The sequence below is a fragment of the Pseudomonas sp. FeS53a genome, from assembly GCF_000931385.1.
Classification (GTDB): Bacteria; Pseudomonadota; Gammaproteobacteria; order Pseudomonadales; family Pseudomonadaceae; genus Metapseudomonas; species Metapseudomonas otitidis.
In genome coordinates, this window is the sequence record NZ_JYFT01000056.1 from 1 (window position 1) to 114,180 (window position 114,180).

Consider the following 114,180-nt stretch of genomic DNA (forward strand, 5'->3'; position numbering starts at 1 on the left):
GTTGGCGCGGGGGCCGGGGTGACGCGCGGCGGTGTTGCCGCGGGCCCCTGGGCAGGCCGCTGGCCTGCCGGGGCGGGAGGCCGGAGGGTACAGCCGGCCAGGGTGACGAGCAGGCAGGCCAGGGACAGTCGAAGGGTCGCGTGCATGGCCGCCGGCTCCGATGGGGTTGTCAGGGCTGATCCGGGCTGTCGATGGTCAACTGCTGCGGATCCTCGGTAGCACTAGACAACGCCGGGCCGCGTCCGATCCATTCACCGCTCTTGGCATTGCCTTCGCGGGATATACGGGCGACCAGCTGCACCTGCGGGAAGTTGGAGATCTTCAGCTGCGGCATCATCGCGTCGGCGTCGCTGAGCACCACCTCGGCCGGCAGGTCCTTCACCGTCAGGCGCTTGACGGCCAGCGGCATGGGCGGACCTTCAGCGGCGCGGGCGAAGATGAACACCGTGTCGCCCGGCTGCACCTTGTCCTTCAGTGCGGCGGCCAGGTCGACGCGGACCTTCAGCTGCGGCATGGACTTGGTGAGCGTCTCGCGCTCGGGCAGGGTTTCGCCGTTCTCGGCCAGCCGCTCGCGGGCCCGGTCGATCCCGCCTTGCAGGGCAGCGCGGGACGGGTCGTCCTGGGGCAGCACGGCGATCAGGCGTTCCCAGTAGCCGATGGCGTCCTTGAAGCGGCCTTCCTCGAAACCGGCGATGCCCAGAAGGCCCAGGCTGGTGACCTCGTTGGGGTCCGCCTTGAGGGCGTCCTCGGTCAGCGCCTGGACTTCAGGGGTGAAACGCTTCTGGCTGGCGAAGTACAGCGCCTGGGCCCACTGGCCGAGCAGCTCGGGCTGACGGCCGGCGATCTGCACCGCGCGCTCGTAGGCCTTGGCGGCATCGACCGGGCGCTCCTGGGCCATGTAGGTACGGCCGAGGAAGTACCAGCCTTCGGCGGAATCCGGCTGGGCCTGCACGGCCTTTTCCAGGCGCGCGGTCATTTCCTCGATGGTGCGCGGCTGTTCGCGCATTTCGCGGGCCAGCTGGACCTTGTCGCTGGAACCCCAGTGGGCATACAGGCCAAGGCCCAGTGCCGGCACCAGCAGTGCGGCGAGCAGCGGCAGCGCACGCCCCAGGCGGGCGCTGCGGTCAGCGGCGGCGCCCTCGGTATCGGCCAGCAGTTCGCGGGCCGCTTCGGCGCGACCGGCCTCCAGCTGGGCCTCGGTGAGGGTGCCGGCCTCGTGCTGGGTCTGCAGTTCGGCCAGGCGCTCCTGGTACAGGGCGACGTTGAGGGCGGTTCGGTCTTCCTCGGCCTGGGCCTTGCGGCCGCGCAGCACGGGAATCAGCAGGAATGCCAGGGCGACCAGCAGCAGCAGGCCGGCGGCGAGCCAGAAATCGATCATCAGCGGTTCTTGTCCTGAGTCTCTTGATTGAGCAGCGCATCCAGACGGGCGCGCTCATCGCTGGAAAGCAGTGCATCACCCGGCGCGTTCTCGACGCGGCGACGGCGCAGCACGATCACCCCGAGCACCAGCAGGCCGCCGGCCAGCAGGCCCGCTGGGCCGTACCAGAGCAGCAGCGTGCGGCCGTTCACCGGGGGCTTGTAGCGCACGAAGTCGCCGTAGCGGGCAACTAGGAAGTCGACGATCTCGTCATTGCTCTTGCCCGCTTCGAGCATGCGGTAGATCTCGCGGCGCAGGTCGGTGGCGATGGGGGCGTTGGAGTCGGCGATGTTCTGGTTCTGGCACTTGGGGCAGCGCAGTTCTTCGGTGAGCACGCGGAAGCGCTCGCGCTCGGCTTCGTCACGGAACTCGTAGGTGTCGATGGCCGCGCGGGCGACGCCGGTGAGGGCAAGGCCGAGGGCCAGGGTGGCGAGCAGGCGCTTCATTGGCCGGCCTCGTCGACCAGGGACTGGTACAGCGGCGCCAGTTGCTCACGCCAGACGACCTCGTCGATCACACCGACGAACTTGTGGCGGATGACGCCGTCCTTGTCGATCAGGAAGGTCTCGGGGGCGCCGTAGACGCCCAGGTCCAGGCCGAGGCTGCCCTGCTCGTCGCGGATGTCCAGCTGATAGGGGTTGTGGAACTCCTTCAGCCACTTGAGGGCGGCGGCGTTGTCGTCCTTGTAGTTGACGCCGTAGATGGTCACGCCCATCTGCGACAGCTTGTTCAGCACCGGGTGCTCGACCCGGCAGGAGATGCACCAGGTGCCCCAGACGTTGACCAGCGCGGGCTTGCCCTTGAGGTCGGCCTCGGTCAGCGTGCGCGCGCCGTCCACGGCCGGCAGGCTGAACGCGGGGAAGGGCTTGCCGATCAGCGCCGAGGGCAGCTCGGCGGGGTCGAGGAACAACCCGCGGTAGAGGAACACCGCCACGCCGAGGAAGATCGCCAGCGGCAGCAACAGGATCAGGCGCTTCATGCTTGAGCTCCAGCCAGGCCCAGGGCGTCACGCACCCGGGTCTTCACCTTGACCCGGTAGCGCGGGTCGAATGCCGCCAGGACACCGCCCAGGCCCATCAGCAGGCCGCCGAGCCAGATCCAGCGGACGAACGGTTTGACGTGCACGCGCACGGCCCAGGCGCCGTCACCCAGGGGCTCGCCGAGGGCGACGTAGAGGTCGCGGGTGAAGCCGGCGTCGATGCCGGCCTCGGTCATCATCGACTGCTGCACGGTGTACAGGCGCTTCTCCGGGTGCAGCACGGCGATCTGCCGATCACCGTCGAGGACACGGACGGTGCCCTTGTCGGAGGTGAAGTTGGGGCCTTCGTGGTGGGCTGCGCCCTCGAACACGAAGCGGTAGCCGCCCAGCTCCACCGACTCGCCGGGGGACAGGCGCAGGTCACGCTCGGCGCTGTACTGGCTGGAGAGCACGACGCCGAGGGCACACACGGCAATGCCGGCGTGGGCCAGCTGCATGCCCCAGTAGCTGCGGGTCAGGCTGCGGGCGCCCTTGAGCAGGCCCTTGTGGCGGGTCTTGTCGAGCAGGTCGCGGACGCCGGCCAGCAGCACCCAGGCGGACAGGCAGCCAACCGCCAGCACCGCCCAGTGGAAATCCCCCAGGACGAACGCTGCGAGCACGCCCAGCACCAGGCTGCCCACCAGCACCGGGCCGAGCATGCCCACCAGCCACTTCACCGGGGTGTCCTTCCAGCGCACCAGCACGCCCACGGCGATCACCACCATCAGCAGGGCCATCAGCGGCAGGAACAGGGCGTTGAAGTACGGCGGGCCGACGGAGAGCTTGGCGCCGGACAGCGCGTCCAGCACCAGCGGGTAGAGGGTGCCGAGCAGGATCATGGCGGCGGTCACCACCAGCACCAGGTTGTTGACCAGCAGCAGCGTCTCGCGGGACCAGAGGGCGAAGCCCACCTGGCTCTTGACCACCGGCGCGCGGATGGCGAACAGGGTCAGCGAGCTGCCCACCACGGCCAGCAGGAAGCCGAGGATGAACACGCCCCGCTCCGGGTCGGCGGCAAAGGCGTGCACCGAAGTCAGCACGCCGGAACGGACCAGGAAGGTACCCAGCAGGCTGAGGGAGAATGCGGCGATGGCCAGCAGCACGGTCCAGCTCTTGAACACGCCGCGCTTCTCGGTGACGGCCAGGGAGTGGATCAGCGCGGTGCCCACCAGCCAGGGCATGAAGGAAGCGTTCTCCACCGGGTCCCAGAACCACCAGCCACCCCAGCCGAGTTCGTAGTAGGCCCACCAGGAGCCGAGCACGATGCCGACGCTGAGGAAGGCCCAGGCGATGATGGTCCACGGACGCGACCAGCGCGCCCAGGCGGCGTCCAGGCGACCGCCGAGCAGCGCGGCGATGGCGAAGGCGAAGGCCACTGAGAAGCCGACGTAGCCCATGTAGAGCATCGGTGGATGGACGATCAGGCCGAAGTCCTGCAGCAGCGGGTTCAGGTCGTTGCCGTCGGCCGGCATGTTCGGCAGCAGGCGCTTGAAGGGGTTGGAGGTGATGATCAGGAACGACAGGAAGCCGATGCTGATCATGCCCATCACGCCCAGGACGCGGGCCAGCATCACCTCGGGCAGTTGCCGGGAGAACACCGAGACGGCGAAGGTCCAGCCACCGAGGATCAGCGCCCAGAGCAGCAGCGAGCCCTCGTGGGCGCCCCATACGGCACTGAACTTGTAGTACCAGGGCAGCGCGCTGTTGGAGTTGCTGGCGACGTAGGCGACCGAGAAATCGTCGCTCATGAAGGCCCAGGTGAGGCAGCCGAAGGAGAACGCCAGGAAGGCGAACTGCCCCCAGGCGGCCGGTTGCGCCAGGCTCATCCACTGCCGGTCGCCGCGCCAGGCGCCGATCATCGGCAGGGTGGCCTGCACGGCAGCCATGCACAGGGCGAGGATCAGGGCCAGGTGGCCGAGTTCGGGAATCATCGATCAGCCCTCTTTCTTCTCAGGCAGGTTGCCGCTTTCCTTGAGGGCCTTGGTGACCTCCGGCGGCATGTATTTCTCGTCGTGCTTGGCCAGCACCTCGTCAGCCACCAGCACGCCCTGCCCGTCCAGCTTGCCCAGGGCAACGATGCCCTGCCCTTCGCGGAACAGGTCGGGGAGGATGCCGTGGTAGCGGATGGTGACGCTCTTGGCGAAGTCAGTGACCACGAACTCCACGTCGAGGGAGTCGCCGGTGCGCTTGACCGAGCCTTCGGCCACCATGCCGCCGGCGCGGATGCGCGTGTCCTGGGGGGCTTCGCCGTTGGCGATCTGGGTGGGGGTGTAGAACAGGTTGATGTTCTGCTGCAGCGCCGACAACGCCAGCGCCACGGCGATCCCCACCCCGGCGAGGATGGCCAGGATGATGAACAGGCGCTTCTTGCGGATCGGATTCACTTGCCTTCCTCCCGGCGCAGACGGCGCGCCTCTTCTTTCAGGTAGCGACGCCGGGCTGCGACCGGCAGCGCGACGTTGAGCGCCAGGACCAGTAGGCTGATGCCGTAGGCGCTCCAGACGTACAGGCCGTGGTGGCCCATGGCGAGGAACTCGCCGAACGATGCAAAACTCACGATGCCTTCTCCACCAGGGCCTTCACCTCGTTGCGCACCCAGGCGGCGCGGGCCTCGCGACGCAGGACTTCGAGGCGCATGCGCATCAGCACCACGGCGCCGAAGAAGCAGTAGAAGCCCAGCACCATCAGCAGCAGCGGCACCCACATCTCGGCGGGCATGGCCGGCTTCTCGGTGACGGTGAAGGTGGCCGGCTGGTGCAGGGTGTTCCACCACTCCACCGAGTACTTGATGATCGGGATGTTGATGACCCCGACGATGGCCAGCACCGCGCAGGCCTTGGCGGCGCTGTCACGATTGCTGATGGCCTGGCCCAGTGCAATCACACCGAAGTACAGGAACAGGAGGATGAGCATCGACGTCAGTCGGGCATCCCACACCCACCAGGCACCCCAGGTGGGCTTGCCCCAGATGGCACCGGTTACCAGGGCGATGAAGGTCATCCAGGCGCCTACCGGCGCGGCGGCCTGCAGGGCGACGTCGGCCAGCTTCATCTTCCAGACCAGCCCGACCACACCGCAGACGGCGAGCATGACGTAGCAGGACTGGGCCAGGAAGGCGGCCGGGACGTGGATGTAGATGATCCGGAAGCTGTTGCCCTGCTGGTAGTCCGGCGGCGCGAAAGCCAGGCCCCAGACGGTACCGACGGTGATCAGCAGGGCGGCGCCGACGGCGAACCAGGGGAGCCAGCGGCCACTGATCTCGTAGAACCATTTCGGCGAACCCAGCTTGTGGAACCAGGTCCAGTTCATCGGGCCCACCTGCTGGGCACGGAGGCCTGTGCGGACATCGGCAGTTCTCTCATCAAGGCAACTCTTGTTCGTTATTCGCCGACGCTGATGGTCAGGCCAGCGGCTATGGCAAAGGGAGTCAGGGTCACCGCCAGGGCGGTGAGGCAGCCCAGCCACAACAGGTGGCCGACAGCCGGCAATCCTTGCAGGGCCGCTTGCAGGGCCCCGCTGCCGAGAATCAGCACGGGGATGTACAGCGGCAGTATCAGCAGCGCGAGAAGCAGGCCACCGCGCTTGAGACCAACGGTCAGCGCGGCGCCCACCGCACCCAGCAGGCTCAACACCGGCGTGCCCAGCAGCAGGGAGCCGAGCAGCACCGGCAGGCAGCGGGCGGGCAGGCCCAGCATCAGCGCCAGCAGCGGCGCCAGCAGGACCAGCGCCAGTCCGGAGAAGAGCCAGTGTGCCAGCACCTTGGCCAGGACCAGAAGCGGCAGGGGGTGCGGCGAAACGACCCACTGTTCCAGCGAGCCGTCCTCGAAATCACTGCGGAAAAGCCCGTCCAGCGAGAGCAGGACGGCCAACAGGGCCGCTACCCAGACCAGCCCCGGTGAAAGGGTTTGCAACAATTGGCTCTCGGGACCGACCGCCAGGGGGAACAGGGCGATGACGATGGCGAAGAACACCAGGGGGTTGGCCAGCTCGGCAGGGCGACGGAACAGCAGGCGCGCTTCGCGGGCCATGACCAGGGTGAAGACCGATCTCATGCCGCACGTCGTCCCAGGTCCAGTTCACGGTAGCCCGCCGGCAGGTGGGCGGGGCTGTGGTGGGTGGTGAACACCACCAGGCCGCCACGCTCGCAGTGCCCGGCCAGGTGCGCCTCGAGCTGGGCGACGCCCTGCTTGTCGAGTGCGGTGTAGGGTTCGTCGAGGATCCACAGCGGCGGCGGATCGAGGTAGAGCCGCGCCAGGGCGACGCGGCGCTGCTGGCCGGCGGAGAGGGTGTGGCTGGGAACGTCCTCGAACCCACGCAGCCCGACGGCGGCCAGTGCCTCCCAGATCGCCTCGCGCTCGACGCTCTGGTGCAGGGCGCAGAGCCAGGTCAGGTTCTCTTCCGGGGTGAGCAGGCCCTTGATGCCGGCGGCATGGCCGATCCACAGCAGCTCGCGGGCCAGTTCGGCACGCTGCCGACCGAGGGCGACGCCTTTCAGCAGGATCTCGCCGGAAGTGGGTTGCATCAGACCGCAGAGCAGGCGCAGCAGGCTGGTCTTGCCACTGCCGTTGGGTCCGCTGATCTGCAACATTTCCCCGGGTTCGAGCGCCAGGTCCAGCCCTTCGAAGAGCATCCGCCAATCACGCTCGCAGGCGAGGTCGAGGGTCTGGAGGTAGGGACTGGTCACGTCAGCGGATACCCTGCGGGGAACTCAAGTGATGGGGTCGCCGGCCGCTATACTGGAATCGCGCTCCACCGCCAGCCCGGACGGGGCGGCATTATACATGTCATCCCCAGCCCCGAAGGGGGCTTTTTCAACAGGTTGTAACCCTTTGATGACCGAGATCAGCACTTCGCGCCCCATCGCTTCCGTGCCCACCGCCAACCGGGCGGCGCAGGCTGTAGCAGATGCCGCGCTGAAGCTGCTGCAACCATCCAGTGGCTTGCTGGCGGCCGGCGACAGCGCCGAAGCCGAGGTGGTCAGCGTCAAGGAAACCGCACAGAACAGCTTCCAGGTGATGCTGCGCCTGAGCCTGGGCAGCGGCCAGCAGGCAACGCTGGAAGCCACCAGCACGCGCCCCCTGAGCCAGGGCTCGCTGGTGAACGTCACGGCCCTTTCGGACAGCCGCCTGATGGTGGCCCTGCAGTCGGCCGGTGCCCTGCCGCTGGACAGCCTGGACCTGGAGCAGGTGCCGGTCGGCACGCTGATCCAGGGCAAGGTGGTCGCCAGCGAACAGCTCGCCGAAGCGAAGGCGACCGTCTACCGCACCCTGATCAACCTGATCAACACGCCGCTGGCGGGTCGCCAACTGGCTGTCGACAGCCCTCAACCGCTGCCGGTCGGCAGCCTGCTCAGCGCCCAGGTCCAGGGCGACCAGTCCCTGCGCTTCATCCCGCTGAGCAATCGCCTGGACCAGTTGGCCCTCAGCCAGCAGTTGAACAGCCAGGTGTCGCGCCAGGGTTCCCTGGAGGGCCTGTTCGGCGCCCTTGCCGAACTCGACCCGGACCTGCCACCGAACCTGCGCAACGCCGTGGAGCGCCTGCTGGGCTCACTGCCCGGCCCCGGCCAGCTGAGCGACGCCAAGCAACTGGCCAAGGCCATGGAGAACAGCGGTGCGCTGCTGGAGGCGCGCCTGCTGGCCGGTCACGGCGCCGCCACCGGGCAGGACCTGAAGGGCAACCTGCTGCGCCTGATCGCCCAGTTGCTGCCCGAACTGCCCAACGCACCGGCGGCGCTGCCCACCGCTGGCGCCAGCAACGCCATGGCCCAGGCCCTGCCGGCCTTCATCCGCAACGCACTCGGCTCCCTCGGCCAGGCCAGCTCGCGCCAGCAGGCACTGAGCTTCCCCCTCCCCTCCCGCCTGGCCCAGGCCGCACAGGAGGAAGGCGACCTGGAAACCCTGCTGAAGCTGGCGGCGGCAGCCGTCTCGCGCCTGCAGACCCACCAGCTCTCCAGCCTGGCGCAGTCGCAGATGACCCCGGAGGGCAACCTGGTCACCACCTGGCAGCTGGAGCTGCCGATGCGCAACCAGCAGGAAATCGTCCCGCTGCAGATCAAGATCCAGCAGGAAGAACGCCAGGCCCAGCAGCAGCGGCGCAAGGACGAACAGAAGGAAAACCTCTGGCGTATCGAACTGGCGTTCGACATCGCCCCCTTGGGCCCATTGCAGGTCCAGGCGCAACTGCTGCGCGGTTCGATCTCCAGCCAGCTGTGGGCGGAGCGAGCCGCCACGGCGCGCTTCATCGACAGCGAACTGGGCAATCTGCGTGAGCGGCTGGTGGCCGCCGGGCTGGAAGTGGGTGAACTCGCCTGCCAGCAAGGCACGCCGCCCCAAGGCCCACGCACGACCCTGCAGCAACGCTGGGTGGATGAGACGGCATGAAACAGACCGAGCGCCGCCAGGCGATTGCCCTGTCCTATGACGGGGTCAGTGCACCGAACCTGACCGCAAAGGGTGACGACGAGCTGGCCGAGGCGATCCTCGCCATCGCCCGCGAGTACGAGGTGCCGATCTACGAGAACGCTGAGCTGGTCCGTCTGCTGGCAAGAATGGAGCTGGGCGAGGCCATCCCCGAGGCGCTGTATCGCACGCTGGCCGAGATCATCGCCTTTGCCTGGTACCTGAAGGGCAAATGCCCGGCGGGCTTCGACCCCGACGCCACCCGGGACGTGACGCCCGGCCTGCCGCTGCTGGAGGGCCCTAAGGGCTGAGCGCCAGCACCTCACCCTCCATGCCCTTTCCTTGAGGGAAATCCAGCAGTTGCCAGGCGAAGTAGCCGTCACGGAAATAGAAGACCTGGCGATACCCCCACCCCACTGCCAGTTGCGCCGCCAGCGCCCCGCGCGGGCAGACGTTGCTGTCGCAGTAGATCACCAGCGGCACATGCCGCGGCCACTGGGGCATGGCCAGGCCGGCGAAGCGGTCGGTCAGGTCCAGGTGCACGGCACCGTGAACGTGGCCCCAGCTCCACTCCCGGTCCGGCCGGACGTCGATGAACAGGGCGCCGTAGTCGAACAGCCGCTTGGCCTGCAGCACGTTGACAGTCGTCGCTCCCGCAACATGCAAGGGTGCCTCTTCCGCCTGGGCCAGGGGCAAGAGGAGCAAGAGCAACAGGGGAGCCAGGCGCATGGGCAACTCCGCTCGGTGGGCCTGGTTAGAGCCTAGTCCGGGCAGAAGTGCCGACTTGGAGTGATTGGTTAGATGGCAGGCGGGGCTTAGAACCGGGCGCGCATCAGCTCTGGGCCTGCTTGCGCGCAAGCTGGAGCTTGCTGACCAGTTCCGCCTCGGCCTTGCTGAGCCCACAGGAATGAGTGAGGTCGTCGACGCTCGCTCCCATGCCCGCAAGACGTGCGGCTTGGGTGAAGGAGATGCTGCTGGGGTCGCGCTGCTCGATCTGACTAACCTTGTCGGGCAGCGGCGCCACCACCCGGCGCAGCTCGTGCAACTCCTCCCCCATGCGGATGCTGCCGCTGAGGTAGGCATCGAGACGGCGGGCCAGTTCCTTCAGCCGCTGGTCTCGAGCCGCTTCGCGCTTGGCCTGTTCCTGGGCGAGCTCCAGCTGCTGCCGGCGCAATCGCACGCAGGCGAAGGCGAGCGCCGCACAGGCGACCGCCAGGACCAGCAGCGCGATCTCGATCAGCACGTCAGATGCTCTCCAGCTCCGACCACTCTTCTTCGCTCATCATCTTGTCCAGCTCGACCAGGATCAGCAGCTCGCCGTTCTTGTTGCAGACGCCCTGGATGAACTTGGCCGACTCCTCGTTGCCCACGTTGGGCGCGGTCTCGACCTCGGACTGACGCAGGTAGACCACTTCGGCGACGCTGTCGACGAGGATGCCCACCACCTGCTTGTCCGCCTCGATGATGACGATGCGGGTGTTGTCGGTGACCGGCGCGGAATCCAGGCCAAAGCGCTGGCGGGTATCGATCACCGTCACCACGTTGCCACGCAGGTTGATGATGCCCAGGACGTAGCTGGGAGCCCCCGGCACCGGCGCGATCTCGGTGTAGCGCAGGACTTCCTGCACCTGCATCACGTTGATGCCGTAGGTTTCATTGTCCAGGCGGAAAGTCACCCACTGCAGGATGGGATCTTCGGAACCTTGCCCTGACGATTTCTTCATGTTCCCTAGCCTCTTCTTGTACCGCGCGGGGCGGCGAATGCGGGTTGACCGCCTTGTTGCGAATCCGGCGCCCCGGCGTGCGGAGCCTGCCTCTTCATTGTTCAGTTAAGCGACATGTTCTTGACGGCGCCACTGGCAATCAATTCGGCCAGCGCGGCGACGTCCAGCAGCGCGCACATGTGCTCGATCACCGTACCGGCGAGCCAGGGTCGCTGGCTGCGCTGGCTGCGCCATTTGATCTCGTTCGGGTCCAGGCGGATGGAGCGGCTCACCTGGTGCACGGCGAGACCCCATTCGTAACCCTGGACGGAAATAACGTACTGCAGCCCCTCACGGAAATCATCGCGGTAACGGTCCGGCATCACCCAGCGAGCCGTGTCCAGCACCTTCAGGTTGCCTGCCTGGCACGGCAGGATACCGAGGAACCAATCCGGCTGGCCGAACAATGGCGTGAGTTCCTGGCCGGCGAGTGGGTAGATGGAGCCCAGGCAGACCAGAGGCACGGCCAGGGTCAGCCCGGCGACGTCGAACAGCAGGCATTCGAATGGCTCTTCCGCCCATTGAGGGCGACCCTCGAAGCTGGGTGGCAAAGGCTCGCGGGGCTCGACGCTGGCAACCTGCAGTTCGGCAACCGGTTCCACCAGCGCAGGCTCCGGCTCTGGCTCCGGGATTGCCGGCACCAGCACGGGCTCGGCGATGACCGGCGCAAGCTGACGCACCGGGCGATCCTCCAGCTGGACCGCTACGGGAGCAGCACGTACCACGCGGGGAGCCACCTCCGGCGCGGCGGCCAGTACTGGGCGCGCCTGGTTCAGCCGGGCATCGCGCACCTGCTCCTCAAGCACGGCAGCCTCGAATTCCTCCAGGCTTACGCTGTCGGCGAGTTCGATGGCTGCTTCCTGCAGCAGGGAGTCCAGGTAGGACTGCAACGCCAGTTGCGGTCGGGTGGTGGTGGCGAGGATACGGCTCATGGGTGGGACCTGCGACGTTGGGCTCGACAGGCTATCGGCACAGGGCATGCCGGACTTGAGAGCACCTGTAGCTCAGCATAGACGCTCATCTCAGGCGACCTGCGCGGCGAGCTGCTGGCTCAGCAGGTGCTTGAGCAGCGCGCGATAGGCGATCACGCCACGGCTGTTGCCGTCGTACTGCGACGGGGTCACGCCGGCACGGCTGGCATCCCGCAGGCGGGTGTCCACCGGGATGTAGGCCGGCCAGAGGTGCTCGGGATAGGTGTTGCGCAGCACACGCAGGGTATTCAGGGACGCCTGGGTCCGACGGTCGAAAAGAGTCGGCACGATGGTGTAAGGCAGCGCCTGCTTGCGCGAGCGATTGACCATGTTAAGGGTGCTGACCATGCGCTCCAGGCCCTTCACTGCGAGGAATTCGGTCTGCACGGGGATCACCAGTTGCTGGCTGGCGGCCAGCGCATTGACCATCAGAACACCGAGCAACGGCGGGCTGTCGATGATGGCATGGTCGAATTCCTGCCACAGCTGCGCCAGGCTCTTGGCGATCACCAGGCCCAGCCCGTTCTGCCCGGGCGACTGGCGCTCAAGGGTGGCCAGGGCGGTGCTGGAAGGCAGCAGCGACATGCGCTCGTGGCTGGTCTGCAGCAGCAGTTGCCGGGGCAGCCCTTCCGGTACGCCGCCCTGGTGGAGGAACAGGTCGAAGCAGCTGTGCTCCAGGGTATCGGGGTCATGGCCGAAATAGCTGGTCATGGAACCGTGGGGATCGAGATCCACGACCACGACGCGCTTGCCGGCGTCGGCCAGCAAGCCTGCCAGTGCGATGGAGGTGGTGGTCTTGCCGACACCACCCTTCTGATTGGCTACCGCCCAAACTCTCATGCTCTTCGTCCTCCCGGCGAAACCACAGCCTTGCCGAGGATCATTGTCCACCCGCTGGCGCGGGCGACGGGGAATTGACGGCCCCCGCTGCGGAGGGCCCCGGTGCAGGCGCTGGTGCAGTTTGCGTGCCAGCACGCCGCAACGCGTCATCCGGCTTGGCTTTGCCCGCCCCTACCCCACTCACCGCTCGCCGCACGTCGAGGTTTCGCGAAACCACCAATACCACACGGCGGTTGCGTGCGCGCCCTTCCGCCGTCGAGTTGTCCGCCACCGGCTGGAATTCGCCGTACCCGACCGCCGCGAGGCGCGCCGGATTGACCCCGTCCATGGAAAGCATCCTCACGATACTGGATGCACGGGAGGCGGAAAGCTCCCAGTTGGAAGGATAGGCGGCGGTACTGATGGGCAGGTTATCGGTGAAGCCTTCGACGTGCACGGGGTTTTCGTAGGGGGCGAGGATCTTCGCCACCTTCTCGATGATGGTGAACGCCTCATTGGTGGGGATGGCATCGCCACTGGGGAACAGCAGGCTGGAGTTCAGCTCGATCTCCACCCAGAGCTCGTTGCCGCGAACCGTCATCTGCTCGTTGGAGATCAGGTCGCCGAAGGCTGCCTGCATGCTCTCGGTGATGCTCTGCAAGGGATCGGCCTGGGCATCACCAGGCCCGCCCTGCTCTGCAGACGTCTGCTCTGCCTCGGTGGTACGAGGCCGCTCTTCACCGATCGGGATCGGCTTGATCGAGCGATCCGGCTGGTTGAAGACGCCGGTCAGGGTGTCCGAGAGGATCTTGTACTTGCCCTCGTTGATCGAGGAGATGGAGTACATGACCACGAAGAACGCGAACAGCAGCGTAATGAAATCGGCGTATGAAACGAGCCAGCGCTCGTGATTCTCATGCTCTTCGTGCTGACGCCTGCGAGCCATGCCATGCCTCCATCAATCCACGAAGCCTTGCAGCTTCAGTTCGATGGAGCGGGGGTTTTCACCCTCGCCGATGGAGAGGATGCCCTCCAGCAGCATTTCCCGGTAGCGCGACTGGCGCATGGCGATAGCCTTCAGCTTGCTGCTCACCGGCAACAGGAGCAGGTTGGCGAAACTCACGCCGTAGATGGTGGCAACGAACGCTACCGCAATGCCACCTCCCAGCTGACTCGGGTCGGCCAGGTTGCCCATGACGTGGATCAGCCCCATCACCGCACCAATGATGCCGATGGTAGGGGCGTAGCCGCCCATGCTCTCGAACACCTTGGCGGCCTGCAGATCGCGGGCCTCCTGGGTATAGAGGTCCACTTCGAGAATGCTGCGGATGGACTCGGGTTCAGCACCGTCGACCAGGAGCTGCAAACCCTTGCGGGCATAGGGGTCTGGCTCGGCGTCGGCGATGGGCTCCAGGCCCAGGAGCCCTTCCTTGCGCGCCGCCATGCTCCAGCCCACCACGCTGTTGATGCCGCCGGTGAGGTCGATCCTGGGCGGGAAGATGATCCAGCGAAGGATCGCCAGAGCCCGCTTGAGCACGCTCATGGGTGTCTGGAGCAAAGCGGCACCCACGGTACCGCCAATCACGATCAGCGCAGCCGGGCCGTTCAGAAGGGCACCGGCGTGCCCTCCTTCGAGGTAGTTGCCCCCGACGATGGCGACCAGTGCAAGGATGATCCCTACGATGCTCAACGCATCCATTTACCGCACTACTCCCATCACAGGCATGCTTCGGCGATGTGCCTGCCAATGTCGTCGAGACCGTAGACCGCGTCTGCCAGGTTGGCCTTCACGATTGCCATCGGCATGCCATAGATCACGCAACTGGCTTCATCCTGCGCCCACACCTGGCTGCCACTCTGTTTGAGCAGGCGTGCGCCCTCGCGGCCGTCCGCGCCCATGCCGGTCAGCACCACGGCCAGGACCTTGTCATTGAAGGCCTTGGCAGCGGAGCCGAAGGTGATGTCGACACAGGGCTTGTAGTTGAGGCGCTCATCGCCGGGGAGGATGCGCACGGTCCCGCGCGGATCCACCATCATCTGCTTGCCGCCCGGTGCCAGCAGGGCGAGGCCAGGCCTGAGCTGGTCGCCATCCTCGGCCTCCTTGACGGAAATACGGCAGAGCTTGTCCAGGCGCTCGGCGAATGCCTTGGTGAACGCCGCCGGCATGTGCTGGATCAGCACCAGCGGCGCCGGGAAATTGGCGGGCAACTGGGTCAGCACACGCTGAAGCGCAACGGGGCCGCCCGTCGAGGTGCCGATGGCCACCAGCCGGTAGGACTTGCGCTTGGGCGCAGGCCCGCTGCTGGAACTACCACTGGATGAGGAAGCCGGTGCTGGGGCAGGTGCAGCCGCAGGGCGAGACAGGCTCGACGGGCCGGAACTGCTGGGCGTCGGCGCGGCAGGCGGCGGGGTGTAGCTGCTGTAGCGACGGTTGCTCCGCGCGATGCTGTGCACCTTCTCGCAGAGCAGTTGCTTGACCTTCTCCGGATTACGGGAGATGTCCTCGAAGTTCTTCGGCAGGAAGTCGACCGCACCGGCATCCAGCGCATCGAGGGTTACCCGGGCGCCTTCGTGAGTCAGGGAGGAGAACATCAGGACCGGAGTCGGGCAGCGCTGCATGATGTGCCGGACGGCGGTGATGCCGTCCATCATGGGCATTTCGTAATCCATGGTGATGACGTCAGGCTTGAGCGCCAGCGCCTGGTCGATGGCCTCCCGGCCATTCGTGGCGGTCCCTACCACCTGGATATTGGTGTCGGCGGACAGAATCTCCGAAACGCGACGACGGAAGAAGCCGGAGTCATCAACCACCAGAACCTTGACTGCCATAAACACTCCTAACAGGCGGCCCCCAACGGGCCGCCTAAACGATCAACCGCGGCGCGCGTAGCGCTTGAGCATGCTCGGCACGTCGAGGATGAGGGCGATTCGTCCATCGCCGGTAATGGTGGCACCGGACATGCCGGGCGTCCCCTGCAGCATCTTGCCAAGCGGCTTGATCACCACTTCTTCCTGGCCGACCAGTTGATCCACCACGAAGCCGATGCGCTGGGTACCCACGGAGAGGATCACCACGTGCCCTTCACCCTGCTCCTCGTATGAGGCGTCACGAACCAGCCAGCGCTTGAGGTAGAACAGCGGCAGGGCCTTGTCGCGGACGATCACCACTTCCTGGCCATCCACGACGTTGGTGCGGGACAGGTCGAGGTGGAAGATCTCGTTGACGTTGACCAGCGGGAAGGCGAAGGCCTGGTTGCCCAGCATCACCATCAGCGTCGGCATGATCGCCAGGGTCAGCGGCACCTTGATGACGATCTTGGAACCCTGCCCTTTCTGCGAGAACACGTTCACCGTGCCGTTGAGCTGGGAGATCTTGGTTTTCACCACGTCCATCCCGACGCCACGACCGGATACGTCCGAGATCTCGGTCTTGGTCGAGAAGCCCGGGGCGAAAATCAGGTTGTAGCACTCCAGCTCGGTAAGGCGGTCGGCGGCATCCTTGTCCAGCAGTCCTTTCTCGACAGCCTTGGCACGAAGGATGTTCGCGTCCATGCCCTTGCCGTCGTCGGTGATCATCAGAAGGATGTGGTCACCCTCCTGCTCGGCGGACAGCACGACGCGACCGGTACGTGCCTTGCCGGCGGCCTCGCGCTCCTCGGGCGTCTCGATGCCGTGGTCCACGGCGTTGCGCACCAGGTGGACCAGCGGGTCGGCAAGGGCCTCGACGAGGTTCTTGTCGAGGTCGGTCTCCTCCCCCACCAGCTCGAGGTTGATCTCTTTCTTCAGGTTGCGGGCCAGGTCGCGCACGAGGCGCGGGAAGCGGCCGAAGACCTTCTTGATGGGCTGCATGCGGGTCTTCATCACCGCGGTCTGCAGGTCGGCGGTCACCACATCGAGGTTCGACACGGCCTTGGCCATGGCCTCGTCACCGCTGTTGGCACCGAGACGCACCAGACGGTTACGCACCAGTACCAGCTCGCCCACCATGTTCATGATCTCGTCCAGGCGAGCGGTGTCCACCCGTACGGTGGTTTCCGTTTCGCTGGCTGCCGCAGGAGCAGCCTTGTCTCCGTTAGCCGTCGGCGCAGCCGGACGGGCAGCTGCCGGCGCAGGCTTGGCAGGTTCGGGCTTGGCGGCAGCAGGCTTCGCCGGCTCGGTCGCTTTCGCGGCGGGTGTGGCCGCAGGCTTGGCGGGTGCCGCAGCGGGCTTGGCAGGTGCCGCCGGCTTGGCCGGGGCTGACGAGGCAGGAGCCTCCGCGACGAACTTGCCCTTGCCGTGGAGCTGGTCCAGCAGGGCTTCGAACTCGTCATCGGTGATGTTGTCGCCACCCGGCGCAGCCGGTGCTGCGGTATCGGGCGCGGACGCTACAGCAGCCGGTGCGGTGTCATCCACAGCAGGGGCGACAAACTTGCCCTTGCCGTGAAGCTGGTCCAGCAGCGCTTCGAACTCATCATCGGTGATGTCATCGCCGCCCGGCGAGGCAGAAGGGGCAGCAACCGGCTCGGGCGCCTTGGGCGCACTGGCCGCTGGCGCTGCATCGCCGACGAACTTGCCCTTGCCATGGAGCTGGTCCAGCAGCGCTTCGAACTCGTCATCGGTAATTTCATCCGACGCGGCCGCTTCGTTGCCGGCTGCGGGTTCGGCATTGGAACCAGAGGGCTCGTCCAGGGCCGTCAGCAGTTGCTCGAACTCGCTGTCGGTGATGTCGCCCGATGCCGGCGCGGCAGGCTCTTCGGCCTCGGGCTCGGGCTCAGGTTCAAAAGCCTCAGCAACAGGCTCAGGCTCGGACGCACCCGCAGGCTCTGCCAGGCGCGACAATGCGGCCAGCAGCTCGGGCGTGGCGGGCGTCGGCTCGGAGCGCTCGCGTACCTGGCTGAACATCTCGTTGACGGTATCCAGTGCCTGGAGCACCACGTCCATCAGCTCGGCATCGACTCGACGCGCACCCTTGCGGAGGATGTCGAACACGTTTTCGGCGATGTGGCAGCATTCCACAAGGGCGTTTAGCTGGAGGAAACCAGCTCCGCCCTTGACCGTGTGGAAACCCCGGAAAATGGCATTGAGCAGATCCATATCGTCCGGACGGCTCTCCAGCTCAACGAGCTGCTCGGACAATTGCTCCAGTATTTCGCCGGCCTCTACCAGGAAGTCCTGGAGGATTTCTTCATCGGCGTCGAAGCTCATTAGGCGGCTCCCCTAGAAACCAAGGCTGGATAACAGATCATCGACGTCGACCTGATCGGCCACGACGTCATCACGCTTATCGGCATTGATCTGCGGACCTTCACCCCTAGATGGATCTTTTAGTTTTTCTTTCTCGACAACCATCGCTTCGCGGTCATGTTGAATGCCTGCGAAACGGTCTACATCACTGGCCATCAGCACCAGTTTCACCAAGTTGTGCTCAACTTCGGTCACCAACTGGGTGACGCGTTTGATCACTTGCCCGGTCAGGTCCTGATAGTCCTGTGCCAGCAGGATGTCGTTCATATGGGAGGATAGCTGCTCGGTGTCGCGCTGGCTGCGCGCCAGGAACGATTCGATGCGCTTGGCCAGCTCCCGGAACGCATCCGCGCCGATCTCGCGCCGCATGAAGCGCCCCCACTCCTCGGAAAGGCTCTGGGCTTCATCGCCCAGGCCATTGAGCAGCGGTGCGCTCTCCTCCACCAGATCCATGGTGCGGTTGGCTGCCTTCTCCGTCATGTGCACGACGTAGGAGAGACGATCCGTCGCATCGGCGATCTGGGACATTTCCTTGGCGTGCGGCAGATGCGGATCGATCTGGAAGTTGACGATCGCATTGTGCAACTCGCGGGTGAGCTTGCCGACTTCCTGATAGAGGCCGCGGTCGCGAACCTTGTTCAGTTCGTGGATCAGTTGCACCGCATCGCCGAAGTTGCCCTTTTCAAGGGTTTCCACCAGCTCGCGTGCATGATTTTTCAGGGTCGACTCGAGGTCTCCCGACTGGGAATCTTTATCCATGGCGTCCTCGCGACTGGCATCAGCCGTTGACCCGCTCGAAGATCTTTTCAATCTTCTCTTTGAGAACCTGGGCCGTGAACGGCTTGACCACGTACCCGTTCACGCCGGCCTGGGCGGCTTCGATGATCTGATCGCGCTTGGCTTCAGCAGTCACCATCAGCACCGGCAGGTGCTTCAGGCGCTCGTCGGCGCGCACGGCACGCAGCAGGTCGATACCGGTCATGCCGGGCATGTTCCAGTCGGTGACCAGGAAATCGAAATTGCCGCTGTGCAGCATCGGCAAGGCGGTCGTGCCGTCGTCGGCCTCTGCGGTGTTGGTGAAGCCCAAATCACGCAGGAGGTTCTTGATGATGCGTCTCATCGTAGAGAAATCGTCCACGATGAGGATTTTCATGTTCTTGTCCAAATCGACCTCCGTACAGTCCTGAACGCCCCCGGGTCATGGGGGCGTCGTTCAATCGAAAAACCGGTGTGCTTCAGGCACGCCACTCACCCAGCCGGGCCCGCAAACGCGCGGCGCACTGGCTGTGCAACTGGCTGACTCGGGATTCACTGACTCCCAGCACTTCACCGATTTCCTTCAAATTCAGCTCTTCGTCGTAATACAGCGCCAGCACCAGGCGCTCTCGTTCCGGCAGATTGGCGATGGCATCGGCCAGCGCCGCCTGGAAGCGCTCGTCTTCCAGGTCATTCGAAGGTTCGAGATGGGTGACTCCGGTGTCTTCGTGCGCCGTGCCATGCTCCCCGCCTTCCAGAAGGTCGTCGAAGCTGAACAGCCGGCTGCCCAAAGTGTCGCTCAGGATGCCGTAGTAATCTTCGAGACTCAATCCAAGTTCGGCCGCAACCTCCTGATCTTTAGCGTCACGTCCGGTTCTTGCCTCGACTTTGCGGATGGCGTCGCTGACCATCCGGGTATTGCGGTGGACCGAGCGCGGTGCCCAGTCGCCCTTGCGGACCTCGTCGAGCATCGCCCCGCGGATGCGGATGCCGGCGTAGGTCTCGAAACTCGCGCCCTTGCTGGAGTCGTACTTCTTCGATGCTTCCAGCAGGCCGATCATCCCCGCCTGCATGAGGTCTTCAACCTGCACGTTCGCCGGCAAGCGAGCCAGCAGGTGGTAGGCGATCCGCTTGACCAGGGGCGCGTAGCGCTCGATCAGCTGGTGCTGGGAATCCCCGGCCTGAGCCTTGTTGTACATGCGAAGTCCACTTGCGGGTGGTGTCATACGGTCGAATCCGCGATGGGTTGCTGCACCAGTCGCTCGACGAAGAACTCAAGGTGGCCACGGGGGTTGGCCGGCAACGGCCAGCTGTCCACCTTCTGAGCAATCGCCTTGAACGCCAGGGCACATTTCGAACGCGGGAACGCTTCGTAGACCGCTCGCTGCTTCTGCACCGCCTTGCGCACGGACTCGTCGTAGGGGACGGCGCCGACGTACTGCAAGGCCACATCGAGGAAGCGATCGGTCACCTTGGTCAGCTTAGCAAAGAGGTTGCGACCTTCCTGCGGGCTGTGGGCCATATTGGCCAGGACCCGGAAACGACTCATGCCGAAATCGCGGTTGAGCAGCTTGATCAGCGCATAGGCGTCGGTGATGGACGTGGGCTCGTCGCAGACGACCACGATCACTTCCTGCGCAGCACGGACGAAGCTGACCACCGCATCGCCGATGCCGGCGGCGGTGTCGATCACCAGCACGTCCAGGTTGTCGCTGATCTCGCTGAACGCCTGGATCAGGCCGGCATGCTGCATCGGCGAGAGCTGGACCATGCTCTGCGTGCCGGAAGCGGCCGGCACGATGCGGACGCCGCCCGGCCCTTGCAGCAGCACGTCACGCAGGTCGCACTCGCCTGCGATCACGTCCGCCAGGGTCCGCTTGGGCGTCAGCCCGAGCAGCACGTCGACGTTGGCCAGGCCGAGGTCGGCGTCCAGCAGCATCACGCGGCGCCCCAGGTCGGCCAGCGCCAGCGAGAGGTTCACGGATACGTTGGTCTTGCCGACACCGCCCTTGCCACCGGTTACAGCAATCACCTGTACGGGATGCAAACTACCCATTTATCACACACCTTGTTCACGTCGACTGGGCCACTTGGCGCATTCACGCCACCCATCCCGGGCGGCTCTGGGTTTCTATCCAACCTGGCGAGTGGGCGCCTGGTACAGACCTGCGAACAGGTCGGCCATGGCTTCCTCGCTGGGGTCCTCCGGCGCCTGAAGGCTCACCGCACGACTCACCAGTTGGTGACTGCGCGGAACCTGGAGATCATCCGGAATCCGAGGCCCATCAGCGAGATAGGCTACCGGCAGATGCTGGCCGATAGCCAGTCCCAACACTTCGCCCAGGCTCGCGGCTTCATCGAGCTTGGTCAGGATGCAGCCCGAAAGGCCACACCGCTTGTAACTATGGTAGGCCGCTTTCAGCACCTGGCTTTGACTGGTTGCAGCCAAAACGAGGAAATTGCGCGCTTTCACGCTGCGGCTGGCCAGTGTCTCGAGCTGCATTTTAAGCGCCGGATCGTTCGCCGGCAGCCCCGCCGTATCAATCAGCACCACACGCTTGCGTGCGAGGGGGGCGAGAGCCTGGGTCAGCGACTGGCCCGGATCGACGTGAGTGACGGACACACCGAGGATGCGGCCCAGGGTCTTCAGCTGTTCCTGGGCACCGATCCGGTAGCTGTCCATGCTCACCAGGGCGATCTGCTGGGCGCCGTACTTAAGCACATAGCGGGCGGCCAGCTTGGCCAGGGTGGTGGTCTTGCCCATGCCGGCGGGACCGACCAGGGCGATCACGCCACCCTCTTCCAGAGGCTCCTCGGCAGGGGTACGGATGGCGTGGGCCAGGTGGGCCAGCACCATGCGCCAGGCCTGGCGCGGATCCTTGACGCTGCTGACACGCTCCAGCAACACACGGGACAGCTCCACCGGCAGCCCCATCCGCTGCAGGCGACGCCACAAATTGGCCTGCTGCGGGCGACGGTTCTGCATCTGGCTCCAGGCGATGGAACCAAGCTGGACTTCGATCAGCTCACGCAGCCCGTTGAGCTCGAAACGCATGGCATCCAGCGCACGCTGGTCGGCCACGGGCGCAGCGGCTGGGGTGACCGGAACGGCGGCGACAGCTGCCGGCGCCACGGCGGGACGGGTCGGGCGCATGGCGGCCTCAAGGGCCTCCGGCGAAGGCTCGGAGCGATCCGGAACCAGTTGCCGGTTGCGTCCGGCGTCCGCGCGAGCGGCGCGGTTGGACAGTTCGGCATGGGCCTCGGCGATGCGTGCCTGGGTGCGGCGCAGCTCCGCTTCCAGGGCCGGGTTCGGCTTGCTGGGGGCCGGAGCAGGCATGGGGTAGTCGAGTGCCGCCGTGATCTCGACACCACCGGCCACGCGCCGGGTACCGATGATGGAAGCATCGGCGCCCAGTTCGTCCCGCACCAGTTTCATGGCCTGGCGCATATCCGCAGCGAAGAAGCGTTTGACCTGCATGGCCTGTGACCTCGGTTAGTTCTGCCCCACAGTCGCAACTATGGTGACCTGCTTGTTGTCCGGTATTTCCTGGTAGGCCAGTACGTTCATGGTGGGTACGGCCAACCGGGCGAAGCGCGACATCATGGATCGGATCGGGCCTGCCACCAGGAGGATCGCCGGCTTGCCGAGCATCTCCTGGCGCTGCGCCGCGTCCACCAGGGAACGTTGCAGCTTCTCGGCCATGCCCGGTTCGAGGAGGATGCCGTCCTCCGCGCCCTGACCGGCCTTCTGCATACTGTTCAGCAAAATCTGTTCCAACCTGGGTTCCAGGGTGATCACAGGCAGCTCCGGCTCTAGTCCCACAATGCCTTGGACGATTGCGCGGGAAAGTGCGACGCGGACCGCCGCCACCATCGCGGCGGGATCTTGACTCTTCGGCGCCACGTTCGCGATGGCTTCGGCGATGGTGCGGATGTCGCGTACCGGCACCTGTTCCTGCAACAGGTTCTGCAGCACCTTGAGCAGCGTCGACAGCGACACCAGCCCCGGCACCAGCTCCTCGGCCAGCTTCGGCGAGCTCTTGGCCAGCAGCTGCATCAGTTGCTGCACCTCCTCGTGCCCCAACAGCTCGTGGGCATGCTTGTGCAGGATCTGGTTGAGGTGGGTGGCCACCACCGTGCTCGCATCCACCACCGTGTAGCCCAGGGACTGCGCCTGGTCGCGCTGACTGGCATCGATCCAGACGGCTTCCAGGCCAAACGCCGGATCCTTGGCGGCGATGCCGTTGAGGGTGCCGAACACCTGGCCAGGGTTGATCGCCAACTCGCGATCCGGATACACCTCCGCCTCCGCCACGCTCACCCCCATCAGCGTCAGCCGATAGGCGTTGGGCAGCAGGTCGAGGTTGTCGCGGATGTGTACGGACGGCATGAGGAAGCCCATCTCCTGGGAGAGCTTCTTGCGCACGCCCTTGATCCGCGCCAGCAACTGGCCGCCCTGGTTGCGATCCACCAGCGGGATCAGCCGGTAGCCAACCTCCAGGCCCACCATGTCCACCGGGGTGACGTCGTCCCAACCCAGCTCCTTGGTTTCCTGGGGACGCTGGGCCGGCAGCAGCTCCTGCTGGCGCTGGACTTCCTGGGCGGCCGCTTCCTGGGCCTTCTTCGACTTGTGCCAGATCCACCAGGCGCCGCCAGCGGAAATCGCGCCCAGACCGATGAAGGAGACATGCGGCATGCCCGGCACCAGGCCCATGGCGACCAGGATGGCGGCGGAAACGGCCAGCGCCTTGGGCGAGGTGAACATCTGCCGGTTGACCTGCTGACCCATGTCCTCGGAGCTGGACACGCGGGTCACCATGATCGCGGCGGCGGTCGACAGCAGCAGCGAGGGAATCTGTGCCACCAGGCCGTCACCGATGGTCAGCAGCGAGTAGATGCGCCCGGCATCGCCGAAGGTCAGGCCGTGCTGGACGATACCGATGGCCATGCCGCCAATGAGGTTGATGAACAAGATCAACAGACCGGCGATGGCGTCACCGCGCACGAACTTGCTGGCACCGTCCATGGAACCGTAGAAATCCGCCTCCTGGGACACCTCGGCACGGCGCTTCTTGGCCTCGTTCTGGTCGATCAGACCGGCGTTGAGGTCGGCGTCGATGGCCATCTGCTTGCCGGGCATCGCGTCCAGGGTGAAACGCGCGCTCACTTCGGAAATACGCCCGGCACCCTTGGTGACCACCACGAAGTTGATGATCATCAAGATCGCGAAGATCACCGCACCGACTACGTAGTTGCCGCCGATCACCACCTCGCCGAAGGCCTGGATCACCTTGCCCGCCGCGTCATGCCCATCCTGGCCGTGCAGCAGTACCACGCGGCTGGAGGCCACGTTCAGCGCCAGGCGCAGCAAGGTGGAGACCAGCAGGATGGTGGGAAACACCGCGAAATCCAGCGGGCGCAGCGCATAGACGCTGACCAGCAGGACGACGATGGACAGCGCGATGTTGAACGTGAAGAACACGTCCAGCAGGAAGGGCGGCACCGGCAGGGTCATCATCCCCAGCATCACCAGCACCAGCAGCGGCACCCCCAGGTTGCCCCGGGAGAGGCTGGCGAAGTTGCCGCGCAGGTTGCCCATCAGTTGCGTGCGATCCACATCGAGGTCCTCGAGCACTGGCGGGCAAGCCTGCCCAACCATTCAAAATCTTGACGCGCAAAACCGCGCACAAGCTCTGGTGCAAGAACCCTTCCAACTTCGTGAAACCCTGGCAGAACAGCGCGTTATGTCGACCCGAACGGGCCCGCGCCCTACTCGTCGCGCCGCAGGTCGGCGGGGATGGGCGGCTCGGAAAGCGGCGGCGGTCGCTTGGCCTTGCCGGCACGGAACTGCTTGAGCTGATAGACGTAGGCCAGCACCTGGGCCACCGCCAGGTAGAGGCCGGCCGGAATCTCGTGGTCCAGCTCGGTGGAATAGAACACCGCCCGCGCCAGCGCCGGCGACTCCAGCACGGTGACCTTGTGCTCCTGGGCGATCTCGCGAATTTTCAGCGCGGTGAAGTCGTTGCCCTTGGCCAGCAGCACCGGAGCGGTGCCCTTGGCCGGGTCGTACTTGAGCGCCACGGCGAAGTGGGTCGGGTTGGTAATGACCACGTCGGCCTGGGGCACGGCCGCCATCATGCGGCGCTCGGCCATCTCCCGCTGCATGCGGCGGATGCGCGCCTTGACCTCGGGCTTGCCCTCGGAGTCCTTGTACTCGTCGCGCACTTCCTGCTTGGTCATCATCAGCTTCTGCTTGTTGTCCCAGAGCTGGTAAGGCACGTCGATCCCCGCGATGAGGATCAGCCCGCAGGCCAGCCAGACCGCACTCCAGCCCACCACCTGGACGCTGTGCAGGATGGCCCGGTCCAGCGGCTCGTGGGCGATGGCCAGCAGGTCATCGGCATCCGAGGACAGCACCATCACCGCCACCATCAGCACCAGCGCGAACTTGCCCAAGGCCTTGAGCAGCTCCACCAGCGCGTGAGCGGAAAACATGCGTTTGAGGCCGGAAAGCGGGTTCATCCGGCTGAACTTCGGCCCCATCGCTTCCGGAGAAAACAGCCAGCCCCCCAACGCCACCGGCGCCGCCAGGGAGATGATCAGCAAGGTCACCAGCAGCGGCATGACCGCCGACAGCGCCATCTGCCCGGCATGCAGCAGGAACAGCCCCATGCTGCGCTCGTCCAGCAACACCTCGCGGGAAAAGTCGAAGCTGRTGCGCATCATCTTCATCATCATGTCCGCCCCGCTCTCACTCTCTGCCATGGCGCACCTCGGCAGCAGGCCCGGTTGACCGACCGGGACGGGTAAGGGGTTGAAGGACCATCAGCGCGCCCTCACCAGCTCGCGCAGCAGCTGCAGCGCGTCGGTGGCCAGCACCTGGTACTGGGACAGGATGTCGGCCATGCCGATCCAGATGATCACCAGGCCCATGGCCACGGTGAGCGGGAAACCGATGGAGAAGATATTCAGCTGCGGCGCGGCACGGGTCATCACGCCAAAGGCGATGTTCACCACCAGCAACGCCGTGATCGCCGGCAGTGCCAACAGCAGGCCGGCCCCCAGCACCCAGCCCAGGCGGGTGGCCAGTTCCCAGAAGTGAGCGGCCATCAGCCCCCCGCCCACCGGCAGAGTCACGAAACTCTCGGCCAGCACCTCGAACACCACCAGGTGGCCGTTCATGGCCAGGAACAGCAGCGTCACCAGCATGGTGAAGAACTGGCCGATCACCGGCACCGACACCCCGTTGGTGGGGTCCACCATGGACGCGAAGCCCAGGCCCATCTGCACCGCCAGGATCTGGCCGGCCACCACGAAGGCGTGGAAGAACAGCTGCAGTGCAAACCCCATCACCGCGCCGATCAGCACCTGCTCCAGCACCAGCAGGAAGGCCCGCAGGCTCACGGCATCCACCTCGGGCATCGGTGGCAGATTGGGCGCCAGCACCACGGTGATGGCGAGAGCGAGGTAGAGCCGCACGCGATTCGGCACCAGTTGGGTCCCGAACAGCGGCATGGTCATCAGCAAGGAAGCGATGCGGAACAGCGGCAGCACCAGGCTGGCGATCCAGCCGCCGATCTGCGAGGAGGTCAGCTCCAGCATCTCAGCCGATCAGCATGGGAATGTTGTGGTAGAGCGTGGTGATGTACTCCATCAGCTGGCGGGTCAGCCAGGGGCCGGCCACCATCAGCGTCATCAGCATCACCAGCAGGCGCGGCAGGAAGCTCAGGGTCTGCTCGTTGATCTGGGTCGCAGCCTGGAACATCGCCACGATCAGGCCCACCACCAGGCTCGGCACCACCAGGATCCCGACGATGACGCAGGTCAGCCACAGCGCCTCGCGGAACAGGTCGACGGCAATCTCGGGTGTCATCGCTAGACGCCTCCGAAGCTTCCGGCCAGGGTGCCGATGATCAGCGCCCAGCCATCCACCAGCACGAACAGCATGATCTTGAACGGCAACGAAATGATCAGCGGCGAGAGCATCATCATGCCCATCGCCATCAGTACGCTCGCCACCACCAGGTCGATGATCAGGAACGGGATGAAGATCATGAAGCCGATCTGGAAGGCGGTCTTCAGCTCGGACGTGACGAAGGCCGGCACCAGGATGGTCAAGGGCGTGGCGTCGGCACTGGGAATGTCGGTGCGCTTGGACAACCGCACGAACAGCTCCAGGTCACTGGAGCGGGTCTGCGCCAGCATGAAGTTCTTGACCGGTCCCTCGGCCCGCTTGATCGCCTCCTGGGCCGGCAACTGCCCGTTCAGGTAGGGCTGCAGGGCATCGCGGTTCACCTGGTCGAACACCGGCCCCATGATGAACATCGTCAGGAACAGCGCCATCCCGGTGAGGATCTGGTTCGACGGGGTCTGCTGCAGGCCCAGCGCCTGGCGGAGGATGGAGAAGACGATGATGATCCGGGTGAAGCTGGTCATCAGCATGACGAACGCCGGGATGAAGCTCAGCGCCGTCATGATCAGCAGAATCTGCAGGCTGACCGAATATTCCTGCTGACCCTGCGCGTCGGTAGTCAGGGTGATGGCGGAGACCGACAACGGGTCGTCGGCGCCCAGCGCCAGGGGGGCCGCCACCGCCAGCAGCAGGGCGATCAGGATGCGCCAGAAGGCCATCAGTGCTTGTCCTTGTCCTTGCCCAGCAACTCCATCAGGCGCTGGGCGAATTCGGGTTGGGCGGGTTGCGAATCGGGCAGGTGCACCGGCTCCTTGAGCACGTGCAGCGGGGTGATCCGGCCTGGCGTGAGCCCGAGCAGGACCTGCTCGTTACCCACCTGGACCAGCACCAGCCGGTCCCGCGGGCTGAGGGCCTGGCTGGCGATCAGGCGGATCGCCCGGTCACTGCCGCGCGGCCCCATCTGCTGCACCCGGCGCAGCAGCCAGGCGAGCAGGAAGATCACCCCCACCACCAGCAGCAAGCCCAGGGTGAGCTGACCGAGCTGGGCGGCCACACCGCTGCCGCTGGTCACCGCAGTCGCAGACGCGGCGGTGGCGCTGGCCGCAGCAGGCGCCGGGGCGACCGCTGCCGGCTCGGCGGCCGTGGCCGCCAGCGGGGCGAAGACGAGGGCGAACAGGAGGCGGCTCATGGTCAGCGCAGCTTCTTGATGCGTTCGCTGGGGCTGATCACGTCGGTCAGGCGGATGCCGAACTTCTCGTTCACCACCACCACTTCCCCGTGGGCGATCAGGGTACCGTTGACCAGCACGTCCAGCGGCTCGCCGGCCAGGCGGTCCAGCTCGATCACCGAGCCCTGGTTCAACTGCAACAGGTTGCGGATGGTGATGTCGGTATTGCCCACTTCCATGGAGATGGACACGGGAATGTCGAGGATCACATCCAGGTTCGGGCCATCCAGGCTCACCGGCGCGTTGGAGCGCGGTACGCTGCCGAACTCTTCCATGGGCGCACGGGGGTTGGCGGCAGGGGCCTCGGGGGCTGCGCCCTGGTTCATCAGCGCGTCGATATCGTCCTGGCCGGGGCTCTCGCCGGCCTCCGCCAGCGCGGCAGCCCACTCGTCGGCGAGCGCCTGTTCCTCGGGCGTGGTGTTTTCTTCGTCTGCCATCTCGACCTCGTCGGCTTACGTAATGAGAGCGACCGTCAGCGGGGACGGTCGATGGGATCCAGTATCTGCAGCGACAGGTTGCCCTTGTGGGCCCCCAGCTTGACCTTGAAGGCCGGCACGCCGTTGGCGCGCATGATCATGTACTCGGGCATGTCCACCGGGATCACGTCCCCGGGCTGCATGTGCAGGATGTCCCGCAGGCGCAGCTGGCGGCGCACCACGGTGGCGCCCACCGGCACGCTGACGTCGAGGATGTCCTCGCGCAGGGCCTTGATCCAGCGCTCGTCCTGATCGTCGACATCCGACTGGAAGCCGGCATCGAGCATCTCGCGGATCGGCTCGATCATCGAATAGGGCATGGTGATGTGCAGGTCGCCGCCACCGCCGTCCAGCTCGATGTGGAAGGTGGAAACCACCACCACTTCACTGGGGCTGACAATGTTGGCGAGTGCCGGGTTCACCTCCGAGTTGATGTACTCGAAGTGCACGTCCATCACCGCGTGCCAGGCCTCCTTCAGGTCGATGAAGGCCTGGTCGAGGACCATGCGAACCACCCGCAGCTCGGTGGGGGTGAATTCGCGGCCTTCGATCTTGGCGTGGCGGCCATCGCCCCCGAAGAAGTTGTCCACCAGCTTGAACACCAGCTTGGCGTCGAGGATGAACAGCCCGGTGCCGCGCAGCGGCTTCATCTTCACCAGGTTGAGGCTGGTGGGAACGTAGAGGGAATGCACGTACTCGCCGAACTTCATCACCTGCACACCGCCCACCGCGACGTCCGCGGAGCGGCGCAACAGGTTGAACATGCTGATGCGGGTGTAGCGGGCGAAGCGCTCGTTGATCATCTCGAGGGTGGGCATGCGCCCACGGACGATCCGGTCCTGGCTGGTCAGGTCATAGCTTTTGACACTGCCAGGCTCGACGTCGCTTTCGGTCTCAACGAGGCCATCGTCGACGCCGTGCAGCAGGGCATCGATCTCGTCCTGGGAAAGGAGGTCTTGTACGGCCATGGTTGAACCCGCCTACTGCAATACGAAGTTGGTGAACAGGACCTGCTCGATCACGACCTTGCCGGTTTCCTGCTTGGCCAGTTCCTGGACGGTCGCCGTGGCCTGCTGGCGAAGCATTTCCTTGCCCACGGCAGTCACGAGATTGTCGAAGTTCTGGCCAGAGAACAGCATGACGAGCTTGTTGCGCAGCACCGGCATGTGGACTTTCAGGGCATCCATCTCGCCCTTGTCACGGGCCATCAGCGCCACGCTGACCTGCATGTAGCGCTGCCGCCCGTTCTGGTTGAAATTGACCACGAAGGCAGGGGCCAGCGGCTCGTAGATGGCCGGCTGCTTGACCGGAGCGGCGTGCTCGGCGGCTGCCTCCTCCTTCTTGCCCTCGTCCTTCTTGTCCCCGCCCTTGCTGAGGAAAAACCAGGTGGCCCCGACGGAAAGCCCGATCGCCAGCAACAGCGCTACCACGATCAGGATGATCAGTTTGAGCTTGCTCTTGCCCGCCGGTTTCTCTTCCCCGGCCGCTGCTTCTTTCTTCGCCATGCCAATATTCCGTCGCTGAGCGGCTTTCCGTCCGCATTCAATGGGTTGTGAGCAAGTGCTATGCCAGGCTCTCAACAATCGCGCTGGGTATACCAGTGTCGCCCGCGCCTGTCATCCAAGAAAAAGCGCCCGGTACGTTCTCGTACCGGGCGCTCTAAGTCTAGAACAGGACGGCGTCGGCTCGACGGATCAGGCGTAGTAATCCACCAGCCCCCGGGCGACGCCGGCCGCAGCAGGTCGCAGCTCACTGACGCCAGCCAGCGTCTCGTCATCGCCGGAACCGCCCAGCAAGCCGCCATTGCCATTGCCGCCGCCACGACGCTCACCGTCGCCGCCCTGCTGGCCTTGCCAGCTGCGCGCCAGGGACTGGTCGGAGACGTTGACGTCGAGCTGGGTCATGCCCTGCTGGTTGAACATGTCGCGCAGGCGGTGCATCTGCCCCTCCAGCGCGTCCCGCACGCCGGCGTTGGGGCTGGCGAAAGTGACCTGGGTCTGGTCCTGGTTCATGTGGATGCGCACCTCCAGCCGCCCCAGTTCCTGCGGGTCGAGCTGGATCTCGGCAGACTTCAGGTTCTGGCTGGACAACCACATCACCCGGTCCACCACCGCCTCGCTCCAGCCGTTCTGGTTGATGGCCACTGGCTGGCCGGGCACGACGGCCGGGGCACGCTGGGCCATGGCCGATTGCTGGGTCACGGCCTGGTTGAGGGCATTCAGGCGGCTGTCCAGCACCTCGCTGCGGATCTCCGCCTTGTTCTCGCCCAGCCCCTGGGCCAGTTGTTCGGAGAACTCGCCGGCCGGCAACTCGACCTCGGGCGGCGTCTCGCTCACGTCGGCGTTCTTCTCGGAGAAGGCTGCCATGGCGCTGGCGAAGTTATGACTGCCGCTGGCGGAATTCTGGCTGTTCACCGTGGTAGTGGTGGCCGCCTGGACCGGGTCGCCCTCAGTGCTGGCCTGCAGTGTCTGGGGCAGACCGACGACCCCCTGGAGCGGGTCGGCCTCCTCTGCCGCAGGCTGGGTTGCCTGGGTCTGGGGCGTCGTGGCCAGTGGCGTGGTGACCACCAGCGCCGGCACCTCGGGCTGCACCTCCGCCGGCTGTACCTGCGGCTCGGTGGGCACCGGCGGCGTCTGGCCGTTCATGGCCATCAGCAGCAGCGGATCGAGCGTCGAACTGCCGTCGCTGGACGTGGTATCCGTCGAATCGTCGCAGGTGGTGGTGGCGGCTGCATCCGACGGCAAGGCGTTGCCGCTATCGGCAACGGTGGTCGGCTTGTCTGCCGGCGCGGCAGCCGGTTTGTCGGCCGGCTCGTCACTCTTGCGGTTGTCGGCAGGCTTGTCCCGGGCCTGCTTGGGCGCGGGTTCACTTCGTTCTGCAGGCTTGGCTTGCCGTTCCTTCGCATACATCTGGGCGAAGCTGGGAGCCCCGCTGTTGCTGGGCTCGGGCGTCCGCACCTGGGACTTTGCCGCCTGAAAGTTCGGCTTCACCTCAGGCTTGGCCTGCAGAAGCATATCGGGGGCAACGGGCATGGGCACTCTCCGCTGGGGGTTGGATTCGTGCCTGGGAGATTGCAAGTGACGGGCCAAGTCCGCCGTCAGAGGCGATAACGCTGCCGCTCGGAGCGCATGAGGATGCGCACGATGGCGAATTCACGCTCGATCTGTTCCACCAGCGAGGGCGCCTCGTCGAGTTGCTCACGACGTCCGGCTTCTTCCAATTGCTTGCACAGCGACGACAGCAGAGGTGCCCCCATGTTGCTGCAGCTGCCCTTGAAGCTGTGGGCAGCCAGGCGCAATCCCTGGGCATCGCCCTGGTCGCAGGCCTGGTGCAGCAGGCGCAGGCGCTCCTCGGAGTCCACCAGGAAGGTGTCCAGCAGGACGGGATACTCGTCCTCCATCACCTCCCGCAAGGCAGCGAGCACAGTGGTATCGATATGCAGATCGGACAACCCGGTTACCCCCGGCAGAACACAATGAACATCAGGATGGGCGCGGCCAGACGAACTCCACGCGAATGCCCTTGCCATCCTCCGGCAAGTCGCAGCGTGCGGCAAGCTGCCTGACGAGATTCAGGCCGCGCCCGCTGAGCAGCACCTTGCCGTCCTGGGCGGCAGGCAGTTGCCGTGCGTCGAATCCCTTGCCGCTGTCCTCCACCTGGATACGCAGACGCCCTCCCTCCCCCTCAGGCATCAGCGCGAGGTGGATGCGTACATGCCCCTCCTCCAGCCGCTCCAGGCGGGCGCTGCGCTCGCGGTAGTACTCGGCGAACCCCTTGGCATCTCGCTTGAGGGCGGAGTCCAGCCCCAGCACGCCGTGCTCCAGGGCATTGGAATACAGCTCCGCCAGCACGGTGTAGAGCGCACCGCCCTGCTCCCTCAGCCCCTGCACCTCCAACAGCAACTGCAACAGGAACGGCAACGGGTTGAAGCGCTTGAGCGTCTGGGCGCGGAACTCGAAGCTGGCCGACCAGTCCAGGGGGCTGAGCTGGCCACTGTCGGTGAAGTCCAGTTGCGGCCATTGCTCCAGGCCATCCACCACGCCCACTTCGATCATGCTGACGTCGTCCTGGGCTTCGCCACGGAACGCCGTGAGGGATTGCTGGATGGCGTCGAACAGGTGCTCGGAACGCCCACAGCGGGCGAACACCTCCTTCAGCCGCTCGTCGCCGTACAGCTCTCCGGCTTCGTTGCGCGTTTCCAGCACCCCATCGGACCAGAGGAAGATGCGATCCCCCAGCTCCACCGGATAGACCTCGTAGGTGGCATCGAACACCGCCGGGTCCAGGACCCCCAGCGGCAGGTGCCGCGATACCAGCGGCACCACGCTGCCATCGGCGCCGCGACGCAGGTAACCCTCCGGCAGGCCGCCATTCCACACCTCCAGCAGCCGCTGCTGGAAATTGAGGTTGAGCAGCGTCGCGCAACAGAACACGCCCACCGGCAGGATGCGCTTCAGCTTGGCGTTCATCTCCCGGAGGATGTCGGACATGGCATAGCCCTTGGCCGTCATGCCGTAGAACACCTCGGCCAGGGGCATCGCCCCGATGGCCGCTGGCAGCCCATGGCCGGTGAAGTCCCCCAGCAGCACATGCATGCCGCCGGAGGGTTTGAAGGCGGCCAGCAACAGGTCACCGTTGAACAGCGCATAGGGCGACTGCAGGTAGCGGATATTGGAGGCCTTGAGGCAGCCGGAGTGGGCCACCTTGTCGAACACCGCCTTGGCCACCCGCTGCTCGGTGAGCAGGTGCTCATGGTGCCGAGCGATCAGGTCGCGCTGGTGCAGCACCGTCTCCTGCAGGCGGCGCAGGCGGTCCATGGCGTTGATCTTGGCTTCGAGGATGACCCGGTTGTAGGGCTTGGCGAGGAAGTCGTCGCCGCCGGCCTCCAGGCAGCGTACGAGGGCTTCGTTCTCGGTCAGGGAGGTGAGGAAGATGATCGGGACCAGCTCCTCCCCAGCCAATTGCTTGATGCGCCGCGCGGCTTCGAAGCCGTCCATCTCCGGCATCAGCGCGTCCATCAGCACCAGGTTCGGCCGCTCCTGCTGGAACAGCGCCACCGCCTCCACGCCGTTGCCGGCAGTCAGGGCGCGGTGCCCCTGGCGACTGACGATGGTGGACAGCAGCATGCGGTCGGCCGCGTTGTCCTCGGCGATGAGGATCGACAGACGGCCGGGCACGGGCACGGGCACCTCAGGCAATCTGGAACAGCTGCTCGAAGTTGGAAATGGCGAGGATCTTGCGGACGTCCGGGTTGCAGTTGGCCAGGCGGATCTGGGCGCTGTCGCCCCCCGCGTGGTCACGCAGCAGCAGGAGCATGCCGAGGGCAGAGCTGTCGAGGTAGGTGGTGCCCTTCAGGTCGACGACATAGCGCTTGGGGGAAATGTTGACGCGCTCGTAGGCGTCGCGAAATTCCTGGTGGGCCCCGAAATCGAAACGTCCCTGAATGACGATGGTCAACTCTTGCCCGTCGCTCGAAGGCAGCGAGGTGATGGCCATGCAAGACTCCTTGGTCAGATGAAAAGGCGCGTGCTGAGAAGATTTAGCACCCGCCAGGGACCTCGGCAACCTGCGTCTTACTCCTGTCCGGGACGATTCAGACGCTGGGAGAGTTCATCCAGCAGGCGTTGCTCACGCTTGTCCTCTGCCAGCCGGGCCTCGTCACGGTAGCGCTGCACCAGCTTTTTCAGGCCCTCCAGCCGCGCGTAGCGTTGCTGCCAGGTGTCCCGCGCACGGTTCAGGTTCTCCCGGTGCCAGGCCACGCTCTGGTTCTGCTGGCTCACCGCCGCCTCCAATTGCGAAAGGAAACGCTGGTAGTTGGTCAGCCATTGGCCACTGACGCCCTGGCTGCCCTGGGTGATCCACTGCTGCTGGTAGTCGCCCCGGTAGCGCTCGAGGTCGCCAAGCTTGCCCTCGGCCTGGGCCAGCTGGGCCTGGCACTGGCCCATCAGCCGCGCGGCTTCGCGCTCGGCCTTCTGGGCCATCTCCACCACCGGCGCAAGGCGCGCCGCCCGGTCATTGGCCATCGTTCATCAACCCGCGTTGCCGTTGGCCAGTACGCCCCCCAGGCGCATGACGCTGCTGGCCAGCGGCTCGCTCTCGTCCAGGCCCTGCTGGAGGAAGGCCGCCATGGCGGGCTGGCGGGCGATGGCCAGGTCGGTGTCCGGGTCGCCACCGGCGACGTAGGCGCCGACGCTGATGAGATCGCGGCTCTGCTGGTAGCGCGACCACAGCTGCTTGAAGCGCTGGGCCATCTTCAGGTGCTCGGGGCTGACCACCTGGGGCATGACCCGGCTGATGGACGCCTCGATGTCGATGGCCGGGTAGTGACCCTCCTCCGCCAGCCGGCGCGACAGCACGAAGTGCCCGTCGAGCACGCCCCGCGCGGAGTCGGCGATGGGGTCCTGCTGGTCGTCGCCCTCGGAGAGCACGGTGTAGAAGGCGGTGATGGAGCCGCCGCCCTTCTCGCCATTGCCGGCGCGCTCCACCAGCTTGGGCAGCTTCGCGAAGACCGACGGCGGATAGCCCTTGGTGGCCGGCGGCTCGCCGATGGCCAGGGCGATCTCCCGCTGGGCCTGGGCGAAGCGGGTCAGGGAATCCATCAGCAGCAGGACGTTCTTGCCCTTGTCGCGGAAGTATTCGGCGATGCGGGTGCAATACATGGCGGCGCGAAGACGCATCAGCGGCGCATCGTCGGCGGGTGATGCCACCACCACCGAGCGCTTGAGCCCCTCCTCGCCGAGGATGTGCTCGATGAATTCCTTCACCTCGCGGCCCCGTTCGCCGATCAGGCCGACCACGATGATCTCCGCCTCGGTGAAGCGGGTCATCATGCCCAGCAGCACCGACTTGCCGACGCCGGTGCCGGCGAACAGGCCCAGGCGCTGGCCGCGACCGACGGTGAGCAGGCCGTTGATGGAGCGGATGCCGACATCCAGGGGAACGGAAATGGGGTCGCGGTTCAGCGGATTGATCACCGGGCCGTCCATCGCCACCCAGTCTTCGGCCTTCATCCCGCCCTTGCCGTCCAGCGCGCGGCCGGCGCCATCCAGCACCCGACCGAGCATGGACATGCCCATGGGCAGGCGACCGGTATCCGGCAGGGGCACGACCCGCGCACCGGGCGCGATGCCGGCCAGGCTGCCCACCGGCATCAGGTACAGCTTGCCGCTGGCGAAGCCCATGACTTCAGCCTCGACCTGCACGGGGTGGTAGCTGTCGTCGTTGATCACCAGGCAGCGGCTACCGATGGCCGCGCGCAGGCCCTCGGCCTCCAGGGTCAGGCCAACCATGCGCAGCAGGCGACCCTCCACCACGGGCTGGTTGGGTAGGCTGACCGCGTCGGCATACCCGGCCAGGCGGCGGGCAAAGCTGACCCGATCAAGACGCATGGCCGTCCTCAAGGTCGATGGACAGGTCGGCAGCCGGCGGGTGCACCTTCTGGTCCCGCTGCTGGTCGAAGAGCTGCTTGAGGGCCTGGGCCAGGCGGGTTTCCACGCTGGCATCGATGCGGCTGTGCTCGGTCTCGATCCGGCAACCGCCGGGCAGCAGGCCATCGTCTTCGAGGATGCGCCAGGATTCCTCATGGCGCTCGCGCAGGGCCTTCACCAGTTCGAAGTCCTGCGGGTTGACGTGGATGCGCACGTTGCTCGCGCCCATGGGCAGCAGCTTGAGGGCTTCCCGCAGGATGTGGCGCAGCTGGGAGGAGTCGGTGGACAGCTCGCGCTGCACCACCTGCCGGGCCATGTGCCCCACCAGGTGGATGACGGCCTCTTCCAGCTGCTGGTCCTGCTCGGCGATGGGGTCCATCAGTTGCCCCATCAATTGCTCCAGCGCGTCGAGGCGGGCATTGAGCACGACCTCCGCCTCCTGCTTGGCCTTGAGCTGGCCGGCGTGGAAGCCGTCCTTCTCGCCGGTGGCGAAGCCTTCGTTGTAGGCGTCCTGGCGGATCGCCTCCAGCTCCTCCAGCGTCAGCGGCTTGACGTCTTCCGGCGGGACCTCTTCGATCGTCTCCAGCCCCGGCTCCGGCGCTGCCTCGTCGATGGGCGCGGCAGGCTCCTCGCTCGGCACCGGTTCCGGCTCGACCGCGGGTGCCGGCACTTCCGGGTCGAAGCTGGGCAACGACCAGCGGTCGAATGCATTGATGTCCTTGGCGCGGATCAGCTCGCTCTGCGCATCCTTGTTGGCCATGGAATGCGCCTCAGATCATTTCTTCGCCGCCCTTGCCACCGAGGACGATCTCCCCGGCTTCGGCCATCCGGCGGGCGATGGTGAGGATTTCCTTCTGTGCCGCTTCCACGTCGCTGACGCGCACCGGGCCCTTGGCCTCGAGGTCGTCGCGCAGCAGTTCGGCGGCACGCTTGGACATGTTCTTGAAGACCTTTTCCTTGATCGCGTCGTCGGCGCCCTTGAGCGCCACCACCAGCACCTCGGAGGACACTTCGCGCATGAGCGCCTGGATACCCCGGTCGTCCACGTCGGCCAGGTTGTCGAAGACGAACATGAGGTCTTCGATCTGTCCGGACAGGTCGGCGTCCACTTCGCGGATGGAGTCCATAAGCGCGCCTTCGACCGAGCTGTCGAGGTAGTTCATGATGTCCGCCGCACGCTTGACGCCGCCCATGGTGGTACGGGTCGAGCTGGCGTTGCCGGCGAACTGCTTCTCGAGGATCAGGTTCAGTTCCTTCAACGCGGACGGCTGCACGGTGTTGAGGGACGACACCCGCAGGATGATGTCGAGGCGGACCTTGTGGTCGAAGTGGCTGAGCACTTCACCGGCCTGGTCGGGGTCGAGGTAGGCGACGACGATGGCCTGGATCTGCGGGTGCTCGTAGCGGATCACGTCGGCCACGGCGCGCGGCTCCATCCACTTCAGGCTGTCCAGGCCGCTGGTGCTGCCGCCCAGCAGGATGCGGTCGATGAGGTTGTTCGCCTTGTCCTCGCCCAGGGCCTGGGTGAGCATCTTGCGGATGTAGCCGTCGGCACCGACGCCCAGGCTGGTCTGGTCGCCGACAATCTCGACGAACTCGCCCATCACCTGCTCCACCTGCTCGCGGTGGACGTTGCGCATCTGCGCCATGGCCACGCCGACCTTCTGGACCTCCTTCGGGCCCATGTGGCGCAGCACTTGTGCGGCATCGGTCTCGCCAAGGGACAGGAGCAGGATGGCTGCCTTGTCCACCTTGGTCAGCTTGGCTGGGGGGCGATTGTCACTCATCGGAGTTGATCCACTCTTTGACTACCAGGGCCACGCGACCCGGGTCTTCAGCCACCAGGCTCTTGATCGCGTTCAGTTGCGCATCATACCCCTCGCTCGGGCTGGGCAGGAGGATGCTCTGCGGTCCGCCGAGGCTGACCCGATCATCGGCCAGCTCACCAGACAGCCCACCACCCAATTCGCCCAGCTCGCGCTCGGCCGCCAGGGCTGCCTCGCGTTCCTTGTCCTTGGCGCCGGAGATGTTGTTCAGCACCGGACGCAGCACGAACCACACCAGGATCAGGATCAGCAGCGCCGGGAACAGCTGCTTCAGCGCGGACGTCAGCATCTGGAACCAGACCTGCTCGTACCACGGCAGTTCGATCACATCGTCCTGGCCGCCGAGGAACGGCGTGTTGATCACGCTGACGCTGTCGCCACGGCTGGCGTCGAAGCCCACTGCGTCCTGCACCAGGCGGGTGAAGCGAGCCAGCTCGTCAGCTGTCCAGGGCACGTGGGTGGTCTCGCCCTGAGCGTTAACCTTGACCTGGTCGTCCAGCACCACCGCCACGGACAGGCGGCGCAGGCGGCCTTGCTGCTGCTTGGTGTAGCTCACCGAGCGGTCCAGCTCGTAGTTGCGGGTGCTCTGGTCGCGCTTGTCGGTCGGGTACGGCGCCAGCAGCGGCTTGCCGGTGGCCTGGTCGATGATCTGCTGGCCGTTGTCGTCGAGGATCGGCTGGCCGGGCTGCACGCCGGGGGCTGCAGCGGCGGTGGCTTGTTGCGGGGCATTGGCCGGGCCGGGGGGCTGGTTGGACAGCGCACCGGGCACGCCCTGGGGCCCGGAACCCGCCTGGCGCTCCTCGGCGAGCTTCTGCTCGCTGCGCAGGGCCGGCTGGTCGGGGTTGAACATTTCGGAGGTGGATTCGACAGCGCTGAAGTCGACGTCTGCCGACACCTCGGCCTTGTAGCGGCCACTGCCCAGCACCGGCTGCAGGATGCTGTGCACACGCTGGGTGAACAGGCTCTCCATCCGGCGGGTGTAGTCGTACTGCTTGCCCGCCATGGTCAGCTCGGACAGCTCCTGCTGGTCGGACAGCAGGGTGCCCTTCTGGTCGACCACGGTGACCTGGCCTTTCTCCAGTTCGGGAACGCTGGTGGCCACCAGGTTGACGATGGCCATCACCTGGCTCGGCTCGAGATTACGGCCCGGGTACAGCTCAACCAGCACGGAGGCGCTGGGCTTGCGCTCATCGCGGACGAATACCGAGCTTTTCGGGATGGCCAGATGGACGCGCGCGCCCTTGACGTTGTTCAGGCTGGAGATGGTGCGAGCCAGCTCGCCTTCCAGGCCCCGGCGGTAGCGGGTGGCCTCCATGAACTGGCTGGTGCCCAGGCCCTGGTCCTTGTCGAGGATCTCGAAGCCGACGTTGCCGTCGCTGGGGGCGAGGCCGGCGCCAGCGAGCTTGATGCGCGCGCGCGCCACATCGTCCGCCTTGACCAGCAGCGCGCCGGAGTTGGGCTCAATCTTGTAGGGAATGTCGGCGCCGTTCAGCGTCTCCATCACCTGGTTCGCGTCCATGCCGGTGAGGCTGCCATACAGCGGGCGGTAGTCCGGCTGCTGGGACCAGAGCACCACGGCGAAGCCGATGGCGACACTGGCGGCCAGGCCGACCATGAGGCCGATCTGGCGCAGCATGGTCATCTGCGACAGGTTTTCCAGGAAGGCCAGTCCGAACAGGGGCTTCTTCTCACCCGGCTCGGTGGAGGGTGCCGGTACGTTGGCGGTTGCTGCGTCTGCCATTTCTCACCTCACCCCTTAAACCGGCATCTGCATGATGTCTTGGTAGGCCTGGACCAGCTTGTTGCGCACCTGGGTCAAAGCCTGGAAGGAAACGCTGGCCTTCTGCGAAGCGATCATCACGTCGGTGATGTCGACGCCGCTCTTGCCCACCTCGAAGGCGGTGGCCAACTGACTGGACGCCTGCTGGACCTCGTTCACCTTGTTCACAGCCTGGCCGAGCATGTCGGAAAAGCTCGGCACCGCCGCAGCCTCGGGCGCAGCTTGGGTGGTGGGTTTGGGTCGTGCCATCGCCTCCATCTGCATGGAGCGCATTTCCAGCATCAGGCGATTGAATTCGACACCCTGGCTCATCACATTCCTCCGCGGCCGCAGATTTTTGACGCAGGAGCGGCCTTTGAAAGGGTATTAGCAACAAGGGTGCCAGAAGTGGCGAAGGCGCTTGGGAAGGGACTGAAACGCAGGCAAAACAAAGGGTTGGCGCTGCCCTGTCAGGCTGGCCAACCCGGTGATCAACGCGCAGGCAGACGCGGAGCCCGTGTCAGCTGGCGTAGAGGTAGGCCTCGACGTCCATGCCGGCATCGCGCATCTGCGCCAGCTTGTAGCGCAGGGTCCGGGGACTGATGCCGAGCCGCTCGGCCGCCTCCTTGCGACGCCCCCGCTCCAGGCGCAGCGTCTCGATGATCATCTGGAACTCATGGCGGCGCAGGTCCTCACCCAGCGCGCTGGCAGCGTCGACCACAACCGGCGGAGTAGCGACTGGCGGCGCAGCGGAGACCGGTACGGACGACACAATCGGCTGCGGCGCCAAAGAACCGACACCCATGCCGATGGGTGCATCCAGGCACAGGTCGTGGGGTTGGACGATGCCGCCCTGCTGGAGAATCAGCGCCCGCTGGATGGCGTTGTCCAGCTCCCGCACGTTGCCCGGCCAGGGATGGCGCAACAGCGCATCGCGTGCCTCGCGGGAGAGGCTGACAGGGGCGTGGTTCATCTTGCGTACGTGCTTGGCCAGCAGGCGCTCGGCCAGGGGCAGGATGTCCGCCGGGCGCTCGCGCAAGGCGCGCCAGGCCAGGGGGAAGACCGAGAGCCGGTAGTAGAGGTCTTCACGGAAACGTCCGGCCGCCACCTCTCCCGCCAGGTCGCGGTTGGTGGTGGCGAGCACGCGAATATCCAGTTCGATGGGCTTGCGCGCACCAACGCGCTCCACCTCACGCTCCTGCAGCACCCGCAGGAGCTTGGCCTGCAGCGCCAGTGGCATTTCGGAAATCTCGTCCAGCAGGATGGTGCCGCCATTGGCCAGCTCGAACTTGCCGGGCTGGGCAGCGATGGCACCAGTGAACGCCCCTTTCTCGTGACCGAAGAGCGTGGCTTCCAGCATGTTGTCCGGGATGGCCGCGCAGTTGATGGCGATGAAGGGCTTGTCCGCACGGGATGACTGCAGATGGATGTAGCGCGCCAGGACCTCCTTGCCGGTGCCGGACTCGCCGGAGATCAGCACGGTGGAGTCGCTGCGGGCGACCCGGGCCGCCAGCTCCAGCAGCTGGCGACTGGCCGGGTCCTCGGCAATGGGGCCTTCGGCTTCGCCACGGGGGACATGGCCCAGGGCATGGCGCCCGACCAGGTCCAGCAGCACGCGAGGTTCGAAGGGCTTGACCAGGTAATCCGCCGCGCCCTGGCGGATCGCATCCACGGCACGTTCGACGGCGCCGTAGGCGGTCATCAGCAGGACGGGGAGCTGCGGATAGCGGGTGCGGATCAGGGCCAGCAACTGGTGCCCATCCATGCCCGGCATGTTCACGTCGCTGATGACCATGCCGAAGGGCTCCTCGCCCAGGGCTACCAGGGCGGCCTCGGCGCAATCGGCCTCACGGTAGGCGTAGCCGCCGAGGGCCAAGGTATCGGCCAGGGCTTCGCGCAGGGCGCGGTCGTCTTCGACTAGCAGGATCTTGACGGTCATGGAATCACTCCTGTTTAGCCGGCTGTGCCGCCAGCAGCGGCAGAACCAGGGTGGCGCAGGTGCCCAGCCCCACGCGCGAGCGCAACGTCAGCTCGCCCTGGTGGGCACGTGCCACGGCCTTGACCACGGCCAGGCCAAGGCCGGTTCCGGTGGTCTTGGTGGTGAAGAAAGGCTCGCCCAGGCGCGCCAGGGTGGCGGGCTCGATGCCGGGGCCGTTATCGCTGACGGACAGGTGCAGGGCGTTGCCACGGGCAAAGAGGTGCACCTTCAGGCGCAGCCGCGGACCGGCGGCCTGGGTGGCGTTTTCGATCAGGTTCAACAGTGCGCCGACGAGAGTGTCGCGGTTGCACAGCACCTCTCCCCCACTGATGTCGCACTGCCAACGCACCTGGGCGCCGGCGAGGTGAGGTTCAGCGGCCGAGCGCAACGCGGCGAACAGCATCACCGGCGCAAGGCGATCCGGCAGTGGCAGGTCGCCCCGGGCAAACACCAGCATGTCGCGCACCTGGTGCTCCAGTTCATGGAGGCGTTCCTTGAGGCGACTGGCAAAGCGCTGCTGCTGCTCGGTCGGCAGCACCTGCTCGGCCAGGTGGCTGGCATAGAGCAAGGCGGCGGAAAGCGGGGTGCGGATCTGATGGGCCAGGGAGGCGACCATGCGCCCCAGCGAGGACAGGCGCTCATGGCGGGCCAGCTCATCCTGCAAGCGGCGGGTTTCCGTCAGGTCGGCCAGCAGCACCAGTTGACCAGGCTCACCGTCGAGGGATCGGGTGGCGATGGAGACGCGACGGCCATCCTTGAGGGATATCTCATGGCCGTCGTCCTTGCGGGGCGCGAAATTGCGCGCAATGACCTCGCGCCAGAGCATGCCGACCAGGGGGCGCCCGAGCAGGCTGCAGGCCACCGGGTTGGCCTCGCGAACGACACCCTGTCCGTCGAGGACGATGACGCCACCAGGCAGCAAATCCAACAGGCTCTGCAGGCGCTGGGCCAGGCGTTCCTTTTCAGCCAGCTCCTGCATGCGCTGGGCACTGACCAATGCCAATTGCCCCTTGAGCTCGGTGACACGCGCTTCGAGCACGTTGTACGACTCACTGAGCTGAGACGACATCTGGCTGAACATGGCGAAGGTCTTTTCGAGGCTGGCACGGCCAGCCTCTTCGACATCCACCTGGGTGTTCTCGTCGTCTTGCTGTGCGGGGTTGGCTCTTGCGGTCATTTCAGTCTCTCGCTCGGCAAACCGTCATCCAACGGTCGTTTCACAAGAGACTTAGCAATACCCGTGCCTAAAAAAATAACCTTTTAAATCAATAACCTAGGAAAAGTACGTCAATCTTCCGCCATATCTTCGTCGCGACGGCTCATGCCGTACTTGCGCATCTTCTCCACCAGGGTGGTGCGGCGGATACGCAGGCGCTCGGCGGCACGGGCCACCACACCGGCCGCATCGTCCAGCGCCTGCTGGATCAGCTCCTGCTCGAGGTTGCCCAGGTAGTCCTTCAGGTCCAGGCCTTCGGGCGGCAGCATCGCCGGAGCACTGACGCCGGGCAGACCGGCGCCAATGGCGGAACGCTCCTCCAGCTCTTCGCGCAGGCTGGCGGCGAGTTGCTCGTCCTCGTCGTCCACGTGGCGGAACTTCTTCGGCAGCTCGCTGACGCCGATGACGCCGTAGGGGTGCATGATCGCCATGCGCTCCACCAGGTTGGCCAGCTCACGGACGTTGCCCGGCCAGTCGTGGTTGCACAGCGACATGATGGCGGCGGAGTTGAAGCGGATGGAGCCGCGCTTTTCGTGCTCCATGCGGGAGATAAGTTCATTCATCAGCAGCGGGATGTCCTCCACGCGCTCACGCAGCGGGGCCATCTCGATGGGGAAGACGTTCAGGCGGTAATAGAGGTCTTCACGGAAGCTGCCGATCTCGATCATCTGCTCGAGGTTCTTGTGGGTCGCGGCAATGATGCGCACGTCGACGTTCTGGGTCTTGTTGCTGCCAACCCGCTCGAAGGTGCGCTCCTGCAGCACGCGCAGCAGCTTGACCTGCATGGGCAGCGGCATGTCGCCGATCTCGTCGAGGAACAACGTACCGCCGTTGGCCAGCTCGAAGCGGCCGGCACGGCTGGTGATGGCGCCGGTGAAGGCGCCCTTCTCATGGCCGAAGAGCTCGCTCTCAAGCAACTCGGCGGGGATTGCGCCGCAGTTGACCGGTACGAAAGGCGCTTCGCGGCGCTTGGAATGGTAGTGAAGGTTCCGCGCCACCACTTCCTTGCCAGTGCCGGACTCGCCAAGGATCAGCACACTGGCGTCGGTATCGGCCACCTGCTGCATCATCTGCCGCACCTGCTGGATGGCGCGGCTGGTGCCCACCAGGCTGCGGAACAGGTTCGGTTCGCGCTGGCGACCACGCTCGCGGGCCTGGTCGTACATCTCGCGGTAGACCTGGGCACGGTGCAGGGAGTCGAGGAGCTTGTTGTAGCTGGGCGGCATCTCCAGAGAGGCCAGCACGCGACGACGGATGTCTTCCGACCACTCGACAGGAGCCACCTGGTCGATCAGCAGCACCGGCAGGAATTCGTCCCAGTTGCCGACCTGCTTGAGCAGCTCCAGCACACCGCCCTTGGACTGGACCTCTCCCAACAACACACAGAGCACGTCGCGGCTTGCGCTGCTGGCATCCGCCATGGCACGCCAGTCGGCGCTGCCGCAGGCCAGGTGGTCTTCACCGAGGAAGTTCAGAATGACTGTCAGGTCTCGACGCCGATCAGCGTTGTCATCGATCAGCAGAATCTTGGTTTCACGCCACATCGGTCTGTTCTTACTCGAAAGCGGGCGCCACTGGAGCGCGGCAAGAAAAACCGACGTACCTCAAGGAGTTCCGCCGGCAATTGGCCAGTAGTAAAGTCAAAAACACCGACTGAGTCAAATTTATGGCGTGTATTTTTCAGAAGCCCCGATGACCTCGTGAAAGGCCATGAAAGCTGCACCGAGGGGCATCGGTGCAGCCTGGATTCCACTAACCGAAGAGCTGGTAGACCTTGGCGCCCTGGCTGGCACGAACGATCTGGCTGAGCTCAGCCGCCACCTCGTCACGCTGTCGCGCGCAGGATTCGGTCAGTTGGCGATAGACCTCGATCAGCGCTTCGAGCTGGGCACGCAGCCCTTCTTCGATGTCGCCGCAGTCCAGCATCGCCACATTCACCTGTTCACGGCACTGGAGGTCCAGGCGCCCAACGGCCTCCCAGTCCTGACTTTCGAAGGCCGAGACGAGCGCCTCACGGGTCTCTTCGATCTGCTTGAGCATGGTCTGGCTCATGATGCTTTCCTCAAACGGGCGCGATGGCGTCCCAGCCGGATTTCACTTCGCGCAGCAGCCCTGCCACTTCGTTGACGAGCGCAGGGTCGTTGACCTTATTGGCCTCGATCAGGCGAGCGATCATGTATTCGTAGAGACGGTCGAGGTTGCTGGCGATTTCACCACCACGGGTAGGATCGAGCGCTTCGCGCAGACCGCCGATGATGGCGATGGCCTTGCTGATCAGCTCACCCTTGAGCGGCGCCTGGTCGCGCATCATCGCGCCCTGGGCCTGTGCCATACGCTCCAGACCACCTTCCATGAGCATCTGGATAAGGCGGTGGGGACTGGCTTCGGCGACCTGGGCCTGGACATTGACCCGCTGATACTGCTGCATGGCCATCATCGCGTTCATTTGCGCAACTCCTCGTGAACCGGTGTTTCGTCGATGTCCATCTTATCGGCCGGTCCTGCGAGAGCTTAAGCCTCCATCCATCTTTTTTCGCTATCAGGAGGCTCGCGCTTCGAACGGGTGATCAGTTCCCGGCTACCCCTGGCAGGTTCTTCAACTGGGAAGTCAGATTTGAACTGGTGCTCTGCATCTGGCTCAACAGGCTGTCCAAGGTAGTGAACTGCTTGTAGAGGCGAGTCTGTAGCACCGTCATGCGCGCATCCAGCGCAGCCTGCTGCTTATCAACGCTCTTGATCGTGTCGCGCAACACCGTGCTGCGCTGCTCAATCACCCCGCCCGAGTCTGTGAACGGCTTGGAGCGGCTGGTCAAACGATTGGCCAAACCGTTATCTCCAGTGAAGAAGTCGGAAATACCTTGGACGTCCGCAGAAATGGCCTTGTCGAGCTTGGCATTGTCCAGCTCGAGAGTGCCATCTTTCTTGGTCACAATCCCCAAGGTAGCCAGAGCCTTGACTGTGCCGCCATCACCGCTCTGGGTAACCAGTTCCGTACGCAAGCTCGCCAGCAAACTACGCGCCGTGGAGTCACCTGCCAGAGCCGCGACGACGGGGGTACTGCCTTCGACTGCGGTGACCTTGGTGAGGCTGTTGATGCTGGACACCATCTTGTTAAAGGCCGTGACGAAGTTCTGAACGTTAGTTTTCACGGCGCTGGTGTTCTGGGACACCGTGAGCGTTAGCGGCTTGCCGGTCTCGGTCGTAGCGGTCAGGTTAAGAGTCAGGCCGTCGATCGCCGTGGAAACCGAGTTGGAATCGCTGACCACGTTCAGGCCATCGACGGTCAACTTGGCACTTTGCGCCGTATTCAGGGTCTTCCCGGCAGCGGCCACCGCCGCATTGTAGTCTGCGGGCGTAGCGAAGTCGGAGGCGTTCAGGGCTGCACCAGGGAACGTCAGCTTGCTCAGGTCGGTGGCGCTACCCGAGGTACTGGTGCCGGTCATGGTGATGTCCTTGCCATCGCCCATCTTGCTGCTGCTCAGTACGAGCCGCGAACCCTGGCTATCGGTCACGATGGTTGCACTGAGCCCCTTCGCAGCGCCCTGCTTGTTGATGGCATCGCGGATGCCAGTCAGCGTGTTGTTGGTGCTGTCGATCGAAATATTGAGGGCATCCTCGCCACCGATCTTGATGTCCAGGGTGCCGGAGTTGAAAGCAGTGGTCGCACCATCAGAAAAAGCCGCCGAGGCAATCTTGCTGCCTTGGGCGAGCTGAGTGACGTTGATGTTGTAGCTACCAGCCACAGCGCTTGCAGTAGCAGTAGCGTTGAGTGCGGCTGTATTGGAAGAGACGACGCTACGGGACAGGAAGCTGCTCGGACTGTTGAGCAGGGCCATTGCGGTCTGAAAATCGCTGACAGCGCTTTTCAGACTGCCTAGGGCAGTGAGCTTGGTGGTGGTCTTGGACTCAAGCGTATCCAGCTGGTTCTGCTTCGGCGCCTTGGCGTTGTTCACCAGTGCCTTGACCGTCGCGTCGATGTCGAGCAGTCCCGAACCCACTGTGCCGATCGTTGTGGCCATTTCACACCTCCGTCAAAAAAACGTCCCGAATCCCCTTCCTGGAAGGATTGGCAGATAAGCAAACAAGAATCGCGCCAACTCAGGCTTTCGCTTCGAACATCAGACTGCGGATGTCATCGAGGCGTTCAGCGAGCTTGAGAAGCTCCTCCGAAGGGATCTGGCGAATCAGCTTGCCCGAGTCGGTATCGATGACCTTCACCACAACGTCACCGGTGGAGTCATCCACGCTGAACTCCAGCCCGCGCTTGACCGCTTGGACGAACGACTGGATATCGGAAACCGCCGACTCCAGATTGGCGCCCTGGCCTTTACGGGCATCCTTGTCGTCCTGGGCTGCCGTGCCGCTGGCAACCGGAACCGCAGTGGACGTAGCCGGGGTGACGCCGTTCTGAGAAGGCGTCGTACCGCTGGTGTCCTTCGCCAACCGAGGGATGGCGTTGACCGACGTAATGCTTGAGATATCCATGTTTTACATACCTCACAATGGCCAAATGGGAGGAAGGGTAAGTCCCTTCCTCCCATCAGTGACTAGGCGCTCTGCCTCACTTACCTCAGCAGGCTGAGGACCGACTGCGGCAGCTGGTTGGCCTGGGCCAGGATCGCCGTACCAGCCTGCTGCAGAACTTGGTTCTTGGACAGAGTAGCGGTTTCGGCCGCGAAGTCAGTGTCCTTGATCCGGCTCCGAGCGGCGGAAGCGTTCTCGGAGATGTTCTGCAGGTTGGAGATGGTGTTGTCGAAGCGGTTCTGCACAGCACCGAGGTCGGCACGCTGGGAGTCGATCGCAGCCAAGGCGCTGTCGATCACCGCGATTGCGCGCTGGGCACCATCAGCCGTGGAGATGTCCACGTTCGCTACGGTGTTCAGTTTCGATGCACTCTGCGAGAACACTTCGGTGGTAGCGCCGGTCACTGCGAAGGAGTCCGGGGAGTCCAGCTGCACATAACCGAAGGCTTTGCCGCCACCACCTGCCACGATGTCCTGGGTAGCGCCGAAGGTACCATCGTTACCCTGCACCGCCACGTCGAGGGTACCAGCCGAAGAACCCGCGATGGTACCGAACTCGATGGTCTCGCCCGTAGACGAGGTGATGGTGATCTTGTCGGACTGCTTGTCGTAGTTGGCGGTGAGGCCCAGCTTACCGGCGTTGGAGTTGATCTGCTTGGTCAGGTCCTCGTTGGAGGTGACACCCACCATCTGTACGGTATTACTGCCCACCGTGATGTTGAAGGTGGCAGCACCGGAGGTGAAGTTCACGTCGGCCTGAACCACGGTACGGGCACTGGCGGACAGACCAGAGATGGAACCGTCGAACTTCTGGGCAATGCTCTTCGCGCTGTCGGTCGCGGTGATGTCGATGTCCTTGGTCTGGCCGTTGCCGACCACGGTAACGGTGCCAGAGCTGAAGGCGCCGCCGCTACCAGTGATCAGGGTACCTGTCTTGGTGGTTGCTGCTGCAGAAGCACCAGCGGTATTGGTGGAAGCACCGCCACCGACCTGGTAGGAACCCAGCTTGCTGGAGGAGGCATCGCGCAGGGTCACGTCGATGGTCTCGTAGGCTTTGGAGCCGACTTGGAAGCTGGTGGTACCGAAGGAGCCATCCAGCAGCTTGCGACCGCCGAAGGTAGTGGTTTCGGCGATACGGGACAGTTCGGCCTGCTGAGCGGTCACTTCTTTCTGCAGCGCAGCACGGTCGTCGGCACTGTTGGAACCAGTGGCGGCCTGGATGGACAGGTCGCGGATACGCTGCAGGATCGCGGTGGATTGCTGCAGGGCACCTTCAGCGGTTTGCGCCAGGGAGATACCGTCGTTGGCGTTACGAGTCGCCTGGTTCAGGCCGCTGATCTGGTTGGTCAGACGGTTGGAGATCTGCAGGCCGGCGGCATCGTCCTTGGCGCTGTTGATGCGGGCACCGGTGGAGAGACGCTGCAGCGAGGTGTTCAGCGAGTTGGACGATGCGTTCAGGTTACGCTGAGTGTTGAGCGAAGCGATGTTTGTGTTGACTGTAAGTGCCATGGTGGCGTCTCCCGAAGTACCTAGTATTTGCCTGAGCCTGCGACCTTCAGGACCTGCTGCTCAGGTGCCCCTAGAATTCGCATTCGAACTGTTTATCGGCGCTTGTCGGAGGACCTTTAGGGGAGATTCGAAATTTTTTCTCCCGGGGCTTGCTCAACAAGCACGAACTGTGTCCGTACCAGGGTTATCGGCAGGTATGACGAAGCTTTAGGATTTCGCCATACCGTTCGTCGGCTCCTGAAAAACTCAGTCCGGCAGCCACGCCGAACGCCAGCGCTGCAGATTCTCGCCCTTCAGCATCCACTCGCCGAGCACACGCTCACGCAGCGCATCGCCCTGCCGGGCAGTGGCGTCCAGATCGGCCAGGTGCATGCGCACTGCATCCAGCCAGTCCTTGAAGCGGTTCTTAACCCGGGTCACCGGCAGGTCGCCGCGGTAGCAGACGGCGTCTGTGCAGATCACCGGGAAACCGCAGGCACCGTACTCCAGCAGCCGCAGGTTGCTCTTGCACTCGTTGAACAGGTTCGGCTCCAGCGGCGCCAACGCCAGGTCCAGGTCCAGGCTCGCCAGCAGCGCCGGGTACTGCTCGATGGGCACGCCACCGTGGAATTCGTGGATATAGGGACGGATACGCTCCGGGCACATGCCGAAGAAGACCCACTCCACCTCGTCCTTCAGCGCCTTGACCAGGTCGGTGATCAGCTCCAGGTCGCCCAGGTGGCTACTCCCGCCGGCCCAGCCGACACGCGGCTTGCGGCCTCGACGGCGTTGGCTGCGCAGGTTGCCCCACCAGTGTTCGGGGAGGAAGTTGGGCACCACCCGGATGTCCCCGTGCAGGTCGCGCAAGGCCTCGGCCAGCGGCTCGGTGGACACCACGAAGCGATCGGTCAGCGCCACCGCCTGCCTGAGCGAGCGCAGGATGTCCTTCGGCATGGTGTCGCGGTGCACGCTCTTCAGCGGCAGGTTGGGCAGGTAGTCGTCCAGCTCGTAGACCTTGAATACCGAAGACAACGCCTTCACCTCGCGCATGCCCTCGATCTGCGGCTCCATGATCTGCCGCTGGAAGACGATGCTGGTGGCCTGGAAGCGTTCCAGTTCCACCGGGGACAGGTGCACCCCACTGGCCATGCCCTCCGCCCAACCGGCTGCCTTCAGTGCCGCGAGCGGCTGGCGTACACGGTAATGTCCGCAGCCGGTGATGTCCGCCGGGTAGCACAGCACCTGCGGCAGCAGCGGATCGCGCACGCGGCGCTCGCCGTACTCGAAGCTGAAGCCCGACCCGGCCAGCGACAGGTTGCGGTTATAGGACGGATCGTTCGCCAGCACAGGTAGCCAACGCTGCAGCATCTCCTCGCGCTCGGCCTTCAGTGCCGCCTGCCTTGGCAGCGCGCCTTCAATGGCAAGAATCGGCAGGTCGATGCCATCGCGCCGGACCACGCTGTGAGGCGTCCACACATTCAGCAGACCCGAAGCGCGGATACGCAGGCACAGGTCCACGTCGCCATAGAAGGCCGACAGCTTCGCCTCGTCCATCCCGCCAACGGCCACATAGGCTTCGCGACGCACCATCAGGCAGGCGCTGCCAACGGCGCTGTAGTTCTGCGTCACCTGCAGGCGATTGAGGTAGCCCGGAGCCTCGAAAGGTTCACCCACAAAGGCACGCCCCGCGACGTCATGGAGCCCCAGCACGATGCCGGCCTGCTCGACGCTGTTCATCGCATCCAGCACCTTGGCCCCTACCACCCCCACTTCCGGGCGCTGGGCCTGGTTGACCAGCTCATCCAGCCATTCGGCCTGGACGATTTCCACGTCGTGGCCCAGCAGCAGCAGGTACTCGCTCTCCACCGTCATCGCTACCGCGTTGACCATGGCCGAGAAGTTGAAGGGGCCGGCAAACCGCCACACCTTCACCTGCTCGCTCTGCAAGCCCTCGACCCCCTCCAGCCAACTGAGGGTCGCCGCGTCCTGGCTTTCGCAATCCACCAGCAGCAACTCGTAATTCGGGTAGCGGGTGTGCTCCAGCAGGGTTTCCACGCAGCGCTGCAGCAAGGGAAGGTGATCGCGTACCGCCACCACGATGGAGACCCGCGGCTGCTGCGGGTGCCCATAGTGGATGTGGTAGCGCCTCGGCATCGGGCTCTCGACCCGCGCCTGGAAGCCGCGCTTCTCCAGGTGCCGTTCGATGGCCACCTGCTCGTAGGGGTTGGCCTGTAATACCGGAACGGGAGCGGTCAGCAACACCTCGTCGACGTGCTCCAGCCCTTGCAGGCCATCGCGTTCCACCAGGCGCAACAACAACTCCAGCTCGGGAGCCTCGACGAAGATCGGGTCGAACCCGCCCTCAGCCAGGAACACCTCCCGCCGGAAGAACCAGCGCGGCGCCAGGCTAACGGGGAAGCTGAGCAGCAGGTCGAGGTTGAAGTCCGGCTTGAAGCACGCCCCGCGGGCACCGGAAGGCGCACGCTGGAATTCGTCGCCATACACCGCCCGGCACCCTTCCAGCCGCTCCAGGCGTCGCACCATCGCCAGCAGGCCGCCCGCAGTGAACGTCACGCCCGCCTCCACCACCTGCAACCAGTCCACATCGGCCTCGGCGGCCCAGGCGTTGATCGCCTGCAATTGCTCGCCCTCGGACACGCACAGCCCCATGACGCCGGCCGGAGCCGACAGCCCAGCCGTGCTCAGCAGCACCGGGACGACATGGGGATAGAGATTGGCTGCCAGGCTGTCCAGCGTGGCGGAGACCCCATCGGCATCGCCGTGGCGATCCAGCACCACCACGGCCAAGCGGGGCGGCCGCGGCTGCTGGGCCGCCAGGCTGTCGAGGATGCGCGCCAGCGCCGGCCCTTTCGGCGTACCGGAATCCAGCCAGTCCTGCAGCTGGTCGCTGGCCAGCAGGCGACGGGGTTCAGGCAGCGCCATGCGGCCCATGAACGCAGCAATGGCCGCCGTCGAGTTGCGCGGCAGGGCCTCCACACAGGCCTTCGCGCGCGTCTGCATCGTTTCGCGGTGAACGTCATCCGTCAGCAGCCGGCGAATGGCGTCGGCCAGTTCGTCCGCCCCCACGGTGTCGACGCCCTGAGCCGGCACCAGGCCGGGCCCATAGAAGAAACCGGTCTCGGTCATCAGGTTGAGGGCCGGTGTACCGACCAGCATGGCCTCCACCTGCAGGCCCGAATCCACGGCCACCAGCACATCGGCGCTGAGCAGGAAGGGCAGCGGCGCGCCGTCGGCGTAGCGGTAGTCATTGGCACCCAGGCCGTACTGGGCCGCCAGCAACTGGACCTGCTCAGGCCCGAAGCGCCCCTGCGGACGCCGGCCCTTGATGATCACCTGGGCTTCACCACCCAGGGCCCGCACAGCCTCCAGGTAGGCCCGCAGCACCTGCTCGTCGATGGCCAGCTCAGGCGGCAGGCTGTGCTCGGCCAGCAGCGTGGTGCCCAGCACCACGATGGGCCGCGCGGCATCCAGCCCCAGTTCCTGGCACAAGGCCGCGCGGGCACTGGCCCGTTCTTCGCGGGCTTCGAACAGCGAGTCGAACTGCGGCAGACCCAGCACATGCAGACGTTCCGGATCGAAGCCGGCGTCGCCGTAGAGGCGGCGGCTGTCCTCGCTCCACACCACCATCAGGTCGGAGTTCTGCTGGTCATGCACGGTATAGGGATAGCAGAGCGTCGGGTTGTGCTCGATGTGCAGGGAGGGGATGCCCCGCGCCTTGGCCCAGGCCACCAGGGTCTTGGAACCGAACATCCAGTCCTCGTTGACGGCGACCAGCTCCACCTCGTAGGTCGCCGCCATCCGGTCCAGCGCATCCACCAGGGCAAAGGACACCGGCAGGGTTCGCGCGGCCACATCCTTCAGGGTGGCCTCCCAGCCGTCCCATTCCAGGCCGGCGGCCTCCAGGTCGGGGCGCAGGTCCTGGCGCACGGTGTCGCTGAAGGCCAGCGCCTGGCGCTGGTCGAATTCCGCATGGGCAGAGGGCATCGCCTGGTCCAGCAGGGGGTCGATCACCACCAGCTCGCCGCCATGGTGCTGGACCATGGCCTCCAGCTCCGGGGTCAGGCAACCCTGGAAGGTGATCAGCGTCCGCGGCTCGTTCTCGCTCAGGTAGCGCTCCAGCAGTGGAATGTTCTTCGGCCAGAGCTGGGTGATGAGGGCACGTACAGGTTGGGACATGGGGATCACTCGGCCGAGAAAGCGTTGAACAGCGAATCGAGCATGCGCGGGAAGGCCTGGTAGTCCAGGGCGCCGCTGAGGTCCACGCCCCGGTACTGGTAAGCGGCCTTCACTTCCGGCTGGCGCTCCCAGGCCTGCAGACACTGCAGGGCCACGAAGTCGGTGTGGTACTTGCGATGCCAGCGGCGGAAGGTCGCCCAGTGCGACTCGCCCAGCAGGGCCGACAGGTCCGGCAGGCTGGCCAGCGGAGTGGGCTGCGCGCCTTCACGGAAGAACCAGACCACGAAGAGGAAGAAGCGATTGCGCGGGCGCGCCAGGTGCACGGCCAACTGTTCGGTGAGGGCTTCGCGGCTCAGCTCCGGCTGGCCGGGCAGCGACTCCAGGAAGGCTAGGAAGGCCGCGAACGCCGGGTCGCTGTCGCGATAGCCCAGCCAACGCCGCCAAAGCGATGGCCAGTAGCCGCAGGGTTGCTCGGGGTCGAAGCCGGCGAAGCCCGCCGGCAGCAGTTGCCGCCAGGCCGGCCGGCCCTGCATCGAAGAAGGAAGAACGAGTCCGACCATAGCGCTACCTGCCTTATCGCAGGCCCGACCGTCCGGGCGGGCCTTGTACGGAAAATTGACGTTGCAGCCCGTGGAGCAAGATTCACACCAGCAACTGGATGCCACGCGGTTGGGTCAGCCGCTGCACGGGCTCGGGGAAGCTGAATCCATCCATGAACAGGTAACCGCTGCGCCCACGGATGAAGTCGATGTACTGGCGGGCATGGGCGTTGTTGCGCGAGGCCATGAAGAACACCGCGTACTTCTCATGCTCCACCGGCGCCGGCCCGGTGGGCCAGCAGGCCTTGTGGTCCAGGCGGGTGTTGAAGATCACCAGGTCGCCGGCCTCGCTGGGGACGCGGTAGCCCTTCTGGCTCTCCTCGTACCAGCGCATGTCCACACGGTGGGAACCGGGGATCACCTCCAGCCCACCACCGTATTCCGGCGTATTGGCCTGGAGGTAGAACGCGACCTGCACGATGTCGCAGTCCGGCTCCCAGTGGAAACGATGCCCGGCCTTCTGCTGCGAATCGGTGTCCTTGTGCCAGGTGCCGTAGCCGCGGTGATGCAGGGCGGACTCGGGCAGCAGCACGAAATCCTCGCCCAGCAGCATCTGCAGCACCGTCAGGAACTCGGAGTCGAAGATGGCTTTCCACACCGCCGGGTAGCGGTTGAACACGTCGATGCGGATGCTGCCCAGGCTGGGGTTGTCGTAGATGTCGCCGGGGTAGCGGGTCTCGCTGGCGAAGGCCTTCACCAGTTCCTCGCGCAGATGGCGGGTGGTCTCGGGGGCGAGCAACTGCTTGACCAGGGCGAAGCCGTTGTCCTGGTAGCTCTGGCGCAGCGCCTTGGCGAAGGCTTCGTACTCAGACACGGGCGCCCTCCTCCGGCTTGCGGGCCATCACCCACATGTGGGACGACATCCCCGACTCCGCCAGGAAGCGCTGGAAGGCCGGGCCCAGCTCGTCCCAGCGGTTGAACAGCACGTCCTGCAGGAAGGGGTCCAGCTCCGCCTCGCGGCCTTGCGCCTGGACGCCCTTGCGCACCAGCTCGGCATCGAGCTTGCCGGGGGTGAAGCAGGCCAGGGTCTCCAGCCCGTGGCGCTGCAGCAGCAGCGGCAGCGAGCGGGTGTTGAAGTAGTTCAGGTGCTCATGGTCCACGCAGGGGCTCTCGGGGCCCAGTTGCTGGACATCGAACCCGGCACCGTTCGGACACGTGAGGATCAGCGCGCCCCCCGGACGCAGCAGCGCCGACAGGCTGGCCACCACCTGGCCGGGGTCGAACAGGTGCTCGATCACCTCGAAGGCTGCGATCAGGTCGAAGCGCTGGGCGGTCGCGGCGGCATAGACCTCCACCGGTTGCTCCACCACTTCGAAACCCTGCTCGCGGCAGATCGCCGCCAGGTCCGGCGTCGGCTCGATGCCGACGATGCGCTGCCAGAGCCCGCGCTGCTGCATCTCGCGGCAGAAGGAGCCGTAGCCCGCGCCCACCTCCAGCAGGTCGCCACAGGGCAGGCCGATGCGCTGGCACAGCTCCAGCACCCGCTCCACCCGCGGCACGATCACCGACTGGTGGCGCGCCTCGGCCGAGGCCGGGTAGATGTGCCGCGCCCAGTAGGCGTAGTTCTCGCTCTGGCGGTAGAAGTCCGCCAGCAGGCGCTCGCCGGGCCGGGGATTGACGTAGAAGCTGGTGCAATCCAGGCAGTCCACGTAGCGGAAGCCGTTCTTCTCGAAGCGTGGCCGGGCGCGCTCGCTGCCGCAGGCCGGGCACGCGCACTGGACGAACTCTTCATTGCGGGCCAGCAGGAAGGCGATGTCATGCAGCAGGGCCACACGCTGACCGGCCTGCAGGCGCGAAGGGCGGATGTCGTCTTCTTTCACCGTCGCACTCCTCAACCGGCACGCCGGTATTTCTGCTGCTGCGCCTCGGGCAGGTGCACCGGGCCGTAGGCGCTCGGCTCACCCCAGATGTTGTCCTTCCACCACTGGCCATCCTCGATCCACCAGACACGCGGCGAGCGGAAGGTGTCGGCCGTCTCCCAGAAGGCCTGCTCGGTCATGCCCACGTAGTCCAGCCAGTGCTGCAGGTCGCTGGACACCACAGAGTCCATGCGGCGGACGATCTCGATACCCTCCTCCCGGGTCAGGTAGCCGGCGCGGATGTCCTTGGAGGCATGGTCGGAGGCGCGGCCGTAGCCGAACTTGATGAACTTGAGCAGGTCATGCACGCCGTTCTCGTAGCGGTCGTCCAGGTTGGACATCTGCCGGTAGGTGCGCTCGAAGGGCTTGTCGGCCATCTTCCAGCCGTAGCGCTCCTGTACCAGGCGGGTGTGCTGGTTCGGGTCCCAGGGGAAGAAGTTGCCGATGTAGATGCCCCGCACCCCCGTCTTGAGGATGTCGGCATCACTGGGGTAACGCGCCCACAGCAGGTCCTTCTCGCGCAGCGGCTCCTCGGGGTCGTCCAGCATGTCGCTCCACTCGAAGCCGCGCAGGGCGTGCTCGTGGCGGACGCGCGCGCTGAATTCCACGTAGTCGTCCGGGTCGAACATCCCGGAGATGTCCCAGGCCGTCTCGCCCCAGATGATCAGCGGAATGTCGAACTTCACCGCCACCTGGATCGGGTAGGTCATGATCCCGCAGTGGGCGTGCCAGTTCATGTCACCCATCTTGCGGAAGCACAGGCGGTTGAGCCGCTTGAGCACCTCCACGCTGGGGCCGAAGACCATGTGGTCGGCATCGAACACATGGCGCATGCGGTCGCGGTTGTAGTCGCCCTCGGGCAGGTAGTTGTTGCCGTGGTAGGTCACCAGCAGCGGCTTGAGGCCGTACTGGGCGGCGATCACGTGGGCCTGGTAGTAGCTGTCCTTGCCACCGCTGACCGGGATGATGCAGTCGTAGTTGTCGTTGCGCTTGCCGGCCCCGGTCTCCTCCAGCACCCGCTCGAAGCGCTTGCGGCGCTCGTCCCAGAAGGTGGGCGGCAGCTGGGCGAACTGCTCGGCGACCTGGCAGGCCGAGCAGACACCGTGCTCGTCCAGCATCAGGTTGACGCTGGCCCGGGGGTACACGCAGCGGCTGCAATATTCCATGAAGAGGCTCCTAGAGACTGAGTAGCTGGGGGCTGCGAACGTTCAGCCCCTGCTCGAACAGGTACTTGCGCGCCAGGTAGACGCTCTGGTCGGTGTAATGAAAGATGTTGGCCGCCGCCACCGCGTCGACGCCGGTCTGCTCCAGGGCCTGGGCCATGTGCGACCACTCCCCCACGCCCCCGAGGGCGATCACCGGGATGTGCACGCTGGCGCAGACCCGGTCCAGCAGAGCCAGGTCGTAGCCCTGGCGCGCGCCGTCCCGGTCGATGGCATTCACCATCACCTCGCCGGCGCCCCGCTCCTGGGCCTCGCGCACCCAGTCCTCGACACGGCGGCCGGTGTCGCGACGCCCGCCTTCGGCGAACACGCGGTAGTCGTCACCCTGCTGCAGGACATCCACCGAGAGCACGATGCACTGCGAGCCGTATTCGCGGCTGGCCGCCTCGATCAGGTTTGGGTCGTCCAGGGCGGCGGTGTTCAGCGTGACCTTGTCCGCCCCCGTGGCCAGGCGCCGGGCGATATCGTCCAGCGAGCGGATGCGCCCGCCCAGGGTGATCGGCATGAAGGACGCCCGGGCGACTTCGGCGACGATGGCGTCGATGTCCTGCAGGTTGCGGCTGCCCAGGTCGTCACGGCCCAGGTCGTAGTGGTCGTCGCGGCTGATATCCAGGTAGACCAGCTCGTCGGCGGCCCAGTCGCTGAGCCGGCGGACGGCAGCGGAGGGATTGCCCAGCACCTGGTGGCGGGAAAAGCGCTTGCTCTGCACCAGTTGGCCGTTTTTCAGCAGCAGGACCGGGATGATGCGTTTCTTCTTCATGCCAGCTCCAGGAAGTTCTTCAGCAGCTGGGCGCCAGCCCGCTGGCTCTTCTCGGGGTGGAACTGCACGCCCAAAACGTTCTCCCGCCCGACCACCGCCGGGAAGCGGCTGCCGTACTCGACGGTGGCGATGACGTCATCGGCCGAGGCCGTGGCGAAGGCGTAGCTGTGCACGAAGTAGAAGTCCGGCGTGGCTTCCAGCCCCTGCAACAGGGGGTGGGGCCGCACACCCCGGATGTCGTTCCAGCCCACGTGGGGCAGCGGCAGGCCGGCACTGTCCAGCGCCAGCACGCGACCGGGTATCCAGCCGAGCCCGGCATGCTGGCCGAATTCATGACCCTCGTCGCTGAGCACCTGCATGCCCACGCAGATGCCAAGGAAAGGCTTGCCCTGTTCGAAGACAGCACGGCGCACACCGTCCAGCGGCAATTTCTGGGCGATTCGCGCCATTGCCGCGCCGTAGGCCCCCACCCCGGGCAACACCAGGTGGGTGGCATCGGCGATCACCTGGGGATCATTGGAAACCCGGGTTTCCCCCAGGGTGGCGAACAGATTCGCCACCGAACGGACGTTGCCGGAGCCGTAGTCGAGGATGCACACCCGGCTCATCGACCGCCTCCCGACAGGTGCCGCCAGGCCAGCGCCTGGCCGCGCTTGAGCGGCTCGCTGGCAACGCAGCGCAGCACCTCGTCCAGGTGCTTGGGCGGCAGGCCGAGGCCCGGACGGATGGCGCGCACGTTGTCGGCCGTGAAGGGCTCGCCGGCGGCGATGTCACGCACCACATAGAGGGAACGACGAAACACCAGGGACTTGCGCTCAGCCGGCGTGGGCCCGTAGTGGACCTGCCCGAGGGCCTGCCAGGCCCGCTCGGTTTCGCTCACCAGGGCCGCCAGCTCGGCCGGTTCCAGGGAGAAGGCGGAATCCACCCCGCCCTCGGCACGGGACAGGGTGAAGTGCTTTTCGATCACGCTGGCGCCCAGGGCGACGGCCGCCACCGAGGCGCCGACGCCGAGGGTGTGGTCGCTCAGCCCCACTTCGCAACCGAACAGCTCGCGCATGTGGGGAATGCTGCGCAGGTGGGTGTTGGCCGGGCTGGCCGGGTAGGTGCTGGTGCACTTGAGCAGCACCAGGTCACGGCAACCGGCGCCGCGTGCCGCGTCGACGCAGTCCTGGATCTCGCCGACGCTGGCCATTCCGGTGGAGATGATCAGCGGCTTGCCGGTGGCGGCCACGCGACGGATCAGCGGCAGGTCGACGTTCTCGAAACTGGCGATCTTATAGGCGGGCACGCCAAGGGATTCGAGGAAGTCCACCGAGGTGGCGTCGAACGGCGTGGAGAAGGCCTCCAGCCCGCGCTCGCGAGCCCGGCGGAAGATCGGTTCGTGCCATTCCCAGGGGGTGTAGGCCTCACCGTACAGGCGATAGAGCGAAGTGCCGCTCCACAGGCTGTCGGGGTCGCCGATGTGGAACTCGCCCTCGTCCAGGTCGAGGGTCATGGTGTCCGGGGTGTAGGTCTGCAGCTTCAGCGCGTGGGCGCCGGCATCGGCGGCGGCATCCACCAGCGCCAGGGCACGCTCCAGGGACTGGTTGTGGTTGCCACTCATCTCGGCGATGACGAAGGGTGCCGCATCACGCCCGATGGCTCTGGCGCCGATCCGAAAGGTGCTCATCGGCTCTCTCCCTGCAGGGTTCGTTGAAACACACAGTGACGCTGGGTGAAACCGGCGCGCTCGAAGAGTAACAGCGAGGCGAGGTTGTCAGGGCGTACCCGTGCCTCCACCCCGCTCACCTCCGGCCAGTGAAGGGCCAGGGCCGCCTCACCGGCCTGCAGCATGTACAGGCCCCAGCCGGCCGAATCGCGGCCGGGCAGCAGATAGAGCGAGACCTCGACCCGCGCCGCCTCGATGCGGTCGTAGCGCAGCACGCCAACCGGGCCGTCCGCCGCCTCGGCCAGCCACAGCAGGTGCTGGTCCGGGCTGGCGAGCACACGCTCCAGCCAGCGCACATGGGACGACCACTCCACCGGCTCGGTGTTGAGCGACGCCCGCCGCACCGGCTCGGCGTTGCGCCCTTCGAACAGCAGCCGGGCGTCGTCCAGGGTTGCCGCGCGCATGCGCAGGTCACGGGCCAGCAGGGCCGCGACCACGCGTCGGACGCCACGCCCGTCCACAGTCTCCCGCCCACGCGCCGCCAGGCTGCGGCGCAGGCCCGGGTTGCCGAGCAGGATCCGCAGCGCCGCACGGTAATCATCGACCGCCAGGTCGGCAGCCTCTCCCAGGTACAGGTGCAGGCCCGCCTCGGCCAGCCGCTCGGCATTGGGGCGCTGGTTGGGCGCCAGGGCCACGCAGAGCGTCGGCAGGCCCAGCGCAGCGCGCTCCCAGGTGGTGCCGCCGCCGGCGCCGATGCACAGGTCGGCCTGGCGCATCAGCCCGGCAAAGTCGTCCACGTGGCGGTGCAGGGTCCAGCGGGGGTGCTGGCTTACCCGCTGCTCCAGTTCGCTCCACGCCGGGTTGGCAGCACCGGCGACCACGTCGACCGCCACGTCGGGAAAGGTTTCCAGCGCCGCCAGGGCCTTCAGGGTCTCGCCGCCGATGTCCACGCCGCCGAAGCTCACCAATACCCGCTCCACCCGCTCGACAACAGCGATCGGCGCGCCCTGGAAAGCCTCGCGCAGGAGCGCGAAGTGAGGCCCGAGCAGCGGTTGCCGGACAGTCGCCAGCGAGTCGTCGTCCAGGCGTTGGCGTGCGGTGGCGTTCTGGTCCAGCAGCAGGTCGACCTCATGGGGGCGGTGCAGCAGGTCGTCAATGGCCATAACCCAGCGGGCGCGCAGTCGAACGCCCCGCTCCCACTCGGCGCCGAGGCCGTAGTGGTCCACCACGCACCAGTCGAATGTCGTGCCGGCGGGCAGCGCCTGCCACAAGGCGGCCAGGTCCTCTGCCCAGGGCAAGGGGGACTCCACGCAGGCGCGCTCATCCTCGATGCCTTCCAGGCGGTGCACCGGGAACCCCCGGGCGGCGATCAGCGCCAGCCCGTCACCCAGGCCTGGCCGGCAGGCGAACTGCACGTCGCAGCCGGCCTGGCGCAGCGCCTCGGCCAGGGTCAGGCAGCGCATCACATGGCCGGAGCCGATGCGCAGGGACGCATCCGCCCGCACCAGCACCCGCATTCAGATGTCCCCTTCCAGCAGCAGCGCGGTGTACATCAGCTCGGCCCGGTGCCAATCGTCGGGGGTATCGATGTCCTGCACCAGGAAGCGCGGCAGTACCAACGGCCGCGAATGCGCGGCGTGGATCGGCTCGCCACGGGTCCAGGCCTCGGTACGCCCCCAGTAGAACTGGCCGGCATCGTGGTAGGCCGGCTCCAGGTCCTGGGAGCGGGTTTCGCGGAACTGCGGGTAGAGCGACTCCACGCCGCCCTCGGCGGTGAGGCGCAGGGCGCGCTGCACCGGCGAAGCGAAATCGGTGACGGTGAAGGCGTAGTGCGCATCGGGGTGTTGCAGCAGCAGATCCAGCCCGGCCTGCAGGCTATCGGCCTGGACGAAGGGCGCGGTGGCGTACAAGCAGCAGACCAGCTCCGGCTGTTGGCCGGCGGCCGCCAGCTCGGCAACGGCGTGCTGGATGACCGCGACCGTGCCGGCATGGTCGTCGGCCAGGGCCACCGGGCGCATGAAGGGCACCTCGGCACCCAGTTCGCGGGCCACGCTGGCAATCTCCTCGTCGTCGGTGCTGACGATAACCCGGTCGAACAGCCCGGACAGCAGGGCCGCGCGGATCGGGTAGGCGATCATCGGCTGGCCCTGGAAGAGCTTGATGTTCTTGCGCGGGATGCGCTTGCTGCCGCCTCGGGCGGGGATGATGGCGACGCGGCTCATGGGCGCTTCTCCAGCAGGAACCAGGTGATGTCGTCGGTGGGGAAGCTCGGGTCACGGCGGTAGACGAAGCCGTAGTCCACCAGGCGCAGGTCCTCGTAGCGGTCGAGCAGCTCGCCGGCGAAGTCGCGCTTGAACAGCTTGCCCGCGTGCCCCCGGTAGCTCACCTCCACCGGTGAGGGGTTGTAGTACTCGGCGACGAGTACGTAGCGCCGGCTGGCCTCGTACAACTTGGCGTAGGCCTTGGGCAGCAGCTCGGGCGGCAGGTGGATGAGCACGCCACGGGTGAACGCCAGGTCCACCGGCTGGTGCACCGGGTAATCGAACAGCGAGCCGTGCCAGACCTCGGCGATGCCCAGCCCCTGGGCGATGGCGTGGGCCTTGGCATTCAGCTCGACGCCATGCAGGGCAGCATCCGGCAGCAGCCGGTGCAGCGCCTGGAGGTTGAGCCCGCGGTTGGTGCCCAGCTCCAGCAGGCTGTCGAGCCGCCCGGCACGGCGCAGGGCCTGGGCAAAGAAGGCGGTGGCACTGGCCACGTGGCGCTCGCCGTCGTTGCGGTCGACGTAGTCGTCACCGAACTCGCCCTGCCAGAAACGTTCCTGCTCGGTCAGTTCGCGCATGGCGCGTCTCCTGTCAGCGCAGGAGGGTGGTCAGTGCCTGCACCACCCGCTCCTGCTGGTCATCGGTCATGCCGTGGAAGAGCGGCAGGCTCAGGGCCTCGGCGTAGTAGCGCTCGGCCTCGGGGAAGTCGCCCGGGGCGAAGCCCAGCCGCTGGTAATGAGGCTGCAGGTGCACCGGGATGTAGTGCAGGTTGACGCCGATGCCGGCGGCCCGCAGTCCCTCGAACACTTCGCGGTGGCTGCGGCGGATGGCGTCCAGCCGCAGGCGCACCGGGTAGAGGTGCCAGGCCGAGTCGGCCCCCTCCTGGCGCCCCGGCAGACGCAGCGGCAGGTCGGCGAGCAACTCGTCGTAGCGCTCGGCCAGGGCCCGGCGACGGGCGACGAAGGCCTCCAGGCGCTGCAACTGGGAGAAGCCGAGGGCGGCCTGCAGGTCGGTCATGCGGTAGTTGAAGCCCAGTTCCAGCTGCTGGTAGTACCAGGGGCCGTGGCTGGCTTCAGTCATCGCGGCCGGGTCGCGGGTGATGCCGTGGCTGCGCAGGCGCCGCAGGCGCTCCGCCAGGTGCGGGTCCTGGGTGGTGAGCATGCCGCCCTCGCCGGTGGTGATGATCTTCACCGGGTGGAAGCTGAACACGCTGATGTCGGCATGGGCGCCGCAGCCCACCGGGCGCCCGAGGTAGGCGGCGCCGACGGCGTGGGAGGCGTCCTCGATCACGCGGAAGCCGTAGCGCCGGGCCAGCGCGGCGATGCGCGCCATGTCGCAGCTCTGCCCGGCGAAGGCCACCGGCACCAGCACCTTGGGCAACCGGCCGCGCTGCTCGGCCTGGGCGAGGCGAACCTCCAGCAGGTCCACGTCGAGGTTGAGGGTGCGCGGGTCGATGTCGACGAAGTCCACCTGGGCGCCGCAGTAGAGCGCGCAATTGGCACTGGCGACGAAGGTGTTGGGGCTGGTCCAGAGCCAGTCCCCCGGGCCCAGGTCGAGGGCCAGGCAGGCGATGTGCAGGGCTGCCGTGGCGTTGCTGACGGCGATGCCGTGGGCGGCCTCACAGCGGGCGGCGAAGGCGCCCTCGAAACGCTCGATGGCCGGCCCCTGGGTCAGCCAGTCGGAGTTGAGGGTCTCGACGACGGCGTCGATGTCCGCCTGGGAAATGCTCTGGCGTCCGTAGGGAATCATGCTCAGGACCAGGCCTCGGCCAGCTCGCGCAGTTCGGCGACGCTGAGGTAGTGGGGATTGCTGTCAGAGACGTACTCGAAGCCCTCCTCCACGGCCCGCCCGATCCCTCCCAGGCCGTCACAGGCGTAGTCGTACTGCATGTTGAAGTTGATGGAGGGGGCAATGACGAAGTGGCTGTCGAATTCCCAGGTGTGGGAGCTGTCATCGCGGGAAATCATCATCTCGTGCAGCTTCTCGCCCGGGCGGATGCCCACCAGGCGATGGGGCAGGCCCGGTGCGAGGGCCTCGGCCAGGTCGGTGATGCGTGCGGAGGGGATCTTCGGCACGAACAGCTCGCCGCCCTGCATACGCTCGAAGCTGCGCATGACGAAGTCGACGCCCTGGTCGAGGGTGATCCAGAAGCGGGTCATGCGCGCATCGGTGATCGGCAGCTCGCGGGCGCCGTCGGCCAGCAGCTTGCGGAAGAACGGCAGCACCGAGCCCCGCGAGCCGACCACGTTGCCGTAGCGGACGACGGCGAAGCGGGTCTGGTGATCGCCGGTGATGTTGTTGGCGGCGACGAACAGCTTGTCGCTCAGCAGTTTGGTGGCGCCGTAGAGGTTGATGGGGCTGGAGGCCTTGTCGGTGGAGAGCGCCACCACCTTCTGCACGCCATTGGCGATGGCGCCGTTGATGATGTTCTCGGCGCCACCGACGTTGGTGCGGATGCATTCGGTGGGGTTGTATTCAGCCGCCGGTACCTGCTTGAGGGCTGCGGCGTGGACAACCAGGTCGATGCCGCGCAGGGCCTGCTGAACGCGGTCGGCGTCGCGCACGTCGCCCAGGAAGTAGCGCATGCAGGGGGCATTGAACTCCTGCTGCATCTCGTACTGCTTGAGTTCATCCCGCGAGAACACCACCACGCGCTTGGGCTGGTAGCGCTTGAGCAGGCTGCGGATGAAGGAGCGACCGAACGAGCCGGTGCCTCCGGATACGAATACGGACTTGCCATCGAACATGCGTGTTCTCCCCTGCCCTGCCGCCACCGGCTTCGCCGACGGCCCTGCGCCTGTCGTGCTGACGGAATTATGGCGTTCTATTCGGTTTTCAGGTCACGAAGCAAGCATGGTGCCAACCCACCGGAATGCAAGGCGGCGCCGTGTCCCAGGGACAGGGCGCCGCCAGCAGTGCAAAGAAGGTCGATCAGTTGAGGAAGTTGAACAGGCTCAGGCCGTTGATCTTGACGAAGCTCTGCTGCGCCGCCTGCAGGATGGTGGACTGCATGGTGAGGCGCGAGATGGCCTCGGCATAGTCCAGGTCCTCCAGCTCGGATTGCACGGCCTTGTTCACCAGACTGACGTCGTCGACGAACCCTTCGGTGGTCTCCAGGGTGTTCAGGCGCGCACCGATGGAGCCCTGCACGGCAAGTACCTTGGTATTCACCGCTTCGAGGTTGGACAGTGCCACCGCCACCGAATCGCGAATCTGCAGGTTCCCCACCGGGCCATCAGAGGAGGATTGAAGGGCCTTGCGCAGGTCGGAGACCACGTTCAGCAGCCCACGCTTCTCCTGGGATGGGTTGCGGTTGATGCTGAAGTCGTCGCCAGTGGCGGGCTTGCCGTCGATCTGCACCTTGACGCCGCCGTAGGTGACGAAGTTAGGGGTGGCGCTGTTGGTATCGAACGCCCCGGTAGCCAGTTGGCCGGTGGGCGGCGTGGCCGGGTTGTAGGTGGCCCAGTTGTAGCCCGGTGGCAGAGTGGCCGGGTTGTAGACCACATAGTTCTGAGAGTCGAGGAAGTGGATACCGATGGCATCGGTGGCCGCTGGCGGGTTGCTGGCGGGGAAGATGGTGTCGTAATCGACCTTGTCCACCACCAGGCCCTGGGCGATGCGCGCGGTACTGCCGGTACCGACGGTCCCCTGGGAGGTGGTCACGCGGTTGGCGTTGAACACGTCCTCGAACAGCGCCTTGCCGTTGTCGCCCAGGGCGAGGAAAGTGCTGCTGGCCACCTGCACTTCGCGCCGCCCCTCGTCACCCAGGTAGCTGTAGGTGCCGTCGGCATTGCGGACGAACGGCGCGGTGTCGGCCTGGGAGCCGCCGAACAGGTACTTGCCGCTGGAGTCACGGCTGTTGAGCAGGCTGAGCAACTCGTCCTCGCGCTGTTGCAGCTCGGTGCCCAGAGCTGCCTTGTCAGTGGAGTCCTGGCCACCGTCGCCCGCCTGTACGGCAATCTCGCGGATGCGCTGCAGCACGTTGCCCACCGAGGTCAGGACGGCCTCTTCGGCATTGAGGCTGTTCTTGGCGGCGGTGATGTTCGACTTGTACTGGCCGTTCAGCGACTCCTCCTGGCTGAGCTGCAGGAGGCGCACGGACGCCACCGGGTCGTCAGCCGGCGTGAGGATGCGCTTGCCGGTGCTGATCTGTTCCTGGGTGCGGGTGACGTTGGAGTAGTTTCGCTGCAGGCCGGCAACCTGGTTGTTGAAGGCCTGGATGGTGGAGATTCTCATATCGCATCAGCCTCAGTTGAAGGCGCCGATCAGGGTATCGAACAGCGCCCGCGCAACTTGAATGACCTGGGCATTGGCATTGTAGTACTGCTGGAACCGGATGAGGCTGGCGGCCTCTTCGTCCAGGCTCACGCCCGACAGGGAGTCACGGCTGTCCTGGGCCTGCTTCTGTACCGCCTCGGAAGAGGCCGCGTTGACCCGCACCTGGGACGTGAGCGCACCGACCTTCTCCACCAGGGCGCTGTAGGAGTCGTTGTAGGTGGCGCTGGTGGCACCGATGTTGACCGTCTGCTTGGTCTGCAACCCCACCAGGGCGAGACCGTTGCGGTTGTCTGCGGTGCCCTTGGTGTTGAAGGCCAGGGTGAAGCTGTCGCCGCCCTGGGGAATGCCCGAGACGGTGAACTCGTAGGTGTAGCTGTTGTTGGTGGACGGGTCGGTGTAGCTCAGCCGCAGGGTGTTGTTCTGCCCGGGGGTCAGCGCCGTGGTGGACGGCGAGACGTAGCTCAGGGTCGCGCCGGGCGGCAAGGTGCCGGTCAGGGTGTTGGTGGTCGAATCGAACGTCAGCTTGCGACCGGTGGTGCCGAACAGGTCCTGCAGGTCGGTGAGGTCGATGGGCGACGGGCCGTTCACCAGCGCCGGCTGCCCGATGGCGCCGGTACCCCGGTTGTTGGTGGTGGCTTCGGCGCGGGCCGAACCGGCGAACGCCAACTGGTCGGCGGACTGCAGCGTCGCGCCGAAGTCGGCAGCGCCGCGACGGGTCGGCTGCAGGGTGAAACGGTCACCGGCGGCCGGCAGTGCGTTCAACTGCACCTGGAAGCCCTGGTTGACACCCGAGGCGTCGGCGAAGCTCAGGGTGTAGGGGCCGGTGCCGGTGACCGTGACGGTCATGCTGGCGTTGTCGGACAGGCGCAGCGCGGTGAAGTTGGTGCCGTCGAAGTCCAGCCGGTAGTCGCTGGAGGTCATCTGGCTGGTGTTGGTGATGTTGAGGACACCACTGGCCGTACCGGTGTTGGTGGTAGCCGCCAGTACACGCAGAGATGCCGCCTGGGCCGAGTTGATATTGGCGAAGAGCGGGCTGCCGGCCCGACCAACCAGGTCCAGGCCCTGGCCCAGTTGCTTGTTGACCGTGTCGCTGATGGTGATGGCGAGCTGGCCCAGGGCGTTGTAGGACTGGTCCAGCGCGGTATCACGGTAGGCAATCAGCCCACCCATCTCGCCGCCGGTCACCTGGTCGGTGACGATCTGCGAGACGCCGCCGGTGATGAGCTCGATCTGGTAGCGCGACGGATCGTTGACGCCCGGCGAGGCTTTCAGGGTGGAGGCGGAGTTGCCCACTACCAGCGGCTGGCCGGTGCCAATGAACAGGCTGAGGGTGCCGTCCTTCTGCTCAAGGGTCTTCACGCCGACCATCTCGGAGATCTGCCGGATCGCCTCTTCGCGAGCGTCCAGCAGGTCGTTGGGCTCGGAGCCGTTGGCACGCGCCTTGGCGATGGCGTCGTTATAGGAGGCGACGTTGGCGGCCAGGGAGTTGATCTGAGTGGTCAGCGCACCGAGCTGGCTGTTGATCTGTTCGTTCTGTTTGTCGAACTGGCTGTAGAGCGTGTTGAAGGTGTCCGAGAGGCTCTTGGCCTGGGACAGCACGGCCTCGCGCCCGGCCAGGGACGCCGGGTCCTGGGAGGCGGTCTGCAGCGAGGTGAAGAAGCTCTTCAGCGCCGGGCTGATGCCGGTGGTGGTGCTGGACAGCAGCGAGTCGAGCTGTTCGATCTGGCTCTTGAATGCCTGCAGCTCGCTGTTCTGGCTGGTGGCGGTGCGCAGCTGCGAGGTGAGGAACTCGCTGGCCAGGCGGCGCACATCCGTCACCTGGCTGCCGGAACCGATGTAGCCGCCGCCAGTGAACTGTGGGAGGTTGGTCTGCTGCACCGTCTGCTGGCGTGAAAAGCCGGGCGTGTTGACGTTGCTGATGTTGTGTCCGGTCGTGGTCAGCGAGGTCTGCGTGCTGCGCAGGCCGGACAGGCCGATGTAGAGAAGGTCAGCCATTGCTCATCCTCATGAGTTGGGCACCGAACCGACCGATGCGACGGCCTGGTAAGTCTGCATCTGGCGCGCGATCTGCGTGACCTTGCGGGCGTACTGCGGGTCGGTGGCGTAGCCGGCCTGCTGCAGTTCGCGCACGAAGCGCTCGGGTTTGTCGGTCACGGCCAGTGCGTCCTGGTAACGGTCATTTCCCTGCAGGAAGCTCACGTAGTCACGGAAGCTCTGCCGGTACGAGTCGTAGGCGCGGAACGAGGCCGCTTCCTTGACGGCTTCGCCGTCCTTGTATTCGGTGGTCACGGCGCGGGCCGACTGGCCGTCCCAACCGTGGGACTTGATGCCGAACAGGTTGTGGCTGCTGCTGCCGTCCTGCTGGCGGATGATGGATTTGCCCCAGCCGGTCTCCAGTGCAGCCTGGGCCACCAGGAAGCGCGGGTCGACGCCGATGCTCTTCGCCGCTTCCTGGGCCATGGGCATCATGGTGTCGATGAATTCCTGCGGCGAGCTGAACGCGGGCTTGCCCGGCGCCAGCGGCGGCTGGGCAATGCGCCGGCCGATCACGGCGTTGTCGCCGTCCACCGAGGCCACGCCGCGCTCGGGCGCGCCATAGGACTTGGCCGGTAGCCAATCGGAGCCGGCCAGGGCCTGCTTGCTGTCTGCGGCCCCCGCAGGCGGCACGATGCCGGCCAGCAGGCGGTCGGTGAAGCGGCTGGGCAGGCTGATACGGCGCTGGGCCAGCAGTTTGGAATCGTCCCGGCCCGCCTCCGGCGCAGCCACCGGGCTGCTGCCCTTCTGCGGCCACTGGGCTCCGGCGGTCTCGGCCACCTGGGCGAAGGGGTTGGCCTTGCCGGTGGACTTGGTCTTGCTCAACTGGCGGGTCAGCACATCGGCCAGGCCGATGCCGTGGCCCTTGGAGATGGTGACCGCAAGCTGCTGGTCGTACATGTCGCGGTAGGTCTTGCTCTCGTTGCTGTTGAGGAAGTTGCCTTCGGCGAAGACGTCGCCGGCGGCACGCATGGACTTCAGCATCTCGTTGACGAACAGCGACTCGAACTCCTGGGCGACCTTCTTGACGTTTTCCTCGCCGTCGCGCCCCTTGCCCACCTTGAACTGGGCCATGCGGTTCAGGTCGGTGAAGGCACCGGAGTCGATGGCCCCGCGCGTGGCGAGGCCCGTAGTGAGCCTGGAGTCCATGATCGCTACCTCAGATCACGATCAGGTCAGCCTGGAGAGCGCCGGCTTGCTTGAGCGCCTCGAGGATGGCCATCAGGTCGGAAGGAGACGCCCCCACCTGGTTGACCGCGCGGACGATCTCGTCCAGCGAGGTACCGGGAGCGAACTTGAACATCGGCTTCGCCTCCTGGTCGGCCTTGACCTTGGAACGCGGTACGACGGCCGTCTGCCCGCCGGACAAGGCGCCCGGCTGGCTGACGATGGGGTCTTCGGTGATGGTGACGGTGAGGCTGCCGTGGGTGACGGCGGCCGGCTGCACGCGCACGTCCTGGCCGATGACGATGGTGCCGGTGCGCGAGTTGATGATGACCTTGGCCACGGCCTTGCCGGATTCGATTTCCAGGTTCTCGATCACCGAGAGGTAGTCCACGCGCTGGTTCGGATCCAGCGGGGCGCTGACCCGTACCGAACCGCCGTCGATGGCCTGGGCAACGCCTGGGCCAAGCAGTTCGTTGAGCTTGTCGACGATGTTCTTGGCGGTGGTGAAGTCCGGGCGGTTGAGGTTCAGAGTCAGGGTATTGCCCTGATCGAAGCCGCTCGGCACCGGGCGCTCGACAGTGGCACCGGCGGGAATCCGGCCGGACGACGGGACGTTGACGGTGATCTTGGAGCCGTCGCTGCCCTGGGCGTCGAAGCCCCCCACCACCAGGTTGCCCTGGGCGATGGCGTAGACGTTGCCGTCGATGCCCTTCAGCGGGGTCATCAGCAGGCTGCCGCCGCGCAGGCTCTTGGCGTTGCCGATGGAGGAGATGGTCACGTCCAGGGTCTGGCCGGGCTTGGCGAAGGGCGGCAGGTCGGCATGGATGGAGACGGCGGCGACGTTCTTCAGCTGCACGTTGCCCGAACCCGCCGGCACCTTGATGCCGAACTGGGCCAGCATGTTGTTGAAGGTCTGCAGGGTGAAGGGCGTCTGGGTGGTCTGGTCGCCGGTGCCGTTGAGGCCCACCACCAGGCCGTAGCCGATCAGCTGGTTGTTACGCACGCCCTGAATACTGGCCAGGTCCTTCAGCCGCTCGGCATGAGCGAGGGTGCTGGCAAGCAACAGGCAAAGGGCTGCGGTGAATCGTTTCATGTCGCGCTACCTGCTCAGAACGGCCACAGCGGGCTCATGAAGAAGCGGTCGAACCAGCCCGGCTGGCTGGCGTCGGCGAAGGCGCCGGTGCCCGAGTAGGTGATACGGGCGTCGGCCACGCGGGTGGAAGACACGGTGTTGTCGGTGCCGATGTCGTCCGCACGCACCAGGCCGGCGATGCGCACCAGTTCGTCGCCGGTGTTCAGGGTCAGCCACTTCTCGCCGCGTACTGCGAGGATGCCGTTGGGCATCACCTCGGAGACCGTGACGGTGATGGAACCGGTCAGGCTGTTGCTCTGCCCTACCTTGGAGGTGCCGTTGGCGTCACGGGTGCCGTTGTAGCCGGCGGACAGCGTGAGGTCTTCGGCTTCCAGGGGGTTCAGCTTGGTGCTGGGGTTGCTGATCGAGACGCCGCCGCCGAACAGGGAGGTCAGGCCGATGTTGGCCTTGCTGTTCTTCTGGATCTGCGAGTTGGCGTTCTTGCTGGCCTGGGTCCGCTCGTTGAGGGTGATGGTGATGATGTCACCCACGCGGTAGGCCTTGCGGTCGTTGTAGAGGTTGGTCTCGAACCCGGGCTGGTAGATGGCGCCGTTGTTCTGCGCGGCCGGCATTGGGGTGCGGGGCAGCACCGGCGCGTAGTACGGGTCGTTCGGCTTGGGCGGCGGCGCGACGCACCCAGCGAGGAGCTGGGTGGCGAGCAACGGGGCGATGATGAGCAGCCGGTTCATGACAACTTACCTCGGGGCGTTACAGGTTCTGCGAGATGTAGCCGAGCATGGAGTCGGCGGTGGAGATGACCTTGGAGTTCATCTCGTAGGCACGCTGGGTGGTAATCATGTCCACCAGCTCCTCCACCACGCTGACGTTGGAGTTCTCCAGGGTGTTCTGCAGGACGTTGCCGAGGCCGGTGAGGCCCGGGGTGCCGACCTGCGGCGCACCGCTGGCGGCGGTCTCCAGGAACAGGTTGTTGCCGATGGCCTGCAGGCCGCCGTAGTTGACGAAGTCGGCGGTCTGGATGTTGCCGATCACCTGGGGCGTGGGGTTGCCGAAGGTGGTCACCGAGGCGGTGCCGTCCTCGCCGACGGTGAAGGTCTGGACCTGGGCGGGCAGGACGATGGCCGGCTCCAGGGGGTAGCCCTGGCTGGTGACGATCTGCCCGTCGGAGTTCAGGTGGAAGCTGCCGTCGCGGGTGTAGGAGACGGTGCCGTCCGGCATGAGGATCTGAAAGAAGCCGCGCCCATTGATGGCCAGGTCCAGCGGCTGCTCGGTGGTCTGCAGGCTGCCCTGGGTGAAGATCTTCTGGGTGCCGGCGATGCGCACACCGGTACCCAACTGCAGGCCGCTGGGCAGTTGGCTGTCCTGGGTGCTCTGGGCGCCGGGCTGGCGGCGGATCTGGTAGAGCAGGTCCTGGAATTCGGCGCGGTCGCGCTTGAAGCCGGTGGTGGAGACGTTGGCCAGGTTGTTGGAGATGGTGGTCAGGTTCATGTCCTGAGCCGCCAAACCCGTCTTGCTGACCCAAAGTGCCGGAATCATCGTCATTCTCCTCGGGCGCCGAAGTCATGGCGCCGCGTACTGGTTGTTAGCTGAGCTGCATGACCCGTGCCATCGCCGCGGCGTCGTCCTCAGCGGTGCGCATCATCTTCACGTGCAGTTCGAATTGACGGGACAGGGAGAGGATCGCAGTCATCTCCTCGACGGCATTGACGTTGCTCGCCTCGAGGAAGCCCGAGGTGAGCTTGACCGTGCCATCCACGTCCGCCGGCTGTTTGTTCTTGGTGTGGATCAGGCCATCGAGGCCCTTCTCCAGCTGCTTGGGATCGGGGTTGACCAGCTTGATGCGGTCCACCTCGGCCATCACGTTGGGGGCCTCGCCCAGGGCGCGGATGCTGATGGTGCCGTCGGAACCGATCTCCACCTTCTGCTCCGGCGGAATGGCGATCAGCCCGGCGTTGCCGATAACCGGCAACCCATTGCCGGCTCGCAGTTGGCCGTTGGCGTCCACCTGGAGGCTGGCGGTGCGCACGTAGCCTTCGCTGCCGTCCGGCGCCTGCACGACGATCCAGCCCTCCCCGCCGATGGCGATGTCCATGTCGCGCCCGGTCTCCTGCAGGGCACCGGGGGTGAAGTCGGTCCCGGGACGTTCGCTCATGGCGAACACGCGCGCCGGGAAGGTGTCGCCGAACACGGGCATGGAACGCGCCTGTTCGAAGTCGCGACGGAACCCGGTGGTGGATACGTTCGCCAGGTTGTTGGCATGAGCGCGCTGGGCCAGGGTGTTCTGGCTGGCACCGGTCATGGAGATGTAGAGCATCTTGTCCATGGAGGTCTCCAAGGTGGGCTTTTGACGCCCGCATTGCTTTGCAGGGTCTATAGCAATTGCTGTGCCAGGCCCGCAAAAATCGAGACAACTCATTGACGAATAAGGAAAAATCAAAAAGAAAAAGGCCTCACATGGAGGCCTTGGAATGCCGTGGCGGCGAGGGGATGCCGCCAGCGGCAAGGTCGCCGCCACCCTTTTGACGGGCGGCGGCCACTCACTCAACGCAGGTTGATGATGGTCTGGGTCACCGCGTTCTCGGTCTCGATGGTCTTGGCGTTGGCCTGGTAGTTGCGCTGCGCCACGATCAGGTCGACCAGCTCGGTGGAGATGTCCACGTTGGAGGACTCCAGGGCACCGGACTGGAGAGCCCCCAGGGTGCCGGCACGCGGGGTGCCGATCACCGGCGCACCGGATTCGGAGGATTCGACCCAGGAGGTCTTGCCCACCGGGGTCAGGCCCTGGACGTTGGCGAAGTTCGCCAGGACGACCTGGCCCTGGAGCTGGGTCTGACCGTTGGTGTAGCGGGCGTAGATCATGCCCTTGTCATCGATCTGCAGACCGGCCAGCTGGCCGGTGGTGTAGCCATCCTGGGCCACGCTGGCAACAGCGAAGGCACTGGAGAACTGGGTGGAGCCGCGGATATCGAAGGTGATGCTCGGGGCGGCAGCGGCACCGTTGGCACTCCACACCGGCGGGGTGGCGCCGTTGGACACGGCCGGCACCCAGCCGTTGATGCCCAGGGTGCCGTCGGCGTTGACGGCGAAGCCGCCGGTGTTGGCGAAGGTGGAGGTGTCCAGCTGGCCGGAGGTGGTGAAGCCCACCGGCGTGCTCATGGGCGTGGTGGAGGCCGGGTTGGTGGGGTTACGGCCATCGATCAGCACGTTCATGGTCCAGGTGTTCGCCGGTGTGGCCGATTTGACGAAGTACTGGGTCATGACGTGGGGGTTGCCCTGGGAGTCATAGATGTTGACCGAGGTCGAAGAGTTGTAGCTCTTCGGGTCGGCCGGGTTGAACGGCGACACCGTCGGCGGGGTGTTGCTGGAGTTCAGGTTGAACGGCTGGGTGATGGTGGCGGTGGCCTTGGGCTGCTGGTTGTTGGTCTTGATGGTGAGATCACCCACCACACCGCTTTGCAGCGCACCACTGGCATCTACCGTGTAACCCTGGAGACGGTAGCCGTTGTTGTCGACGATGAAGCCGTTCTTGTCGGTACCGAAGTAGCCGGCACGGGTGTAGCTGACGGCGCCGTTGTTGCTGGTGACGAAGAAACCGTTGCCGTTGATGGCCAGGTCGAGGGCGTTTTCGGTGTAGTCGATGGTGCCCTGGTTGTAGAGCTGGGCGACGTTGGCCAGCAGCACGCCGCTGCCGATGGTCTTGCTGCCGGAGCCCAGCACAGACGCCGAGTACAGGTCCTGGAACTCACCACGGGACTGCTTGAAGCCCACGGTCCCGGCGTTGGCGATGTTGTTGCCAGTGATGTTGAGGTCACTGGAGGCGGCGCGGATGCCGCTGAGGCCGATGTTGAACGACATGGGATGCTCCTGTTGCGCCGACAGCGTCGACGATTACTTACCGATGACCTGGACCTTGGAAAGCGCGATGCTGCCGAGCCCTGCGAGGTTGAGCGTCATTTCCCCGCCGTTCTGGCCCAGGGTGACGCTGTCGACGTTGGCCGGGAGGACGGTGCCCATGGCGACTGTCTTGCCATCGACCCCGGCCTCGGCCTTGAAGGTGTAGGTGCCCTTGGCAACGGCGTTGCCGCTGGAGTCCTTGCCATCCCAGGTGAAGCTGACCGCACCGGCCTTCTGTGCACCCAGGTTGACGCGGTTGACGGTGTTGCCCTTCTCGTCCAGCACGTTGACGTAGAGGTTGGACGTGGAACTGGTGAGGCTGACGGTGCCGGTGAGCCCTTCGGCAGGATCGACCACGGCCTTGCTGGAGGGGACCATGACCTTGCGCCCGACCAGGGAGGACGCCTGCAGCGCCTGGGAAGACTGGGTGCTGGAGAGGATGGTGTTGACGCTCTTGTTCAGGTTGTCCAGGCCTTCGACGGTACTGAACTGGGCAAGCTGCGCCACGAACTCGCTGTTGGTCTGCGGGTCCAGCGGGTTCTGGTTGTTCATCTGTGCCACCAGCAACTGGAGGAACTGGTCCTTGCCCAGCTCCTTCGACTTGGTGGTTTCCTTGAGCTTGTATTGATCCAGTACCGAAGAACTGGTGGTGGCGCCTACGTCAACGCTCATCTTGTCGCTCCCTCACGCACTCACTGACCCAGGGTCAGCACGCGCTGCATCATCTGCTTGGCGGTGTTCATCATTTCGACGTTGGTCTGGAAGGCTCGGCTGGCGGAGATCATGTCCGCCATTTCCTCGACCACGTTGACGTTGGGGTAGTAAACGTAGCCGTCCGCGTTGGCGGCGGGATGGTTCGGCTCGTAGCGCGGCACCAGCGCGCTCTGGTCTTCGACCACGCCCAGCACCTGAACGCCACGACCGGACTCGTCTTCGGGGGCGAACAGGGAACCCTGGTCGCTGCCCTGGCCGTTGAGCTGGCTCTGGTACATGGTGGCGAACACCGGGTGGCGGGCGCGGTAGGTCTTGTCGATGCTGGAGGACACGGTCTCAGCGTTGGCGATGTTGCTGGAGACGGTGTTCAGCCGGGTGCTCTGGGCACTCATGCCGGTGCCGGCAATGTTGAAGACGCTGGACAGGGACATGATCGCTCTCCTTACTCGCCACGCAGCGCGTTGACGAGCCCTTTGAACTTGCTGTTGAGCAGGGTGAAGCTGGCCTGGAACTGCACGGAGTTCTCGGTGTAGCTGGCCTGCTCCTGCTGCAGGTCGACGGTGTTCTGGTCGATCGAAGGCTGGAACGGGGTGCGGTACTTGAGGGACTCATCCAGCATGCCGGTGCCTTCGGCCGCGATATGGCGCGCGTTGGTCAGCGTGGCCTGGAAGGTGCCCTTGGAAGCCTTCTCCGCCTGCTCGGCGAGCACGGAGGAGAAGTCCAGGTCACGCGCCTTGTAGTTGGGCGTGTCGGCGTTGGCGATGTTGTTGGCCAGCACTTCGGCACGCTGGGTGCGGAACCGCAGGGCCGACTCGTGGATGCCAAGGGCGCTTTCGAAACTGATGCTCATCTCTTCCAACCTTTGCCGTGCGGCAATGACGGTTTGTCTGCCGGACATTTAGCAAGGGCTGTGCCAATTTTTAAAATCCTTTTAAAACAAAGGGTTGAGATGAATTCAGGACGACAGCACGGAGATCAGCGGTAAGGGCTTGCCGCTTTGCCAAGGCCAGGGTGGCAAGGCGGCAGAGGCGATTGCCGCCCAGCGGCAAAACGCGGCACGACCGAATGGCAGGCACAAAAAAGGAGGCTTGCGCCTCCTTTCAGGATCACCACCGGTCACTTCACCTTGTAGATGATGCCCGGGTTGCACTGGACCATCTGGTAGAGGTCCGGCAGGCCGTTCAGCGCCTCGGAGGCCCCGAGGAACAGGTAACCACCGGGTTTCAGGGTCGCGTGGATGCGGGTGAGGATGTCCTTCTTCACATCGGCGGAGAAGTAGATCAGCACGTTGCGGCAGAACACGATGTCGAACTTGCCGAGGGAGGCGTAGCTGTCCAGCAGGTTCAGGGCACGGAATTCCACGCGATTGCGAATCGCCGGCTTGACCACCCAGCGTCCCGGCCCCTTCGGGTCGAAGAAGCGGGTGAGCCGCTCCTGGGACAAGCCACGTCCCATGGCCAGGCTGTCATATTCACCAGCACGGCAGGCCGCGAGCATCGCCGTGGACAGGTCGGTGGCGACGATGCGCACACCGGCCTTGAGCTGTCCCAGGTTGGTCCGCTCGAACTCGTCGATGGCCATGGAGATGGAGAACGGCTCCTGCCCGGAGGAACTCGCCGCCGACCAGATCCGCAGGGGCTGGTTCGGGTTGGCCTTGATCAGCTCGGGCAGGATGCGGCCCTTGAGCACTTCGAAGGGGTAGGTATCCCGGAACCAGAGCGTTTCGTTGGTGGTCATCGCATCCACGACCTGCTCTCGCAGGCCGCTGCGCGGGGCGTTCTGGATCTTCTGAACCAGCTCGCTCAGCGTCTTGATGCCGTTCTGTTCCATCAGCTTGTTCAGACGGCTGGAAACCAGGTACTGCTTATTGCTTCCCAGCAATATGCCGCAGGTTTTTTCCAGGAAAGTCCGGAACTGCTCGAAATCCAAGTTACCTGAAGACACTAGGGCCGCCTCATTCATATCTGTACCTGGGGAAGGAATCCCCCTCACGCCCCGTCCGCAATCCTGATCCGCTCGATCACCCTCGAAGCCAGCTCGTCAGGTCGGAACTTGGCGAGGAAGTCATCCGCGCCAACTTTCTTCACCATCGCCTGGTTGAATACGCCGGAGAGCGAAGTATGCAGGAGGATGTGCAGCTTCTGCATTCTCGGATCGCCACGGATCTCCGCCGTCAGGGTGTAGCCGTCCATCTCCGGCATCTCGATGTCGGAAATGATCATCAGGAGTTCTTTCTCCGGCGCCTTGCCCTGCTCGACCAGGTCATGCAGGTAGTTGTACGCCTGGCGGCCATCGTTCAACGAGACCACCTCCACCCCGACCGTCTCCAGGCAGCGGACCAGCTGCTTGCGCGCCACAGACGAGTCATCGACGATCAGCACGCGCTTGGTAACGGCGCTGGCCTGGGTCTCGTGATCGATCACGCCTTCGGAAATGACCTCCGAGGTCGGCGCGACTTCGGCGAGGATTTTCTCCACGTCGATGATCTCGACCAGGTTCTTGTCGACGCGCGTGACCGCGGTCAGGTAGTGCTCACGCCCGGTGCCCTTGGGTGGCGGATGGATTTCTTCCCAGTTCATGTTGATGATTCGCTCCACCGAGCGCACCAGGAACCCCTGAACCTTGCTGTTGTACTCCGTGATGATCACGAAGCTGTTCTTGAGATCACTCAGCGGCCTGCGCCCCGTCGCCATGGACAGGTCGAGGATGGGGATGGTCCCCCCGCGGATATTCGCCACGCCCCGAACCACCGGGCTGGACTTGGGCATGATGGTGAGCTTGGGGCACTGGAGCACCTCCTTCACCTTGAACACGTTGATCCCGTAGAGCTGGGGTCCATCCAGCCGGAACAACAGCAACTCCAGGCGGTTCTGCCCCACCAGTTGCGTACGCTGGTTAACCGAATCCAATACACCGGCCATGCCAGGACTCTCCCCTTTTGAGCTTCAGGACGCTTCGCCATAGATTAGCAGGCGGCACGAGCCTTGCTTTTTTGAATTGCATGAATCCGATAACGACGCTTTTCCGACACTTGATAGCACATCGCCGCCACCGGTCATGGGCCTTTTTACCCGTTTTGTTCTGCCTGAGCCACAACGGCGCACAGGCAGAAGGACTCACGCCGCCCGAAGTCCTTATCGGCTCCACCGAAGGGTTTCTTGAGTTCAAGGTAGAGGAATATCTCCAGAATAGCGGCATCGAGGGACGCTACGAGATCCAGGTGAGCCGATTGGACCCACGCCTGCGCCTCGCCACTTGCGACAGGGATTTGACGGTCAGCCTGGAGAGCCCGGCACAGCCGGTCGGACGGGTGACGGTCAAGGTTCGCTGCGAAGGCAGCACCCCTTGGTCGGTCTTCGTCCCTGCCCAGGTCCGGCTGTTCCGCAATGTAATAGTCGCAGCGCGCCCGATGCGCAAAGGGGAAGAACTGTCCTCCCGCGATTACAACCTGGTCGAACGTGATGTGGGGCTGCTCTCCCAGGGCTACCTTACGGCGCCTTCCCAAGCGGAAGGCTACAAGCTCACACGCCCCGTCCTGGTCGATCAGATCCTGACGCCGACCCACGTTGAAATGGCCGAGGTAGTCCACAAGGGTGATCAGGTGGTAATCAGTGCCGGAAGTTCCACCGTCCAGGTCAAGATGCCGGGCGAGGCACTTTCCGCAGGGGCCATAGGTGACCAGATACGCGTACGCAACCTCAACTCCAAACGCGTGGTCAAAGCCCGCGTAACCGGCCCTGGGCAAGTGGAAGTCGCCATGTAGGCACGACTCTTGTATGGCACGTAGTCAATTCGTGTAGAGTGCCGTTTTTCCAGCGCCACACCGCACCCGGGAATTTTTTCGGAAGTTGCCCTAAAGTTAGTTTGGGCCTGGTCGATAAGGTCGGTAAGCGTCCATAACACCCAGAGGTTCTGCATCATGGTCATCGACTTCAACCGGCTCAATAATGCCAACACGCCCGCCAGCGCGGGACGTACCGGCAACGCCGGCAAGAACGAAGGCGTTACCGCCAACCAGACCAGCGCCAGCCAGACCACCAGCGAGCCGGCTGCCACGTCCCCCCGTAGCGGTGAAAACGTGCAACTGAGCAGCGATGCCCAGCAACTGCAGAAGGTCACCGACAAGCTGCGCGACCTGCCTACCGTCGATCGGGAGCGGGTCGACAAGATCAAGCAAGCCATCGCCAACGGCACCTACCAGGTAGACAGCCAACGCGTGGCGAGCAAGTTGCTCGACTTCGAATCCCAGCGCTAGTCCAAGGGCAGCGCTGGGGATGTTGGACGCCCGATCCCCAGAGCCCGAAATGCACGACACCGAACTGCTAGACCTGCTCAACCACGATATCGACCACGCACAGCGCCTGCTTGAGCTGATCGATAACGAATTCAAGGCACTGACCGAACGTGACCTGCCGCAACTCGAGCAGATCCTTTCGGACAAGCAACCCCTGCTCGCCCTCCTCGACCAGCACGGCCGCCTTCGCGCCGACGCGTTGCAGGCGCTCGGACTGAGTGTCGATCGCGCCGGACTGGCCGCCCTGGCCGAACGCTCCCCGGTCGGAGCCGACCTGCTGGCACGCAGTGCAACGCTGAGCGATGTACTTGAACAGTGCCAGGCGGGCAACCTGCGCAACGGCCGCCTGATTCGCGCCAGCCAGACCAGTGTCGACAACACCCTGGCCATCCTCCGCGGCCAGGAAACCCCCAGCCTCTATGACAGCCGGGGGGGCGCCGCTAAAATCCCGCGACAGCGCCCGCTCAGCCAGGCCTGAAACAATAAGAAGCGCCAGGACATCGGGGCACATTGCCAGTATGCTGGCGCCCCGAGCCCCATGTGTTTGGAGAGACCTGGACCGTGTCCAACGCATTCAACGAAGATGATGGCCCACAACCCCCCAAGGTGTTGAAGGCACCTGTGGAGATCCAGGCCAATCTTCGCCTCCTGCTGCAAAGCCATGACCCCCTGGTCGTCACCTTCCATGAGCGCAGCCAGCGCTTCCAAAGCTTCCTGGTGGACGTCGACAAGGATCGCAAACGCATCGCCCTTGACGAGATGGTTCCCAACGACGGCGAACGATTCATTCGTGCGGGGGAGTACTTTCGCGTGGAAGGCTTCCATGATGGCGTCAGAATCGCCTGGGAATGCCGCCAGCCCGTGCAGGTAGGCGAGCATCAGGGAGCCCCCTGCTACTGGTGCCCCCTGCCGGAAGAAGTCACTTACCACCAACGCCGCAACGCCTTCCGCGCGCCCTTGCTGAAGGGGCAACCCGTCCCCATCGAGCTGGCCGGAGACCGACTGCCCGCCGGGATCAACGGCGAGATGCTGGATATTTCCGCCACCGGCTGCAAGTTGCGCTTCGCCGGTGACGCCACCCAACAGCTGCAGACAGGCCAGGTCTACGAGCGCTTCAGCGCTCGCCTGCCATTCGGCACCTTGCTCACCCCCGTTGAGCTACGCCACCTCAGCTACAACGACAAGCTGAACATCACCCTGGCGGGCGTTCGCTTCTACCGCATGAACGGCCCCGAGCAACGCCTCGTGGAGCGTTTCGTCTACCAGCTCCAACGCGAAGCCCGGCGCTTCGACAAGGACGACCTGTTCTAGTCGCCCCTCGCCCGGCATTCAGCTCGGGCGAGGCGCCTCCGGCTCGTCTGGAGACGGGGGCGGAGGCGTGAAGGCCTCACCTCCCATCTGTTCCTGCACCACCTGCTCATCCACGCGAGGATCAAGCGCAGCCACCAGCGGCGAGCTGACTTCCGGTGTTGCCACGTGCTGCAACGGAGCCTCGTCCACCCGGTGCAGGCCGGTGACCTTGTCGGGACGCACACGCACCACCAGGATCAACGCGCAGACACTGACGAACGCATAGAACATGTTCGGCCCCAGCTGCTTCATCAACGCGCCGGTCAGCAGCGGGCCGATGCTCGCGCCCACCCCGAAGGTGATCAGCAACATCGCCGTCAGCGACACCCGGCGCTCCGCCTCGATGTGGTCATTGGAGAAGGCCACCGCCAGCGGGTAGAGCGTGAATTGCAGCATGCAGACCAGGAAGCCCATGGGGAACAGCATCTCCATCGGCACGCTGGGCATCAGCGCCAGCGGCAGGGCCGCCAGCACCAGCAGCACCGACGCACTACGGATCAGCATGGCGCGGTCGTTACGGTCCGACAGCCAGCCCAAAGGCCATTGCACGAGCAAGCCCGCAAGGATGCAGCAGCCCATGAAGAGACCGACCTGCTCGGTGGTCAATCCCTGCCGCGTGGCGTAGAGGGGCGCCAGACCGTAGAAGGAACCCAGCATCAGGCCCGATACCAGCACCGTGGTCATCGACTGCGGCACCCGCCGTATGAAGAAGCGTGGCTCCAGCGGTGCCGGATGCAGAGGCGCCGGGTGGATCTTGCGGGTCACCGCCACCGGCACCAGGCACAGCGCAAAGCACATCGCCACCAGCATCAGCAGCTCCGGGCCAAGGCCGGGGTGCAGCACCAGCACCAGTTGCCCCAGCACCAAGCCGAGGTAGGAGGCCACCATGTAGCCGGCGAACACCTTGCCGCGCTGACCAGGCTCCGCCTGCTCGGTCAACCAGCTCTCGATCACCATGTACTGGCACATCATCCCCAGGCCGACCAGCATCCGCAGGAACAGCCAGCCGGGCACCCAGCTCAGCAGGCCGTGTCCCAGCACGGCGGCCGTCACCAGCCCCGCACAGGCGACATACGCACGGATGTGCCCGACCCGGGCGATCAGCCGGTGTCCCAGCTTGCCGCCGATGATGAGGCCCAGGTAGTTGGCCGCCATCAGCGCACCGACCCACAGGCCATCGACCTTGTCCGCCGCCAGGCGCAGGCCGAGGTAGGTACTGAGCAGGCCGGAGCCGATCAGCATGAGCAACGTTGCGAAATACAGGGCCCGGAAGGACTTCAGGACTCGACCCATCGGCTTTCCATGCGCTCCTTGAGCAAGGGCGGGCCGCTTGAGTGCGACCCGCGATGAGGGGTAATGCTAGGGCCTGGCAGATAGGCCGTCGAACGCTGGAACTCTACATTGCCGGATCAAGCCTGGGCTGCCAGAACACGACGCTCCCAGGGCGTGATCTGATCGAAAAAGCTCGCCAGCTCCATCGTCTTGGTGGCGATGTAGCCTTCGATGAACTCCTCCCCGAACAGTTCCCGTGCCAGGTCGCTGCGCTTCAGACGCTCCAGGGCTGCATGCAAGGTACAGGGCAACGAAAGAGAATCCGCCACCTCGAACTCCCCCTGGATCGGTGGGCTCGGCTCGATCCCCTGCTCCAGGCCATGAAGCCCCGCCGCCAGGCTCGCGGCAATCGCCAGGTAGGGGTTGGTGTCCGCACCCGGCAAGCGATTCTCCACCCGCCGCGCAACGGGCGCACTGGCCGGGATACGCAGCCCAGCGGCACGGTTGTCGTGGGACCAGCACGCATTGTTCGGCGACGCGTAGGGGTGGCACAAGCGCTGGTAGGAGTTCACGTTGGGCGCGAACAGGGCGGTGAAATCCGCCATCGCCGCCTGCTGCCCCCCGATGAAGTGATAGAACGCCGGCGACGGATCGCCATTCGCCTCGGAAAAGATGTTCCGCCCATCCGCACTGGACACCACGCTCTGGTGGATATGCATCGAGCTACCCGGCGTATGCGCCAGCGGCTTGGCCATGCACACCACGGTCAACCCATGTTTCAGGGCGACCTCCTTCAGCAGGTGCTTGAACAGGAAGGTCTGGTCGGCCAGCAGCATCGCATCGCCATGCAGGAGATTGATCTCGAACTGGCTGACTCCCATCTCGTGCATGAAGGTGTCACGCGGCATCCCCAGCAGCGCCATGCAGCGGTAGACCTCCTCGAAGAAGGGGCGCAGGCCGCTGTTGGAGCTCACGCTGAACGCCGAACAACCGTCCTCGCGGCGACCATCAAGCCCAACCGGTGGCTGGAACGGCTGGTGGGGATCGGGATTGGGCGCGAACACGAAGAACTCCAGCTCGGTGGCCACCACCGGCGACCAGCCGCGCTCGGCATAGCGATCCAGCACACGGCGCAGCAAGCCACGGGTGGACAGGCCCGACGCGCGGCCATCCAGCTCCTGGGCATCGCAGATCGCCAGGGCACGCGGGCTGTCACTCCACGGCAGGCGATGGACCTGTCCGGGGTCGGGCACCAGGGCCAGGTCACCATCGTCACTGCCGTAGAAGCGTGCCGGCGGATAGCCGCCCATGATGCACTGCAGCAGCACGCCACGCGCCAGCTGCAGACGCCGCCCGGAGAGAAAGCCCTCGCCGGTCATCACCTTGCCCCGCATCACGCCATTCAGGTCAGGCGTCACGCACTCGATCTCATCGACTCCAGCCAGGCGCTCTGCCAGCTCGGCCGGGATTCCCGTGTTCATGTTGTTTTCCTTGTAGACATGGACCGCTGCGAATAGCGGCGCGAACAAAATACTCATCACCTGTTCAATATTTCAAGCACATATGAAAACCCCCGCAGATGCGGGGGCTCGGTGATGCATGGAGGCTGCGGCGAGGTCAGCGCCAGTCCTTGAGCGCCTGGGTGGCTGACTGGTTCATCGGCTGTGCCAGAAGCCCCGTAGGGGATAGGTTGACGGCGTAGACTGCCCCATCCGCCATCGGCAGGAAGGTGACGCGCTGCGCCTGGGCATCGAACAGGAAGAGGTCGTGCTGCCCCACCCGCAGCCAGCGCCACAGGTCGATGCCGTACGGGCTGCTGGCCAGCGTCGCCTCGGGGTGTTGCGCCAGCTGCTGGTCCTCGATGGCGAGGAAGCGGCCTGACAGCTTCTCCAGGCGGTAGCCGGACTGCAGGCCGATCAGGCGCGCCAACCCCTTCAGGTGCAGCAGCCGGGCATCCAGTTGCCACAGGTCGCCGTCCAGCAGCACGCTGCGCTCGCGACCGCCCTCCAGCAGCATCACCTCGTAGCGCTGGGGCCCGAGCGCCTTGAAGCTGAGCGTCACGATGGGCTTGCTGGCGTCCAGGTGGTCGTAGCGGGTCAGGTCCCAGGCAACCGTCCCCACCAGGGCGGCCAAGGCGACGAAGGCAAGGCCCACGGTGCCGCGTAGCCAGCCGAGGAACCAGCTGCGGTCGAACAGGATGCGTGCGGCCACCACGACCGCGAGCAGGGCCAGCAGGGCAATGCCCCAGGCCAGGCCGTCATACTGCATGGAACCCTTTCCTTCTCCACAAAAGAGCCGGCATTATGCGCACCTCCCGACGCAGCGACCAGTTGCCGCGCTGCGCAGTCCGCCACAGATCGAGCATTTATGCCCTTCCCCATCGAACTCGCGGTTGATCCGGCCACTCTGCTGGTGCTCGCCGGCGTCGCGTTCCTGGCCGGTTTCATCGACGCCATTGCGGGCGGTGGCGGCCTGTTGACCATTCCGGCGCTGCTCACGGCCGGCCTGCCGCCACACCTGGTGCTGGGCACCAACAAGCTCTGCGCCACCTTCGGCTCCGCTACCGCCAGCTACACCTTCTACCGACGCAAGCTGTTCGAGCCGAGCCGCTGGAAGAATGCCCTGCTGGCCACGGCGGTGGGTGCAGCCCTTGGCGCGATCATCGCCCACTGGCTGCCGGCGCATTGGCTCAACCAGATGCTGCCGGCCGTGGTGTTCGGCTGCGGCCTGTACCTGTTGTTCGGCCGCACCCCCGATGTGCAGCACGCCGCCGATGCGGCCATCCCCCGTGGCCGGCAATGGCCCCAGGGGCTGGGCCTGGGCTTCTACGACGGTGTTGCCGGCCCCGGCACAGGGGCCTTCTGGACCGTGAGCAGCCTGCTGCTCTACCCACTCGACCTGGTGCGGGCCAGCGGCGTGGCGCGCACCATGAACTTCGTCAGCAACGGCGTGGCGCTGGCGGTGTTCATCATCGGCGGCCAGGTGGCGTGGGTATTGGGTATCTGCATGGGGCTGGCGCTGATGGCCGGCGCCTTCTTCGGCGCCCGCACCGCCATCAGCGGCGGGGCGAAGCTGATCCGCCCGGTGTTCATCTGCGTGGTACTGGCGCTGACTGCGCGGCTAGCCTGGCAGCACTGGTTCTGACAAGCCCAGGCGGCGCGCCACGTAGAGGTCGATGAGGTAGCGGGCAATGGACTTGCTGGCCGGCAGTGGCGGCAGCGCATGGATGGAGAACCAGCGCGCATCCTCGATTTCGCCCGGTTGAGGGACGATCTCACCGGAGCGGTATTCGGCGTGGTAGCCCAGCATCAACGAGTGCGGGAACGGCCAGTTCTGGCTGGCAATGTAGCGAGGCTCGCCGATCTCGACCCCAACCTCCTCGCGCACTTCGCGGGCCACGCACTCCTCCACCGTCTCGCCAGGTTCGACGAAGCCCGCCAGCGTGCTGTAGACGCCGCTGACAAAGCGCGGCGAGCGCGCCAGCAGCAGCTCATCACCACGGGTCACCAACACGATCATGCTGGGGGACAGGCGCGGGTAGTGGTGCACACCGCAGCTTTCGCAGTGCATCGCTCGCTCGCTGGCCACCTGGACCATGCGTGCGCCGCAGCTGCCGCAGAAGCGGTGGTGATCGGCCCAGGTCCCGATCTGGGTGGCAAAACCCAGCATTCGGAAGGTCTCGGCATCACCTTGCATCATCAGTTGGCGCAGGCCGACCCAGGCTGCGCCGGGTACGTCAGCGGGGCGCGCCAGTTCGAGGAGAAAGACTTCGTCATCACCGAAGTGACCGATGCCATGCTCGGCGAGGATGGGCAGGTCCTGGCGCTTCAGCCAGTCACGGGGGAACAGCACGCCATTGCCGTCCGCCAGGAAAGTCTGGCGGCAGTGCGCCAGCGCCCAGCCACCCGGCCGGGCCGCATCCAGAAAGCTCGAACGCCAGCGCGGATCGGCCATCTCAGGCCGCCACCTGCAGGCCCAGGGCCCGCACGCTGTCAGCAGCCAGGTCGAGCACATCGGGCTGGGCATCCGGGCGCAGCACCGCGCCGCCTTCGAGGTAGTACTCGAGGCTGGTCAGGGCGTCGGCCAGGGTCTCCAGCATCTGCTCGGAGGGCATCTGCGCGGCCTCCAGCATCTGCTTCTGGATGAACTCGCCACAAGCGCCCACCAGGTTGCCGGCACGCTCCTGCCCGAGGAACCACAGGCCGCCGCGCACGGCCTGCAAGGTGCTGGGCACGTTGGCCAGGTGCAGCTTGTCGCCGTTGGACTCGAGGTAGGCGGTAATGGCCCGCTTGGCCATCGCCAGGCCGCCCTGGGCCTCGTCGATGACCACGATGCGCGCCTCGGTCAGTTGGTGCTGGGCGAAGGACTCCGCCTCGGTCATCACCGGGGTGGCCGCCTGGCGGGTATCACGGCGCTCGCCGCGCTCCAGGTCCGCCACCATGCTCTCGACATACAGCACGGCGTCGGCGAGCCGGTTGAGCGACTCCGGCGATACCGCTTCGCCTTCGGCCCAGCTGCCAACGGCAGGCAGCTGCGCATGCAGCGCATTGGCTGCAGAAGTCAGGCCGACCATGCCGAGGGTCTTGGCCAGCTTGCCCAGCAGGGCGTGCAGGCTGCCGAGGCTTTCGGGCTGGGCGGTGCCGCGCTCGATCAGGTCGAGCACGTCCTTCACGCTGGCCAGCTCCTCGCGGATCGCCGAGGACAGCGAGCGCATGACGGCCTGGCCGGGACCGGCCAGGCGCTGGTATTCCTCTTCCAGCAGGTGGTCGGTGAACGGCATCGCCGTCATCCCGAACACGCTGCGGACCTCGGTGGCACGCGGGCCCTGGCTGTCCGCCAGGGCCACCAGATAGAGCAGCTCCTTCTGCAGGCTGCGCGGCGCTTCGTAGTGCTCGTTGGCCAGCAGCTGCTTGAGTTCACGGTCGATGCGGGCGAACAGCTGCTTGCGCGACTTACGCGCGATCAACTGCCCGTCCACCATCGCCTCCAGCGCCGCAGCGCCGATCCAGCACAGGCGCGCACGCGGGTCGATGGCGTAGAGGCTGTCCAGGCGTGCCAATGCACGGCCCATGAGCTTCAGGCTGGGTTGGGGGCTCTGCTCGCGGATGAAGCCCAGCAGGCCCACCTGGTACATCTGCCGCAAGCGCCGCGCCATCAGGTACTGGGCGCTGACCTCAGGCAGGCTGGAGGCGGACGGCACGCGAGCCTGGTCCAGGCGTACGCTGAAGAAGAAGCTCTCCGGCAGCGGCTGTTGCCCGGCGGACTGGCGCAATTCGTTGATCGCCGGCAGCAGCAGTTCGGGCATTTCCTGCCGGTGGGCATCGACGTTTTCCAGGTAGCGGCGCAGCACGTAGAGCGCATTGCTCAGGGCGGCCAACTGGTTGTCACGCTCCTCCCCCACGCCGGCCGGGATGTCGGTGGCCTGCTGGAGGATCTCCTGCGCCAGCAGCTCGGCGCCGGTCAGTTCGATGAGGTTGAGGGTGCCGCGCACCTGCTGCAGGCTTTCAACCGCCTGTTGCAGCAGGCTGCCGTTGTGGCGGTCGACAATGAACTGTTCGAGGCTCTGTTCGGCCTGCTCGATCGTGGCGAACAGCTCGTCGCGCACCAGGCTGAGGGAAGTGGCTCCGGTGACCATGGGTCTAGCGCGCCTCCCGCGCGAAATACTGGTACGGCATCAGTCGGCGAATTCCGGTTTCTGTTTGTTCATGTGGGCGGCCATGGCCACACGCAGGTCGTTGGACTGGAGCATGGCGGCGTTCCAGGTGGCGATGTACTCAAGGCCATCGTCCACGCGGTGGTCACGCATGTAGCGGATCATCTCCTTGGTGCCGCGGATCGCCACCGGCGACTTGGCGGCGATGTCCCGCGCCAGGGCGAAGACGCCTTCCATCAGTGCGTCGCGGTCGGCGTAGGTGCGATTGACCAGGCCGATGCTGCGCGCTTCCTCACCGTCTACGGTGCGGCCGGTGTAGGCCAGTTCGCGCATCATGCCGTCTCCGATGATGTGCGGCAGGCGCTGCAGAGTGCCGACGTCGGCGGCCATGCCGATGTCGATCTCCTTGATGGAGAACTGGGCATCGACGGTGGAATAGCGCATGTCGCAGGCGGACACCAGGTCGATCGCCCCGCCCAGGCAATAGCCCTGGATCGCAGCGATCACCGGCTTGCTGCAGAGGTCGACGGCATTGAAGGAGGCTTGCAGTTCGAGGATCTTGCGCCGCAGCACCAGGGCATTGCGGCCCACGTCCTTGCCCAGCTGGGCGCCGACGGATGCCAGCAGCATCAGGTCGATACCGGAGGAGAAGTGCTTGCCGGCACCACTGAGGACGACGACCCGGACCTCGTCCGTTTCATCGATCCAGCGGAAGATCTCGACGATCTCGGCCCAGAAATCGGCGTTCATCGCGTTGATCTTCTCGGGGCGGTTGATCTCCACGTGGGCGATCTTGTCCGTCAGCTCAACGCGAAAGGCTTTGTAGTCGGGCACGAAAATTATCCTCGCCAGTTCTGCTGCTGGGCTATGAAAAGTGCGGAATTCCAAACCCGGCAACTATAACAAGCGGCCACCGAAAGTCGAAGACGACCACTGTGATGCAGGCCACGCCATCGGCCTTCAACCGCTCGCCCGCGCGTCTTCCACGCGGTTTCGCCACTGCCGCCAGCTGTACAGCGGAATCCCCGCCATCAGCACCAGGAAGCCCCAGAAGATCGCCTGCTCACCGGTGCCGTACAGCGCCCAGATGGCGTAAACGAACCCCAGCGAGCCGAGCAGCAGCGCCCAGCCCCGCTCACGTTCGGTGAACGCCTCGGGCTTGACTGCCAGCCACTGCAGCAGCGCGGCGGTGCAGAAGGCGTAGGGCACGACGCCGGTCATGGTGCCGAGCAGGATGATCACGTTGAACACATCCACCAGCTCGCCCTGGCCATCGACGAACACCAGGGCGGTCACCAGCACCGCCGAGACCAGCAGCCCATTGGCCGGCGCGCCCCAGCGGTTGGTCTGCCCGAGCGAATGGGGCAGCAGCCCGTCGCGGGCGGTGGCCATGGGGATCTGCCCCTGCAACAGCACCCAGCCATTGAGCGCCCCCAGGCAGGCGATCACCGCCCCGGCCGCGACCAGGTGATACCCCCACTCCCCCACCAGCACCCGCGCCGCATCGGCGAACGGTGCACTGGAGCGTGCCAGCCCCTCAGGCGGCAACACGCCCTGCACGGCGGTGATGGAGAGGATGTATACGGCCGCCGCCACCAGGGTGCCGAACACCGTGGCACGGGGAATGGTGCGGCGCGGGTCGCGGACGTCGTCCGCCGGAACGGTGGCCGACTCCAGGCCGATGAAGGACCACAGCGTCAGCGCCGCCGTGGTGGCAATGGCCTTGGCGTAGCCGCCGGTTCCCGGCGGCAGCTCCTCGGGTGCGGGGATGCGCAGGTACTCGGGGTGGAACGAGAACCAGCCGAGGATACCCACCAGCAGCAGCGGGATCAGCTTCAGCGCGGTGAGGATGTTCTGCGCCACGCCGAAGGCGCCGATGCCTCGCAGGTTGATCAGGGTGCACAGCCAGATGGCACCGATGGCCACCAGCACAGTGAGCACCGGGTCGCGCAAGGCCGGGAAGAACACCTGCAGGTAGCCCACCAGGGTCACTGCGATGGCCGCGTTGCCGATCCAGGCCGCCTTCCAGTAGGTCCAGGCGCAGAGGTAGCCGGCGAATGGACCGAAGCCATCACGGGTGTAGGCGTAGGGACCGCCCGCCCCGGGCGCGAGCCGCGCCAGCCGGGCGAAGGTGAGCGCGAGGATGACCGCACCGGTGCTGGAGATCAGCCAGCCGAACAGGCTGAGCCCGCCATAGGCCGCCAGGCTGGAGGGCAGCAGGAAAACGCCCGACCCGATCATGTTCCCCACCACCAGGGCGGTGCAGGTCCAGAACCCCATGCCACCGCCCCGGCGCACCGCCGCTCGCTCGTCGCTCATCGCGCCCCCAGGCCGAGTCACTCCTTGATGCAATCAACGGTATAGCAGTGGCCCTGCGGGGTGTCCTGCTGCTGCAGGCCGTGCACATCGGAGTCGAAACCGGGGAAGGACTCGTCGAATGTCCGGGCGAAGGCCAGGTAGTCGATGATCGAGCGGGTCTCTTCGGTGAAGCGCTCCCCCGGCATGATCAGCGGGATGCCCGGTGGATAAGGCACCAGCATCACCGCCGCGATGCGCCCTTGCAGCGCATCCAGCGGCACCGCCTCCACGTCGCCGCGCACCAGCTTGTCGTAGGCGTCCGCCGGTTTCATGGCGGCCACCGGCAGGGTGGTGTACATGCGCCGCATCGCCCGCGCGGTGCCGTTGTCGCGGTAGCAGCCGTGGAGTTCGTCGCACAGGTCACGCAGGCCGAGTCCCTGGTAGCGGGCACCGCCGGCACGGGCGATGGACGGCAAAGCGGTGATCAGCGGCGCGTTGGCGTCGTAGAGCCGCTTGAACTCCAGCAACTCGGTGAGCAACGTACTCCACTTGCCCTTGGTGATGCCCATGGAGAACAGCACCAGGAAGGAATACAGGCCGGTCTTCTCCACCACCAGCCCGCGCTCCCAGAGGAACTTGCCCACCACCGCCGCCGGAATGCCGCGTTCGCCCAAACGTCCGTCGGCAGTCAGGCCCGGCATCACCAGGGTGACCTTGATCGGGTCGAGCAGCACGTAGTCGTCGGCCACCTCGCCGAAGCCGTGCCAATCGGCCTGGGGCTGCAACAGCCAATCGGGGGTGCTGACCTGGTCGCGCCCTTCCACCTTCGGTGGCTGCCAGATGCTGAACCACCAGTCGTCCTCGGCCAGGTTCTGCCCGACGTTGGCCAAGGCACGGCGGAAGCTCAGGGCCTCGTCGAAGGTTTCCTGGATCAGCGAGCGCCCGGCGGGGCCTTCCATCATGGCGGAGGCCACGTCCAGCGAGGCGATGATCCCGTACTGGGGCGAGGTGGAGATGTGCATCATGAACGCCTCGTTGAAGCGATCACGGTCCAGTTGGCGGGTCTCGCCATCCTGCACGTGGATCATCGAGGCCTGGCTGAAGGCCGCCAGCAGCTTGTGGGTGGAGTGGGTGGTGAACACCAGCGGGCCGCCCGCCCCTCGCGCGGTGCCCATGCCGTAGCGGCCGGCGTAGAACTCGTGGAAGGCCGCGTAGGCGTACCAGGCCTCGTCGAAGTGCAGCACCTCGACGCTGTCGCCCAGGGTCTGCTTGATCAGCTCGGCGTTGTAGCAGAGCCCGTCGTAGGTGGAGTTGGTCACCACCGCCAGGCGCACCTTCGGCTCGCGTCCACGGGCCAGCGGGCTGGCGTCGATCTTCGCCTGGATCGATTCGCGGCTGAATTCGCTCAGGGGGATCGGGCCGATGATGCCCAGCTCGTTGCGCTCCGGCATCAGGTACAGCGGGATCGCGCCGGTCATGATGATCGAGTGGAGGATCGACTTGTGGCAGTTGCGGTCCACCAGCACCAGGTCATCGCGGCCGACCATGGAGTGCCAGACGATCTTGTTGGCGGTGGAGGTGCCGTTGATGACGAAGAAGGTGTGGTCCGCGCCGAAGTTCCGCGCCGCCCGCGCCTCTGCCTCGGCCAGCGGCCCAGTGTGATCCAGCAGCGAGCCCAGTTCGGGCACCGACACCGAGAGGTCGGAACGCAGGGTGTTCTCGCCGAAGAACTGGTGGAAGGCCTGCCCCACCGGGCTCTTGCGGTAGGCCACGCCACCGCCGTGGCCGGGCGTATGCCAGGAATAGTTGGACTGCGCGGTGTGCTCCACCAGCGCGCGGAAGAACGGCGGCAGCAACCCCTCCAGGTAGGTGCGCGCAGCACGCGCCACCTGGCGCGCGAGGAACGGCACGGTGTCTTCGAACAGGTACAGCAAGCCGCGCAGCTGGTTGAGGTCGGCCATTGCCTCAGCGGGCGCGTTCTCGATGGTGACCTGTTCACCCAGGGCGAAGATCGGCAATTGCGGCGCTCGCACCCGGGCGACGCGGATCAGTTCGACCACGTCATGCAGCAGGCGCTGGTTCTCCCCGGCGCCCTCCGCAGCCACCAGGATGCAGGCCAGCCCATGGTGGGTGGAGGCGACGATGCGCCCCTCGGCGGAACTGGCGGTGGAGAGGATGACGAAACCGTCCCGCTCCAGTTCGTGGGCGATGCCGCGCACGCGCTCCCCCGCGACGGTATCGGCCTTGATATCGCGGTGGACGATGAGGATGGGGAACTTCAGGTCTTTGTACATGAGGACGTCCCGGTACGGCGGGTCCATCCCGCCCAGGACGCCAGGGTAGAAGCTCGCCGGGAGTCGCGTAACCCCCGGCGCTAGCACCTGTAAGAAAAGGTCGCGCCGGTGAAATCGGCGCGGGTCACGCCTCGGGCGTGACCGGTGCTTCCAGCTTGGCCCACAGGGCCGGGCCGCCCGAGGCCTTCTCGATCACTGCCAGCCGCTCCAGGTGGGCCGCCAGTTCCGCTTCGCTGGCCCGCAGCACGCGGCCGGGCACACGGCCCTGGATGCGGCGGATGGGCGAGGCCTGGGGCCGGCCGCCCTCATCACCGCCCTCGCCCGCCAGGGACAGGTTGGTCTGGCCGCCGGTCATCGCCAGGTAGACGTCGGCGAGGATCTCGGCGTCGAGCAGTGCGCCGTGGAGGTCACGGCCGGAGTTGTCGACGTCGTAGCGCTTGCACAGGGCGTCGAGGTTGTTGCGCTGACCCGGATGGCGCTCGCGCGCCATCATCAGGGTGTCGATCACGCCGCAGTGCTCGGCGATGTCGGAACGGTCGCTCTGCCCCAGCAGGGCGAACTCGTTGTTGATGAAGCCGATGTCGAACGCCGCGTTGTGGATGATCAGCTCGGCGCCCTTGATGAATTCGAAGAATTCGTCGGCGACGTCCTTGAAGCGCGGCTTGCCCACCAGGAACTCGTTGGTGATGCCGTGGACGGCGATGGCGCCTTCGTCCACTTCGCGGTCGGGCTGCAGGTATTGGTGGAAGTGGCGACCGGTGAGGCGGCGCCCTTCAAGCTCGACGCAACCGATCTCGATGATGCGGTGGCCATCGGTCACCGGCATGCCGGTGGTTTCGGTATCCAGTACTACGTAACGCATGTTCGATGCCCGTGGGGTGGAGGGTCTGGATCAGGAGGCGGTATTGCGATGGCGCATTCTAACGGGGGCCCAGCTCGCTGACACCCCGGTTCGCCAACTGGTCGGCACGCTCGTTGCCCGGATGGCCGGTGTGCCCGCGTACCCACTGCCATTCCACCTGGTGACGGCTGACCTGCTCGTCCAGCAACTGCCACAGGTCGGCGTTCTTCACCGGCTGCTTGGCGGCGGTCTTCCAGCCGCGCTTCTTCCAGTTGGGGAGCCACTCCTGGATGCCGCGCATCACGTATTCGGAGTCGGTGACCAGACGCACCTGGCACGACCGTTTGAGCGCTACCAGGCCGGCAATCGCGGCCATCAGCTCCATGCGGTTGTTGGTGGTGTCGTGTTCGCCTCCCCAGAGCTCCTTCTCCGCGCCCTTGTAGACGAGCAATACGCCCCAGCCACCGGGACCGGGGTTACCCTTGCAGGCCCCGTCGGTGTACATCTCGACCCGTTCTGTCACTTATGCCTCGTGTTTCGAATCGCGCCGGCTGACCTTCGCCACCGGCATGGGAATCAGCTTGCCCATGGGCTCGCGTCGACTCTGGCGCAACGGGCGCAGGCCGACCACCAGCTTGCGCGCCACCAGCAGATAGAAGCCGGCACCGAACCACTGCCCGGCGCCGCCCCAGCGCTCCAGCCAGGCCAGGCGCGATTGCCAGGCCGGTGAAGCGAGCGGCGGACGATAGCACCCGAAGCGGCGTTTCTCCAGCGCGAAGCCCAGCAGGTTGAGCCAGTCGGCGACCCGGCTCGGCGCGATGCAGCGGGCCTTGCCCAGGGCATCCCCGGCGAAGTAATGACGCACGCCCCAGGCGCTCCAGGGGTTGACCCCGACGATCAGCAGGTGACCGCCAGGGCGCACACTGCGCGCAGCCTCACGCAGCAGGCCATGGGGCGAGAGGCTGAAATCCAGCCCGTGCTGCAGCACCACCACATCGGCGGCATGTTCGGAGAGGGGCCAGGCGTTCTCGTCGCAGGCGATCTCCACCCCTGGCAACGGTGCGCCGAGATGGACGCTGCGCTGGATCTGCCGCGCACCCGGCGGCAGTTCGGCACGGGGGCCGTAGTGAACCAGGTAGCCGCCGAAATAACGCCCCAGTTCGTCCTCGAGCAGGCGCTGCTCCTCGAACAGCATCAGCCCACCCAGCGGGCCGGAGAACCAGGTGCGGGCGTCCTCGATCAACTCGAGCCAGGCGGGATCGGCCTGGGCGATGGGTGGCCTGTTCACGGAAACCTCCTGGTGATGGACACGGGGCCGCCGATCCGGGCAGCACGACGGGCACTGTCCACACCGGCTCGACGCCCCGGAGCACGGCCCCTAAGATGCGCTTTTGCTGACAGACAGGCGAGCGGCCCATGATACAGATCGACCCCATCCGTGCCTTCTCCGACAACTATATCTGGCTGTTGCAGGATGCGACCGAACGACGCTGTGCGGTGGTCGACCCTGGTGACGCCGCCCCCGTGCTGGCCTGGCTGGAGGCACACCCCGGCTGGACCCTCAGCGACATCCTGATCACCCACCACCACGGCGACCACGTGGGTGGGGTGGCCGAGCTGAAGGCTCGCACCGGTGCCACGGTGTACGGGCCGGCCCACGAGACCATCCCGGCGCGGGACCGGGCGCTGGAAGACGGCGAACGCATCGAGGTGCTCGACCTGACGTTCGAGGTGTTCCACGTCCCCGGCCACACCCTGGGCCATATCGCCTACTTCCACGACGATGCCACCGCACCGGTGCTGTTCAGCGGCGACACCCTGTTCGCCGCCGGTTGCGGTCGGCTCTTCGAGGGCACCGCCGAACAGATGCACACGGCCCTGTCTCGCCTCGCCGCCCTCCCCGCCCCGACCCGCGTCTACTGCACCCACGAATACACCCTCGGCAACCTGCGCTTCGCCTGCGCCGTCGAGCCGGGCAACCCGGCGATCGAACAACGCTTCGAGGCGGTAAGCCGCCTGCGCGAGGAAGACGGCGTCAGCCTGCCCTCCAGCATTGCGCTGGAACGCGAGACCAATCCGTTCCTGCGGGTCGGGGAAGCCTCGGTGATCGCCGCAGCCGACAAACGGAGCGGCAGCCGCCACACCGCCCCGGCAGCGGTGTTCGCCACCCTGAGGAGCTGGAAGGACACGTTCTGAAACGCCCTTCAGGTCACATTCGAGCTGGTGAAAACTTGACCACCCCCGGGTCGGTTCCTAGAATCGCCCGACCTTTTTTCCCGGAAAAGCCCAGCGACCAATGCCGTCTACGCCGCCTAAAACCCTTGATCTAGACGCATTGGCAAGAGCCGTAAGGGCTGTATTGCTGATCTCCGCCGCCGCCCTCACCGGCTGCCAGAGCATGGGCCATCGCCCCGAGGACGACAGCCAGGAGAAGGCGCTGGCCGCCAAGCTGCACCAGCAGACTCAGTGGCAGGAAGAGGTGCAGGTGGAGCGTGAACCCCAGGACATCTGGGAGCGCATGCGCAAGGGCTTCGCCCTGCAGGATGAGATCGGCGTCAACCCGCGTATCGAACAACAGCGCCTCTGGTTCGTCAGCAACTCGTCCTTCGTCGAGAACGCCTCGCAACGCAGCAACCCCTACATCCACTACATCGTCGAGCGCCTCGAAGAACGCGAGATGCCGCTGGAGCTGGCGCTGCTGCCGGTCATCGAGAGCGCCTACAACCCCTTCGCCTACTCCCGTGCGGACGCGGTGGGCCTGTGGCAGTTCATTCCCTCCACCGGTCGTCACTTCAATCTGCGCCAGACCAACTGGTACGACGGCCGTCGCGACATCACCGCCTCGACCAACGCTGCCCTCGATTACCTCGGGCGCCTGCACGAGATGTTCAACGGCGACTGGCTGCTGGCCCTGGCCGCGTACAACGCTGGCGAAGGCACGGTGAGCCGCGCCATCGAGCGCAACCAGAAAGTGGGCCTGCCCACCGACTACTGGAACCTGCCGCTGCCCCAGGAAACCCGCGACTACGTGCCCAAGCTGCTGGCCCTGTCGCAAGTAGTCCTGGCACCCGACGCCTACGGCATCGCCCTGAGCCCCGTGGCCAACGAGCCCTATTTCGAGGTGGTGGAACTCAAGCAGCGCATGGACCTGTCCCGCGTGGCGGCTATGGCCGACCTGGACGCGGACGAGCTCTACCAGCTCAACCCGGCCTTCAAGCGCCGCATCACCATGGACGGCCCGCAGCAACTGCTGGTGCCGACCCAGAAGGCCGAGCAACTGGTGGCCAGCCTGTCCAGCCTCGCCCCCCAGGACCTGGTGGAGTGGCAGGAGTACCGGGTGCGCAACGGCGACAACCTGCAGGCCATCGCCAACCGCTACCAGGTGAGCGTCGCCAGCATCAAGGAAATCAATGGCCTGTCAGGGAACCGCCTGCGGGTGGGCCAGAGCCTCAGCATCCCGGTGGAAGCCGGCCGCGCCCCGACCCAGCCGGTGTTCCAGAACCTGGCCCGTAACGAGCCGACCGCCAAGGCGCGTACCTACAAGGTCCGCAACGGCGACAACCTCTGGCAGATCGCCAAGCAGACCGGCGTCGATGTGAATGACCTCAAGCGCTGGAACCGCCTGAACGGTACCCACCTGAAGGTCGGCCAGACCCTCGCCCTGCAGGGCGCCAGCAGCACCCGCACCACCACCCGTACCGTGGCGATGGCCGACAAGGCCGGCCGCGACGCGGTGACCTACTACAAGGTGAAGGAAGGGGATTCGCTGTACGTCATCGCCAAGCGCTTCAACGTGGAGATGAAGCATATCCAGCGCTGGAATCCCCGCAGCGGCCACGCGCTCAAGCCGGGCCAGACCCTGACCCTCTACCTCCCCTGAGGCTTGCCGATCGCCGCCAGGCATCGCCCGGACAACTGGGCGAAGCGCTGGAAGGCGACGAACTGCTCGTGCTTCAGCGCACGCCCCGAGGGCCGGCAATCGGCGTAGATCACCCCGATCGGGCGTGTCCCCGCGAACAACGGGGCGATGAAGAACATCCCCTGGCCGAACCAGCGGCGCATGGGCTGGGTCATCAGGTCGTTCAGGGTGCACGTGGCAGGAATGCCCATCCACAACGGCTCACGGCTGCGCAGCACATAGCTGAACAGGTGGGGCTGCTCCGGCTGCTCGACCGGTAGCTCGAAGCCCTGTTGCCAGTCCGCCGTCCCCTCGCCGGCCACCCGCTTGACGCGGAAGCAGGTCTGGCGGTCGGCCAGCACCGCCACCATCACACGCTCCAACCCCACGCCAAGGTGCAGGCCGCGCGTCAGCGTGTCGAGAATCAGGCCGACATCCGCCTGGCGGGACACCATCATGCCCAGATCCTGCAGGGCCTGTTGCATCAGCAGCAGGTCGGGCTGGAGCTGGCGTGCCTTGCGCTGGGCCTGCTGCACCAGCAGTTGCTCGGGGTCGGTGGGCGGGATGAGCGCGCACAGGCGGCTGGCACCGAAGGTCGCCGCCACCTTCACCGACTCGTCGGCACTGGCCAGCACCTGCTGCATCGCCTCCTCGGGGGACACACCGATGAACTGCGCCATCTGCTGAACCAGCGCCGCCATCTGCGGCGAGTCCCAGCCCTCCAGCGCCGCCTCGCTGACCTGCACCCCAAGCGTCACGGCCCTGACGGCCGGATCGGCCTGGGCACCGCCCCCACGGGCCAAGGCAGCCACCTCGCCCAGGTTCCAGCTCTTGATCAGCCCGGTGGTGAGGTGGCGGAAGCTGGTACCCAGCACCTCGCGCACCGTCTGTTCCTCATCCGCACCGGGCTGAGCAAGGGCCTGGGCCAGCTCGTCGGCCTGGTCTCCGGCGCAGCCCCAGAACGCAAGCTCCCCAAGGCGATAAAGCAGCGCGGCGATGAACACCTCTTCCTGGTCACGGCTGATCACGTAGCCAGCGATGTTGCGCGCCTGCACGGCGGCATGGAAGGAGCGCGCCAGCAGCTCCTGCAACTGCTCACGAGGGGCACGGGTCAGCAGGCCGTCGATCAGGCTGAGGGACAGGCCGATGAGGCGAACGTTCTCGAAACCCACCAGCACGATGGCGCGGGAGATCGTACGAATCGGCTCCTGGGAAGGGTTGTAGTAGGCGCTGTTACCGACCCGAAGGACCTTGGAGGTCAGCGCGGCATCGCGCAACAGCACGTCGGCCAGTTGCTGGACGGACGCGTGATCGCGCTGGGCGAGGCTGTGGAGGTCGAACACGACCGCCGCGAGAGCAGGCAGATCCGCCTGAGTGAGCCTGTCGATCCATGACTGCAAACCATGGCTGCGTAAACCCAAGATGAGGAACCCCCGCACGTTTTGGAAAAGTGTAGTCAAAATGCTGGCCAGCCCCACTCGGGACGGACCTTTTTCCAGTGGATACAAGCTGTTACTGTACCGGCCAGAACGCCCGTCCCGCAGCCCTTTCGGCGATGCGAGACGGCTGATACCGCCCGAGGTTTTCATGCCCCGCACGGCTCACGGCACGCCCCCTTCCCAGCGCACCACGGACCGGACTCCCACCTGATGCGTCACCTCATACTCCTGCTGATCGGCCTGTTCGCCAGCGCCGCCGCGAGCGCGACAATCAGCGAGAGCCATGGCTATGCCCAGTTCGGCGGCCTCAAATACCCCGCCAATTTCAGCCATTTCGACTGGGTGAACCCCGACGCCCCCAAGGGCGGAACCCTTCGGCTGATGGCATTCGGCACCTTCGACACCCTCAACCCCTACACCTTCAAGGGCACCAGCCCGGTGGCCACGCCGAACTTCCTGCAGTACGGCATCTCCGAGCTGAACGAGCCGCTGATGGTTGGCACCGGCATCTATGACCCTTCGGGGGACGAGCCCGCCTCCAGCTATGGCCTGATCGCCTCCAGCGTCGAGTACAGCGAGGACCGCAGCTGGGTGGTCTTCAACCTGCGCCCGGAAGCACGCTTTCACGACGGCAAGCCGATCACGGCCTACGACGTGGCCTTCTCCTACCGCACGCTGGTCGGCAGCGGCCACCCCCAGTACCGCACCAGCCTGCAAGAGGTGGAGCGGGTCGACATCCTCAACCGCCACCGCATCCGCTTCGTCCTCAAGCGCGCCGGCAACCCGCTGCTGATCCTGCGCCTCGGCGAGCTGCCGGTACTGCCGCAGCACTACTGGAAGGATCGTGACTTCAAGGCCACCACCTTCGAGCCACCGCTGGGCAGCGGCCCCTACCGCATCACCCAGGTCCGCCCCGGACGCGGGCTGGTGTTCGAACGGGTCAAGGACTGGTGGGGCAAGGACCTGCCGGTGAACCGGGGCAAGTACAACTTCGACCGGGTCGAAGTGGAGTTCTACCGCGACGCCAACGTCGCCTTCGAAGCCTTCAAGGCCGGCGAGTTCGACTTCTACATCGAGCACCAGGCGAAGAACTGGGCCAACAGCTACCGCTTCCCGGCCGTGGCCCGAGGCGATGTGATCCGCGCCGAGATTCCGCACCAGATCCCCACCCAGACCCAGGCCCTGTTCATGAACACCCGCCACAAGGTGTTCCAGGACCGCCGCGTGCGCGAGGCCATGGGGCTGATGTTCGACTTCGAATGGACCAACCGCGCCCTGTTCAACAACGCCTACCTTCGGGCCGCCAGCTACTACCCCAACAGCGAATTCACCGCCACCGGCAAGCCCGAGGGACAGGAATGGCTGCTGCTCTCGCCGTATCGGGGGCAACTGCCGGCCCAATTGTTCACCGAGCCCTTCAAGGTGCCGACAACCGACGGGCGCGGCATCCCGCGTGAAACCCTGCGCCGGGCGCTGGGTCTACTGGGCGATGCCGGCTGGAAGCTCTCCGGCCAGCGCCTGTTGAACACACGCGGCGAGCCGCTGCGCTTCGAGATCCTGCTGGTCAACCCCAACCTCGAGCGCATCCTCCAGCCCTACGCCGAGAACCTGGCGGGCATCGGCATCGACGTCACCCTGCGAACCGTCGACCGCGCCCAGTACAAGCAGCGCCTGGACCACTTCGACTACGACATGATCCTCATGACCCTGCCCCAGAGCCTCAGCCCCGGACTGGAACAGTCGCTGTACTTCCATTCCGGCCAGGTCGGCGTGAAGGGCAGCAAGAACTACGCCGGCGTCGCCGATCCGGTGGTGGACGCCCTGCTGGAGCGCCTGCTGGGCGCCCGCACCCGCGACGAGCAGGTGGCCGCCGGCCGCGCACTGGACCGCACGCTGCTGTGGCAGCACTACAGCATTCCCAACTGGTACCTCAACTACCATCGCCTGGCGTACCGCAACCGGTTCGCCTTCGTCACCACGCCGCCCTACACCCTGGGCCTGCGTGCGTGGTGGCAGAAGCCCACGGAGAACACCCGATGAGCACGAACCCCCTGCGCACCTGGTGCCTGGCCGGCTGCGGCGCCCTGCTGCTTGGCCTCGCCGGCCTGGCCCAGTGCGAACCTCGGCACGCCATCACGCTGTATGACGAAGCCCCCAAGTACCCGGCGGGCTTCAAGCACTTCGACTGGGTCAACCCGGACGCCTCCAAGGGCGGCACCCTGCGCCTGGCCAGCTACGGTGGCTTCGACAGCCTCAACGACTTCATCCCCAAGGGCACGTCGGCCAGCCAGTTGGGCCTGATCTACGACTCCCTGACCTTCCACTCCCCGGACGAGCCGTTCACCGAGTACGGCCTGCTGGCGGAGAAGATCGAGAAAGCGCCGGACAACAGCTTCGTGCGCTTCTACCTCAACCCCAAGGCCCGCTTCAACGACGGCACTCCGGTGACCAGCGAGGACGTGGTCTTCACCTTCCAGACCCTGCTGCAGCACGGCGACCCGATGTACCGCCACTACTATTCCGACGTGGACAAGGTGGTGGCCGAAGACGCCCAGCGTGTGCGCTTCGACTTCAAGCACCCGGGCAACCGCGAGCTGCCGCTGATCCTCGGGCAGATCCAGGTCCTGCCCAAGCACTGGTGGAGCACCCGCGACTTTGCCAAGGCCTCCCTGGAGCCGCCCCTGGGCAGTGGCCCCTACCGCATCGCACAGGTGGAAGCCGGGCGCTCGATCCGTTTCGAGCGGGTCAAGGACTGGTGGGGCAAGGACCTGCCGGTGGTCCGTGGCTACTACAACTTCGACGTCATCAGCGTCGACTACTACCGCGACATGTCCGTCGCCCTGGAAGCCTTCAAGGCCGGGCAGTTCGACTTCAACCTGGAGTACTCCGCCAAGGACTGGGCCACCGGCTACGACTGCCCGGCCTTGCGCAAGGGGCACATCACCCAGACGGCCATCCCCAACCACAACCCGGTGGGCATGCAGGCCTTCGCCTTCAACATCCGCCGGCCGGTGTTCCAGGACCGCCGCGTGCGCGAGGCCATCGCCTCGCTGTTCGACTTCGAGTGGACCAACCGCCAGCTGTTCTTCGGCGCCTACAAGCGCACCCGCAGCTATTTCGAGAACTCCGAGATGGCCTCCAGCGGCCTGCCGACCGAAGCCGAGCTGAAGATCCTCGAACCCTTGCGCGGCAAGATCCCCGACGAGGTCTTCACCCAGCCCTTCCAGCTACCGGTCAGCGACGGCAGCGGCATCATCCGCGACCAGAAGCGGCACGCCTACAAGCTGCTCACCGAGGCCGGCTACCGCATCGAGAACGACCGCATGGTGGGGCCGGACGGCAAGCCGCTGAGCTTCGAAATCATGATTGCCCAGGCCAACCTGGAGCGGGTGATCCTGCCGTTCAAGCGCAACCTGGCCGAGCTGGGTATCGAACTGGTGATCCGCCGTGTCGATGTCTCCCAGTACATGACTCGCCTGCGCTCGCGGGACTACGACATGATTCCCGCCACCTGGGGCCAGTCGAACTCGCCGGGCAACGAACAGATGGAGTTCTGGCACTCCCGCAGCGCCGAGAGCCCGGGCAGTCGCAACTTCATCGGCCTGCGCGATCCGGCCGTGGACACCCTGGTGGAAGGCCTGATCCGCGCCGACTCCCGGCAGAGCCTGATCGACCATGCGCGGGCGCTGGACCGCGTCCTGCTGTGGGGGCACTACGCCATTCCCAACTATTACGTCGACACCTGGCGCGTCGCCTACTGGGACCAGCTCCAGCGCCCCGCTGCAACGCCGCAATACGACCTCGGCCTGTTCACCTGGTGGCAGAAACCCGGTGCCACGCCTGCCGCTGAGGCTACGGACACGCCCGAGGCCCCGGCCCCCGAACCGCAACAGGACGCCCGCTGATGCTCGCCTACATCCTGCGGCGCCTGCTGCTGATCATCCCCACCCTGTTCGGCATCCTGCTGATCAACTTCATCATCATCCAGGCCGCCCCCGGCGGACCGGTGGAGCAGATGATCGCCAAGCTGGAAGGCTTCGACGCGGCCTCCGGTGGCGCCACCGGGCGCATCTCCGGAGGCGGCGGCGAGGTCTCCGTGGCCGGCTCCAACTACCGCGGCGCCCAGGGCCTGGACCCGGAGCTGATCAAGGAAATCGAGAAGATGTACGGCTTCGACAAGCCGGCACCGGAACGTTTCTGGCTGATGGTGAAGAACTACCTGCATTTCGATTTCGGCAACAGCTTCTTCCGTGATGCCAAGGTGACCGACCTGATCCTGGAGAAGATGCCGGTGTCCATCTCCCTCGGGCTCTGGAGCACCCTGATCATGTACCTGGTCTCGGTACCCCTGGGCATTGCCAAGGCTGTGCGGCACGGCAGCGTGTTCGACGTCTGGACCAGCACCGCGATCATCGTCGGCTACGCGATTCCCGCCTTCCTGTTCGCCATCCTGCTGATCGTGCTGTTCGCCGGCGGCAGCTACTACGACTGGTTCCCGTTGCGCGGGCTGACCTCCAACCACTTCGACGAACTGAGCCTGGGCGGCAAGGTGCTCGACTACTTCTGGCACCTAGCCCTGCCGGTGACGGCGCTGGTGATCGGCAACTTCGCCACCCTCACCTTCCTCACCAAGAACAGCTTCCTCGACGAGATCAACAAGCAGTACGTGATCACCGCGCGCGCCAAGGGCCTTTCGGAGAACCGCGTGCTGTACGGCCATGTGTTCCGCAACGCCATGCTACTGATCATCGCCGGCTTCCCGGCGGCCTTCATCGGCATGTTCTTCACCGGCTCGCTGCTGATCGAGGTGATCTTCTCCCTCGACGGCCTGGGCCTGCTGAGCTTCGAGTCGGCGGTCAACCGCGACTACCCGGTAGTGTTCGGCACGCTGTTCATCTTCACGCTGCTGGGCCTCCTGGTGAAGCTCATCGGCGACGTCACCTACACCCTGGTCGATCCGCGCATCGACTTCGAAAGCCGGGAGGGCTGACATGCGCCTATCGCCCATCAACCGCCGTCGCTTCGAGCGCTTCAAGGCCAACAAGCGTGGCTGGTGGTCCCTCTGGCTGTTCCTCACGCTGTTCGTCCTCAGCCTGGGCGCGGAGCTGATCGCCAACGACAAGCCCCTGGCCATCCGCTACGACGGGGAGTGGTACTTCCCCGCCTTCAAGCGCTACCCGGAAACCACCTTCGGCGGCGAATTCCCGCTGGAAGCCAACTACCGCAGCCCGTACATGAAGGAACTGATCGCCGCGCGCGACGGCGAGATGTACTGGCCGCCGATCCCCTTCAGCTACGACACCATCAACTACGACCTGAAGGTCCCCGCTCCCGCGCCGCCCTCAGCCGACAACCTGCTGGGCACCGATGACCAGGCTCGCGACGTGCTCGCCCGGGTCATCTACGGCTTCCGCGTTTCGGTGCTGTTCGCCCTGACCCTGACCCTGCTGAGCGCGGTGATCGGCGTCACCGCGGGCGCCCTGCAGGGCTTCTACGGCGGCTGGGTGGACCTGGCCGGGCAGCGCTTCCTGGAGATCTGGTCGGGGCTGCCGGTGCTCTACCTGCTGATCATCCTGGCCAGCTTCGTGCAGCCGAACTTCTGGTGGCTGCTGGGCATCATGCTGCTGTTCTCCTGGATGAGCCTGGTGGACGTGGTGCGTGCCGAGTTCCTGCGCGGCCGCAACCTGGAATACGTGCGCGCTGCGCGGGCGCTGGGCATGCAGAACGGCGCGATCATGTTCCGCCACATCCTGCCCAACGCCATGGTCTCCACCATGACCTTCCTGCCCTTCATCCTCACCGGCGCCATCGGCACCCTGACGGCACTGGACTTCCTCGGCTTCGGCCTGCCCCCCGGCGCACCGTCCCTGGGTGAGCTGGTGTCCCAGGGCAAGTCCAACCTGCAGGCGCCCTGGCTGGGCATCAGCGCGTTCGCCGTGCTGGGCCTGATGCTGACGCTGCTGGTGTTCATCGGCGAAGCCGCCCGCGACGCCTTCGACCCGAGGAAGTGAGATGAGCGAGAACCTGATCGAAATCCGCGACCTCTCCGTCGCCTTCAGTGCCGGCAACACGACCCAGACGGTGGTGGAAGGGGTGAGCTTCGACATCCGCAAGGGCGAAACCCTGGCCCTGGTGGGCGAGAGTGGCTCCGGCAAGTCGGTGACCGCGCACTCCATCCTGCGCCTGCTCCCCTACCCGCTGGCCAGCCACCCGAGCGGGCATATCCGCTATGGCGGCGACGATCTGCTCCGGCTCCCGGAGGCGCGCCTGCGCGGCATCCGTGGCAACCGCATCGCCATGGTGTTCCAGGAGCCGATGACCTCGCTGAACCCGCTGCACTGCATCGAGAAGCAGATCAACGAGGTGCTGGCCCTGCACAAGGGCCTGACCGGCAAGGCGGCCACCCGACGGACCCTGGAGCTGCTGGAGCTGGTGGGCATTCCCGAGCCGGCGAAGCGCCTGCGTGCCCTCCCCCACGAGCTGTCGGGCGGGCAGCGCCAGCGGGTGATGATCGCCATGGCCCTGGCCAACGAGCCGGAACTGCTGATCGCCGACGAACCCACCACCGCCCTCGACGTGACCGTGCAATTGAAGATCCTTGACCTGCTCAAGGACCTTCAGGCGCGCCTGGGCATGGCAATGCTGATCATCAGTCACGACCTCAATCTGGTGCGCCGCGTGGCCCACCGGGTGTGCGTGATGCAGCACGGGCGCATCGTCGAGCAGGCCGACTGCCAGGCGCTGTTCAAGGCCCCCCAGCACCCCTACACCTGCGAGCTGCTGGCAGCCGAACCCAGCGGCGGCCCCGTGCCGGCCAGCGAAGGACCGGCCATGCTGGAAGTGAACGACCTCAAGGTGTGGTTCCCGATCCGCAAGGGCCTGCTGCGCCGGACCGTGGACCACGTGAAGGCGGTGGATGGCATCGGCTTCACCCTGCGCCAGGGGCAGACCCTGGGCATCGTCGGCGAGAGCGGCTCCGGCAAGTCGACCCTGGGCCTGGCCATCCTCCGCCTGCTGGGCAGCCAGGGCGCGATCCGCTTCCAGGGACAGGCGCTCGAGGGGCTCTCGCAGAGGGAGGTGCGGCCACTGCGCCGGCAGATGCAGGTGGTGTTCCAGGACCCCTTCGGCAGCCTCAGCCCGCGCATGTGCGTGGGCCAGATCGTCGGTGAGGGGCTGCGTATCCACGGCATCGGCAGCGAGGCGGAGCAGGAGGCAGCGATCATCGAAGCCCTGCGCGAGGTGGGCCTCGACCCCGAGACCCGGCACCGCTACCCCCATGAATTCTCCGGCGGCCAGCGCCAGCGCATCGCCATCGCCCGCGCCCTGGTGCTCAAGCCCGCACTGATCCTGCTGGACGAACCCACCTCGGCACTGGACCGCACCGTGCAGCGCCAGGTGGTCGACCTGCTGCGCAACCTGCAGGCCAAGTACAACCTGACCTACCTGTTCATCAGCCACGACCTGGCCGTGGTGCGCGCCCTCAGCCACCACCTGATGGTGGTCAAGCACGGCCAGGTGGTGGAGCAAGGGCCGGCAGAGGCCATCTTCTCCGCCCCCCAGCACAGCTACACCCAGCAACTGCTGGAAGCCGCCTTCCTGGCGCCGTCTACCGCTCACTGAACCCAGGAGAACCGCCACATGGGATTCCTTACCGGCAAGCGCGTCCTCATCGTCGGGGTGGCCAGCAAACTGTCCATCGCCTCGGGCATCGCCGCCGCCATGCATCGGGAAGGCGCCGAGCTGGCCTTCACCTACCAGAACGACAAGCTGCGCAGCCGGGTCGAGGAATTCGCCCAGGAGTGGGGCTCCGGCCCGGATCTATGCTTCCCGTGCGACGTCGCCCGCGACGAGGAGATCGCCGCCGTGTTCGAGGCATTAGGCCAACGCTGGGATGGGCTCGATGTGATCGTTCACTCCGTGGGCTTCGCCCCCGGCGACCAACTGGATGGCGACTTCACCGAGGTCACCACCCGCGACGGCTTCCGCATCGCCCACGACATCAGCGCCTACAGCTTCATCGCCCTGGCCAAGGCTGGCCGCACGCTGATGAAAGGCCGCCACGGCAGCCTGCTCACCCTCTCCTACCTCGGCGCCGAGCGCACCCTGCCCAACTACAACGTGATGGGCATGGCCAAGGCGAGCCTTGAGGCCGGCGTACGCTACCTGGCCGGCAGCCTGGGCCCTGAAGGCACCCGGGTGAACGCCATCTCCGCCGGCCCGATCCGCACCCTGGCGGCTTCGGGCATCAAGCATTTCCGCAAGATGCTGGCAGAAAGCGAGCGCCAGACGCCCCTGCGACGCAACGTGACCATCGAGGAAGTGGGCAATGCAGCGGCCTTCCTCTGTTCGGACCTGGCCTCAGGCATCAGCGGCGAGATCCTCTACGTGGACGGCGGCTTCAACACCACCGCCATGGGCACGCTGGAGGACTGACTCCTCACTGCCCGAACGAGCCCGCCTTGTGCGGGCTTTTCATTTCCTGCGGGCAAGAAAAAACCGCCCGAAGGCGGTTTCTTCATCAGCCCACGCGGATCAGTAACGCTCGATCTTCGCGTCGGCTTCCAGCTGGCGACGGTATGCCGCGAAGTCCTGCTGGCCACTGCGGGACGCCAGGAAGCGGCTGTACATGGCCTTGTCCTGCTCGGACAGGGTCTCGTCGGGCTGGCTGACACCGTTCAGGCGTACCAGCACGTAGTCACCGTTCTTCAGCGCCACGGAGGTGAAGCTGGGCTTGTCGGCGGCAGCCGGCTTGGGCATGCGGAACACGGCCTGCAGCAGGGAAGGATCGACCCCCTCCTGGCCACGGGTCGCGGCTTCCACCACGTTCCAGGTCTGGCCGTCCTGGGCCTGGTCCACCGGGGTCTTGCCTTCGCGCAGGCTGGCCAGCAGGGCATCACCCTTGGCCTTGACGGCCTCGGCGGCTTTCTCCTGCTGCAGGTGCTGGCGAATGCTGTCCTGCACGGAAGCCAGCTCAAGCTGCTCAGGCTTCTTATGCTCCTTCACGCGCAGGGCGACAACGGTTTCCGGGTCCAGCTCGATGGCCGAGCTGTTGGCGCCGTCTTCCAGCACTTCGGTGCTGAAAGCAGCCTGAAGCACCTGACGGTTGGCCGCGAGGCCTTCGCCGCCTTCACGACCGAACGGGGCACTGGTCTTCACCTCGAGCCCCAGTTCCTGGGCCGGCTGGCTCAGGTCGGACGCTTCGAAGGCGGAGTCTTCCAGCTGCTTGGTCGCCTCGACGAAACGCTGCTCGACGCGCTGCGCCTTGAGATCGCGCTCCATCTTGTCCTTCAGGCTGGCGAAGCTGGGCACCTCGGGCGCCTGCACGGCCAGCAGCTTGATCAGGTGGAGGCCGTAGGGCGTGCGCACCGGAGCGGAGACTTCACCTTGCTTGAGGGCGTAGAGGGCGTCCTCGAAGGCGGGCTCGTAGACACCACGGCCGGCAAAGCCGAGATCACCGCCGTTGGTGGCCGAACCGGGGTCCTGGGAGAACTCCTTGGCCAGGGCGGCGAAGTCTTCACCCTTGTCCAGGCGCTGCTTGATCTCGTCGATCTTCGCCTTGGCCTGTTCCTCGGTCTGCTTGTCGTTGACCTCCACCAGGATATGAGCGGCATCACGCTGCTCGGACAGGTTGGAGATTTCCTTCTCGTACTGGGCCTTGAGCTCGTCGTCGCTCACGGAGACCTGGCTGAAGAATGCATCCTTCTTCAGCTCGACGTACTCCAGCACGACCTGCTCGGGGCTCATGAACTGGGCCTTGTGCTCGTCGTAGTAGGCCTTGACCTCGTCGTCGCTGACCTGGGTGGCCTTGGGATCGGCCTTGAAGGTCAGGGTGGCGAAATCGCGGGTCTGCTTCTCCAGGCGGGCAAAGGCACGAACCTCGTCATCGGTCACGAAGCCGCTACCGGCAAGACCGGCACGCAGTTGACCGATGAGCATCTCGCGCTCTAGCTCCTGGCGATACTGCAGGCGGGTGTAGCCCATCTGGCGCAGGACCATGTCGAAGCGGTCGGCACTGAACTTGCCGTTGTCCTGGAACTCGGGCGTCTGGACGATCAGTTGGTCGATGGCCTGCTGGGAGAACGCAAAATGCGCGCTCTTGGTGCCCTGCAGCAGCAGGCTGCGGTCGATCAGGCCCTTGAGCGCAGCTTCACGCAGCAGCTTGTCATCCAGCATGGAAGCATCGAAATCCTTGCCGAGCTGCTGTATCAACTGGCGACGCTGCATGTCCACGGCTTGCGACAGCTGGTTCTGGGAGATTTCCTCACCATTCACCTCGGCCGCCGTCTGACGATGGCTGGTGGCATTGAAAATGGCATCGAAACCGGTCAGCGCCAGCAGAGCGATGATGACGCCGATGATGGTCTTGGCAATCCACCCCTGTGAATTGTCCCTGATGTTCTGCAGCATGGGTCCCCCAGAAACGACTGTACTGACTCAAACAGCCGTGCAGAGCGGGTAGAAGATTGGGTCCGGATAAAAGAAAGGCGCATCCGAGGATGCGCCTTCTCTTAACTGTCGGGGTAGCCGGAGGGTTGCCCCTCGGCAGGCTGACTGCCTTGCTTCCCCGAGCCGCCTCCGAGCTAGTCCGGAGGCGGATGGGCAAAGCCAGAGGGACGCTTAGTTGACGGCGTCTTTCAGAGCTTTACCAGCCTTGAAACCGGGGATCTTGGCAGCGTCGATCTTGATCGGCTTGCCAGTCTGCGGGTTGCGGCCAGTGCGAGCAGCGCGCTCTTTGACAGCGAAGGTACCGAAACCTACCAGCACCACGGAATCACCAGCCTTCAGAGCGCCAGTGACGGATTCGATCACTGCGTCCAGCGCACGGCCAGCGACAGCTTTCGGGATATCAGCGGATGCGGCGATGGCATCAATCAGTTCCGACTTGTTCACTCTTAAGTCCCCTTATATCTGTTGAGTTTGTTTCTTAGTTCTTCGGTGTAAGCAAAGCGGGTGCTGGATGGCCTGCTGACACATAGGAGCCGCTTTATAACAAGGGCTCGAAAAATGTGTCAAGAAAGCCCCCCGGCTAATGCGTGCTGATTCGCTCCTTGGAATCAGGCTCGCGCTTTTCATCCTTTGCAACCATCTCGGGAGCCGCATCGGGCAAGGGCTCCGGCGCGTATTGCAGCGCAATTTGCAGGACCTCGTCAATCCATTTAACGGGTTTAATATTCAGATCCTGCTTGATGTTTTCAGGGATTTCTTTCAAATCACGGACGTTTTCTTCGGGAATGATCACAGTTTTGATACCGCCCCGATGAGCCGCCAGCAATTTCTCTTTCAAACCACCGATTGCGAGCACTTGGCCACGCAAGGTGATTTCCCCGGTCATGGCAACATCAGCGCGCACAGGGATTTGCGTCATGGCCGACACGAGGGCTGTGCACATGCCGATGCCCGCGCTGGGCCCATCCTTCGGCGTAGCCCCTTCGGGCATGTGGATATGGATGTCGCGCTTCTCGTGGAAATCGGCCGGAATGCCGAGACTCTTGGCGCGACTGCGCACCACGGTGAGTGCAGCCGTGATGGATTCCACCATCACATCACCGAGCGAGCCGGTCTTGGTCAGTTGCCCCTTGCCCGGCACGACAGCCGCCTCGATGGTCAGTAGCTCACCACCAACCTGGGTCCATGCCAGGCCTGTTACCTGGCCAATCTGGTCCTGCAGTTCAGCCAGCCCGTAACGGAACTTGCGCACGCCCAGGAAGTGCTCCAGCGAGTCAGCCGTCACGACCACACTGAAACGCTTCTCGCGGGCGTGTTCCTTGACAGCCTTGCGGCACACCTTGGCGATCTGGCGCTCCAGGCTGCGCACGCCGGCTTCCCGGGTGTAGTAGCGAATAATGTCGCGGATCGCCGCCTCTTCGAACGCCAGCTCCCCTTTCTTCAGGCCATTGGCTTGGGTCTGCTTCGGAGCCAGGTACTTGGTCGCGATATTGACCTTCTCGTCCTCGGTGTAGCCAGGCAGGCGAATCACCTCCATACGGTCCAGCAGGGGTGCCGGAATGTTCATGGAGTTCGCGGTGCAGAGGAACATCACATCCGAGAGGTCGTAGTCGACCTCAAGGTAATGGTCGTTGAAATTGTGGTTCTGCTCCGGGTCAAGGACCTCAAGCAGCGCAGAAGCCGGGTCGCCGCGCATGTCGCTGCCCATCTTGTCGATCTCGTCGAGCAGGAAGAGCGGGTTGCGGACCCCGACCTTGGTCATCTTCTGGATGAGACGGCCCGGCATGGAACCGATGTAGGTACGGCGGTGGCCACGGATTTCGGCTTCGTCACGCACGCCACCCAAGGCCATGCGGATGAACTTGCGGTTGGTGGCACGGGCGATGGACTCGGCCAGCGAGGTCTTGCCCACGCCGGGCGGCCCGACCAGGCAAAGGACAGGGCCTTTCACCTTCTTGACGCGCTTTTGCACAGCGAGGTACTCAAGGATCCGCTCCTTGACCTCTTCGAGGCCATAGTGATCGGCATCCAGGATGTCTTCTGCCTTCGCCAGGTCAAGACGGACCTTGCTCTCGGCCTTCCACGGCACGTTCACCAGCCAATCGATGTAGGAGCGGACGACCGTAGCTTCCGCCGACATGGGCGACATCTGCTTGAGCTTGTTCAGCTCGGCATTGGCCTTGGTGAGGGCTTCCTTGGTGAGACCCGCATTGTCGATGCGCTTCTTCAGCTCCTCGATCTCGTTGTGGCCCTCATCGATGTCACCGAGCTCTTTCTGAATGGCCTTCATCTGCTCATTCAGGTAGTACTCGCGCTGGCTGCGCTCCATCTGCTTCTTGACGCGCCCACGGATACGCTTCTCGACCTGCAACAGGTCAATCTCGGCATCCAGAAGAGCCAGTACGTGCTCAACGCGCTCGGACAGATCGGTGATCTCGAGGATCTCCTGCTTCTGCTCGATCTTGAGCGCCATGTGCGCAGCCATGGTATCCACCAGGCGACCCGGTTCATCAATGCTGTTCAGCGAGGAAAGCACCTCGGCAGGCACTTTCTTGCCCAGTTGAACGTACTGTTCGAACTGGCTAAGCAGGCTGCGAACGAACACTTCGGACTCACGCTCACCCGCGTCAGCCTCATCGATCAGGGCAACCTCGGCCCGGCAATGACCTTCTACTTCGAAGAAGCGCTCGATAGCGCCACGCTGCTCGCCCTCGACCAACACCTTCACGGTGCCGTCAGGCAGCTTGAGCAATTGGAGGACGGTTGCGACCGTACCGACACGGTACAGGGCGTCTTCGCCCGGATCGTCGTCCGCCGGGTTCCTCTGCGCCAACAGAAGAATTTGCTTGTCCCCGGTCATCGCGGCCTCCAGGGCCTCGATGGATTTCTCACGCCCCACGAACAGCGGGATGACCATGTGCGGATAGACCACGACATCACGCAATGGCAGGAGAGGCAATTCTACGGTTGTCTTCATGATTTCAGCTCTACAGCGGCCATGGGCCGTTAACAGATAGGGTGACCCTGAGGGCCTAAGATGGGGGCACGTCTGGGAAAAAACAAGCGCTGTAGTGGGAAAGACAAAGGGGCCCGAGGGCCCCTTTGGTGATCACGCGTCGGGCGCAGCTTTCGCCGGCTGTTCGCTGTTCTCGTAGATCAGCAGCGGCTTGGAGGCTCCTTCGATGACACTTTCATCGATGACCACCTTGCTGACCTCGTTCTGCGAGGGGATTTCGTACATGGTGTCGAGCAGCACGCCTTCGAGGATCGAGCGGAGGCCCCGGGCACCGGTTTTGCGCTCAAGCGCACGGCGAGCCACAGCCTTGAGTGCGTCCGGACGGAACTCCAGATCCACCCCTTCCATTTCAAAGAGCTTGCCGTACTGCTTGGTCAGGGCGTTCTTCGGCTCGGTGAGGATCTGGATCAATGCAGCCTCGTCGAGTTCGTCCAGGGTGGCGATCACCGGGAGACGACCCACGAACTCGGGGATCAGGCCGAATTTGACCAGGTCCTCCGGCTCCGCATCGCGCAGGGTTTCACCCACCTTCTTGCCCAGATCAACACTACGGACCTCGGCATTGAAGCCAATGCCGCCACGAGCAGAACGGTTCTGGATGACTTTCTCCAGCCCGGCGAACGCACCGCCGCATATGAAGAGGATGTTGCGTGTATCCACCTGCAGGAATTCCTGCTGGGGATGCTTGCGACCACCTTGCGGCGGCACGGACGCAACGGTGCCCTCGATCAGCTTCAGCAATGCTTGCTGGACGCCCTCACCCGACACATCACGGGTGATGGAGGGGTTATCGGACTTACGGGAAATCTTGTCGATCTCATCGATGTAGACGATGCCCATCTGGGCCTTTTCCACGTCGTAATCGCACTTCTGCAGCAGCTTCTGAATGATGTTCTCGACATCCTCCCCCACATAACCCGCCTCGGTGAGCGTAGTTGCGTCGGCGATGGTGAAGGGAACATTCAGCAGGCGAGCGAGCGTTTCGGCCAGCAGCGTCTTGCCGGAACCCGTAGGGCCGATCAGGAGGATGTTGCTCTTGCCGAGCTCGATGTCATCCTTCTTGTCGCGCTGATTGAGACGCTTGTAGTGGTTGTAGACGGCGACCGCGAGGACCTTCTTCGCGCGCTCCTGACCAATCACATACTGATCCAGGATGGTGCGGATTTCCTTGGGCGCCGGCAGCTTGTGCGCATTGCTCTCGGCCTGGGCTTCCTGCACCTCCTCACGGATGATGTCGTTGCACAGGTCGACGCACTCGTCGCAGATAAAGACGGAAGGGCCAGCAATCAACTTGCGCACTTCGTGCTGGCTTTTGCCGCAGAAGGAGCAATAAAGCAGTTTGCCGTTGTCCTCGCCATTGCGGGTGTCAGTCATTCGATCAATCCAGTCGGGATAGGCATGAAACACAAGATGAAGGCAAATGCGGGCATTTTCAAGCCCGCGGAGTGGCCGGCGGGAGCCGGCCACGGTGCTGCGGATGGTGTTAGCTGGCGAGCTGACGCTTGCTGAGGACCTGATCGATCAGTCCGTATTTGACAGCCTCATCGCCACTCATGAAGTTGTCGCGATCAGTATCACGGGCGATCACATCGATCGGCTGTCCCGTGTGATCAGCCAAGATCTTGTTCAGGCGCTCACGGATCGTGAGGATCTCACGCGCGTGAATCTCGATGTCCGAAGCCTGCCCCTGGAAACCACCCAGAGGCTGGTGGATCATCATGCGCGAGTGCGGCAGGCAGTAACGCTTGCCAGCTGCACCACCCGCCAGGAGCAACGCACCCATGCTGCAGGCTTGGCCGATGCAGATGGTGGATACGTCAGGCTTGATGAACTGCATGGTGTCGTAGATCGACATCCCGGCAGTCACCGAACCACCCGGAGAGTTGATGTAGAGGTGAATGTCCTTGTCGGGGTTCTCGGCTTCGAGGAAGAGCAACTGGGCAACCACCAGGTTGGCCATGTAGTCCTCGACCTGACCCACCAGGAAGATCACCCGCTCCTTCAGCAGGCGGGAATAGATGTCGTAGGCGCGCTCGCCACGGGCAGACTGCTCCACCACCATCGGCACGAGGCCGCCAGCAGCCTGGATATCAGGGACTTGTTGCTGCATAAAAGAATTGCGGGACATGTCCAGCGATCGCTCCCTAACTAATGTCATGTCTCAAAGACGCATAAGCCAGCTCGGAGGCTGGCTTATGGTGTGCTCGAACGAGGCGAAACGATCAGGCGGCTTGCGAAGCTTCTACCGGCTTGACTGCATCTTCGTAGGAGACCGCTTTGTCAGTCACGTTGGCCTTCTGCAGGACAGTATCTACAACTTGTTCTTCCAGCACAACAGAACGGACTTCGTTCAGCTGCTGGTCGTTCTTGTAGTACCAGGCCACGACCTGCTCAGGCTCCTGGTAAGCGGAGGCCATTTCCTCGATCAGCTCGCGAACGCGGGCATCGTCCGGCTTCAGCTCGAACTGCTTGACCACTTCAGCCACGATCAGACCCAGAACCACGCGACGCTTGGCTTGCTCTTCGAACAGCTCGGCCGGCAGTTGATCAGGGTTGATGTTGCCGCCGAACTGCTGAACAGCCTGAACGCGCAGACGGTTCACCTCGTTGCCGATCAGCGCCTTCGGCACTTCGATCGGATTGGCAGCCAGCAGGCCGTCCATCACCTGGTTCTTGACCTTGGACTTGATGGCCTGACGCAGTTCACGCTCCATGTTCTTGCGAACTTCGGCGCGGAAGCCTTCCAGACCGCCTTCCTTGATGCCGAACAGCGCGAAGAACTCGTCGTTCAGATCCGGCAGGATGGGGGCGGAGACGCTGTTCACGGTCACGGTGAACTCGGCAGTCTTACCGGCCAGATCCAGGTTCTGGTAGTCCTCGGGGAAAGTCGGGTTGATGACGCGCTCTTCGCCCGCCTTGACGCCAACCAGGGCATCTTCGAAGCCCGGGATCATGCGACCGGAGCCCAGCACCAGGCTGGTGCCCTTGGCAGAACCGCCCGCGAAGGCTTCACCGTCGATCTTGCCGACGAAATCGATGTTCAGCTGATCGCCATTCTCGGCAGCACGATCCACCGCTTCGAAGCGGGTGTTCTGCTTGCGCAGGATTTCCAGCATGTTGTCCACGTCAGCGTCGCCGACTTCAGCCTGCAGGCGCTCGACCGCAATGGACTCGAGACCAGCGACCTGGAACTCCGGGAACACTTCGAAGGTGGCGATGAACTCGAGGTCCTTGCCCTTCTCGAACACTTTCGGCTCGACGGAAGGCTGGCCAGCCGGGTTCAGCTTCTGCTCAACCACAGCCTCATAGAAGGAAGACTGGATCAGATCACCCAGGACTTCCTGGCGAGCAGCGTCTTCGTAACGCTGACGGATCACGCTCATGGGCACCTTGCCCGGACGGAAGCCAGCGACCTTGGCGCGGCGAGCAGTCTGCTGAAGACGCTTGTTGACTTCAG

108 protein-coding genes and 1 pseudogene (1 of these 109 only partly in view) are annotated in these 114,180 nt (G+C 65.3%); 15 read left to right on the forward strand and 94 right to left on the reverse strand.

Annotated elements, in window-relative coordinates:
* Positions 1–169: 169 nt before the first annotated feature.
* The 9 genes from ccmI to ccmA form a co-directional block, all read right to left on the reverse strand.
* Entirely contained in the window at positions 170–1,378 is a 1,209-nt protein-coding gene (gene ccmI / locus SZ55_RS15790; protein WP_044408023.1) for a c-type cytochrome biogenesis protein CcmI, read from the reverse strand.
* Positions 1,378–1,863, reverse strand: coding sequence for a cytochrome c-type biogenesis protein (locus SZ55_RS15795; protein WP_044408026.1), 486 nt, complete (start codon positions 1,861–1,863; stop codon positions 1,378–1,380). Before SZ55_RS15795 ends, ccmI begins: the two co-directional genes overlap by 1 nt.
* Positions 1,860–2,396, reverse strand: a complete 537-nt coding sequence (locus tag SZ55_RS15800; protein WP_044408029.1) for a DsbE family thiol:disulfide interchange protein — start codon at positions 2,394–2,396, stop codon at positions 1,860–1,862. Before SZ55_RS15800 ends, SZ55_RS15795 begins: the two co-directional genes overlap by 4 nt.
* Positions 2,393–4,366 carry a heme lyase CcmF/NrfE family subunit gene (locus tag SZ55_RS15805; RefSeq protein ID WP_044408032.1) on the reverse strand — a complete coding sequence of 658 codons (1,974 nt, stop codon included), beginning with the start codon at positions 4,364–4,366 and terminating at the stop codon, positions 2,393–2,395. The genes SZ55_RS15800 and SZ55_RS15805 overlap by 4 nt, the downstream gene beginning before the upstream one ends.
* A gap of 3 nt (positions 4,367–4,369) precedes the next feature.
* Entirely contained in the window at positions 4,370–4,819 is a 450-nt protein-coding gene (gene ccmE, locus SZ55_RS15810; RefSeq protein ID WP_044408035.1) for a cytochrome c maturation protein CcmE, read from the reverse strand.
* Positions 4,816–4,992, reverse strand: a complete 177-nt coding sequence (gene ccmD, locus SZ55_RS15815) for a heme exporter protein CcmD (protein ID WP_044408038.1) — start codon at positions 4,990–4,992, stop codon at positions 4,816–4,818. Before ccmD ends, ccmE begins: the two co-directional genes overlap by 4 nt.
* Entirely contained in the window at positions 4,989–5,744 is a 756-nt protein-coding gene (locus SZ55_RS15820; RefSeq protein WP_044408041.1) for a heme ABC transporter permease, read from the reverse strand. The genes ccmD and SZ55_RS15820 overlap by 4 nt, the downstream gene beginning before the upstream one ends.
* A gap of 71 nt (positions 5,745–5,815) precedes the next feature.
* Positions 5,816–6,487 (reverse strand): heme exporter protein CcmB, encoded by a 672-nt coding sequence (ccmB, locus tag SZ55_RS15825; RefSeq protein ID WP_044408044.1) that lies wholly within the window; start codon positions 6,485–6,487, stop codon positions 5,816–5,818.
* The gene (gene ccmA / locus SZ55_RS15830; RefSeq protein WP_044408046.1) at positions 6,484–7,119 is read right to left on the reverse strand and encodes a cytochrome c biogenesis heme-transporting ATPase CcmA; all 636 of its coding nucleotides are present in this window, start codon (positions 7,117–7,119) and stop codon (positions 6,484–6,486) included. The genes ccmB and ccmA overlap by 4 nt, the downstream gene beginning before the upstream one ends.
* A gap of 148 nt (positions 7,120–7,267) precedes the next feature.
* Here ccmA and fliK point away from each other — a divergent pair, with 148 nt between their 5' ends.
* Together fliK and SZ55_RS15840 are read left to right on the forward strand one after the other, a co-directional pair.
* Positions 7,268–8,815 (forward strand): flagellar hook-length control protein FliK, encoded by a 1,548-nt coding sequence (fliK, locus tag SZ55_RS15835; RefSeq protein ID WP_044408049.1) that lies wholly within the window; start codon positions 7,268–7,270, stop codon positions 8,813–8,815.
* The gene (locus SZ55_RS15840) at positions 8,812–9,144 is read left to right on the forward strand and encodes an EscU/YscU/HrcU family type III secretion system export apparatus switch protein (protein WP_044408052.1); all 333 of its coding nucleotides are present in this window, start codon (positions 8,812–8,814) and stop codon (positions 9,142–9,144) included. Before fliK ends, SZ55_RS15840 begins: the two co-directional genes overlap by 4 nt.
* Here the strand turns inward: SZ55_RS15840 and SZ55_RS15845 are convergent.
* The 67 genes and pseudogenes from SZ55_RS15845 to SZ55_RS16175 all read right to left on the reverse strand — a co-directional run bounded on the left by SZ55_RS15845 (position 9,134) and on the right by SZ55_RS16175 (position 76,843).
* On the reverse strand, positions 9,134–9,562 hold the full coding sequence (locus SZ55_RS15845; protein ID WP_044408055.1) for a rhodanese-like domain-containing protein: 429 nt from the start codon (positions 9,560–9,562) through the stop codon (positions 9,134–9,136). The genes SZ55_RS15840 and SZ55_RS15845 overlap by 11 nt on opposite strands.
* Positions 9,563–9,665: 103 nt before the next feature.
* Entirely contained in the window at positions 9,666–10,073 is a 408-nt protein-coding gene (locus SZ55_RS15850; RefSeq protein WP_082078272.1) for a DUF2802 domain-containing protein, read from the reverse strand.
* A gap of 4 nt (positions 10,074–10,077) precedes the next feature.
* Positions 10,078–10,557, reverse strand: a complete 480-nt coding sequence (locus SZ55_RS15855; protein WP_044408061.1) for a chemotaxis protein CheW — start codon at positions 10,555–10,557, stop codon at positions 10,078–10,080.
* 101 nt (positions 10,558–10,658) lie between these two features.
* Positions 10,659–11,528, reverse strand: a complete 870-nt coding sequence (locus SZ55_RS15860; protein WP_044408063.1) for a CheW domain-containing protein — start codon at positions 11,526–11,528, stop codon at positions 10,659–10,661.
* Positions 11,529–11,618: 90 nt separating this feature from the next.
* Positions 11,619–12,407 (reverse strand): ParA family protein, encoded by a 789-nt coding sequence (locus SZ55_RS15865; RefSeq protein WP_044408066.1) that lies wholly within the window; start codon positions 12,405–12,407, stop codon positions 11,619–11,621.
* 40 nt (positions 12,408–12,447) lie between these two features.
* Positions 12,448–13,332 carry a flagellar motor protein MotD gene (gene motD, locus SZ55_RS15870; protein ID WP_044408069.1) on the reverse strand — a complete coding sequence of 295 codons (885 nt, stop codon included), beginning with the start codon at positions 13,330–13,332 and terminating at the stop codon, positions 12,448–12,450.
* 12 nt (positions 13,333–13,344) lie between these two features.
* Entirely contained in the window at positions 13,345–14,085 is a 741-nt protein-coding gene (locus SZ55_RS15875) for a flagellar motor protein (protein WP_044408072.1), read from the reverse strand.
* Between the two features lie 17 nt (positions 14,086–14,102).
* Positions 14,103–15,215: a protein-glutamate methylesterase/protein-glutamine glutaminase gene (locus tag SZ55_RS15880; RefSeq protein ID WP_044408075.1), complete on the reverse strand. Its 1,113-nt coding sequence runs from the start codon at positions 15,213–15,215 to the stop codon at positions 14,103–14,105.
* Between the two features lie 42 nt (positions 15,216–15,257).
* Positions 15,258–17,570, reverse strand: coding sequence for a chemotaxis protein CheA (locus SZ55_RS15885; protein ID WP_044408078.1), 2,313 nt, complete (start codon positions 17,568–17,570; stop codon positions 15,258–15,260).
* Between the two features lie 12 nt (positions 17,571–17,582).
* Positions 17,583–18,368, reverse strand: a complete 786-nt coding sequence (locus SZ55_RS15890; RefSeq protein WP_044408080.1) for a protein phosphatase CheZ — start codon at positions 18,366–18,368, stop codon at positions 17,583–17,585.
* A gap of 19 nt (positions 18,369–18,387) precedes the next feature.
* Positions 18,388–18,762: a chemotaxis response regulator CheY gene (locus SZ55_RS15895; protein WP_003083073.1), complete on the reverse strand. Its 375-nt coding sequence runs from the start codon at positions 18,760–18,762 to the stop codon at positions 18,388–18,390.
* Between the two features lie 82 nt (positions 18,763–18,844).
* Positions 18,845–19,591: an RNA polymerase sigma factor FliA gene (gene fliA / locus SZ55_RS15900; protein ID WP_044408109.1), complete on the reverse strand. Its 747-nt coding sequence runs from the start codon at positions 19,589–19,591 to the stop codon at positions 18,845–18,847.
* Entirely contained in the window at positions 19,588–20,421 is an 834-nt protein-coding gene (fleN, locus tag SZ55_RS15905; protein WP_069560381.1) for a flagellar synthesis regulator FleN, read from the reverse strand. The genes fliA and fleN overlap by 4 nt, the downstream gene beginning before the upstream one ends.
* 75 nt (positions 20,422–20,496) lie before the next feature.
* Complete coding sequence (gene flhF / locus SZ55_RS15910) at positions 20,497–21,843, reverse strand: flagellar biosynthesis protein FlhF (RefSeq protein ID WP_044408111.1); 1,347 nt, start codon at positions 21,841–21,843, stop codon at positions 20,497–20,499.
* Positions 21,844–21,858: 15 nt separating this feature from the next.
* Entirely contained in the window at positions 21,859–23,982 is a 2,124-nt protein-coding gene (flhA, locus tag SZ55_RS15915) for a flagellar biosynthesis protein FlhA (protein WP_044408893.1), read from the reverse strand.
* A gap of 152 nt (positions 23,983–24,134) precedes the next feature.
* Positions 24,135–25,109, reverse strand: a pseudogene (gene flhB, locus SZ55_RS28100) (flagellar biosynthesis protein FlhB); the annotation flags it as partial.
* An 81-nt stretch (positions 25,110–25,190) separates the two neighbouring features.
* Positions 25,191–25,967, reverse strand: coding sequence for a flagellar biosynthetic protein FliR (fliR, locus tag SZ55_RS28105; protein ID WP_044408114.1), 777 nt, complete (start codon positions 25,965–25,967; stop codon positions 25,191–25,193).
* A 1-nt stretch (position 25,968) separates the two neighbouring features.
* A complete protein-coding gene (fliQ, locus tag SZ55_RS15930; RefSeq protein ID WP_044408117.1) occupies positions 25,969–26,238 on the reverse strand; it encodes a flagellar biosynthesis protein FliQ in 270 nt (89 codons plus the stop codon).
* Between the two features lie 2 nt (positions 26,239–26,240).
* Positions 26,241–26,996 carry a flagellar type III secretion system pore protein FliP gene (fliP, locus tag SZ55_RS15935; RefSeq protein ID WP_044408120.1) on the reverse strand — a complete coding sequence of 252 codons (756 nt, stop codon included), beginning with the start codon at positions 26,994–26,996 and terminating at the stop codon, positions 26,241–26,243.
* Positions 26,996–27,466 (reverse strand): flagellar biosynthetic protein FliO, encoded by a 471-nt coding sequence (fliO, locus tag SZ55_RS15940; RefSeq protein ID WP_044408123.1) that lies wholly within the window; start codon positions 27,464–27,466, stop codon positions 26,996–26,998. Before fliO ends, fliP begins: the two co-directional genes overlap by 1 nt.
* A 2-nt stretch (positions 27,467–27,468) precedes the next feature.
* Positions 27,469–27,942, reverse strand: a complete 474-nt coding sequence (gene fliN / locus SZ55_RS15945) for a flagellar motor switch protein FliN (RefSeq protein ID WP_044408125.1) — start codon at positions 27,940–27,942, stop codon at positions 27,469–27,471.
* A 35-nt stretch (positions 27,943–27,977) separates the two neighbouring features.
* Positions 27,978–28,949: a flagellar motor switch protein FliM gene (gene fliM / locus SZ55_RS15950; protein ID WP_044408128.1), complete on the reverse strand. Its 972-nt coding sequence runs from the start codon at positions 28,947–28,949 to the stop codon at positions 27,978–27,980.
* Positions 28,950–28,961: 12 nt separating this feature from the next.
* Positions 28,962–29,486, reverse strand: coding sequence for a flagellar basal body-associated protein FliL (gene fliL / locus SZ55_RS15955; RefSeq protein ID WP_044408131.1), 525 nt, complete (start codon positions 29,484–29,486; stop codon positions 28,962–28,964).
* A gap of 189 nt (positions 29,487–29,675) precedes the next feature.
* Entirely contained in the window at positions 29,676–31,013 is a 1,338-nt protein-coding gene (locus SZ55_RS15960) for a flagellar hook-length control protein FliK (protein ID WP_044408133.1), read from the reverse strand.
* A 65-nt stretch (positions 31,014–31,078) separates the two neighbouring features.
* Positions 31,079–31,432 (reverse strand): Hpt domain-containing protein, encoded by a 354-nt coding sequence (locus SZ55_RS15965; protein ID WP_044408135.1) that lies wholly within the window; start codon positions 31,430–31,432, stop codon positions 31,079–31,081.
* A gap of 31 nt (positions 31,433–31,463) precedes the next feature.
* Positions 31,464–33,158 carry a fused response regulator/phosphatase gene (locus SZ55_RS15970; protein ID WP_082078273.1) on the reverse strand — a complete coding sequence of 565 codons (1,695 nt, stop codon included), beginning with the start codon at positions 33,156–33,158 and terminating at the stop codon, positions 31,464–31,466.
* A gap of 13 nt (positions 33,159–33,171) precedes the next feature.
* Entirely contained in the window at positions 33,172–33,477 is a 306-nt protein-coding gene (locus SZ55_RS15975; RefSeq protein WP_044408138.1) for an STAS domain-containing protein, read from the reverse strand.
* A 77-nt stretch (positions 33,478–33,554) separates the two neighbouring features.
* Entirely contained in the window at positions 33,555–34,004 is a 450-nt protein-coding gene (fliJ, locus tag SZ55_RS15980) for a flagellar export protein FliJ (protein WP_044408141.1), read from the reverse strand.
* Between the two features lie 6 nt (positions 34,005–34,010).
* Positions 34,011–35,369, reverse strand: coding sequence for a flagellar protein export ATPase FliI (gene fliI / locus SZ55_RS15985; protein WP_044408144.1), 1,359 nt, complete (start codon positions 35,367–35,369; stop codon positions 34,011–34,013).
* Positions 35,359–36,168: a flagellar assembly protein FliH gene (gene fliH / locus SZ55_RS15990; protein WP_044408147.1), complete on the reverse strand. Its 810-nt coding sequence runs from the start codon at positions 36,166–36,168 to the stop codon at positions 35,359–35,361. Before fliH ends, fliI begins: the two co-directional genes overlap by 11 nt.
* Positions 36,169–36,178: 10 nt before the next feature.
* A complete protein-coding gene (fliG, locus tag SZ55_RS15995) occupies positions 36,179–37,195 on the reverse strand; it encodes a flagellar motor switch protein FliG (RefSeq protein WP_044408149.1) in 1,017 nt (338 codons plus the stop codon).
* Positions 37,188–38,975, reverse strand: coding sequence for a flagellar basal-body MS-ring/collar protein FliF (gene fliF, locus SZ55_RS16000; protein ID WP_044408152.1), 1,788 nt, complete (start codon positions 38,973–38,975; stop codon positions 37,188–37,190). Before fliF ends, fliG begins: the two co-directional genes overlap by 8 nt.
* A gap of 15 nt (positions 38,976–38,990) precedes the next feature.
* The gene (fliE, locus tag SZ55_RS16005) at positions 38,991–39,326 is read right to left on the reverse strand and encodes a flagellar hook-basal body complex protein FliE (RefSeq protein WP_044408155.1); all 336 of its coding nucleotides are present in this window, start codon (positions 39,324–39,326) and stop codon (positions 38,991–38,993) included.
* 187 nt (positions 39,327–39,513) lie between these two features.
* Complete coding sequence (locus tag SZ55_RS16010; protein WP_044408158.1) at positions 39,514–40,932, reverse strand: sigma-54-dependent transcriptional regulator; 1,419 nt, start codon at positions 40,930–40,932, stop codon at positions 39,514–39,516.
* Between the two features lie 4 nt (positions 40,933–40,936).
* Complete coding sequence (locus SZ55_RS16015; protein ID WP_044408161.1) at positions 40,937–42,148, reverse strand: sensor histidine kinase; 1,212 nt, start codon at positions 42,146–42,148, stop codon at positions 40,937–40,939.
* Positions 42,149–42,258: 110 nt separating this feature from the next.
* Positions 42,259–43,731 (reverse strand): sigma-54 dependent transcriptional regulator, encoded by a 1,473-nt coding sequence (locus SZ55_RS16020; protein WP_044408164.1) that lies wholly within the window; start codon positions 43,729–43,731, stop codon positions 42,259–42,261.
* Between the two features lie 208 nt (positions 43,732–43,939).
* Positions 43,940–44,239, reverse strand: a complete 300-nt coding sequence (locus SZ55_RS16025) for a hypothetical protein (protein ID WP_044408167.1) — start codon at positions 44,237–44,239, stop codon at positions 43,940–43,942.
* 10 nt (positions 44,240–44,249) lie between these two features.
* Complete coding sequence (fliS, locus tag SZ55_RS16030; RefSeq protein WP_044408170.1) at positions 44,250–44,633, reverse strand: flagellar export chaperone FliS; 384 nt, start codon at positions 44,631–44,633, stop codon at positions 44,250–44,252.
* A gap of 121 nt (positions 44,634–44,754) precedes the next feature.
* Entirely contained in the window at positions 44,755–46,206 is a 1,452-nt protein-coding gene (gene fliD, locus SZ55_RS16035; protein ID WP_044408173.1) for a flagellar filament capping protein FliD, read from the reverse strand.
* Between the two features lie 79 nt (positions 46,207–46,285).
* Positions 46,286–46,672: a flagellar protein FlaG gene (locus tag SZ55_RS16040; protein WP_044408176.1), complete on the reverse strand. Its 387-nt coding sequence runs from the start codon at positions 46,670–46,672 to the stop codon at positions 46,286–46,288.
* Between the two features lie 80 nt (positions 46,673–46,752).
* Positions 46,753–48,219, reverse strand: a complete 1,467-nt coding sequence (locus SZ55_RS16045) for a flagellin (protein WP_044408179.1) — start codon at positions 48,217–48,219, stop codon at positions 46,753–46,755.
* Between the two features lie 246 nt (positions 48,220–48,465).
* Positions 48,466–52,395, reverse strand: a complete 3,930-nt coding sequence (locus SZ55_RS16050) for a glycosyltransferase (protein WP_052807618.1) — start codon at positions 52,393–52,395, stop codon at positions 48,466–48,468.
* 5 nt (positions 52,396–52,400) lie between these two features.
* Positions 52,401–52,955 carry a hypothetical protein gene (locus SZ55_RS16055; RefSeq protein WP_152644503.1) on the reverse strand — a complete coding sequence of 185 codons (555 nt, stop codon included), beginning with the start codon at positions 52,953–52,955 and terminating at the stop codon, positions 52,401–52,403.
* A gap of 82 nt (positions 52,956–53,037) precedes the next feature.
* Complete coding sequence (locus SZ55_RS16060; protein ID WP_044408185.1) at positions 53,038–53,808, reverse strand: phytanoyl-CoA dioxygenase family protein; 771 nt, start codon at positions 53,806–53,808, stop codon at positions 53,038–53,040.
* A complete protein-coding gene (locus SZ55_RS16065) occupies positions 53,801–54,814 on the reverse strand; it encodes a class I SAM-dependent methyltransferase (protein WP_052807619.1) in 1,014 nt (337 codons plus the stop codon). Before SZ55_RS16065 ends, SZ55_RS16060 begins: the two co-directional genes overlap by 8 nt.
* Before the next feature lie 11 nt (positions 54,815–54,825).
* Positions 54,826–56,019, reverse strand: coding sequence for an N-acetyl sugar amidotransferase (locus tag SZ55_RS16070; RefSeq protein ID WP_044408191.1), 1,194 nt, complete (start codon positions 56,017–56,019; stop codon positions 54,826–54,828).
* 10 nt (positions 56,020–56,029) lie between these two features.
* Positions 56,030–56,836 carry an imidazole glycerol phosphate synthase subunit HisF gene (hisF, locus tag SZ55_RS16075; RefSeq protein ID WP_044408194.1) on the reverse strand — a complete coding sequence of 269 codons (807 nt, stop codon included), beginning with the start codon at positions 56,834–56,836 and terminating at the stop codon, positions 56,030–56,032.
* A complete protein-coding gene (gene hisH / locus SZ55_RS16080) occupies positions 56,833–57,444 on the reverse strand; it encodes an imidazole glycerol phosphate synthase subunit HisH (RefSeq protein WP_044408196.1) in 612 nt (203 codons plus the stop codon). The genes hisF and hisH overlap by 4 nt, the downstream gene beginning before the upstream one ends.
* The gene (gene pseI / locus SZ55_RS16085) at positions 57,441–58,505 is read right to left on the reverse strand and encodes a pseudaminic acid synthase (protein WP_044408199.1); all 1,065 of its coding nucleotides are present in this window, start codon (positions 58,503–58,505) and stop codon (positions 57,441–57,443) included. Before pseI ends, hisH begins: the two co-directional genes overlap by 4 nt.
* Positions 58,502–60,001 (reverse strand): UDP-2,4-diacetamido-2,4,6-trideoxy-beta-L-altropyranose hydrolase, encoded by a 1,500-nt coding sequence (pseG, locus tag SZ55_RS16090; RefSeq protein ID WP_044408202.1) that lies wholly within the window; start codon positions 59,999–60,001, stop codon positions 58,502–58,504. The genes pseI and pseG overlap by 4 nt, the downstream gene beginning before the upstream one ends.
* Positions 60,002–60,706, reverse strand: a complete 705-nt coding sequence (pseF, locus tag SZ55_RS16095) for a pseudaminic acid cytidylyltransferase (protein ID WP_044408205.1) — start codon at positions 60,704–60,706, stop codon at positions 60,002–60,004. It lies immediately after the preceding gene.
* Entirely contained in the window at positions 60,703–61,323 is a 621-nt protein-coding gene (locus tag SZ55_RS16100; protein ID WP_044408208.1) for a pseudaminic acid biosynthesis-associated methylase, read from the reverse strand. Before SZ55_RS16100 ends, pseF begins: the two co-directional genes overlap by 4 nt.
* A 13-nt stretch (positions 61,324–61,336) precedes the next feature.
* Positions 61,337–62,494 (reverse strand): UDP-4-amino-4,6-dideoxy-N-acetyl-beta-L-altrosamine transaminase, encoded by a 1,158-nt coding sequence (pseC, locus tag SZ55_RS16105; protein ID WP_044408211.1) that lies wholly within the window; start codon positions 62,492–62,494, stop codon positions 61,337–61,339.
* A 2-nt stretch (positions 62,495–62,496) separates the two neighbouring features.
* Complete coding sequence (pseB, locus tag SZ55_RS16110; RefSeq protein WP_044408214.1) at positions 62,497–63,492, reverse strand: UDP-N-acetylglucosamine 4,6-dehydratase (inverting); 996 nt, start codon at positions 63,490–63,492, stop codon at positions 62,497–62,499.
* Between the two features lie 184 nt (positions 63,493–63,676).
* Complete coding sequence (gene flgL, locus SZ55_RS16115) at positions 63,677–64,981, reverse strand: flagellar hook-associated protein FlgL (RefSeq protein WP_044408217.1); 1,305 nt, start codon at positions 64,979–64,981, stop codon at positions 63,677–63,679.
* Positions 64,982–64,993: 12 nt separating this feature from the next.
* Complete coding sequence (gene flgK, locus SZ55_RS16120; protein ID WP_044408220.1) at positions 64,994–67,018, reverse strand: flagellar hook-associated protein FlgK; 2,025 nt, start codon at positions 67,016–67,018, stop codon at positions 64,994–64,996.
* 9 nt (positions 67,019–67,027) lie between these two features.
* Positions 67,028–68,206, reverse strand: a complete 1,179-nt coding sequence (gene flgJ / locus SZ55_RS16125) for a flagellar assembly peptidoglycan hydrolase FlgJ (RefSeq protein WP_044408222.1) — start codon at positions 68,204–68,206, stop codon at positions 67,028–67,030.
* Between the two features lie 10 nt (positions 68,207–68,216).
* Positions 68,217–69,317, reverse strand: a complete 1,101-nt coding sequence (locus SZ55_RS16130) for a flagellar basal body P-ring protein FlgI (protein ID WP_044408224.1) — start codon at positions 69,315–69,317, stop codon at positions 68,217–68,219.
* Positions 69,318–69,331: 14 nt separating this feature from the next.
* Positions 69,332–70,045: a flagellar basal body L-ring protein FlgH gene (flgH, locus tag SZ55_RS16135; protein WP_044408227.1), complete on the reverse strand. Its 714-nt coding sequence runs from the start codon at positions 70,043–70,045 to the stop codon at positions 69,332–69,334.
* 19 nt (positions 70,046–70,064) lie between these two features.
* Positions 70,065–70,850, reverse strand: coding sequence for a flagellar basal-body rod protein FlgG (gene flgG / locus SZ55_RS16140; RefSeq protein ID WP_044408230.1), 786 nt, complete (start codon positions 70,848–70,850; stop codon positions 70,065–70,067).
* Positions 70,851–70,896: 46 nt separating this feature from the next.
* Positions 70,897–71,637 (reverse strand): flagellar basal body rod protein FlgF, encoded by a 741-nt coding sequence (locus tag SZ55_RS16145; RefSeq protein ID WP_044408233.1) that lies wholly within the window; start codon positions 71,635–71,637, stop codon positions 70,897–70,899.
* Between the two features lie 218 nt (positions 71,638–71,855).
* Positions 71,856–73,169 (reverse strand): flagellar hook protein FlgE, encoded by a 1,314-nt coding sequence (gene flgE, locus SZ55_RS16150; protein WP_044408236.1) that lies wholly within the window; start codon positions 73,167–73,169, stop codon positions 71,856–71,858.
* Between the two features lie 33 nt (positions 73,170–73,202).
* The gene (flgD, locus tag SZ55_RS16155; protein WP_044408239.1) at positions 73,203–73,880 is read right to left on the reverse strand and encodes a flagellar hook assembly protein FlgD; all 678 of its coding nucleotides are present in this window, start codon (positions 73,878–73,880) and stop codon (positions 73,203–73,205) included.
* A gap of 20 nt (positions 73,881–73,900) precedes the next feature.
* Positions 73,901–74,353 carry a flagellar basal body rod protein FlgC gene (gene flgC / locus SZ55_RS16160; protein WP_044408242.1) on the reverse strand — a complete coding sequence of 151 codons (453 nt, stop codon included), beginning with the start codon at positions 74,351–74,353 and terminating at the stop codon, positions 73,901–73,903.
* 11 nt (positions 74,354–74,364) lie between these two features.
* Entirely contained in the window at positions 74,365–74,772 is a 408-nt protein-coding gene (flgB, locus tag SZ55_RS16165) for a flagellar basal body rod protein FlgB (RefSeq protein WP_044408245.1), read from the reverse strand.
* Positions 74,773–75,038: 266 nt separating this feature from the next.
* A complete protein-coding gene (gene cheR, locus SZ55_RS16170) occupies positions 75,039–75,866 on the reverse strand; it encodes a protein-glutamate O-methyltransferase CheR (RefSeq protein WP_044408248.1) in 828 nt (275 codons plus the stop codon).
* Between the two features lie 44 nt (positions 75,867–75,910).
* A complete protein-coding gene (locus SZ55_RS16175) occupies positions 75,911–76,843 on the reverse strand; it encodes a chemotaxis protein CheV (protein WP_044408250.1) in 933 nt (310 codons plus the stop codon).
* An 80-nt stretch (positions 76,844–76,923) separates the two neighbouring features.
* Here SZ55_RS16175 and flgA point away from each other — a divergent pair, with 80 nt between their 5' ends.
* The 4 genes from flgA (at position 76,924) to SZ55_RS16195 (ending at position 79,527) form a co-directional block, all read left to right on the forward strand.
* Positions 76,924–77,685 (forward strand): flagellar basal body P-ring formation chaperone FlgA, encoded by a 762-nt coding sequence (gene flgA, locus SZ55_RS27520; RefSeq protein WP_082078256.1) that lies wholly within the window; start codon positions 76,924–76,926, stop codon positions 77,683–77,685.
* A 156-nt stretch (positions 77,686–77,841) separates the two neighbouring features.
* Positions 77,842–78,177 carry a flagellar biosynthesis anti-sigma factor FlgM gene (gene flgM / locus SZ55_RS16185; protein ID WP_044408256.1) on the forward strand — a complete coding sequence of 112 codons (336 nt, stop codon included), beginning with the start codon at positions 77,842–77,844 and terminating at the stop codon, positions 78,175–78,177.
* Between the two features lie 49 nt (positions 78,178–78,226).
* The gene (locus SZ55_RS16190) at positions 78,227–78,694 is read left to right on the forward strand and encodes a flagella synthesis protein FlgN (protein WP_044408259.1); all 468 of its coding nucleotides are present in this window, start codon (positions 78,227–78,229) and stop codon (positions 78,692–78,694) included.
* Positions 78,695–78,777: 83 nt separating this feature from the next.
* Positions 78,778–79,527 (forward strand): flagellar brake protein, encoded by a 750-nt coding sequence (locus tag SZ55_RS16195; protein ID WP_044408261.1) that lies wholly within the window; start codon positions 78,778–78,780, stop codon positions 79,525–79,527.
* A gap of 18 nt (positions 79,528–79,545) precedes the next feature.
* Here the strand turns inward: SZ55_RS16195 and SZ55_RS16200 are convergent, their stop codons facing one another.
* From SZ55_RS16200 to SZ55_RS16210, 3 genes are all read right to left on the reverse strand, one after another.
* A complete protein-coding gene (locus SZ55_RS16200) occupies positions 79,546–80,859 on the reverse strand; it encodes an MFS transporter (RefSeq protein WP_044408264.1) in 1,314 nt (437 codons plus the stop codon).
* Between the two features lie 116 nt (positions 80,860–80,975).
* Positions 80,976–82,217 (reverse strand): glutamine synthetase family protein, encoded by a 1,242-nt coding sequence (locus tag SZ55_RS16205; protein WP_177329734.1) that lies wholly within the window; start codon positions 82,215–82,217, stop codon positions 80,976–80,978.
* Between the two features lie 238 nt (positions 82,218–82,455).
* Positions 82,456–83,106: a hypothetical protein gene (locus SZ55_RS16210; protein ID WP_044408270.1), complete on the reverse strand. Its 651-nt coding sequence runs from the start codon at positions 83,104–83,106 to the stop codon at positions 82,456–82,458.
* A gap of 99 nt (positions 83,107–83,205) precedes the next feature.
* Here SZ55_RS16210 and SZ55_RS16215 point away from each other — a divergent pair, with 99 nt between their 5' ends.
* Positions 83,206–83,982 carry a TSUP family transporter gene (locus SZ55_RS16215; protein ID WP_044408273.1) on the forward strand — a complete coding sequence of 259 codons (777 nt, stop codon included), beginning with the start codon at positions 83,206–83,208 and terminating at the stop codon, positions 83,980–83,982.
* On the opposite strand, the gene nudC is transcribed toward SZ55_RS16215, so the two are convergent.
* The 8 genes from nudC to SZ55_RS16255 all read right to left on the reverse strand — a co-directional run bounded on the left by nudC (position 83,959) and on the right by SZ55_RS16255 (position 93,212).
* Entirely contained in the window at positions 83,959–84,792 is an 834-nt protein-coding gene (gene nudC, locus SZ55_RS16220) for an NAD(+) diphosphatase (protein ID WP_044408276.1), read from the reverse strand. The genes SZ55_RS16215 and nudC overlap by 24 nt on opposite strands.
* A gap of 1 nt (position 84,793) precedes the next feature.
* The gene (locus tag SZ55_RS16225) at positions 84,794–86,473 is read right to left on the reverse strand and encodes a hypothetical protein (RefSeq protein WP_044408279.1); all 1,680 of its coding nucleotides are present in this window, start codon (positions 86,471–86,473) and stop codon (positions 84,794–84,796) included.
* 39 nt (positions 86,474–86,512) lie between these two features.
* Positions 86,513–87,325: a crotonase/enoyl-CoA hydratase family protein gene (locus SZ55_RS16230; protein ID WP_044408282.1), complete on the reverse strand. Its 813-nt coding sequence runs from the start codon at positions 87,323–87,325 to the stop codon at positions 86,513–86,515.
* Positions 87,326–87,451: 126 nt separating this feature from the next.
* Positions 87,452–88,810 carry an amino acid permease gene (locus SZ55_RS16235; protein ID WP_044408285.1) on the reverse strand — a complete coding sequence of 453 codons (1,359 nt, stop codon included), beginning with the start codon at positions 88,808–88,810 and terminating at the stop codon, positions 87,452–87,454.
* Between the two features lie 17 nt (positions 88,811–88,827).
* On the reverse strand, positions 88,828–91,083 hold the full coding sequence (locus tag SZ55_RS16240) for an Orn/Lys/Arg decarboxylase N-terminal domain-containing protein (RefSeq protein WP_044408288.1): 2,256 nt from the start codon (positions 91,081–91,083) through the stop codon (positions 88,828–88,830).
* Positions 91,084–91,207: 124 nt separating this feature from the next.
* The gene (dnaQ, locus tag SZ55_RS16245) at positions 91,208–91,945 is read right to left on the reverse strand and encodes a DNA polymerase III subunit epsilon (RefSeq protein WP_044408291.1); all 738 of its coding nucleotides are present in this window, start codon (positions 91,943–91,945) and stop codon (positions 91,208–91,210) included.
* A gap of 58 nt (positions 91,946–92,003) precedes the next feature.
* On the reverse strand, positions 92,004–92,429 hold the full coding sequence (rnhA, locus tag SZ55_RS16250) for a ribonuclease HI (RefSeq protein ID WP_044408294.1): 426 nt from the start codon (positions 92,427–92,429) through the stop codon (positions 92,004–92,006).
* Positions 92,430–92,447: 18 nt separating this feature from the next.
* Complete coding sequence (locus SZ55_RS16255; protein ID WP_044408297.1) at positions 92,448–93,212, reverse strand: class I SAM-dependent methyltransferase; 765 nt, start codon at positions 93,210–93,212, stop codon at positions 92,448–92,450.
* 128 nt (positions 93,213–93,340) lie between these two features.
* On the opposite strand from SZ55_RS16255, the gene gloB reads away from it, so the two are divergent.
* Positions 93,341–94,120: a hydroxyacylglutathione hydrolase gene (gene gloB / locus SZ55_RS16260; protein ID WP_044408299.1), complete on the forward strand. Its 780-nt coding sequence runs from the start codon at positions 93,341–93,343 to the stop codon at positions 94,118–94,120.
* Positions 94,121–94,220: 100 nt separating this feature from the next.
* Positions 94,221–95,804, forward strand: a complete 1,584-nt coding sequence (locus tag SZ55_RS16265) for a LysM peptidoglycan-binding domain-containing protein (protein WP_044408302.1) — start codon at positions 94,221–94,223, stop codon at positions 95,802–95,804.
* On the opposite strand, the gene SZ55_RS16270 is transcribed toward SZ55_RS16265, so the two are convergent.
* A complete protein-coding gene (locus SZ55_RS16270) occupies positions 95,792–97,243 on the reverse strand; it encodes an HDOD domain-containing protein (protein WP_044408305.1) in 1,452 nt (483 codons plus the stop codon). The genes SZ55_RS16265 and SZ55_RS16270 overlap by 13 nt on opposite strands.
* A 228-nt stretch (positions 97,244–97,471) precedes the next feature.
* On the opposite strand from SZ55_RS16270, the gene SZ55_RS16275 reads away from it, so the two are divergent.
* The 6 genes from SZ55_RS16275 to fabI are packed head-to-tail and all read left to right on the forward strand — an operon-like array spanning position 97,472 to position 105,694.
* Entirely contained in the window at positions 97,472–99,301 is a 1,830-nt protein-coding gene (locus SZ55_RS16275) for an extracellular solute-binding protein (RefSeq protein WP_044408308.1), read from the forward strand.
* Positions 99,298–101,166: an extracellular solute-binding protein gene (locus SZ55_RS16280; protein ID WP_044408310.1), complete on the forward strand. Its 1,869-nt coding sequence runs from the start codon at positions 99,298–99,300 to the stop codon at positions 101,164–101,166. Before SZ55_RS16275 ends, SZ55_RS16280 begins: the two co-directional genes overlap by 4 nt.
* Positions 101,166–102,251: a microcin C ABC transporter permease YejB gene (locus tag SZ55_RS16285; RefSeq protein WP_044408312.1), complete on the forward strand. Its 1,086-nt coding sequence runs from the start codon at positions 101,166–101,168 to the stop codon at positions 102,249–102,251. The genes SZ55_RS16280 and SZ55_RS16285 overlap by 1 nt, the downstream gene beginning before the upstream one ends.
* Position 102,252: 1 nt before the next feature.
* Positions 102,253–103,272, forward strand: a complete 1,020-nt coding sequence (locus SZ55_RS16290; RefSeq protein ID WP_044408315.1) for an ABC transporter permease — start codon at positions 102,253–102,255, stop codon at positions 103,270–103,272.
* Position 103,273: 1 nt separating this feature from the next.
* Complete coding sequence (locus SZ55_RS16295; RefSeq protein WP_044408317.1) at positions 103,274–104,881, forward strand: ABC transporter ATP-binding protein; 1,608 nt, start codon at positions 103,274–103,276, stop codon at positions 104,879–104,881.
* Positions 104,882–104,899: 18 nt separating this feature from the next.
* On the forward strand, positions 104,900–105,694 hold the full coding sequence (gene fabI / locus SZ55_RS16300) for an enoyl-ACP reductase FabI (protein WP_044408320.1): 795 nt from the start codon (positions 104,900–104,902) through the stop codon (positions 105,692–105,694).
* A 99-nt stretch (positions 105,695–105,793) separates the two neighbouring features.
* Here fabI and SZ55_RS16305 read toward each other — a convergent pair whose 3' ends face one another.
* The 6 genes from SZ55_RS16305 to tig form a co-directional block, all read right to left on the reverse strand.
* A complete protein-coding gene (locus SZ55_RS16305; RefSeq protein WP_044408323.1) occupies positions 105,794–107,668 on the reverse strand; it encodes a SurA N-terminal domain-containing protein in 1,875 nt (624 codons plus the stop codon).
* A 210-nt stretch (positions 107,669–107,878) separates the two neighbouring features.
* On the reverse strand, positions 107,879–108,151 hold the full coding sequence (locus tag SZ55_RS16310; protein ID WP_004422505.1) for an HU family DNA-binding protein: 273 nt from the start codon (positions 108,149–108,151) through the stop codon (positions 107,879–107,881).
* A gap of 136 nt (positions 108,152–108,287) precedes the next feature.
* The gene (gene lon, locus SZ55_RS16315; protein WP_044408334.1) at positions 108,288–110,684 is read right to left on the reverse strand and encodes an endopeptidase La; all 2,397 of its coding nucleotides are present in this window, start codon (positions 110,682–110,684) and stop codon (positions 108,288–108,290) included.
* Between the two features lie 132 nt (positions 110,685–110,816).
* The gene (gene clpX, locus SZ55_RS16320) at positions 110,817–112,097 is read right to left on the reverse strand and encodes an ATP-dependent Clp protease ATP-binding subunit ClpX (protein WP_044408338.1); all 1,281 of its coding nucleotides are present in this window, start codon (positions 112,095–112,097) and stop codon (positions 110,817–110,819) included.
* A 109-nt stretch (positions 112,098–112,206) separates the two neighbouring features.
* Positions 112,207–112,851: an ATP-dependent Clp endopeptidase proteolytic subunit ClpP gene (clpP, locus tag SZ55_RS16325; RefSeq protein WP_044408341.1), complete on the reverse strand. Its 645-nt coding sequence runs from the start codon at positions 112,849–112,851 to the stop codon at positions 112,207–112,209.
* A 94-nt stretch (positions 112,852–112,945) separates the two neighbouring features.
* Positions 112,946–114,180 carry the 3' portion of a trigger factor gene (gene tig / locus SZ55_RS16330; RefSeq protein WP_044408344.1) on the reverse strand. It continues 76 nt past the right edge of the window, so only the last 1,235 of its 1,311 coding nucleotides appear in the window; its start codon lies off the right edge, out of view; the stop codon is at positions 112,946–112,948.

Coding starts and splice junctions, on each gene's coding strand:
- pseI (WP_044408199.1), bottom strand. CDS start 58,505: ATGAGCACCTTTCGGATCGGCGCCAGAGCCATCGGGCGTGATGCGGCA.
- SZ55_RS16130 (WP_044408224.1), bottom strand. CDS start 69,317: ATGAAACGATTCACCGCAGCCCTTTGCCTGTTGCTTGCCAGCACCCTC.
- SZ55_RS16190 (WP_044408259.1), top strand. CDS start 78,227: ATGCACGACACCGAACTGCTAGACCTGCTCAACCACGATATCGACCAC.
- lon (WP_044408334.1), bottom strand. CDS start 110,684: ATGAAGACAACCGTAGAATTGCCTCTCCTGCCATTGCGTGATGTCGTG.
- flgL (WP_044408217.1), bottom strand. CDS start 64,981: ATGAGAATCTCCACCATCCAGGCCTTCAACAACCAGGTTGCCGGCCTG.
- SZ55_RS16015 (WP_044408161.1), bottom strand. CDS start 42,148: ATGACCGCAAGAGCCAACCCCGCACAGCAAGACGACGAGAACACCCAG.
- fliH (WP_044408147.1), bottom strand. CDS start 36,168: ATGGCCAACAAGGATGCGCAGAGCGAGCTGATCCGCGCCAAGGACATC.
- fliF (WP_044408152.1), bottom strand. CDS start 38,975: ATGGCAGACGCAGCAACCGCCAACGTACCGGCACCCTCCACCGAGCCG.
- hisF (WP_044408194.1), bottom strand. CDS start 56,836: ATGAAGAAGAAACGCATCATCCCGGTCCTGCTGCTGAAAAACGGCCAA.
- SZ55_RS16145 (WP_044408233.1), bottom strand. CDS start 71,637: ATGGACAAGATGCTCTACATCTCCATGACCGGTGCCAGCCAGAACACC.
- SZ55_RS15960 (WP_044408133.1), bottom strand. CDS start 31,013: ATGCCCGTTGCCCCCGATATGCTTCTGCAGGCCAAGCCTGAGGTGAAG.
- SZ55_RS15805 (WP_044408032.1), bottom strand. CDS start 4,366: ATGATTCCCGAACTCGGCCACCTGGCCCTGATCCTCGCCCTGTGCATG.
- pseC (WP_044408211.1), bottom strand. CDS start 62,494: ATGATTCCCTACGGACGCCAGAGCATTTCCCAGGCGGACATCGACGCC.
- flgB (WP_044408245.1), bottom strand. CDS start 74,772: ATGAGCATCAGTTTCGAAAGCGCCCTTGGCATCCACGAGTCGGCCCTG.
- motD (WP_044408069.1), bottom strand. CDS start 13,332: ATGGCTCGCAGGCGTCAGCACGAAGAGCATGAGAATCACGAGCGCTGG.
- fliN (WP_044408125.1), bottom strand. CDS start 27,942: ATGGCAGACGAAGAAAACACCACGCCCGAGGAACAGGCGCTCGCCGAC.
- SZ55_RS15845 (WP_044408055.1), bottom strand. CDS start 9,562: ATGCGCCTGGCTCCCCTGTTGCTCTTGCTCCTCTTGCCCCTGGCCCAG.
- SZ55_RS16070 (WP_044408191.1), bottom strand. CDS start 56,019: ATGGAATATTGCAGCCGCTGCGTGTACCCCCGGGCCAGCGTCAACCTG.
- hisH (WP_044408196.1), bottom strand. CDS start 57,444: ATGAGCCGGGTGTGCATCCTCGACTACGGCTCCGGCAACGTCCGTTCG.
- flgD (WP_044408239.1), bottom strand. CDS start 73,880: ATGAGCGTTGACGTAGGCGCCACCACCAGTTCTTCGGTACTGGATCAA.
- SZ55_RS15875 (WP_044408072.1), bottom strand. CDS start 14,085: ATGGATGCGTTGAGCATCGTAGGGATCATCCTTGCACTGGTCGCCATC.
- flgH (WP_044408227.1), bottom strand. CDS start 70,045: ATGAACCGGCTGCTCATCATCGCCCCGTTGCTCGCCACCCAGCTCCTC.
- flhF (WP_044408111.1), bottom strand. CDS start 21,843: ATGCAGGTCAAACGCTTCTTCGCTGCGGATATGCGCCAGGCCATGAAA.
- SZ55_RS16025 (WP_044408167.1), bottom strand. CDS start 44,239: ATGAGCCAGACCATGCTCAAGCAGATCGAAGAGACCCGTGAGGCGCTC.
- SZ55_RS16020 (WP_044408164.1), bottom strand. CDS start 43,731: ATGTGGCGTGAAACCAAGATTCTGCTGATCGATGACAACGCTGATCGG.
- SZ55_RS16205 (WP_177329734.1), bottom strand. CDS start 82,217: ATGACCGGCGAGGGCTTTCTCTCCGGGCGGCGTCTGCAGCTGGCGCGT.
- pseF (WP_044408205.1), bottom strand. CDS start 60,706: ATGAGCCGCGTCGCCATCATCCCCGCCCGAGGCGGCAGCAAGCGCATC.
- SZ55_RS16225 (WP_044408279.1), bottom strand. CDS start 86,473: ATGGTCACCGGAGCCACTTCCCTCAGCCTGGTGCGCGACGAGCTGTTC.
- SZ55_RS16290 (WP_044408315.1), top strand. CDS start 102,253: ATGCGCCTATCGCCCATCAACCGCCGTCGCTTCGAGCGCTTCAAGGCC.
- SZ55_RS16055 (WP_152644503.1), bottom strand. CDS start 52,955: ATGGTCGGACTCGTTCTTCCTTCTTCGATGCAGGGCCGGCCGGCCTGG.
- fliK (WP_044408049.1), top strand. CDS start 7,268: ATGACCGAGATCAGCACTTCGCGCCCCATCGCTTCCGTGCCCACCGCC.
- SZ55_RS15880 (WP_044408075.1), bottom strand. CDS start 15,215: ATGGCAGTCAAGGTTCTGGTGGTTGATGACTCCGGCTTCTTCCGTCGT.
- ccmI (WP_044408023.1), bottom strand. CDS start 1,378: ATGATCGATTTCTGGCTCGCCGCCGGCCTGCTGCTGCTGGTCGCCCTG.
- fleN (WP_069560381.1), bottom strand. CDS start 20,421: ATGGGTAGTTTGCATCCCGTACAGGTGATTGCTGTAACCGGTGGCAAG.
- SZ55_RS15975 (WP_044408138.1), bottom strand. CDS start 33,477: ATGGCCATCACCTCGCTGCCTTCGAGCGACGGGCAAGAGTTGACCATC.
- pseB (WP_044408214.1), bottom strand. CDS start 63,492: ATGTTCGATGGCAAGTCCGTATTCGTATCCGGAGGCACCGGCTCGTTC.
- fliP (WP_044408120.1), bottom strand. CDS start 26,996: ATGGCCTTCTGGCGCATCCTGATCGCCCTGCTGCTGGCGGTGGCGGCC.
- SZ55_RS16240 (WP_044408288.1), bottom strand. CDS start 91,083: ATGTACAAAGACCTGAAGTTCCCCATCCTCATCGTCCACCGCGATATC.
- fliL (WP_044408131.1), bottom strand. CDS start 29,486: ATGGCGAAGAAAGAAGCAGCGGCCGGGGAAGAGAAACCGGCGGGCAAG.
- fliS (WP_044408170.1), bottom strand. CDS start 44,633: ATGAACGCGATGATGGCCATGCAGCAGTATCAGCGGGTCAATGTCCAG.
- SZ55_RS15860 (WP_044408063.1), bottom strand. CDS start 11,528: ATGAGCCGTATCCTCGCCACCACCACCCGACCGCAACTGGCGTTGCAG.
- SZ55_RS15840 (WP_044408052.1), top strand. CDS start 8,812: ATGAAACAGACCGAGCGCCGCCAGGCGATTGCCCTGTCCTATGACGGG.
- fliE (WP_044408155.1), bottom strand. CDS start 39,326: ATGAGCCAGGGTGTCGAATTCAATCGCCTGATGCTGGAAATGCGCTCC.
- SZ55_RS16050 (WP_052807618.1), bottom strand. CDS start 52,395: ATGTCCCAACCTGTACGTGCCCTCATCACCCAGCTCTGGCCGAAGAAC.
- fliD (WP_044408173.1), bottom strand. CDS start 46,206: ATGGCCACAACGATCGGCACAGTGGGTTCGGGACTGCTCGACATCGAC.
- clpP (WP_044408341.1), bottom strand. CDS start 112,851: ATGTCCCGCAATTCTTTTATGCAGCAACAAGTCCCTGATATCCAGGCT.
- SZ55_RS16305 (WP_044408323.1), bottom strand. CDS start 107,668: ATGCTGCAGAACATCAGGGACAATTCACAGGGGTGGATTGCCAAGACC.
- SZ55_RS16275 (WP_044408308.1), top strand. CDS start 97,472: ATGCGTCACCTCATACTCCTGCTGATCGGCCTGTTCGCCAGCGCCGCC.
- fliO (WP_044408123.1), bottom strand. CDS start 27,466: ATGAGCCGCCTCCTGTTCGCCCTCGTCTTCGCCCCGCTGGCGGCCACG.
- fliR (WP_044408114.1), bottom strand. CDS start 25,967: ATGCTGGAGCTGACCTCCTCGCAGATCGGCGGCTGGATCGCCAGCCTG.
- clpX (WP_044408338.1), bottom strand. CDS start 112,097: ATGACTGACACCCGCAATGGCGAGGACAACGGCAAACTGCTTTATTGC.
- pseG (WP_044408202.1), bottom strand. CDS start 60,001: ATGCGGGTGCTGGTGCGGGCGGATGCGTCCCTGCGCATCGGCTCCGGC.
- SZ55_RS16280 (WP_044408310.1), top strand. CDS start 99,298: ATGAGCACGAACCCCCTGCGCACCTGGTGCCTGGCCGGCTGCGGCGCC.
- nudC (WP_044408276.1), bottom strand. CDS start 84,792: ATGGCCGATCCGCGCTGGCGTTCGAGCTTTCTGGATGCGGCCCGGCCG.
- fliM (WP_044408128.1), bottom strand. CDS start 28,949: ATGGCCGTACAAGACCTCCTTTCCCAGGACGAGATCGATGCCCTGCTG.
- fliI (WP_044408144.1), bottom strand. CDS start 35,369: ATGCGTCTTGATCGGGTCAGCTTTGCCCGCCGCCTGGCCGGGTATGCC.
- flgC (WP_044408242.1), bottom strand. CDS start 74,353: ATGTCCCTGTCCAGCGTCTTCAACATTGCCGGCACCGGCATGAGTGCC.
- flgA (WP_082078256.1), top strand. CDS start 76,924: ATGAATCCGATAACGACGCTTTTCCGACACTTGATAGCACATCGCCGC.
- rnhA (WP_044408294.1), bottom strand. CDS start 92,429: ATGTACACCGACGGGGCCTGCAAGGGTAACCCCGGTCCCGGTGGCTGG.
- fliQ (WP_044408117.1), bottom strand. CDS start 26,238: ATGACACCCGAGATTGCCGTCGACCTGTTCCGCGAGGCGCTGTGGCTG.
- SZ55_RS15890 (WP_044408080.1), bottom strand. CDS start 18,368: ATGGATAAAGATTCCCAGTCGGGAGACCTCGAGTCGACCCTGAAAAAT.
- fabI (WP_044408320.1), top strand. CDS start 104,900: ATGGGATTCCTTACCGGCAAGCGCGTCCTCATCGTCGGGGTGGCCAGC.
- SZ55_RS16040 (WP_044408176.1), bottom strand. CDS start 46,672: ATGGATATCTCAAGCATTACGTCGGTCAACGCCATCCCTCGGTTGGCG.
- SZ55_RS16235 (WP_044408285.1), bottom strand. CDS start 88,810: ATGAGCGACGAGCGAGCGGCGGTGCGCCGGGGCGGTGGCATGGGGTTC.
- SZ55_RS16265 (WP_044408302.1), top strand. CDS start 94,221: ATGCCGTCTACGCCGCCTAAAACCCTTGATCTAGACGCATTGGCAAGA.
- fliJ (WP_044408141.1), bottom strand. CDS start 34,004: ATGGCCAATGACCGGGCGGCGCGCCTTGCGCCGGTGGTGGAGATGGCC.
- flgK (WP_044408220.1), bottom strand. CDS start 67,018: ATGGCTGACCTTCTCTACATCGGCCTGTCCGGCCTGCGCAGCACGCAG.
- SZ55_RS16210 (WP_044408270.1), bottom strand. CDS start 83,106: ATGCAGTATGACGGCCTGGCCTGGGGCATTGCCCTGCTGGCCCTGCTC.
- flgE (WP_044408236.1), bottom strand. CDS start 73,169: ATGTCGTTCAACATCGGCCTCAGCGGCATCCGCGCCGCCTCCAGTGAC.
- SZ55_RS16010 (WP_044408158.1), bottom strand. CDS start 40,932: ATGACCGTCAAGATCCTGCTAGTCGAAGACGACCGCGCCCTGCGCGAA.
- SZ55_RS16295 (WP_044408317.1), top strand. CDS start 103,274: ATGAGCGAGAACCTGATCGAAATCCGCGACCTCTCCGTCGCCTTCAGT.
- SZ55_RS16100 (WP_044408208.1), bottom strand. CDS start 61,323: ATGCGCGAACTGACCGAGCAGGAACGTTTCTGGCAGGGCGAGTTCGGT.
- fliG (WP_044408149.1), bottom strand. CDS start 37,195: ATGAGTGACAATCGCCCCCCAGCCAAGCTGACCAAGGTGGACAAGGCA.
- SZ55_RS16285 (WP_044408312.1), top strand. CDS start 101,166: ATGCTCGCCTACATCCTGCGGCGCCTGCTGCTGATCATCCCCACCCTG.
- gloB (WP_044408299.1), top strand. CDS start 93,341: ATGATACAGATCGACCCCATCCGTGCCTTCTCCGACAACTATATCTGG.
- flgG (WP_044408230.1), bottom strand. CDS start 70,850: ATGATTCCGGCACTTTGGGTCAGCAAGACGGGTTTGGCGGCTCAGGAC.
- ccmB (WP_044408044.1), bottom strand. CDS start 6,487: ATGAGATCGGTCTTCACCCTGGTCATGGCCCGCGAAGCGCGCCTGCTG.
- flgJ (WP_044408222.1), bottom strand. CDS start 68,206: ATGGACTCCAGGCTCACTACGGGCCTCGCCACGCGCGGGGCCATCGAC.
- SZ55_RS15865 (WP_044408066.1), bottom strand. CDS start 12,407: ATGAGAGTTTGGGCGGTAGCCAATCAGAAGGGTGGTGTCGGCAAGACC.
- SZ55_RS15885 (WP_044408078.1), bottom strand. CDS start 17,570: ATGAGCTTCGACGCCGATGAAGAAATCCTCCAGGACTTCCTGGTAGAG.
- SZ55_RS15795 (WP_044408026.1), bottom strand. CDS start 1,863: ATGAAGCGCCTGCTCGCCACCCTGGCCCTCGGCCTTGCCCTCACCGGC.
- SZ55_RS15820 (WP_044408041.1), bottom strand. CDS start 5,744: ATGAACTGGACCTGGTTCCACAAGCTGGGTTCGCCGAAATGGTTCTAC.
- SZ55_RS15800 (WP_044408029.1), bottom strand. CDS start 2,396: ATGAAGCGCCTGATCCTGTTGCTGCCGCTGGCGATCTTCCTCGGCGTG.
- SZ55_RS16215 (WP_044408273.1), top strand. CDS start 83,206: ATGCCCTTCCCCATCGAACTCGCGGTTGATCCGGCCACTCTGCTGGTG.
- dnaQ (WP_044408291.1), bottom strand. CDS start 91,945: ATGCGTTACGTAGTACTGGATACCGAAACCACCGGCATGCCGGTGACC.
- flgM (WP_044408256.1), top strand. CDS start 77,842: ATGGTCATCGACTTCAACCGGCTCAATAATGCCAACACGCCCGCCAGC.
- SZ55_RS16175 (WP_044408250.1), bottom strand. CDS start 76,843: ATGGCCGGTGTATTGGATTCGGTTAACCAGCGTACGCAACTGGTGGGG.
- SZ55_RS15895 (WP_003083073.1), bottom strand. CDS start 18,762: ATGAAAATCCTCATCGTGGACGATTTCTCTACGATGAGACGCATCATC.
- SZ55_RS16200 (WP_044408264.1), bottom strand. CDS start 80,859: ATGGGTCGAGTCCTGAAGTCCTTCCGGGCCCTGTATTTCGCAACGTTG.
- fliA (WP_044408109.1), bottom strand. CDS start 19,591: ATGACACCACCCGCAAGTGGACTTCGCATGTACAACAAGGCTCAGGCC.
- SZ55_RS16045 (WP_044408179.1), bottom strand. CDS start 48,219: ATGGCACTTACAGTCAACACAAACATCGCTTCGCTCAACACTCAGCGT.
- SZ55_RS15855 (WP_044408061.1), bottom strand. CDS start 10,557: ATGAAGAAATCGTCAGGGCAAGGTTCCGAAGATCCCATCCTGCAGTGG.